At 36.0% G+C, this 115,343-nt stretch carries 121 protein-coding genes, 4 pseudogenes and 1 riboswitch (2 of these 126 cut by a window edge); of the genes and pseudogenes, 74 read left to right on the forward strand and 51 right to left on the reverse strand.

The window, feature by feature from the left end:
- Together J2S74_RS14130 and J2S74_RS14135 are read left to right on the forward strand one after the other, a co-directional pair.
- Positions 1-168 carry the 3' portion of a hypothetical protein gene (locus J2S74_RS14130; RefSeq protein WP_307326451.1) on the forward strand. It extends 126 nt beyond the left edge of the window, so the window shows 168 of its 294 coding nt (coding positions 127-294); its start codon lies off the left edge, out of view; it ends in the stop codon at positions 166-168.
- A gap of 50 nt (positions 169-218) precedes the next feature.
- Entirely contained in the window at positions 219-2,204 is a 1,986-nt protein-coding gene (locus J2S74_RS14135; RefSeq protein ID WP_307326453.1) for a vWA domain-containing protein, read from the forward strand.
- Between the two features lie 57 nt (positions 2,205-2,261).
- Here the strand turns inward: J2S74_RS14135 and J2S74_RS14140 are convergent, their stop codons facing one another.
- The gene (locus J2S74_RS14140; protein WP_307326455.1) at positions 2,262-2,510 is read right to left on the reverse strand and encodes a hypothetical protein; all 249 of its coding nucleotides are present in this window, start codon (positions 2,508-2,510) and stop codon (positions 2,262-2,264) included.
- A gap of 282 nt (positions 2,511-2,792) precedes the next feature.
- On the opposite strand from J2S74_RS14140, the gene J2S74_RS14145 reads away from it, so the two are divergent.
- The 10 genes from J2S74_RS14145 to J2S74_RS14190 all read left to right on the forward strand — a co-directional run bounded on the left by J2S74_RS14145 (position 2,793) and on the right by J2S74_RS14190 (position 11,704).
- Positions 2,793-3,269, forward strand: a complete 477-nt coding sequence (locus tag J2S74_RS14145) for a hypothetical protein (protein WP_307326457.1) — start codon at positions 2,793-2,795, stop codon at positions 3,267-3,269.
- A 29-nt stretch (positions 3,270-3,298) separates the two neighbouring features.
- Positions 3,299-4,501, forward strand: a complete 1,203-nt coding sequence (locus J2S74_RS14150; protein WP_307326459.1) for a RepB family plasmid replication initiator protein — start codon at positions 3,299-3,301, stop codon at positions 4,499-4,501.
- 787 nt (positions 4,502-5,288) lie between these two features.
- Positions 5,289-6,635 (forward strand): hypothetical protein, encoded by a 1,347-nt coding sequence (locus J2S74_RS14155; protein ID WP_307326461.1) that lies wholly within the window; start codon positions 5,289-5,291, stop codon positions 6,633-6,635.
- A 699-nt stretch (positions 6,636-7,334) separates the two neighbouring features.
- Positions 7,335-8,726 carry a CHC2 zinc finger domain-containing protein gene (locus J2S74_RS14160; RefSeq protein ID WP_307326463.1) on the forward strand — a complete coding sequence of 464 codons (1,392 nt, stop codon included), beginning with the start codon at positions 7,335-7,337 and terminating at the stop codon, positions 8,724-8,726.
- 95 nt (positions 8,727-8,821) lie between these two features.
- The gene (locus J2S74_RS14165; RefSeq protein ID WP_307326465.1) at positions 8,822-8,974 is read left to right on the forward strand and encodes a hypothetical protein; all 153 of its coding nucleotides are present in this window, start codon (positions 8,822-8,824) and stop codon (positions 8,972-8,974) included.
- A 61-nt stretch (positions 8,975-9,035) separates the two neighbouring features.
- Positions 9,036-9,512 carry a single-stranded DNA-binding protein gene (ssb, locus tag J2S74_RS14170; protein WP_307326467.1) on the forward strand — a complete coding sequence of 159 codons (477 nt, stop codon included), beginning with the start codon at positions 9,036-9,038 and terminating at the stop codon, positions 9,510-9,512.
- A 112-nt stretch (positions 9,513-9,624) separates the two neighbouring features.
- Positions 9,625-9,960, forward strand: a complete 336-nt coding sequence (locus J2S74_RS14175; RefSeq protein WP_307326469.1) for a hypothetical protein — start codon at positions 9,625-9,627, stop codon at positions 9,958-9,960.
- The gene (locus J2S74_RS14180; RefSeq protein ID WP_307326471.1) at positions 9,961-11,082 is read left to right on the forward strand and encodes a PD-(D/E)XK nuclease family protein; all 1,122 of its coding nucleotides are present in this window, start codon (positions 9,961-9,963) and stop codon (positions 11,080-11,082) included.
- A gap of 53 nt (positions 11,083-11,135) precedes the next feature.
- Entirely contained in the window at positions 11,136-11,285 is a 150-nt protein-coding gene (locus tag J2S74_RS14185) for a hypothetical protein (RefSeq protein ID WP_307326472.1), read from the forward strand.
- Positions 11,286-11,428: 143 nt separating this feature from the next.
- Positions 11,429-11,704 (forward strand): DUF1294 domain-containing protein, encoded by a 276-nt coding sequence (locus tag J2S74_RS14190; protein ID WP_370876014.1) that lies wholly within the window; start codon positions 11,429-11,431, stop codon positions 11,702-11,704.
- Positions 11,705-11,777: 73 nt separating this feature from the next.
- Here the strand turns inward: J2S74_RS14190 and J2S74_RS14195 are convergent, their stop codons facing one another.
- Complete coding sequence (locus tag J2S74_RS14195) at positions 11,778-12,548, reverse strand: hypothetical protein (protein ID WP_307326474.1); 771 nt, start codon at positions 12,546-12,548, stop codon at positions 11,778-11,780.
- Positions 12,549-12,929: 381 nt separating this feature from the next.
- On the opposite strand from J2S74_RS14195, the gene J2S74_RS14200 reads away from it, so the two are divergent.
- From J2S74_RS14200 to J2S74_RS14225, 6 genes are all read left to right on the forward strand, one after another.
- A complete protein-coding gene (locus tag J2S74_RS14200) occupies positions 12,930-13,406 on the forward strand; it encodes a hypothetical protein (RefSeq protein WP_307326476.1) in 477 nt (158 codons plus the stop codon).
- A gap of 13 nt (positions 13,407-13,419) precedes the next feature.
- Positions 13,420-13,728: a hypothetical protein gene (locus tag J2S74_RS14205; RefSeq protein WP_307326478.1), complete on the forward strand. Its 309-nt coding sequence runs from the start codon at positions 13,420-13,422 to the stop codon at positions 13,726-13,728.
- Between the two features lie 87 nt (positions 13,729-13,815).
- The gene (locus tag J2S74_RS14210) at positions 13,816-14,961 is read left to right on the forward strand and encodes a hypothetical protein (protein WP_307326480.1); all 1,146 of its coding nucleotides are present in this window, start codon (positions 13,816-13,818) and stop codon (positions 14,959-14,961) included.
- A gap of 12 nt (positions 14,962-14,973) precedes the next feature.
- Positions 14,974-15,150: a hypothetical protein gene (locus J2S74_RS14215; RefSeq protein ID WP_307326482.1), complete on the forward strand. Its 177-nt coding sequence runs from the start codon at positions 14,974-14,976 to the stop codon at positions 15,148-15,150.
- Positions 15,151-15,281: 131 nt separating this feature from the next.
- The gene (locus J2S74_RS14220) at positions 15,282-15,788 is read left to right on the forward strand and encodes a metalloprotease family protein (protein WP_307326484.1); all 507 of its coding nucleotides are present in this window, start codon (positions 15,282-15,284) and stop codon (positions 15,786-15,788) included.
- A 19-nt stretch (positions 15,789-15,807) separates the two neighbouring features.
- Positions 15,808-15,966 (forward strand): hypothetical protein, encoded by a 159-nt coding sequence (locus J2S74_RS14225; protein WP_307326485.1) that lies wholly within the window; start codon positions 15,808-15,810, stop codon positions 15,964-15,966.
- A gap of 352 nt (positions 15,967-16,318) precedes the next feature.
- Here J2S74_RS14225 and J2S74_RS14230 read toward each other — a convergent pair whose 3' ends face one another.
- Together J2S74_RS14230 and J2S74_RS14235 are read right to left on the reverse strand one after the other, a co-directional pair.
- Positions 16,319-16,483 (reverse strand): hypothetical protein, encoded by a 165-nt coding sequence (locus J2S74_RS14230; protein WP_307326487.1) that lies wholly within the window; start codon positions 16,481-16,483, stop codon positions 16,319-16,321.
- 135 nt (positions 16,484-16,618) lie between these two features.
- Positions 16,619-17,665 (reverse strand): hypothetical protein, encoded by a 1,047-nt coding sequence (locus J2S74_RS14235; protein WP_307326489.1) that lies wholly within the window; start codon positions 17,663-17,665, stop codon positions 16,619-16,621.
- A gap of 466 nt (positions 17,666-18,131) precedes the next feature.
- Between J2S74_RS14235 and J2S74_RS14240 the strand changes: the two genes are divergently transcribed.
- The 8 genes from J2S74_RS14240 to J2S74_RS14275 all read left to right on the forward strand — a co-directional run bounded on the left by J2S74_RS14240 (position 18,132) and on the right by J2S74_RS14275 (position 22,836).
- Complete coding sequence (locus tag J2S74_RS14240; protein WP_307326491.1) at positions 18,132-18,842, forward strand: hypothetical protein; 711 nt, start codon at positions 18,132-18,134, stop codon at positions 18,840-18,842.
- Positions 18,843-18,986: 144 nt separating this feature from the next.
- Positions 18,987-20,150, forward strand: a complete 1,164-nt coding sequence (locus J2S74_RS14245; protein ID WP_307326493.1) for a phosphoadenosine phosphosulfate reductase domain-containing protein — start codon at positions 18,987-18,989, stop codon at positions 20,148-20,150.
- 34 nt (positions 20,151-20,184) lie between these two features.
- A complete protein-coding gene (locus J2S74_RS14250; RefSeq protein ID WP_307326495.1) occupies positions 20,185-20,469 on the forward strand; it encodes a hypothetical protein in 285 nt (94 codons plus the stop codon).
- 406 nt (positions 20,470-20,875) lie between these two features.
- Positions 20,876-21,139 carry a hypothetical protein gene (locus J2S74_RS14255; RefSeq protein WP_307326497.1) on the forward strand — a complete coding sequence of 88 codons (264 nt, stop codon included), beginning with the start codon at positions 20,876-20,878 and terminating at the stop codon, positions 21,137-21,139.
- Positions 21,140-21,171: 32 nt separating this feature from the next.
- A complete protein-coding gene (locus J2S74_RS14260; protein ID WP_307326499.1) occupies positions 21,172-21,816 on the forward strand; it encodes a hypothetical protein in 645 nt (214 codons plus the stop codon).
- Position 21,817: 1 nt separating this feature from the next.
- Positions 21,818-22,285, forward strand: a complete 468-nt coding sequence (locus J2S74_RS14265) for a hypothetical protein (protein WP_307326501.1) — start codon at positions 21,818-21,820, stop codon at positions 22,283-22,285.
- A 24-nt stretch (positions 22,286-22,309) separates the two neighbouring features.
- Positions 22,310-22,441 (forward strand): hypothetical protein, encoded by a 132-nt coding sequence (locus J2S74_RS14270; RefSeq protein WP_307326502.1) that lies wholly within the window; start codon positions 22,310-22,312, stop codon positions 22,439-22,441.
- Between the two features lie 20 nt (positions 22,442-22,461).
- On the forward strand, positions 22,462-22,836 hold the full coding sequence (locus tag J2S74_RS14275) for a hypothetical protein (protein ID WP_307326504.1): 375 nt from the start codon (positions 22,462-22,464) through the stop codon (positions 22,834-22,836).
- Between the two features lie 71 nt (positions 22,837-22,907).
- On the opposite strand, the gene J2S74_RS14280 is transcribed toward J2S74_RS14275, so the two are convergent.
- Genes J2S74_RS14280 through J2S74_RS14295 form a run of 4 tightly spaced genes read right to left on the reverse strand, consistent with a single transcriptional unit; the run spans position 22,908 to position 23,907 of the window.
- Complete coding sequence (locus J2S74_RS14280) at positions 22,908-23,108, reverse strand: hypothetical protein (RefSeq protein WP_307326506.1); 201 nt, start codon at positions 23,106-23,108, stop codon at positions 22,908-22,910.
- An 18-nt stretch (positions 23,109-23,126) separates the two neighbouring features.
- Positions 23,127-23,399 (reverse strand): hypothetical protein, encoded by a 273-nt coding sequence (locus J2S74_RS14285; RefSeq protein WP_307326507.1) that lies wholly within the window; start codon positions 23,397-23,399, stop codon positions 23,127-23,129.
- Between the two features lie 18 nt (positions 23,400-23,417).
- Positions 23,418-23,711: a response regulator transcription factor gene (locus tag J2S74_RS14290; protein ID WP_307326509.1), complete on the reverse strand. Its 294-nt coding sequence runs from the start codon at positions 23,709-23,711 to the stop codon at positions 23,418-23,420.
- Between the two features lie 22 nt (positions 23,712-23,733).
- On the reverse strand, positions 23,734-23,907 hold the full coding sequence (locus J2S74_RS14295; protein ID WP_307326511.1) for a hypothetical protein: 174 nt from the start codon (positions 23,905-23,907) through the stop codon (positions 23,734-23,736).
- Positions 23,908-24,271: 364 nt separating this feature from the next.
- On the opposite strand from J2S74_RS14295, the gene J2S74_RS14300 reads away from it, so the two are divergent.
- From J2S74_RS14300 to J2S74_RS14330, 7 genes are all read left to right on the forward strand, one after another.
- Positions 24,272-24,577, forward strand: a complete 306-nt coding sequence (locus tag J2S74_RS14300; RefSeq protein ID WP_307326513.1) for a hypothetical protein — start codon at positions 24,272-24,274, stop codon at positions 24,575-24,577.
- A 75-nt stretch (positions 24,578-24,652) separates the two neighbouring features.
- The gene (locus J2S74_RS14305; protein ID WP_307326515.1) at positions 24,653-24,985 is read left to right on the forward strand and encodes a hypothetical protein; all 333 of its coding nucleotides are present in this window, start codon (positions 24,653-24,655) and stop codon (positions 24,983-24,985) included.
- Between the two features lie 20 nt (positions 24,986-25,005).
- Positions 25,006-25,581: a hypothetical protein gene (locus J2S74_RS14310; RefSeq protein WP_307326517.1), complete on the forward strand. Its 576-nt coding sequence runs from the start codon at positions 25,006-25,008 to the stop codon at positions 25,579-25,581.
- Positions 25,535-26,644 carry a hypothetical protein gene (locus J2S74_RS14315; RefSeq protein WP_307326519.1) on the forward strand — a complete coding sequence of 370 codons (1,110 nt, stop codon included), beginning with the start codon at positions 25,535-25,537 and terminating at the stop codon, positions 26,642-26,644. The genes J2S74_RS14310 and J2S74_RS14315 overlap by 47 nt, the downstream gene beginning before the upstream one ends.
- A gap of 58 nt (positions 26,645-26,702) precedes the next feature.
- On the forward strand, positions 26,703-27,332 hold the full coding sequence (locus J2S74_RS14320; RefSeq protein WP_307326521.1) for a hypothetical protein: 630 nt from the start codon (positions 26,703-26,705) through the stop codon (positions 27,330-27,332).
- Positions 27,333-27,989 carry a hypothetical protein gene (locus J2S74_RS14325; RefSeq protein ID WP_307326522.1) on the forward strand — a complete coding sequence of 219 codons (657 nt, stop codon included), beginning with the start codon at positions 27,333-27,335 and terminating at the stop codon, positions 27,987-27,989.
- A 64-nt stretch (positions 27,990-28,053) separates the two neighbouring features.
- Complete coding sequence (locus tag J2S74_RS14330) at positions 28,054-28,956, forward strand: ThiF family adenylyltransferase (RefSeq protein ID WP_307326524.1); 903 nt, start codon at positions 28,054-28,056, stop codon at positions 28,954-28,956.
- Positions 28,957-29,057: 101 nt separating this feature from the next.
- Here the strand turns inward: J2S74_RS14330 and J2S74_RS14335 are convergent, their stop codons facing one another.
- From J2S74_RS14335 to J2S74_RS14345, 3 genes are all read right to left on the reverse strand, one after another.
- On the reverse strand, positions 29,058-30,398 hold the full coding sequence (locus J2S74_RS14335; protein WP_307326527.1) for an ISL3 family transposase: 1,341 nt from the start codon (positions 30,396-30,398) through the stop codon (positions 29,058-29,060).
- A gap of 81 nt (positions 30,399-30,479) precedes the next feature.
- On the reverse strand, positions 30,480-32,609 hold the full coding sequence (locus J2S74_RS14340) for a heavy metal translocating P-type ATPase (protein ID WP_307326529.1): 2,130 nt from the start codon (positions 32,607-32,609) through the stop codon (positions 30,480-30,482).
- Positions 32,609-32,974: an ArsR/SmtB family transcription factor gene (locus tag J2S74_RS14345; RefSeq protein ID WP_307326532.1), complete on the reverse strand. Its 366-nt coding sequence runs from the start codon at positions 32,972-32,974 to the stop codon at positions 32,609-32,611. Before J2S74_RS14345 ends, J2S74_RS14340 begins: the two co-directional genes overlap by 1 nt.
- Before the next feature lie 516 nt (positions 32,975-33,490).
- Between J2S74_RS14345 and J2S74_RS14350 the strand changes: the two genes are divergently transcribed.
- The 7 genes from J2S74_RS14350 to J2S74_RS14380 all read left to right on the forward strand — a co-directional run bounded on the left by J2S74_RS14350 (position 33,491) and on the right by J2S74_RS14380 (position 39,261).
- Positions 33,491-33,982 (forward strand): DUF4241 domain-containing protein, encoded by a 492-nt coding sequence (locus J2S74_RS14350; protein ID WP_307326533.1) that lies wholly within the window; start codon positions 33,491-33,493, stop codon positions 33,980-33,982.
- A 78-nt stretch (positions 33,983-34,060) separates the two neighbouring features.
- Entirely contained in the window at positions 34,061-34,957 is an 897-nt protein-coding gene (locus J2S74_RS14355; RefSeq protein WP_307326535.1) for a DNA methylase N-4/N-6, read from the forward strand.
- A gap of 64 nt (positions 34,958-35,021) precedes the next feature.
- On the forward strand, positions 35,022-35,255 hold the full coding sequence (locus J2S74_RS14360) for a hypothetical protein (RefSeq protein ID WP_307326536.1): 234 nt from the start codon (positions 35,022-35,024) through the stop codon (positions 35,253-35,255).
- Positions 35,256-35,293: 38 nt separating this feature from the next.
- Positions 35,294-35,839, forward strand: coding sequence for a hypothetical protein (locus J2S74_RS14365; protein WP_307326539.1), 546 nt, complete (start codon positions 35,294-35,296; stop codon positions 35,837-35,839).
- Positions 35,840-35,883: 44 nt separating this feature from the next.
- On the forward strand, positions 35,884-36,393 hold the full coding sequence (locus J2S74_RS14370; protein ID WP_307326541.1) for a hypothetical protein: 510 nt from the start codon (positions 35,884-35,886) through the stop codon (positions 36,391-36,393).
- Positions 36,394-36,697: 304 nt separating this feature from the next.
- Positions 36,698-37,294 (forward strand): hypothetical protein, encoded by a 597-nt coding sequence (locus J2S74_RS14375; protein WP_307326543.1) that lies wholly within the window; start codon positions 36,698-36,700, stop codon positions 37,292-37,294.
- Between the two features lie 86 nt (positions 37,295-37,380).
- On the forward strand, positions 37,381-39,261 hold the full coding sequence (locus J2S74_RS14380; RefSeq protein ID WP_307326545.1) for a phosphoadenosine phosphosulfate reductase domain-containing protein: 1,881 nt from the start codon (positions 37,381-37,383) through the stop codon (positions 39,259-39,261).
- Positions 39,262-39,313: 52 nt separating this feature from the next.
- On the opposite strand, the gene J2S74_RS14385 is transcribed toward J2S74_RS14380, so the two are convergent.
- The 3 genes from J2S74_RS14385 to J2S74_RS14395 form a co-directional block, all read right to left on the reverse strand.
- Positions 39,314-39,544: a hypothetical protein gene (locus J2S74_RS14385; protein ID WP_307326547.1), complete on the reverse strand. Its 231-nt coding sequence runs from the start codon at positions 39,542-39,544 to the stop codon at positions 39,314-39,316.
- 191 nt (positions 39,545-39,735) lie between these two features.
- Positions 39,736-41,094 (reverse strand): DNA methyltransferase family protein, encoded by a 1,359-nt coding sequence (locus J2S74_RS14390; RefSeq protein WP_307326549.1) that lies wholly within the window; start codon positions 41,092-41,094, stop codon positions 39,736-39,738.
- Positions 41,095-41,528: 434 nt separating this feature from the next.
- On the reverse strand, positions 41,529-42,125 hold the full coding sequence (locus tag J2S74_RS14395; RefSeq protein WP_307326551.1) for a hypothetical protein: 597 nt from the start codon (positions 42,123-42,125) through the stop codon (positions 41,529-41,531).
- Between the two features lie 194 nt (positions 42,126-42,319).
- Here J2S74_RS14395 and J2S74_RS14400 point away from each other — a divergent pair, with 194 nt between their 5' ends.
- From J2S74_RS14400 to J2S74_RS14410, 3 genes are all read left to right on the forward strand, one after another.
- Complete coding sequence (locus J2S74_RS14400; protein WP_307326553.1) at positions 42,320-43,582, forward strand: helix-turn-helix transcriptional regulator; 1,263 nt, start codon at positions 42,320-42,322, stop codon at positions 43,580-43,582.
- On the forward strand, positions 43,579-43,713 hold the full coding sequence (locus tag J2S74_RS14405; protein WP_307326555.1) for a hypothetical protein: 135 nt from the start codon (positions 43,579-43,581) through the stop codon (positions 43,711-43,713). Before J2S74_RS14400 ends, J2S74_RS14405 begins: the two co-directional genes overlap by 4 nt.
- Before the next feature lie 226 nt (positions 43,714-43,939).
- Positions 43,940-45,253 carry a hypothetical protein gene (locus J2S74_RS14410; RefSeq protein WP_307326557.1) on the forward strand — a complete coding sequence of 438 codons (1,314 nt, stop codon included), beginning with the start codon at positions 43,940-43,942 and terminating at the stop codon, positions 45,251-45,253.
- Between the two features lie 162 nt (positions 45,254-45,415).
- Here the strand turns inward: J2S74_RS14410 and J2S74_RS14415 are convergent, their stop codons facing one another.
- Positions 45,416-46,381, reverse strand: a complete 966-nt coding sequence (locus J2S74_RS14415; RefSeq protein ID WP_307326559.1) for an HsdM family class I SAM-dependent methyltransferase — start codon at positions 46,379-46,381, stop codon at positions 45,416-45,418.
- A gap of 155 nt (positions 46,382-46,536) precedes the next feature.
- A complete protein-coding gene (locus J2S74_RS14420; RefSeq protein WP_307326561.1) occupies positions 46,537-47,019 on the reverse strand; it encodes a hypothetical protein in 483 nt (160 codons plus the stop codon).
- 496 nt (positions 47,020-47,515) lie between these two features.
- Here J2S74_RS14420 and J2S74_RS14425 point away from each other — a divergent pair, with 496 nt between their 5' ends.
- The 18 genes from J2S74_RS14425 (at position 47,516) to J2S74_RS14510 (ending at position 65,658) form a co-directional block, all read left to right on the forward strand.
- On the forward strand, positions 47,516-48,613 hold the full coding sequence (locus tag J2S74_RS14425) for a beta clamp domain-containing protein (protein WP_307326563.1): 1,098 nt from the start codon (positions 47,516-47,518) through the stop codon (positions 48,611-48,613).
- A gap of 67 nt (positions 48,614-48,680) precedes the next feature.
- The gene (locus J2S74_RS14430; protein WP_307326565.1) at positions 48,681-50,861 is read left to right on the forward strand and encodes an SNF2-related protein; all 2,181 of its coding nucleotides are present in this window, start codon (positions 48,681-48,683) and stop codon (positions 50,859-50,861) included.
- 29 nt (positions 50,862-50,890) lie between these two features.
- Positions 50,891-51,985, forward strand: coding sequence for a hypothetical protein (locus tag J2S74_RS14435; protein WP_307326567.1), 1,095 nt, complete (start codon positions 50,891-50,893; stop codon positions 51,983-51,985).
- 392 nt (positions 51,986-52,377) lie between these two features.
- Positions 52,378-52,629 (forward strand): hypothetical protein, encoded by a 252-nt coding sequence (locus J2S74_RS14440; protein WP_307326569.1) that lies wholly within the window; start codon positions 52,378-52,380, stop codon positions 52,627-52,629.
- A gap of 15 nt (positions 52,630-52,644) precedes the next feature.
- Entirely contained in the window at positions 52,645-53,547 is a 903-nt protein-coding gene (locus tag J2S74_RS14445) for a hypothetical protein (protein ID WP_307326571.1), read from the forward strand.
- Between the two features lie 354 nt (positions 53,548-53,901).
- A riboswitch (cyclic di-GMP riboswitch) is annotated at positions 53,902-53,990 on the forward strand.
- A gap of 142 nt (positions 53,991-54,132) precedes the next feature.
- Positions 54,133-54,477, forward strand: coding sequence for a hypothetical protein (locus J2S74_RS14450; RefSeq protein WP_307326573.1), 345 nt, complete (start codon positions 54,133-54,135; stop codon positions 54,475-54,477).
- A 250-nt stretch (positions 54,478-54,727) separates the two neighbouring features.
- A complete protein-coding gene (locus tag J2S74_RS14455; RefSeq protein WP_307326575.1) occupies positions 54,728-55,072 on the forward strand; it encodes a hypothetical protein in 345 nt (114 codons plus the stop codon).
- Between the two features lie 70 nt (positions 55,073-55,142).
- Complete coding sequence (locus tag J2S74_RS14460; RefSeq protein ID WP_307326577.1) at positions 55,143-55,451, forward strand: PrgI family mobile element protein; 309 nt, start codon at positions 55,143-55,145, stop codon at positions 55,449-55,451.
- 17 nt (positions 55,452-55,468) lie between these two features.
- Positions 55,469-56,386 (forward strand): TraC-like domain-containing protein, encoded by a 918-nt coding sequence (locus J2S74_RS14465; RefSeq protein WP_307326579.1) that lies wholly within the window; start codon positions 55,469-55,471, stop codon positions 56,384-56,386.
- A complete protein-coding gene (locus J2S74_RS14470; protein ID WP_307326581.1) occupies positions 56,343-58,463 on the forward strand; it encodes a VirB4 family type IV secretion system protein in 2,121 nt (706 codons plus the stop codon). Before J2S74_RS14465 ends, J2S74_RS14470 begins: the two co-directional genes overlap by 44 nt.
- Positions 58,463-60,688, forward strand: coding sequence for a hypothetical protein (locus tag J2S74_RS14475; RefSeq protein WP_307326582.1), 2,226 nt, complete (start codon positions 58,463-58,465; stop codon positions 60,686-60,688). Before J2S74_RS14470 ends, J2S74_RS14475 begins: the two co-directional genes overlap by 1 nt.
- 53 nt (positions 60,689-60,741) lie before the next feature.
- Entirely contained in the window at positions 60,742-62,604 is a 1,863-nt protein-coding gene (locus tag J2S74_RS14480; protein WP_307326584.1) for a M23 family metallopeptidase, read from the forward strand.
- 2 nt (positions 62,605-62,606) lie between these two features.
- Entirely contained in the window at positions 62,607-63,095 is a 489-nt protein-coding gene (locus J2S74_RS14485; RefSeq protein ID WP_307326586.1) for a hypothetical protein, read from the forward strand.
- Between the two features lie 72 nt (positions 63,096-63,167).
- On the forward strand, positions 63,168-63,365 hold the full coding sequence (locus J2S74_RS14490; protein WP_307326588.1) for an aspartyl-phosphate phosphatase Spo0E family protein: 198 nt from the start codon (positions 63,168-63,170) through the stop codon (positions 63,363-63,365).
- 176 nt (positions 63,366-63,541) lie between these two features.
- Positions 63,542-64,126: a hypothetical protein gene (locus tag J2S74_RS14495; protein ID WP_307326590.1), complete on the forward strand. Its 585-nt coding sequence runs from the start codon at positions 63,542-63,544 to the stop codon at positions 64,124-64,126.
- 22 nt (positions 64,127-64,148) lie between these two features.
- Positions 64,149-64,694, forward strand: a complete 546-nt coding sequence (locus J2S74_RS14500; RefSeq protein ID WP_307326592.1) for a hypothetical protein — start codon at positions 64,149-64,151, stop codon at positions 64,692-64,694.
- A 2-nt stretch (positions 64,695-64,696) separates the two neighbouring features.
- Complete coding sequence (locus J2S74_RS14505) at positions 64,697-64,984, forward strand: hypothetical protein (RefSeq protein ID WP_307326594.1); 288 nt, start codon at positions 64,697-64,699, stop codon at positions 64,982-64,984.
- Complete coding sequence (locus tag J2S74_RS14510) at positions 64,981-65,658, forward strand: homing endonuclease associated repeat-containing protein (protein WP_307326596.1); 678 nt, start codon at positions 64,981-64,983, stop codon at positions 65,656-65,658. Before J2S74_RS14505 ends, J2S74_RS14510 begins: the two co-directional genes overlap by 4 nt.
- Before the next feature lie 266 nt (positions 65,659-65,924).
- Here the strand turns inward: J2S74_RS14510 and J2S74_RS14515 are convergent, their stop codons facing one another.
- Positions 65,925-66,563, reverse strand: coding sequence for a hypothetical protein (locus tag J2S74_RS14515; RefSeq protein ID WP_307326598.1), 639 nt, complete (start codon positions 66,561-66,563; stop codon positions 65,925-65,927).
- A gap of 375 nt (positions 66,564-66,938) precedes the next feature.
- Between J2S74_RS14515 and J2S74_RS14520 the strand changes: the two genes are divergently transcribed.
- Entirely contained in the window at positions 66,939-67,550 is a 612-nt protein-coding gene (locus J2S74_RS14520) for an ankyrin repeat domain-containing protein (protein WP_307326600.1), read from the forward strand.
- 58 nt (positions 67,551-67,608) lie between these two features.
- On the opposite strand, the gene J2S74_RS14525 is transcribed toward J2S74_RS14520, so the two are convergent.
- The gene (locus J2S74_RS14525; protein WP_307326602.1) at positions 67,609-67,983 is read right to left on the reverse strand and encodes a hypothetical protein; all 375 of its coding nucleotides are present in this window, start codon (positions 67,981-67,983) and stop codon (positions 67,609-67,611) included.
- Positions 67,984-68,072: 89 nt separating this feature from the next.
- Here J2S74_RS14525 and J2S74_RS14530 point away from each other — a divergent pair, with 89 nt between their 5' ends.
- Positions 68,073-68,231 carry a hypothetical protein gene (locus J2S74_RS14530; RefSeq protein WP_307326603.1) on the forward strand — a complete coding sequence of 53 codons (159 nt, stop codon included), beginning with the start codon at positions 68,073-68,075 and terminating at the stop codon, positions 68,229-68,231.
- 196 nt (positions 68,232-68,427) lie between these two features.
- On the opposite strand, the gene xerS is transcribed toward J2S74_RS14530, so the two are convergent.
- The 5 genes from xerS to hbs form a co-directional block, all read right to left on the reverse strand.
- Positions 68,428-69,522 (reverse strand): tyrosine recombinase XerS, encoded by a 1,095-nt coding sequence (gene xerS / locus J2S74_RS14535; protein WP_307326605.1) that lies wholly within the window; start codon positions 69,520-69,522, stop codon positions 68,428-68,430.
- 75 nt (positions 69,523-69,597) lie between these two features.
- On the reverse strand, positions 69,598-70,005 hold the full coding sequence (locus J2S74_RS14540; RefSeq protein WP_307326607.1) for a hypothetical protein: 408 nt from the start codon (positions 70,003-70,005) through the stop codon (positions 69,598-69,600).
- Between the two features lie 42 nt (positions 70,006-70,047).
- Positions 70,048-70,842: a hypothetical protein gene (locus tag J2S74_RS14545; RefSeq protein WP_307326609.1), complete on the reverse strand. Its 795-nt coding sequence runs from the start codon at positions 70,840-70,842 to the stop codon at positions 70,048-70,050.
- Between the two features lie 318 nt (positions 70,843-71,160).
- Positions 71,161-71,415, reverse strand: a complete 255-nt coding sequence (locus tag J2S74_RS14550) for a hypothetical protein (RefSeq protein ID WP_307326611.1) — start codon at positions 71,413-71,415, stop codon at positions 71,161-71,163.
- Positions 71,416-71,523: 108 nt separating this feature from the next.
- Entirely contained in the window at positions 71,524-71,796 is a 273-nt protein-coding gene (gene hbs / locus J2S74_RS14555) for a non-specific DNA-binding protein Hbs (RefSeq protein ID WP_307326613.1), read from the reverse strand.
- 328 nt (positions 71,797-72,124) lie between these two features.
- Between hbs and J2S74_RS14560 the strand changes: the two genes are divergently transcribed.
- Positions 72,125-73,057 (forward strand): HD-GYP domain-containing protein, encoded by a 933-nt coding sequence (locus J2S74_RS14560; protein WP_307326615.1) that lies wholly within the window; start codon positions 72,125-72,127, stop codon positions 73,055-73,057.
- A 34-nt stretch (positions 73,058-73,091) separates the two neighbouring features.
- Here J2S74_RS14560 and J2S74_RS14565 read toward each other — a convergent pair whose 3' ends face one another.
- The 6 genes from J2S74_RS14565 to J2S74_RS14590 all read right to left on the reverse strand — a co-directional run bounded on the left by J2S74_RS14565 (position 73,092) and on the right by J2S74_RS14590 (position 78,628).
- Entirely contained in the window at positions 73,092-74,432 is a 1,341-nt protein-coding gene (locus J2S74_RS14565; protein ID WP_307326616.1) for an ISL3 family transposase, read from the reverse strand.
- A gap of 137 nt (positions 74,433-74,569) precedes the next feature.
- Positions 74,570-74,983, reverse strand: a complete 414-nt coding sequence (locus J2S74_RS14570; RefSeq protein ID WP_307326618.1) for a DUF2269 domain-containing protein — start codon at positions 74,981-74,983, stop codon at positions 74,570-74,572.
- Between the two features lie 107 nt (positions 74,984-75,090).
- Entirely contained in the window at positions 75,091-75,336 is a 246-nt protein-coding gene (locus J2S74_RS14575; RefSeq protein WP_307326620.1) for a hypothetical protein, read from the reverse strand.
- 124 nt (positions 75,337-75,460) lie between these two features.
- Entirely contained in the window at positions 75,461-77,038 is a 1,578-nt protein-coding gene (locus tag J2S74_RS14580; protein ID WP_307326622.1) for a multicopper oxidase family protein, read from the reverse strand.
- Between the two features lie 233 nt (positions 77,039-77,271).
- Positions 77,272-78,210: a hypothetical protein gene (locus J2S74_RS14585; RefSeq protein WP_307326624.1), complete on the reverse strand. Its 939-nt coding sequence runs from the start codon at positions 78,208-78,210 to the stop codon at positions 77,272-77,274.
- A 31-nt stretch (positions 78,211-78,241) separates the two neighbouring features.
- Entirely contained in the window at positions 78,242-78,628 is a 387-nt protein-coding gene (locus tag J2S74_RS14590; RefSeq protein ID WP_307326626.1) for a hypothetical protein, read from the reverse strand.
- A gap of 198 nt (positions 78,629-78,826) precedes the next feature.
- Between J2S74_RS14590 and J2S74_RS14595 the strand changes: the two genes are divergently transcribed.
- Positions 78,827-79,513, forward strand: coding sequence for a response regulator transcription factor (locus tag J2S74_RS14595; protein WP_307326627.1), 687 nt, complete (start codon positions 78,827-78,829; stop codon positions 79,511-79,513).
- Positions 79,506-80,774 (forward strand): sensor histidine kinase, encoded by a 1,269-nt coding sequence (locus J2S74_RS14600; protein ID WP_307326629.1) that lies wholly within the window; start codon positions 79,506-79,508, stop codon positions 80,772-80,774. Before J2S74_RS14595 ends, J2S74_RS14600 begins: the two co-directional genes overlap by 8 nt.
- 256 nt (positions 80,775-81,030) lie before the next feature.
- Here the strand turns inward: J2S74_RS14600 and J2S74_RS14605 are convergent, their stop codons facing one another.
- From J2S74_RS14605 to J2S74_RS14665, 14 genes and pseudogenes are all read right to left on the reverse strand, one after another.
- A complete protein-coding gene (locus J2S74_RS14605; RefSeq protein WP_307326631.1) occupies positions 81,031-82,416 on the reverse strand; it encodes a helix-turn-helix domain-containing protein in 1,386 nt (461 codons plus the stop codon).
- A gap of 188 nt (positions 82,417-82,604) precedes the next feature.
- Complete coding sequence (locus J2S74_RS14610; RefSeq protein WP_307326632.1) at positions 82,605-83,258, reverse strand: restriction endonuclease; 654 nt, start codon at positions 83,256-83,258, stop codon at positions 82,605-82,607.
- Positions 83,251-83,586 carry a hypothetical protein gene (locus J2S74_RS14615; protein WP_307326634.1) on the reverse strand — a complete coding sequence of 112 codons (336 nt, stop codon included), beginning with the start codon at positions 83,584-83,586 and terminating at the stop codon, positions 83,251-83,253. Before J2S74_RS14615 ends, J2S74_RS14610 begins: the two co-directional genes overlap by 8 nt.
- Positions 83,587-83,633: 47 nt before the next feature.
- Positions 83,634-83,762 (reverse strand): hypothetical protein, encoded by a 129-nt coding sequence (locus tag J2S74_RS14620; protein ID WP_307326636.1) that lies wholly within the window; start codon positions 83,760-83,762, stop codon positions 83,634-83,636.
- Between the two features lie 162 nt (positions 83,763-83,924).
- Complete coding sequence (locus tag J2S74_RS27435) at positions 83,925-85,094, reverse strand: DNA translocase FtsK (protein ID WP_370876015.1); 1,170 nt, start codon at positions 85,092-85,094, stop codon at positions 83,925-83,927.
- Positions 85,074-87,332, reverse strand: a pseudogene (locus J2S74_RS14625) (type IA DNA topoisomerase); the annotation flags it as partial. The gene J2S74_RS27435 and the pseudogene J2S74_RS14625, both read right to left, overlap by 21 nt.
- Before the next feature lie 242 nt (positions 87,333-87,574).
- Positions 87,575-88,720, reverse strand: coding sequence for a hypothetical protein (locus J2S74_RS14630; RefSeq protein ID WP_307326640.1), 1,146 nt, complete (start codon positions 88,718-88,720; stop codon positions 87,575-87,577).
- A gap of 150 nt (positions 88,721-88,870) precedes the next feature.
- Complete coding sequence (locus J2S74_RS14635) at positions 88,871-89,503, reverse strand: hypothetical protein (protein WP_307326642.1); 633 nt, start codon at positions 89,501-89,503, stop codon at positions 88,871-88,873.
- Positions 89,504-89,567: 64 nt separating this feature from the next.
- On the reverse strand, positions 89,568-89,693 hold the full coding sequence (locus J2S74_RS14640; protein ID WP_307326644.1) for a hypothetical protein: 126 nt from the start codon (positions 89,691-89,693) through the stop codon (positions 89,568-89,570).
- Positions 89,674-90,354: a hypothetical protein gene (locus J2S74_RS14645; RefSeq protein WP_307326646.1), complete on the reverse strand. Its 681-nt coding sequence runs from the start codon at positions 90,352-90,354 to the stop codon at positions 89,674-89,676. The genes J2S74_RS14640 and J2S74_RS14645 overlap by 20 nt, the downstream gene beginning before the upstream one ends.
- 20 nt (positions 90,355-90,374) lie before the next feature.
- Complete coding sequence (locus tag J2S74_RS14650) at positions 90,375-90,911, reverse strand: hypothetical protein (RefSeq protein WP_307326648.1); 537 nt, start codon at positions 90,909-90,911, stop codon at positions 90,375-90,377.
- Between the two features lie 549 nt (positions 90,912-91,460).
- Positions 91,461-91,856 (reverse strand): hypothetical protein, encoded by a 396-nt coding sequence (locus tag J2S74_RS14655; RefSeq protein ID WP_307326650.1) that lies wholly within the window; start codon positions 91,854-91,856, stop codon positions 91,461-91,463.
- A gap of 49 nt (positions 91,857-91,905) precedes the next feature.
- Positions 91,906-92,250, reverse strand: a complete 345-nt coding sequence (locus J2S74_RS14660) for a hypothetical protein (RefSeq protein ID WP_307326652.1) — start codon at positions 92,248-92,250, stop codon at positions 91,906-91,908.
- The gene (locus J2S74_RS14665) at positions 92,247-93,272 is read right to left on the reverse strand and encodes a helix-turn-helix domain-containing protein (RefSeq protein ID WP_307326654.1); all 1,026 of its coding nucleotides are present in this window, start codon (positions 93,270-93,272) and stop codon (positions 92,247-92,249) included. The genes J2S74_RS14660 and J2S74_RS14665 overlap by 4 nt, the downstream gene beginning before the upstream one ends.
- Positions 93,273-94,175: 903 nt before the next feature.
- Between J2S74_RS14665 and J2S74_RS14670 the strand changes: the two genes are divergently transcribed.
- The gene (locus J2S74_RS14670; protein WP_307326655.1) at positions 94,176-95,351 is read left to right on the forward strand and encodes a tyrosine-type recombinase/integrase; all 1,176 of its coding nucleotides are present in this window, start codon (positions 94,176-94,178) and stop codon (positions 95,349-95,351) included.
- Positions 95,352-95,382: 31 nt separating this feature from the next.
- On the opposite strand, the pseudogene J2S74_RS14675 reads toward J2S74_RS14670, so the two are convergent.
- Positions 95,383-97,653 (reverse strand): annotated as a pseudogene (locus tag J2S74_RS14675) (Tn3 family transposase); the annotation flags it as partial.
- Between the two features lie 145 nt (positions 97,654-97,798).
- On the opposite strand from J2S74_RS14675, the gene J2S74_RS14680 reads away from it, so the two are divergent.
- Positions 97,799-98,374, forward strand: coding sequence for a recombinase family protein (locus J2S74_RS14680; protein WP_063385374.1), 576 nt, complete (start codon positions 97,799-97,801; stop codon positions 98,372-98,374).
- Positions 98,375-98,691: 317 nt separating this feature from the next.
- Positions 98,692-100,029: pseudogene (locus J2S74_RS14685) on the forward strand (IS3 family transposase).
- 76 nt (positions 100,030-100,105) lie between these two features.
- Here the strand turns inward: J2S74_RS14685 and J2S74_RS14690 are convergent.
- Positions 100,106-100,558: a hypothetical protein gene (locus J2S74_RS14690; protein WP_307326664.1), complete on the reverse strand. Its 453-nt coding sequence runs from the start codon at positions 100,556-100,558 to the stop codon at positions 100,106-100,108.
- A gap of 103 nt (positions 100,559-100,661) precedes the next feature.
- Here J2S74_RS14690 and J2S74_RS27440 point away from each other — a divergent pair.
- The 4 genes and pseudogenes from J2S74_RS27440 to J2S74_RS14710 all read left to right on the forward strand — a co-directional run.
- Positions 100,662-101,123, forward strand: a pseudogene (locus J2S74_RS27440) (N-acetylmuramoyl-L-alanine amidase family protein); the annotation flags it as partial.
- Positions 101,124-101,371: 248 nt separating this feature from the next.
- Positions 101,372-102,445, forward strand: a complete 1,074-nt coding sequence (locus J2S74_RS14700) for a GerAB/ArcD/ProY family transporter (RefSeq protein WP_307326668.1) — start codon at positions 101,372-101,374, stop codon at positions 102,443-102,445.
- Positions 102,446-102,475: 30 nt separating this feature from the next.
- Entirely contained in the window at positions 102,476-104,002 is a 1,527-nt protein-coding gene (locus J2S74_RS14705; protein WP_307326670.1) for a spore germination protein, read from the forward strand.
- Positions 103,999-105,162: a Ger(x)C family spore germination protein gene (locus J2S74_RS14710; RefSeq protein ID WP_307326673.1), complete on the forward strand. Its 1,164-nt coding sequence runs from the start codon at positions 103,999-104,001 to the stop codon at positions 105,160-105,162. The genes J2S74_RS14705 and J2S74_RS14710 overlap by 4 nt, the downstream gene beginning before the upstream one ends.
- 250 nt (positions 105,163-105,412) lie before the next feature.
- On the opposite strand, the gene J2S74_RS14715 is transcribed toward J2S74_RS14710, so the two are convergent.
- From J2S74_RS14715 to J2S74_RS14740, 6 genes are all read right to left on the reverse strand, one after another.
- Positions 105,413-105,853 carry an NUDIX domain-containing protein gene (locus J2S74_RS14715; protein ID WP_034633968.1) on the reverse strand — a complete coding sequence of 147 codons (441 nt, stop codon included), beginning with the start codon at positions 105,851-105,853 and terminating at the stop codon, positions 105,413-105,415.
- Between the two features lie 323 nt (positions 105,854-106,176).
- Positions 106,177-106,563: a DUF6262 family protein gene (locus J2S74_RS14720; protein ID WP_003322295.1), complete on the reverse strand. Its 387-nt coding sequence runs from the start codon at positions 106,561-106,563 to the stop codon at positions 106,177-106,179.
- Complete coding sequence (locus J2S74_RS14725; protein ID WP_003322294.1) at positions 106,553-108,517, reverse strand: tyrosine-type recombinase/integrase; 1,965 nt, start codon at positions 108,515-108,517, stop codon at positions 106,553-106,555. Before J2S74_RS14725 ends, J2S74_RS14720 begins: the two co-directional genes overlap by 11 nt.
- On the reverse strand, positions 108,514-109,641 hold the full coding sequence (locus tag J2S74_RS14730; protein WP_202595409.1) for a tyrosine-type recombinase/integrase: 1,128 nt from the start codon (positions 109,639-109,641) through the stop codon (positions 108,514-108,516). Before J2S74_RS14730 ends, J2S74_RS14725 begins: the two co-directional genes overlap by 4 nt.
- Positions 109,642-109,953: 312 nt before the next feature.
- Positions 109,954-112,467, reverse strand: coding sequence for a DEAD/DEAH box helicase (locus tag J2S74_RS14735; RefSeq protein ID WP_307326682.1), 2,514 nt, complete (start codon positions 112,465-112,467; stop codon positions 109,954-109,956).
- Positions 112,468-112,472: 5 nt separating this feature from the next.
- Complete coding sequence (locus J2S74_RS14740; protein WP_307326684.1) at positions 112,473-114,098, reverse strand: site-specific DNA-methyltransferase; 1,626 nt, start codon at positions 114,096-114,098, stop codon at positions 112,473-112,475.
- A 144-nt stretch (positions 114,099-114,242) separates the two neighbouring features.
- On the opposite strand from J2S74_RS14740, the gene J2S74_RS14745 reads away from it, so the two are divergent.
- Positions 114,243-115,343 carry the 5' portion of a PDDEXK family nuclease gene (locus J2S74_RS14745; RefSeq protein ID WP_307326686.1) on the forward strand. Its footprint extends 216 nt past the window's final position, so only the first 1,101 of its 1,317 coding nucleotides appear in the window; it begins with the start codon at positions 114,243-114,245; the stop codon falls past the right edge of the window.

Here is a 115,343-nt window from a genome sequence, read left to right on the forward strand (position 1 = left end):
AGAGCTGCTTGTAGAATTCTTGAGCAGAAACATAACACGAATATTGGAATGAATATCATCGTTCAGTTAGAAAAAGTTGCAAAGCTCGTTAACGAAGGCAAAGTAACAAAAGCTGATTCGTTTGACGCTGTTTATGCAGAATCACTAATAAACACCTGGTGTAATTGAAGGATAGGCTATAGTCTATCTTTCTTCACCTTTTTGAGGAGGAATTATAAATGACAGTACCAGCTGTAAAAGATAAACAACTACTAATCAAAGAGAGGGAAGGAGAGCGTTTAAATCGCTACCTCAAAATCCTTTTCGGTAAAGAAAAGTTTGGGTTTAAATGGTCTAACAAAGAAACAAGTTACACCGATGGAAAAGATGTGTATATTCTTTATGAATTACAACGCCCTGACTGTCGCCCCTTTACCGTTCCAGAACTTCGGGCTTTAAGGAAAGGTCATGCAGTTCATGAGAGAGGACATATCGAATACGATATCATTGATCACTATGTAGAATGGCAAATAGATTGGTCTTCCAAAGATAAAAACGATTGGTTGGATAACGATAAGTATCCTGTTCAGTGGTTACAATTCTTTGGTAACACTATGATGGATGGCAGACTTGAAAATTTCATTGCTCTTGATCATCCAACTACAAAAGATTATTTAGATTTTAATAACTATGACTGGCGCTTTGGTATTCGTGGACAATATGCTGATGAAAATCAAATCCACGATTTTAGAGAGTGCTTCATGTCACGAGCATTAGGTATGACCGATATCGAAGATTGGTCCCCTAACGCTGTCGAATTAGTTGATTCTGTTCAAGATTTTATTGAACAAGGACGTAATGACGAATCAACTAAATCAGTTCTAGAAACTACTTTAACAATCATTAGAAAAGTATGGCCGACCTTGCTCGAATGGATGGACCTTCAAGGCGAAGAACCTGACGATTTTGAATATGAAAATGAACACCAGGACTCTCAATGGGGAGAGAAAGAAGAGGTAGAAGAGAATATCAAACGTGTCATGCGTATTCTCGGACGTGCAACCGAATCTGATGATGAAAGTGATGGTAAAGCAGGGTCCTCTGAAGAAGATGACAGCCCTGAAGAAAACTCTTCAGGAAGCGGTTCCTCTTCATCTGAAGATGATAATGATAAAGAGCAAGAGGACTCTGATACTTCCAGCTCCAATGATGAAAGTGGTGAAGATGAGGAAGATGAACAACCATCTAAACCAGACTTCTCTACTATGCTTCGCCAAGAAGAAAAACAACAAGAGAAAGACGAGCAAGAAGCAGAAGAAGAAACAGCTCCTTATCAAAAGCGGGAAGAAGAAGTTGAAATTGATGAAATTGGTCCATTAAAAGCTTTTTCAGACAAAGTATCTGTTGAACCTTATCCGCGCTATAGTCTAGAACGGTATAATCGTATTAAAAGTGAGGTAAAGAGGAAGATCAATGCTACTTCAAGTGCATTAAGCCAACTTCTAGACCCCACGCCTGATGAAAAACGCAGGAATCAACGTTCCGGACGACTTAAAGCAAGCCGTGTATGGCGAACGGATAAGTTAGGAGATCCTTCTGTATTTGACCGCAGGAAAAAAGGTACACCTGCTAAAAATGCTAGAGCCTTAGTACTCAATGATATTTCAGGATCAACTAGCAATCAATTTAATTCTTCTAGCAGCAGAATCATTGATGAAATGCGGAAAGCTCAGATTTTAATGGTAGAAGCTTGCGAAAAAGCAAACTTACCTGTTGCTTCTTACGGATTCACCGAAGAATTCAGTTGTAGCAGCGGAACTACTGCCAATAAAATCTATCCTTTCAAACCTTATGGACGTTTTACCAATACAGAAAAAGGGTTTATTGGAGGTATTGAACCTGAGATGGGCAATAGAGATACCGTATCGCTTCAATGGGCTGTTAATGAGCTTTCAAATCATGATGAGGACATTCGCCTTCTGATCATGATTTCTGACGGTTTACCGTGCTTCTCAGGCGGTGAGAACAGAGATACAATGAGGCATATCGTTCAACAAGCTGAAAAGCAAGGAATTGATGTGTTATGCCTGTATGTTGGACCACAAGATCAAAGAATTATTGATGAAGTCCAATATATGTATCCTGGTCGTTCAATCATCGTATCTAATCATTTAAGTAGAGAGCTGAGTCGCCACGTTAAGCGAGTTATCAGACAAAGAAGGTAGTAAATTTGCAAAAGAAAAGGCATGTGAGTATTCTCATATGCCTTTTTATGCGTTATATTAGGAAAACTTGTATACTCCATCTTTTTTCTTTTCGCCAAAACCTGATCCATCATTGTTGTACATAGATTTAAATAAAGTCCATTCCACTTTTTTATCTGTAAGACTCCATATTCTGATGGTAAATTCTTCGTTATTTCTTTTTATATATACTCTTTTGGTATCGAAATCTTCAATTTCAAAACCTTCATCCCCAAAAACATTCTTTACAAAATCTAATAAATCTCTTGGTAAATCTTCATTTTGCATATCCCACTTTCAGCCCCTTCTGCTTTATTTAAGAAATATGTATGTTCCTTAAATCTCTCCCTACGCTACAAAACTACTATACTCTATTATTCATTCTAACCAAAAAATCTTAGTATATCCCGTGCGTATAAATAAATCTTTAATTAATATCAATTATATGATAAATTAAAGATACAACTAAAAACGAATCTATTATTTTTTTCGATTGGAAGCACCATCGAAAGAGGGATATCTTATCCCTTTTTTGGTGGTGCTTTTTTATTCTAATTAGGAGGTATTTAAATGATTAAGAAAATTATTCTGTTTGTAGTTTTAGCATCTGTATTATCAGCTTGTGGAGGAGGGGACGATGCTGAACGAGCATTAAATGAAAATACGAGGCAGTACATAGATCTAATTTCTGAAGTTCTCGATGATTCTAATGCTTTGTTATCAGATTTCAGCGAAACGGTGGACGAACTTTATGTTGGAAACAAGAATGAAGAACAATTTCATAGAGCGGTAGCTGATTTAGTGCCTCGTTCAAGAGAAATAAGCGGGAATTTAGACAGTGGTATTCATTTAGTTATAGCTGAGTTACAACCATTTCACCGCGAAATGATTGAATTGATCAATAATCAACACCAACTACTACTCTCAACCCTTGAGTCAGTTGATAACGAAAACTTGCGAAGAGGCGAACTAGGTAGGAATATATCAGAGATAAGACAAAACCAGAGCCAAGTTATTGAAAATCTAAATCGTATCTTAAGACAATAAACTTTTTATGTTTTTAAGGAGATTTTAAAATGGAAGGTAAAACCACCCTAAGTTTATTTAAACATGGTAGAATATTAGACAAGAATGAGATGAAAGTAAAGGAGTTGTCTCTCTTGTCAAAAACGATTTTAAAAACTCTAGATAAGGCTTCAGAAAAATACGAGGTAATATTAGACAAGCATGCGGGAAAGAAAAGAGATAACCGAGAAATGATCGATACTTTAGCCCTTACGCAGGATTTCGCTAATAAATTAAAGAATCAAAACACCTATGAACTAAAAAACGTTTTGCTATTTATTAGTAGAGAGCTAGTTGATTTGTTAGATAAAAATCGAACCGAAGATATAGACAAAGAGAAGCAGATCCTTATATTTAAGGAACGTGTATTAGAAGAGGCATTGAAGTTAAGGAAAAATAATTCTAAGAAAGTTCCATTAGAAAGAAACCATGCAGAAGCTCCTCTATGGTCAGCATCTTCACCAGCAGCTAAAACTCTCATTAAGATACAAAAGCAAAACGGGGAATTAGTGGAAGAAAGAACAGGATTCCGTAAGATTTTATATAAGAATCAATTCGGAAAATATTTAACCTCGACAGATTTTAGAGTGTTTTTAGGTTTGCAGAGGCTATGGGAGTTAAAAGGGGGAACAAAAACTTTTACGTTTCATTTTGGAGAGCTTTGCGAAACGATTGATTATAACAAAGATGGTGGAAATTACGAATTAATAGGTGCGAGCCTTTCAAAGTTAATTACTACATCTATCATAATGGAAGATTATAAGGACCCTGAACTAAAGAAAAGCGTTCGAATTGAAATCCAAAACATATTCCAGGGCGGTATCGTGGATAAGCGTAAAAAAATAGCTGAAATTACTTTTAATGATTACTTACATAAAGGATTAAAAGAAAACAATGTCGTTAGAATCAACTTATCCATCTTCCAAGACTTAGACTCAATTACAGCTAAACTTATGTATCCAATGATTACGAGTTTGTTAAAAGATAACCGTGAATTAGAACTAGATGATATTATAGAGAACCTTGTATTAAAAGATGTACCTAGAAATCGCACTTTAAAGCGTATTAGAGCAGCACTCAACGATCTAAAACAATATAACATCATTTCTGATTTTGAAATGATTAGAGAGGGAAGACCCTATAAAAGAGTCAGGATCGAACCCACAGAACAACTTCTTGAAAGTTTTGAAGAAGGAATTGTCGTTAGTGAATAATTAAAAGTACACTGTACTCCGTTGAATATTACGACTTTAAAGGGAGAAAAAAGGATTTTGTTCTTTTTGAATCATTAACTTTCCTTGAACTAAAGAGGTTTATAATTTAAAAGTACACTGTACTCCGTACCTCCCTTTAAAATATACTTTCTATAAAAAAAGAAAAAATTTTTTTAGGATTTTTTTTATACATTTAGAAGTACACTGCACTCTGTCAAAAAGCTGTAAACAACGAATATATGTGCCATTTTCTCATTTAAAAGTACACTGTACTCCGTCGAAATAATAATGAATATATAAAAAAAATAAAAGTACACTGTACTCCGTTTTGATACCATTTACTGGCACTAAAGTAAGGCGTTGATTAGATATAGTACCGAAAATATGCATTTTCAATAATTAAAAGTACACTGTACTCCGTTTTTTTTGATTTTAGAAGTACACTGTACTCCGTTTTACGAAACTATTAAATTTTGGTAGACTTTTAGTGTAGCGAATCTTGGATAAATTTGGCGAAGATTCGACACAGAAAACAAAGAGAAGAAAAAAAGAGCCCTCTAATAGAGAGAGCTCTTTCAAAAAAAAAAAAAAAATAAACCCACCTTATTTTTATTTCGCTGATGGTTTGGCGGCCTGAAACGAAATAAAAACTCACGAAGCGGGTTTTGTACTTCTTTTAATTTGTTATGTTTATATTAACATACTTATTTTAAAAATGGAAGTCAAAACCTCTAGTTTCCTATTGTCTTTTTTAGTTATGTGGTGGGGAAAAACGGAGGTTTTTATTATGTCTGAAGAAGCCAACGAAAGAATTAGCATTACAGCTCGGATCCACGCTGATTTATGCCATCCAGAATTTCTCAATTCTCTATCAAGTGGTAAACAAATTGAATTTCTACTAAAGTGTGTAAGAGATTCTTATTATGGACGATTACATATCAACCCAACAATATGGGCTGAAGCACTTTCCTCCAGCTATGATACCATACGTAAATTTACCCACATTTTTATCAGCATGGGGGTACTTTCTCATGTGAAAAAACATGAATATGTTTTTCATTACTATCGTGATATTCGTAAAGATAGAAAACACTATGTTAAGTTGTATGACTTTTTATTAACGGACACCTTCAATCAATTAAATCTCCCTTCTAAAAGAGTAGCTCTTTATTTATTGTTTAGGTTATCCCAATTAAGCACCAAATCAGGAAAGCCTCAAGCTGTTCGTATCTCGATTAACAATTGGTATAGTCGAAAAGGGGATAAAGAGTTCCCTTTCTACAATTTAAACGAGGCAACAAGAGCTATCGAAGATGTTAGTCGATTTTTCAACCTTAACACTTCCCAACTAAAAGAGAAAAAACAGTTTATGGTTTATGGCTTGAAAAAAGAATATGATCGTGTAGCCGAAACAGATGGTAAACATCATTGGATGAAACAATTCTTAGAAGAACAAGATATCGTTTATTGTCATCCTTTCCACTTAAAAAATCTTATCGGTCTTTACGATAAAATTGTACATGAAATGGGTTGGGACCAGTCTTTAGATATCTGGACTAACGCTTTCTTCAAAGTGAATTTAGATAGTAAATTTGCTGCAAAGACAAATGAGTTTATCGGCAGACTTTCTATGGAACCTCAAAAAGAGGATAAAGGTGATCATTACAGTAAAGCAGTAGTTATTTTTAGAGATGCATTTCTAAAAGAAGCTATTGAAGAATATGGCCTCACTTTAGCGAACATCTTTGAGCAAGTAGATAAACGCAAAAATGATTTAGAGTGGGATTTATTTTCACCTGACTTCGTTTGCTCCGAAGAATATCAATGGCTAGATAAACAAACTGAGAAATTACACAATGAATGGCACAATAAAGTTATATCGTTCCAAAAAGTCGTTGATTTATTATATGTTTCAAAAGTGACTAAAAAGATCAGCACTACACCAGTAGATGAATTAGAACAATTCATTGAACGTTCCCTTTCGTTTATGAATAAACTAAAAAATAAAAAAGCTTTCGGATTTTTAAGCAAAACATATAATAATTTAATAGAACAAATCCAATTACGAATTGAACGTGCTCATACTCCTTATCCTTTCTATAACTGGTTAGAAGGCAAAGAACTAACTCCATAGGGGCTTGAAGATTTAAATTTTTAATACTACTACCAGCTGTGGCCTTGTTTTTAAAAAAATACAAGGCGACGGTTATTTGTCATGTTCTCATTTATTTTGGTTTGCTGTAAACGAGTGAGGGATGTTAATATTCAAGACTGAACAGATACAACAACTCCTCATGAAACCAATTCCACTTACAATTTTTGTGAATTACCTTATAAATAATACTGTGGATTTCTGTTTATCAACCCTTTATTTCTTGTAATCTATTAAATTTTATCTGCTCTCAATGTGTTAAAAAATTCATCGCACCAGTAGAAAGTTACAAAAAAAACTCTGTAACTACTAATAAATCAACATTTAAATCCTCTTATAGTTATTATCTTTTATAGAACTTTTTTATTGAAATATCTAATAGATAATATATATAGATTTAAACAAAATAAAATATATGCTTTTCTACTTCCTAATCTTTTCTTTACACTCTTAACAATGTAATTCTATTATGCTACAATATAAACATATTTAACCTTAATTTCTTTTATTCTATCTTTTGACATGCGTCGAAAGAATTTAATGAGCTAACCAGCACAAAAGCCGATCAATGGTATTAATCTATCCAAATTTATTTTTGGAGAAATGGATTGATATTTTTGATGGGCTTTTTTGTGTCCCAAAACACCAATTTACTTATTTTTTTAAAGGGAGTGATTATCATTGAGTAAAGGAAGAATTAGTCAAGAAACAATTGATGAGGTAAGAGCAGTATCAATTGTCGATGTAGCATCTAGGCTAGGCGACAATATGAAACGTGTCGGAACAACCTACCGTGTCCCTTGCCCTAATCCAAATCACTTCGAAAGGACTCCAGACACTTACATCAAACCTTCAAAGAATATCTTTAAGTGCTTCGGAGGTGGAGGCTGTGGAGCTAAAGGAGGCGATGCTTTGAGTTACTATGCTTGGCATGAATATGGAGCATGGGACCCCAAACAACATTTCCGAGATGCTGTTATCGGTGTCGCTGAGTTAATGGGGATCGCTATCGAGTATGAAGAAGGTTCTTACTCACCAAAAGGAAATACTTCTCAGAAACCAAAGAAGAAACCTCGAAAAGCAGCTCCTCCACGTTTTCAAGAGATTAAATCTCGAAGTGCAAATGATTGTGACCGAATCTATCGTAAATTTTTAGAGAAGTGTCCAATCTACGAGGAACATGCTAAAGAATGGTTAGGTCCAAAACGCCAATACACAAAAAAGCATGTATTAAATATTGGCTTAAGATCTGTCCCAAGTAATCTCGATGAGGTATTTAAAATCATTCGAACTTTATTAGATGATGGTGAATCACTCGATAGAGTACCAGGGTTCACTAGACGTCTTAAAAAGAACGGCGATCCATCAGAGGAATCTCACTGGTATTGGACTATTAATGTTTCAAAAGGATACTTTATACCAGTTAGAGATGAGAAGGGACGTATTGTACGCTTGCGTGTAGCGACAGGAGGCAAACCGAAGTATATTTGGTTCAGTTCTTCCCCAAACGTCTTTGAGAAGGACGGAGAGTGGGTTTTTGATGATCCTTTAATGGAAAAGGATAAAGAGAATAACTTATTCCGGATGCGACGAGGCGGAGCCCCATCGGGTGCACCACTTAACGTTGTTGTTCATAACGCTTTACTAGATTCATGGGAGTCTGGCACATCTATAACGGATATTTGTAAAATGGATACCGTTATTTGTACGGAAGGTGAACATAAAAGCAACATATCCGCTGAAAGAATCAAACTACCAGTTATAGGAGTACCAGGAGTCGGTAATTACAAAGATGTATTACCGCTCGTTAAGGGATGGGAAACTAAGAAACTTATTCTTGCTTATGATATGGATTCACTTAAAAGCGAGAGTAAAGTCGAAGGGAAAAATCAACAGGTATTTGACCATCTAGCTGAATTCGCTAAACAGCTGATGGGTTCAGGTATTGAGGTTAGTCTTTGGACATGGAATGCAGAGGACGGCATTGGTCTTGATGACTTGCTTCTTGGAAAAAAACTCCCTATTGAGATTGATCTAAGAACCAAAAAACAGAAACCTGTTAAAATCGCTTAAATTTTAATACTAAAAGAATGATCGATGTTTAAAAAGGCTAAGAGTTATTTTACATAATACTCTTAGTCTTTTATTCTTTTAATAGACATGCTATAATGATGGATATAATTACCTTAATTATTTTCTTATCCCGTTCTCCGACACGCGTTAGAGAATTATTGATGCTTAATGCACTGATTTTAGTGACCGATTCTATTCATTTAGAACATTCCCTTCATTTTTTATATGATGGGATTATTGGTGACTAAAATGAGTGCATTTTTGTGCTCAAAAACACTAAATACTTTATTTTTTAAGGAGAGATGCTACATGTTAAATCGCATTGTTTTGATCGGACGTCTTACTAAGGACCCTGAGTTACGTTACACACCGAATGGAGTTGCTGTTGCTACGTTTACACTTGCTGTGGATCGACCTTTCACTAATCAAAGTGGAGAACGTGAAGCCGACTTTATCAACATTGTAACTTGGAGGGGATTAGCTGAGAACTGTGCCAACTATCTTAAGAAAGGTAGACTTGCCGCTGCTGATGGTAGATTACAGATCCGTAATTATGAAAATAACGAAGGGAAACGAGTTTACGTTTCTGAAGTTGTTGCCGATAATGTACGTTTCTTAGAATCTGGTAATAGTGGCCAAAGCGGAAACAATGGAAATAATGGTGGTCAAGGAGGACAACGTAGAGGTCAACAAGGCGATCAACAAAGCAACCAACGGTTTAATGATGATCCGTTCGCTAAAGATGGACAGCCGATTGACATTTCAGATGATGATTTACCCTTCTGATTTCCAATAATTACCAAATGATGATTGCGTAAGCATCATAAGTGTGAGAGGAACCTCGTTTAAGGTTTCTCTCTTTTTTATTCTCAAATTTAGCAGGAGAGGGTGAAGAGCGATGGAAATTACCGTCAATTACTCAAATGGAATCGCAGAATATACGTGGAATAACAACGAAAAGATTATCGCAAAATTACAATTGGCTGATGGTAAGACGTTTCAGACAATTGAGGGAGAGAAATGGGGATTGCTTCCTAAAATCGTTGGTATTTCAGGCAATGATAACGAAGGGAAAAGTATTTTAATCAACTATATTCTAAAGCATGCGAAGAGTCCTGTTTTAGCTGAAGTAGGTAGAGTTGAACGAGCCTTTCTTTTGGATTATGGATTTTCAAATCTTAGTCCTTGTTGCTTGGTGTGGGAAACACTTCCCTTACCAAAGGAGGTATGTTAAATGACAACCGCTACTACTAAAACAAAGGATAAAGTGTATAGTTATAGTCGGTTAAATACTTTTGAAGGATGCCAGCGTCAGTTCTACCACAAGTATGTTGAAGGTAGACCTATTCCAGGTAATCTTCCAATGCAAGTCGGTAAAATCTTTCACTTAGCTATAGAAATGGTTATTAGTGAAGGATATTCACCGGAGGAGGCCGTTTTATACGCCTCATACGCCGAAGGAGGACTTCCTGAAGGGGAAAGGGACCAACAGATCATTAAAATGGTTAAGAAAGCCTACAGGCGTCTTAAACAGTTCCAAAACGAGCATACCGATATGATTTCTGAACTTCATCTCAAATTAGAAACAGAGGAAGGTTATATCCAAGGGTATCTTGATATCGTTCTTGATAATCCAATGATGGATGAACTTCTTATCATGGATTTTAAAACGAGCTGGCAGTCTTATGCAGCTGATACTAAACAGTTAGCATTATACGCTTATCTTTTTAGAGAAATGCGTAATGGGTTTATTCCTAACACGTTTAAAGGACGATTGATTTTCCCGCGTTTATCTGAAAAAGATGATAGTGAAGTTGTCTTTACGGATGAACTTTTAGACGAAGCTTATCTATGGTCTCAAGATATGATTAGGCAAATTGAGAATAAAGACGCTTCCAGTATTGATGAGTGGAAAATGACGAGTGATCGCGTGAAGTGTCAATACTGCTCATTCGCTTCCTTATGTAGCGGAGGGATGGTGGACAACTTGCCTAGTGACGGAACCCCTAAAGATGATGAAGAAGCTTCTCGCATTGGTGAGTACATCATCATGCAAGAGCAATCTATTAAAAATATGAAGGATGGCCTGAAGAAGTATGCTAAAGATAACAAAAAGGCTATTCCTGTTAATGGGGGATCATGGGAACACGTTAAAAGTGAACCTAATCCTAAAATTGATTTTTTAACTCTTCAAGAGTTCGCAAAGGAACATGACCTAGACATCGATGACTTAATCAAGTATGACAACAAGAAATTGAAGAAGTTAATTGATGGAGATGAATCTGGAAAACTTAAAAACAAAGTGGAATGGACCAAACCACGCTCCACATTTAAGTTTGTTGGTGGAAAAAAATAGCTCTTTGAGTAGGAAGTTATAAAAATTACTAATACTGTAAGGGAGGGAAAGTCGTGAGTTATCATGATGGAGAATATGGAAACAGTAGTAAAAAGTATCCAGAAAAAACACCTTCACACTTACAACCTTGTATTTGTAGAGAAGAATATGAGGATAAAGGGGAAATAGATCCAATATGTAGAAGGTGTAATCACTTCAAATAAATTTCACTATAAAAGGAGGAAAAACATAAAAATATTAGTTTAGCTAATTGGCATATATTTAGTGCTTAAAATCGATTAAAATTAGGCGTAGAGGACCTCAATGGCCTTCTGCGTCTTTTTACTTTTTATGAGAGGTGAAACAAGTGATTATTGCTATTTATCTTGTGTTAATAAATCTATTGGCATACAGTATCATGTGGCTAGATAAAAGAGCTGCTCGTTTAAATCAGTGGAGAACCCCTGAAAAAGTGATGTTTCAAATTGCTTTAATAGGTGGAGCTGTAGGTATTAGTATTGGTATGAAACATGTAAGACATAAAACTCAAAAAACAAACTTCAAAGTAGGGATACCTTTACTCATACTTATGAATATAATAACTATTATTGGTGGGCTTTTATTGTTTGATAAATATTTATAAGAAAAAAATCATTATAGTTTATATTGCTATTATAGGTAACATAAATTACAACTTAAAACATAGAACTTTTTATCTATGTTTTAAGAAGTTCTTTCGCCTGCTTCAGAAGGGTTTTAGCTGCATTTGGGTATAAATTTTCGTACAGAGTTATTGGCATGCTACAAAGACATTGTTCTTCTAATTCTTTTTGATCGTAACGAACAAAATTCCCTAATATAATTTTCCCTAACCCTCTTGTTTCCACAAAACGATAGAATTGGGGTTTATATTGAAAAGAGCCATTTTCAAAAAAATCCTTTTGACTCCACAATTTTTCAGGAATTGTTTTCAATTTTTTCTTGATAGGTTTGTTTGTGAAATATCTCGGTATCAGTGCCTCTACTGCTCGTTGCATCAACTTTGATACTTCATTAAAATTTTTATGTTCTTCCAGTTCCTTTATTAGTTCGCTCCATTCATATTTGGCGAAATCAGATATCAAAAAACACTTACTGGATTGGATGTACCAGGCATTTTCTTTCATATATCTATAAAAATCATCACGGTTGAATAAGACACGTTTATAAAAGAAGTCTCGTGTAGGATTATCTGAATCTAACTCCTTCACAGCCATTTCACCAACCCTAGAATTGACTCTAATGTGCCATATTTCGTTCATCATGTTTTCAGCAACCCAGTTATAACTACATCTTAGATAATTAGATATTTCATCTATCGTAAGATTATATCCACTATGCTCTATCAATTCGATGTAATGACCAAGAATGAAATCTCTGGTTTTCCCTTTCCCTTCGACTTTAAGTAATTTTGGTTCATTGTATCCAACTTCTCTATTTATTTTCATTCGTTTTCGTTTATAATCTACCACACAAACAACTCCTTTTTATGTTACTTCTATAGGTAATATAATTTATCCTGCTTTTAATATACAAATAGAAAAAACTAAAAGAACAAGTCTATTTGAACAACACTTAACTCAAAACACCTTTACATCTAAACAGGAAAAAGATAGAATGAAAATATAATATTTTTTAATTTAATCATCCGATCTCCGTCACGCGATAGAGATACTTAATTTATGAAATGCACTCAAATCGAGTTGATCAATATTACCTTTTTTATAGGGTAAAAATGTCCTTTTTTAGGGATTATTGATTGCTGGATTTGGCTGCATTTTTTTAATGCCCAAAACACCAAATTACTCATTTTAAAGGAGAGATGTATTGTGAGTTTACGTGAAAGTACAAGGACTTTTGTTTCTGTTGCCCCTGCCGCAACCATCGATGTGTTCATGGACAAATATGAACCGAATGTAAATGCTTTAGCGTTCACTAACGATGGAATAGGGTCAATATTTGCTGTACTAACTTCACCAAACGAACGTATTAAAATTACAGTTGAATTACACGGAGATGTAAGGCTGTATGATGAGAATGAAGATGAGGAATATCGTGATGAAGTTCCTTATCACATCCTTCAATTACTAAAAGAAGGAAAGAATCTCGCTGAACATAATATTCAAGTTTTGAACAACAATTGGTTCGAATTTGGACTTGTGAGAAAACACGAAAAAGGCCATTATTACGGTGAAGAAATTTATGGTCCAGATGGTGTTTTTTTTGATTTAGGAAGTTCACCAGAGCAATTAGCTCAACAACTGCTTGAAGTATATCAAGAACTTCTTAATGAAAATGCTGCTTAAAGGAGAGATGAAAATGATTTATGTTTTTCATATTGTTGATGAAGGTATTATTCAAAGAGTAATTAGTCGGGAAAACTTAGAAGAGCTTAGTAAAGAAGCTAAAAAGGCGATCACCAATTACAGTGATGGGTGGAATCAACCTGCTACCACAATCAGTGAAGGGAACAGAAGTAAAACTGTTGTCTACACAGAAGATGGATATGCAACTGTATTTAAAGTAGATCCTTCAGGTAAATCGGATGAAGATAAAATTTGGTCTTATCCGTTTGATGGAGAATCATTGCTAGAAGAAGCTATTTCTGAGTTACAGAGATTAGAGTAGCAATTGAATCATGTGATTTAGTAAAAAGACCGCTTTGAGAGTTTTTCTCTTTGCGGTTTTTTACTTTTTTTGAGAGGTGGTATTTTTATGGACCAATTTGATGTAAAAGCCATTAAGAAAGAAAGAGAGTTCTTCAAAAAAATCAAAGCGGATTCTTACTTCTTAACCGGTAAAGGTAAAAAGAACTTCATTGAAAAAGTCACGCCTACAGCCATTTTTGTACGAACAAAAAAGAGTAAGGTTGCTTTTAAAATTACTCGTAAGCGATTAAGAGAAGCAATTAAGCTTATGTTCTACAAAAGAACAGCTACAAGAAAAGAACTGGAGGGGTACTGCAAGTACAACTCAGCTCTAATGGGTTTATTAAGACTTATTTTTATCTCGATTGCTAAATTCAAGACGACCGTCAAAGGACTATTGCGACTGATATTACGAGGGAATCGACATTTCCTTAGTGGAGTAGCAAGAGCACCGGGCGACATGGAATTAGCAACCGACCATAATCACCATTTTTTCTTGATGTCCTATTTTCATATAAGGGATGACACCAATGAGAATTGGTTGTATCACGCACGAAGATTGAATGCCAAAATCCTTATAGATAGCGGAGCTTATAGCGTTTATGCTGCTCAACTAAAAGGAGAAAAAGTTGAACCGATTTCGGTAGAGGATTATGCAGCATTTATTCTTAAGCACCAAAAACGTAGCGTTTATTTCGGATGTTTGAATTTAGATGTTATCGGTGATAACAAACAGACTAGAAAGAACGCTCAGTATCTTAGAGAACGTGGTGTTAAGGGCTTAATTGAAGTTTGGCATCCACAGTCAGACGATTGGGCTGAACTTTGGAGAATGGTTCACAAAGAGGATCATCCAGTCATCGCTATTGGTGGTACTGCTTTTCTAAATGAAAAGAAAAAAGTAGAGCTATTTGATGAATTATATACACGATTTCCTAATCAACCATTTCACATTTTAGGTGGAGCTTCACAGACGTTATATCAATATGAGTGGTTCAGCTCAGATTCAACGTCATGGTTGAACGCACGAAAATACCGAACGTTAATTACACCACATGGCCATGTTGAGGCTCCAGAAGATTGGAGTACCAAAGAGTGTTTAGTGTTTAATGTGGAGCAGCTGAACAAGTTGGAAGATAACTATGACGGAAATCATCAAATTGATTTACTGATACCTCCAAAACTAAAGAATTTACAGTTAGCCTTATTTTAAGGGGGAATTAGGATGGAAGTAATCAGAGATATAGCAAATAACTTGATGGGATATGCAGACATACCGACGATCATCGTTGGTTTAATCGTCCTTTATTTCATCTGGAGAGTGTATCGGAAAATAGCTTATTATCTTTTTATCTTATTTACTGTAGCCAACCTGATTCGTTGGTCAGCTATTTTCTTTTAAATAAGTAAATTGATGAATAGGTAGTAAAAATCATATTTCATGGAGGTGGATAGCCTCTGACTTGAGTAATCTTTACTTTTACTAAGGGTCAGAGGCATATCCTCTCCCTTTGCTCATGTCAGAGCATTGCGATGAATAAAAAATATGAATTTAATCTCGAAAAAAATAAATTTCATAAGACATTTTGTTTATTTCTTGGACTCGTTTTTGCTGTTTGGTTAAGCATATATTTTGTACTTCCTGTTATGTCTGCTGAACAACCAGTATACCTTTTGCTTTTTGTTCTTATGAATGTACTTGTGCGCTACCCGCATGAAGGACTTCATTATTTAGCAGGTAAGATGTTAGGGATCCGTTGTGATTTAACATTCAATAAAATTAATCCTTTTTGCAAACCAGAAAGAGATTTGAATAGTTTTGAATTGTTCTTTATTACAGTTGCCCCTTTCATTATACTGAGTTTAGTATTTGGTATGGGCGCATTAATACCTGGACCTGAACTTATGCAAAAGTTAATGGTTACTATGCTTGTAGGTCATACACTTGCTTGTTATGCAGATTTTGCTTATCTATTTACAGCTATTCGTTTCAAAGAAAATACATTTAAGTGTCATGGTGTAGATTTAGAAGTTTATTAAAATTCGGAGGGATATAAAAATGAAAACAACTAATTATTTTCGGAATTTAACTGAAGAGGAACTTATGAATATACGCGGAGGTATAGAAGTTAAGGAAGCGGAACTCAAAGAAGAGAAAGTGGAATTAAATTCCTCACCCCAAGTAAGAATTGATACGTCCGATTTTAAAGCGGAGTAATATAATAAAAAATAAATCCCCTTGAAACTAATTAAAGGTTTTGAGGGGATTTTCCTTGACTAAAAAAGCCTATCGTTTTTCTATATCATTACCGTTGGCTTGAACCCCATTTAATAAAAATTAAACTTAAAGAAAAAGGACTTCAATTAGCAGGGAGAAGCCGCTAACAGAAGCCCAATTTCTCATTTAGACCGTATCGATATAGGCCCAAAAACACCAAATACTTTTAAAAGGAGAGATTCCCAAAGGAAGAGGAATCTCCCTATGTATTTATTATAATAAACGGGTTGGATAGATACGTCAACTTTATAAACAATTTTATTACTAATAATAATCGGTTAAGCCCTGTTCATCACATTGAAGCGAGTTCACGCAACCTCTTTAATTGCTCATCGCTAAACTCACCAGTTGCAATAAAATCCCCATTTTCATCTTCAAGACTCAAAACAGGTTTACCATCATAATTAAATATACCGATTGTTAGACCGTTGGTTAGTTTAACCTCTATTTCTCTCATAGGATCAATCCTCCCTTATATTTATAGAATAGCCCTTGCATTGTATCTAGTGTAATTTAATTATAAAAGAAATGCCAAGAAAATATTAAACCATAAAATCCCCCTTCCTCTACAAAAATAGAGGAGGGGGACAGGTTACTTTCCACGATTAAAATTAACTACTTTCCCTTTGGTCTTTTTCTCTACTTCTCGGTTATGTTCAATTTTTTCTTGTTTCCATCCATACTCACTTTGAATAACGTGTTCCTCCATATCGTCTGCCCACTCAGGCACTTCATCTTGAGGGTAGGGGAATGGTGCGATGGCAGGATTGTCATATTCAAGTACATCATTGTGGATGATAGGACGACCTCTGAGGTACTCATAGTATCTTTGTTTCTTTTCTCTAGCTGCTTTCCACGCTTTAATAACTGTTTTTCCGTTCTCTCTATCAGGGAATACTTCCCTCCAACGAATTTTGGGATTTTCAGTTTCAAAGTATTGAAATACCATCCTATCGTATGTTTTGTGTCTACCGAAATTCCATATAGCATATATAATTTGTGATACCCATACTAACAGAAACAAGAGGAAGGGGATCGCAAATTTCTCCCAACCAGTAAACCACTCATTTATAGGTTTAGCGTCATAAAGTAAGTAGAAAAAACTAATAACTACTCCAACTCCTATAATGACTGGAACAAGCGGTTTGAAACCTACAATTTGAAGCATATTTGGTTTAGGATTAGGTTCTTCTTGAGTATATTTAGCGTCCATATATACACGATTTCTAAAGGTATCAACAACATCTTGATAGAAGTCATTATTTGCCATATGGTCGAGTCTACTTGAAATCGAATTAGGCGTTGTCATTAGATAATAAAAGTGTAACGGAGCAATATAAGGTGTGCTAGACCACCTTATATATTCAAGTCCAAAGTGTCGCATTCTAAGGTTCTCAGCTATATCATAATAAGTTTTGATAGATGTTACTAGAAAGTATGTTAACACGAATATGATTAACCAATCTCCCCAAGCTAAAGTGTATTCCCAAATAATTGATAAAAGCTCCATATAGCTTGTAAACGGGGTATTTTCATATGGTGTTACCCATTGAATAATAGCTAAAACGGGAATGGCAATAATTGCGAACAAAATAGAGATATATAATGCTTTTTTGATAGGTTGAAAAGCTTCTCCCATTTGCTCCACCTCCTTAGTATCTAATACTATTGTACTGTATTTTAAGGTCTTTGGAAAATTTTGAAGGGGTTAAATATAGCAACCGAATCACAAGTTTGCTATAATTAAAACTATATTATTACTTAATTTTTTTTTCTAACCGAGGTCACGCGACTACGGTCAGCTAAGTGTTTTCATTAACACAATTGATTAATATATAATCCTTAATTTTAAATCGCGTTCAACTGGAACGACCAAACTATCTTACTAATGGATAGCAAACTTTTGTTGTTTTTTGGTCATTGCAGTTGGCTCGCGATTTTTTTGCGTCCAAAAACACCATTAAAACAAAGATGAAAGGAGGAAAAATATACTTAAACACCATTCAGAGTAATGTTTAATTCACTTAATACTAATAATTAAGTGTGAGAGGAACCGAGATTAACGGATTCTCTTTTTTGTTTATCCAAAAGGGAGAGTGAGTCGAATGCAATTAGCTTTAGACCTTTCATGTGAAGCGGAAGTACAAAAGAACACTTTACGAGAATATGAGATTAAACTTGATAACCCATCATTAAAAGATGTCAAAGCAGCATTTAATGAGCTTGAAAGTGTCATGGGTTATGATAAACCATTTCCATATCAAAAAATCAAAGTGGAGTTCTCGGGGAAGGTCAGAGTACAAGTGAACAGGCGAAAAGCAAAAGATTTCAAGGAAATGAAGGTGAAATTCTTTGAATCGACAAGCGGGATCTTTGCGTACACCTTTTTCAAGTCATCAGGCTATGCTGTTAGTAATTTTGATTACCGTAAAATTAAAAGACTTTCTATCCAAAAAGAAGATAGAGAGGCTGCTGAACTCAGGAAGATCAAAAAATTATTGAATCGGGTTCATCCAAACGCATGGCCAAACTTAAAAGATAATCCTGAATCGCTAAGGGGTTTAGAGTTAGGGGTTATTAACATTAAAAACCGCTTCCCTAAACACGTTATTGACTCTATTAAAGATGCGTTTGAGAACAAGAAGGACTATCGGTATCAATTAAATGGAGATAAACGGGATTGGACCGTTAGTGTTGAAGTGCGTGATGGTGGTTACGTTCTAGCTTGGTTTTCCAGCGAATTCTGTGGCTATGCTCACGGAGATTATTATTTATTAATAAATCCCACAACAGCTACTTTTAAAGAACGTGACTAAAGTTTTGTTGCAGAATTTTTTTCTTAGAGAAAATAGTCATTTAGATATTGATGATGAAATTAAACTATCGTTTTTAGATAACGATGGGAAGGCATTATCAAAATACACTGACCAAACTGGTCTTGTGATAAAGGGGTTTTTTAAATGGGAGAGCAATTATCATTGTTTGAACGTGAGAGTCGCCATCATGTCATTTTTTTCTCAGGTGGGAACTCAAGCTTTGCTGTTGCCGATTATGTAAAGGAAAAATTCCCAAATGATAACATAGTACTTCTATTTCAAGATGTTAAATGGGAGGATCCAGATCTTTATCGATTCATCAAGGACGCTTCGGATAGGCTACAATTACCTCTCCTTACACATTCAGCAGGATTAAGTCCTATTGAGTTAATGTTCGAGAAGAAATTGCTGTTTAATTCTATGATAGGAGATTGTTCGAAAATCCTTAAAATGAAAGTTGCTTCAGACTTCATTAAAAAGGGAATTGAGCCGCCTGTTGTAGAGTGGAGAAATAAGCATTTCTTAAAAGACGAGAACTTTAGGAACGATCCAATCCTTTACTTTGGAATTGATTTTATGGAGGCTCATAGAATTGACTCCATAACAAAGAATTGGGCTCCATTTCGTGTGCAAGCACCTTTAATCGATAACTTTGTCGATGTGGATGAAGTATTAGATAAATATAACATCAAGCGTGCAAAGTTGTACGATCTCGGTTTCAGCCATAACAATTGCGGTGGAAGATGTGTTAAGGCGGGACACCAACATTACAAGTTACTTTTAAAAACTATGCCTGAACGCTTTAAAGATATCATGGAGAAAGAACATCATTTGAAAGTTTGTGTTTCTGCTTATCGTTACATTACAAATGAAAAAGTAGAAGATCCGCTACCAAAAGATGTTCAAGAAATTATGCTTCAAGAACTGGATGATGCTTATCGTGACTATTTTTACGGTAGGACTAAAAAACCGAAGCTCTATATTCATCCAGGTGCTTCTAGCAGCCATCCTGAAGATTTGGAAATGAAACAGTACGCTTTTATGAAGAAGTCTTATGATGGCGTAAGTATTCCGTATCCAATTCGAGAATTAAAATACGATGTGGAAGGCCCTCCTTTTGAATCGTATTCCTATCCTGGTTACTTTACGAAACAGAGGATAGAGAAAGAGAAGGAGAGAAAAAGGAAGGCTAAAAACAACTCGGTTCTTGAATGTACACTTGATGAATCCGATTTGATCGGAGGATGTGGTTGCTTTTTCGACTACTCGGAGAACCAACCTGAAGAAGAGATTGCTTCTATATTTTAAAAGAATGTTTAAAATAAATGAGGAGTGATGAATTATGATGACCTCTACTATACCAAAAGAGGGAGATAGAGTGTTTATAAAAACGGATGTATGTGAGGGATATGGGACGGTAACTCATGTGGACCATCCTACCATATACCAACATCATTTTCTACCGATCCAGTTAGAATTAGAACAGCCTTATGATGAGTCGGGAGCCACTATGTTTCGTGTAAGTTTAAAAGAAATAAACGGTGGTACTGATAATCCTTATGAAGAATCAACCAAAGAAAAGTTAGACTTAGGAGAAGAGGAAGATGGACAATTAAGTTTGTTCTAAACGGATTAGGGAGTAAGTCATTTTTACAAAGGCTTGCTCTCTTTTTTTGGTAAACTTATGCTTCAGAAAGCTATCGCAAAATATCGACTTTTAGTGTAAGGTAAATTCATCAAATGACTTGTTATTTTAAAGTAATCTTTGATAAAATATGAATATATTAATCTACTTAATTTCTTTTTACGATCCCCGTCACGCGACATAGGGATAATTTATTTAAAATGCTCTTAATTGAGAGAACCAATCTACGTTAGTAGACTTTCTTCGTATTGGCGAAGGTTTATTGGTCTTTCAATTGAGGGCATTTTTTTCGCGCTCAAAAACACCAAACTACTTTTTTAAAAAAAGGAGAGGATTTAAATCGGATCAAACAAATGATTGAAACAGCGAAACTTGTATAAGCGGGTTAATGGACGGTTTAACTGTTAGTGGAATGTGTAGTTTTTTACGCATTCCTTTTTTTATTACTAAAACACCAAATTCAATTTTGAAAAAGGGAGAGATTATTTTGGATAACAACAACCTTGCATTAGGAGAGAAACAAAGAATCAAAGAAGTCATTAGACAATCAAAGGCAAAAAGACGATTGGAATTACAAAAACGTCTTAAAAACTACGTTATTTCAGGAACAATCAATGATAGCATGAGAAATTTCCGTAGCTTTGGTTCTTAAAAATTACTTATTCAAAAGGGAGAGATTCAAAGATGAAAAAAGAAAAAGAAGTGGTTGTAACATTTCAGAAATCAATTATTGTTCACATGCCTGAAGGTTCAACAGAGGAACAAGCTATTAGTAGAGCAGTTGACGTTCACAACGAAGAAATCGAGTTGGGTGATATGTTTGTTTATGGTGAACAAGTTGTAAAGGTAGAGAGTGAAGATTATTCCTCTAACCAAAATTCATTTTTGGATGAACTGGACCATAATGTACGGATTAGTTTAATAAAGTCCTATGACTATTACATTCAGGATGCTAATAACGAAGGACTCTTTGATGAAGGATGGCGACCTGTTTGTATAGAGGAATATTACCATAATGAGTTTCAAGATATCGAGAGTTCTGCGTTTTCTGTGGCATTCCCTGAAGAAGAATACAAGGAAGAATCATTAAATGATTACCTTGTAGTAGTGAACAGTGAGTTTGTTCGCGATACTCAAATTGCGGATTCTCCCGAATCTGACGCAGGGGATGAAGAAGGTTGGCACGATACAACTGGCGAGCATGTTTTAGGCATTTTCAGAGGAACGAATGAGTCTGAGGTTATAGAACAAGCTGCTGTCATTAGTCATATGTCAGGGGAAATGTTGATAGCTTACGAATTAAAAAATAACCGAAAGGGCGGGAGATAGTATGAACTTTTTTGACACCGTTGGAGGCAGAAGGTTTGTAGAAGGAACAATTCCTAAAGGCATTCGTGCTTTAGAGAGTATTGCAAAGGAATTAAAAAGAGGGAATGATCTTTCAGAAAAAAAGATTATCCAAATGAACCCTTACTACGAAACGGTAAAAGCGATTCTTGGATCAAGCGGATATGATTTTACTGATAAAGATGTTCAAACCATTTGCTCCAGGTTAGAAGAGGACATCATAATTCATTCGGCTTTCATGGATCGTTGTAACGAATATATCAATGAATTGTTTGGGGAACACAGAGCTATTTACTTTTGTGAAAGATGTGAAAAAGAATTCAAAAGTAGGGAGCTGGTCGAGGGGGCTGAGTTTTCTTTGTGTCCAAACAAATGCCCTAACCATGAATTGATTGATATTACGGAACCGGAAGTAAAAAAAGAGTATTTCTCAAAAACAGATGAGGAGTGATGAACAGTGGCAAAAACTTATCGTGTGACGATTGAGATTGAAGTGACTGCGGAAACGCCAGAACAGGCTAAAGAGTACGCTTATTATGATGTTGTGGAGTTACGACGTGATGGCTCATTAGAGTCAACCGCTACTCTTTTGTCAGAGAAGGAATAATAACAATAGGAGTGATAATAGTGATGAATCTTAAAGAACAAATCAGAGAAGCAGCTTTCGTTAAAGGTTTATACCTCGAAGAAAATCAAATAGACGATGTTAATAGTAGAGTGGAATCGACTTTATATGAACTTGGTGTTGATCAGATTATTAATGAAACACTGGACAATGTTGCCGAAACTCATAAGTATTTAACTTGGAATGATATCAAGGTTGGAGAAACTTATGTCGTGAAGGACATCGAGGGAGTAAAGAAGAAATTAAGGAATAAAGAGGTTGTTGTTGTTAAAGTTCAAGAAGAAGCTCATAAAACAGTTTCACAACTTATTGTTGAGGACTCAAAAGGAAGTCAATATAACTTACTAGGTCCAAACATGTTGAAAATAAAACAATAACTTTTTATTCACCAAAAAACGCCTTTGACTTATTTATTGGGTCATAGGCGTTTTTTCTTATTACTAAAATCTTAGAGTACAGCTTTCAATTCCTTTGAAACCTTTATAAAATCTTTTACACCTCGGATACAGGAGGGGATAGATTTTACACTTATCAAATGCTCTTTAATCATATCTTCATATGCTGCATGAGGTTCGTTATTGTTTTTGTTTAAATACTCGGTGCATATTTCTCTCATTTTTTCTATATCATTTTTTGTTCTTCTACTCATCATCTTCTCCTTTATAACTCATTTGTTCATTAGCTGAATGTTTGAAGGTATCCAGCCATTAAAGAAGCGAATAACTCTATCCATAAGTAGAGCTGCTTCTTGGCGCGCCGGCTTTTTTCTAAATGTAGGAACTTGCATATAGTTTATTTTCGTTAAGCTGTTGTCTGCGTTTTCTGCATAGTAATGGTAACGGACACTCACTCCTTGACCATTGTTTTGCTCATCATCAGTCATAATACAAAAATAAGCTCGATCTTCACTCCTACCTAAAAATTCAAAAGACCAAATCACTTTATTACCTCCCGTTATTTATTTAATTAACTTAAATGCGTGCGACATAACCAATGCTAAAAGTTCTCTCGTTGACTTCTTTTTAGTTTTTTTTAGGATGTTTCGTATGTGATTTTTAACTGTACTGTCTGATAGATATAGCATATTAGAAAGCTCTTGATTAGAAGAACCATAGATAGACATTATAATGAGTATCTCTTCTTCTCTTTTAGTTAATTTGCAAGGAATTGCGACGTTTTCTCTTACCGTTTCAATATATATTTGATTTGAATTTTCCAAATTTACCTCTAAGCCGTCTAATACGTATGCCATTCTAATCACCCCTTTTATAGTTTTAATCTAGCCAAATTATTTCTTCATTGCTAAGTTTAAAGTATTCCCTGCGATTTTTATTGAATGAAAACTGGTATACTTGATATTTACCATCAATTTTTACATGAATTAGAAAAGACTTATAATCCTTACCCAATATCTCTATTTCTTTTCCACCCTTAGTTTGTATAGCCATTCTTTATCCCACCTTCTTTAAATAGAAGTCATAGTCTGTTCAAGAAATTCTATTGTTAATTAAATTATAATTTTAGTTTTTTAGCGCCAGCAAATTTACAACATGTTAAATTTCTCTTGTCTACTTTTCTTTTTTTTCATACAATGCTAAAATAATCTTATACTTTAACTTTAATTTTCAATCCTTCTAGTCCTAGACACGCGTCAAATGGACCATCTAATGTTTAAATCCGCTCACAAGAGTGACCAAAATCTACGATAATAGTAGGTTCATTTCCATTTTTTATGGAACTATTTTGGTCTTTGTTGTGGGCGTTTTTACGTTCAAAAACACCAAAAATACACTTTCTGAAGGGAGAGATTTAATGGCTAACAGAGTACACTTCCATTACAAAGTATTTACTAATGTACAAAGTAGTGGCCAAAAAACTAACGAGGAAGAAATAGGGTACACCCTAGGTGATGATTATGGTACAACTTTTAATGATACATTTGGGTCTATTATAGAACTTAAAGATACCGTGAATTTAAACAATGTGTTAAAGTACCTCTCAAATCATCATCATGACTTTTTCGTTACCGTTAAAATGAATGGTCTTTACTTTAACGGTGAATGGTATTCGATTGAGGAATTAGAGGAGTTAGAACAAATTGAAAGCGTCCCTGTTTAAAAGGGGAGAGTGAGGAACGAATGACGATAATGTTGTTCGTTCTTTTTTTATTTCATAAGGAAGGAGAGGGAACGCTTGAAAGCCGACCTTAACAAATTCTTTTTGAGAGTGAGTGAACTGTCTGTTCGAGAAGAAAAAGTCGAACCAGTAGAAAGTGCCATGAATGTTCTTTATATAGCTTGTTATTCAGCACAATCAAATGTAGGAGAAGTTGATTTTAGCTCTTTTGATTTAAGTGATGTGGATCGAGCTATGGATGAACTGGTGAGTTATGAATCAGATGATTGCACTGATGATGAATTAACCAACATCGATAATCTGTTGACTGAAATTAACAGAAAAGCTCATCTGAAAAATATTGCTGATTATGATTTGAAACCACGAAAGAAAAAGCGTCGGTTCTTTTAAATCAGAGGAGGTTTTTAACTATGGGGAAGAGTTTATTCCTAACATCAGAAGTGCTATTCCGGCACATGCTGACTTTGGATAATTTAGCAATTGCTAAAAGACTCCATGATTTAGGGAAGCCATTTCCAAGTGATCGTTGTTTCGTAGCGGAATTCGCAAAGCAAGATAGCTTCTTCTATGATGGGCTCCGTCTATTTTTTAATTGCCCAATTTGCATTGAGGATGACAGAGGATTCGAAGATAGCTTCGAACCTATCATTTTTACTATTCGCATTCCACTCGTAGAAGAATGGTATCAGTTAACTCAACATCTTTCAGATGAAGAGGCAACAAAGGAGAAAGATTGGATTTTATCACCAATCAAAGAACTTTGGTGCGACTATTTTGAAGTTAATGTTTCCAATACATTTACTGAATTCGGTTTAAATGTACTGGTTGAGGGAGATTTTGGGTTCTTTCAAGGTTTTTTCGATGATTACGATGACTTCTATAAACGATTAGAAGAGAAGGTTATCGAAAAGAGAAACAAAGTGAGAGAGGATGAGAGCTATGATAGCAACTCAAATAACCATTCCAGAAGACAACTCGCTAGTTGAAGTCAAAAGACTACAAAACCAACTAGTCGTTGGAGAGAGTAAAATCCGATTGAGAGAGCTGCTTTTTGCCTTAATGGAGATGATAGAGCCTGAAGAGCTATTGGAAATTGTCGTCAATCATGGTGGCATGATAGAAGAAGTTCTTGAGCCTATCATATCAGAGAAGGACGAAAAAAGCATTATGCGCCTACTCAACATTTTTTATGAACGCGCTAAAAGTGAAGAGAATCTTTCCGTGGTAGGACAGATATTTAAGACTACTGCTCAAAGGTTCGATATTTCCCAATTAGCACCTGAAACATTGAGTCAGTTACTATCTCTTGTTTTACAAAGAGTGGAGGACCTCAAAGAGCCTGAAACATTCGATTTCCTATTTCTAACACTCTTAGAACGATTGAATGTAACAGATGCAAAGGGAGAGTTAGTGACAAGAGTTCTTCAGTCAACCTTAAACATAGCAAAAAAGGAAGAACGTCAAGATGTCATAAAATCGATGTTCCATATCCTTGCGGGTAAAGCTGAACAAGATTGGGTAAGGTCTGTTCTTGCTCCATATCTAAAAGAAAGAAAAGTAGTCCGTAGTCCTATTCTCCCAAAGAACTGTGTTCTTTATATGGAGGAACTCGATGGCACTAAAATATGTGTGATTGAAGTGGATAAACAGAAGTTTGATGTTAAGTACCACAACACCGAATACGAGAATGTCGGTCATCCAAAAATGCTGTTTGAATTCCATGTAACACCTCAGCAACGGATTAGAACAGCTCGTATTTACGCTGTTAAGGATACAGTCATCAAACCTGAGACTAAGATATATCGTTATCCGTTTAGCAACGTCTACGGTGATTTTAGAGCTTGTTGGCCTGATATTTATGGGGAACCCATAAAAGATATTCACCAACTGACAACAAAACCATTTTTATTCATCAACAGCCCTTCAAACGATCACCTTTATAGAGGCAAAAACTTAAGAGATGTATTTGCTTCATTACAAGGTAAGAGCTTTGATGATTCGTTGCTAGAAGAAACTGGTTTAACGGTAAAAGAGCAAATTATGGCTTAGTTATTATTTAAATTCAAATAAAAAATTACCTATTAAAATATGGGAAGGGGAAATTTAAATGTCTAAAAATGTATTGGATCAATTTTTCGCTGATAATGAGGAAAAAGAAGTAGAGGTTACAACTCCAGAACCTAAGCAAGAAGAGGAAACTAAAGTCGAATCTGTTGAAGCCAAGGCGCAAACAAATAAAAAGAAGGAAGAAGATTTAGCTGTTACTTCTGATGGACAATTTAGTTTGTTTGGAGATGATTTTATTTCTGCTGCTGATCCAAAAACAGAAGAGAGTAAGTCTAAAACTGATCAAAAGGAAAAGAAAGAGGAGGAAAAAGAGGAACCAAAGAAGGAATCTAAATCTAAGGCTACTTCTAAAAAAGGATCTTCTAGTACAACAACATCTACCTCTAAGGGTAAAGGTGGTACAAAGAAGTCTGCTACCACTAAAGTGGACCCTAAAACCTTTAAGGTTGAAGGAGATTGGACTGTACATTACGCTGCTCAAACTTTCACTGTAGATCAGTTCTTCGACCCAATGCCGACTTCTGGAGAAGTTACTTTAGAAGAACTCCGTCAAAAGATGGAAGAGGAGTTTTTTGAAATGACAGAGGCACGCACGAAATGGGATCTTCGCGATAAAAAGAAAAAGAGAGTATACCCGGATGTATCTGGAACCGCTAAGGGGTTGATGTAATTGGGTATTCGAGGATTCTTTTGGAAAGGTAGCGAATTTCTCAAAGCAAGAAACCTAAAGCCTTTAAATGTTATAGCTGGTCAAGACGGCCAACTATACGAAGTTAGGGATAATCCTTTTGGTCGATTGGTGACTAAAAAGACGTATGTAAGAGAGCTTGAGGAAATAAAACCTGGCTTTCAATATCGTCTACCGAAAATATCAGGGGATATTCTAACTCAAGTCCTTTCCTTTTTCCGAACGTATTGTACGGATTGGGAACAAAACGAGGTTATGGTACAGCTGTATTATGATAGAGAAACTCAAGAGTACATTGTTGAGTGTCCTTATCAAAAGGTCAATAAAGTTCATATTGACGCTGAGTATGATACTGAATACATGCATAATGACCGTTATGTACGAGTGATGCATATTCACTCCCATAACAGCATGGAGGCTTACTTTTCAATCACTGATGATGAAAACGAAAAAGCATTTATGCTATATGCAGTAGTCGGTAGATTACAAGATGATGAACCACAAATGAAGTTGCGAGTTGGGTGTAATGGAGAGTTTATTTCACTCCCATTGGATTATATTTTTGAAAATCCAACACTTACACCAACAGACACTTCTTATCCTGAAGAGTGGGACGATAGGGTTCAAATAGTAGACTAAACTTAAGGGGGAAGCTTTATTGCTTTCTCCTTAAGTTTATATCTAAAGAAAGGGGAATATTCATATGCCAAAACCATTAGTCATACAAGAAAAGCGACGTATTTTACTCCAAATAATTATTGCTGGAACTGGCGCGAATGGCAGCCACTTCCTTAGAAATATTCTTCAAAACATTAGAGCTAAACTTGATTCCTTTTCACATTCTTCCGTTCCAACATTAGATGTAGATATTACGATTGTAGATAAAGACAAAGTAGAACGTAAGAATCTTGGCAATCAACTCTTCGATAAAGATGATATTGATGAATATAAGTGTGTAGCTTTAGCGGAGAGATACGGGGAACACTATAACTTGGATATCAAGAGAGTTACTGAGTATATTAAATCGATTGATATGTTAAAAGCTTTATTTCCACCAATTGAAGATATAAGTAACGAAACTCAAGTTATTCCGATTCTTTGTGGCATGGTTGATAATAATAAAAGCCGACAATTGTTTGATGAATTTTTTAACTTACCAGACGTGGATAATCTTATTTACCTCGATCTCGGTGTTGAAGGAGTATCTATTACGAACAAAGCTACCAACCAATTGACAGAGGATGAAAAACGTTCTATTCGAAACTCAGGGTTTGGCGGCCAATGTGTAGTAGGAGTTAAAAACAGAGGCGAAGTCATCCTTCCACCAGTCGGAAGTGTTTATTCAAATATATTAGAGGATGCAGGTTCATCTTTTCCAGACGAAAGTTGTGGAGAAGCAGTGATCAACAACCCTCAGCGTGTAGACACGAATCGTTTAGCCGCTGAAGTTGCTGCAACGTATATAAATAACCTTTTACACACAGGTAGTATTTATAGCCATAGAATTGAATTTAATGCTCAATATGGCGGTAGTAGACCTGTATTTATTCAAGACGAATCAATCAATAAGTTAAAAGAAGTTCGCCAAAAAGGGAGTAATAGATAAAGATAAAAGGGAGTGATCTTAGGATCGCTCTCTATTTTTCATGTTAAAAAGTAAGTGTAATTTAAAATAACGGGTATTCGGATTATCGTGTGGAAAGAGGGCTAAAATGAACCCTCTTCCATTGCTTTAGTAAGTGTGGAAATGTCAGCTCCATAAACTTTCTCATAGACCCATTTAAAAGTAGGAGGTCTAAGTGGTATGTTTCTTAAATCGTACATTTTATCGAAGGTTGTAGATACTTCTTTGAATTTCTTTTTCTTCTTGGTCTTACGATAGCCTTGAGTAAAAAGTATTTTAGCTCTGAGAGCTTCAAATGAGTAGCCACGACCAACATGATTCATTGTCTTAATGAGGCGGTTCAAGGATTCTGTATAAGCGTTTGTGATAGATACGTTGAAGTAGTTAAAGATCTCTTCTTCCCAGTTGGTCATGGACTTAATGAGTGGATCAAAGTAAGGCATTAATTCCTTGGGTATCTCAGTCAGCCAAGATTGATAGAGTTGGTAGGCTTCGTCCATAGATTCAGCTTCATAAATGTCAAAGAACCTCTCTTTCAACTCATACCCAATACCAAGTAGAGGGAAGTTGTCAGTCCAAATCTGTAACTTTAGTTGATCATCAAAATCGTTTAACTCACTTTTTCGTGTAAGGAGCACATAGCGATCCTTTTTAAGTTGCCTGCGTTCTTTAGCAGTAATATTCTCGCGGTTCGCTTTTCGTATCTTTTCAAGAGCCTCATTAGCCATTTTAACAACATGGAATTTGTCAATAACGACTGTAGCATTTGGAATCACTGTATGAACAGCCCTTCTATAGGGGTTCCACATATCCATTGCCACATACTTAATTCTGCTATGGTTGGACAGTTGTGAAAGATAACGAATAACGGTATCCTGATTACGATTCCGTAAGAGGTCAACCACAGTCCTGTTCTCAACATCAGTAATGACACATCGGTAGTTTCGTAGAAGGTGAACTTCATCAATACCAAGCCATTTAGGGGCTTTGATGTCTTGCTTTTGATCTAGGCGAGCTACATATTCTTGAAAGATGTTACGAACTGTTTTTTCATTGACACCGATATCTTCTGCAACGTTCGTAAAAGGCTTTTTGAGACTGGTCTGCTCAATCCACTTAATCAAACGTTTAGTAACTGATCGACTATCATCCATATAAGGTAACATTTCAAAGAATGTTTCGTTGCATTCACGACACTTATAACGCTGTCGTTTAATAAGTATTCCTACACGTTTAGCATGCATTGGCAAGTCAAAGAATAACTGATTCTTCTTACCATGCTTATACAAGTTCGGAACAGTACCGCATTTTGGACAGTAAGAAGGTGGTGGAGAGGTCGTCTCCACCAGGAACCTGTAATCATCCTCACTTTCTGTCATATCGAGAATGTTTAATTTTGGGAGATTAAGCATATTTGTTACCATTTATTCCGTTCCTTCCTAGCCATACAATGAAGATACGCATATTCAATTCTTAATGAATTCAGGAAGGCTCTGATTTACTTATCATTCATTTTTAATTCTAGTCAATCGCATTCCATTTAGGGTTACAAGTAAGGTTGCCCCTACATCGGCTAAAATAGCTAACCATAATGGTAGCCAGCCTAAAATGATAAAGAGTATAGCAATTAATTTAATGCCAAGAGAAAATGTAATATTTTGCTTTATAATTTGCAGTGTTTTGCGACTCAAGCGTATCGTGAAAGGTAATTTACTAATATCATCAGCCATCAAGGCGATATCTGCTGTTTCAAGTGCTGTATCTGTTCCAGCACCTCCCATAGCAACTCCAACCGTAGAGGCAGCAAGAGCTGGTGCATCATTTACGCCATCACCAACCATGGCTACCTTGCCATTTGCTTGTTTAAGCTGTTTAATGACTTCTAATTTATCTTGAGGTAACAGTTCAGCTTTAACTTCCGTCATTCCTAATTGCTCGCCAATTGCTGTTGCGGTTAATTTATTATCCCCTGTTAACATCACCGTTTTCTTGATACCCAGGCGATGTAAGCTTTGAATAATATCTTGGCTGGTTTTACGAATTTCATCTCTTACAGCAATTAAGCCAAGGATGGTTGTTTGTGTAGCAACGACCATAGCCGTTTTACCCTCTTGTTGCAACTGACGAATCTTTTCTATTACTTCCTCACTTATAACATTAGACAGTCGTTCCTTGATTAATCCTGGGCTCCCAACGTAATAGGTCTGATTGTTAACCGTTGCTTGAATTCCTTTTCCTGTGATGGAATGAAATTCCTCAATTTCATATTTAGAAAGGGCTTCGTTATTTTGTTCTGCTTTACGGACGATAGCCGTCGCCAATGGATGCTGTGACCCTTTTTCAATTGCAGCTGCAATAGTGAACCATTCTAAATGGTTATTATGAGTTTCTGTATTTAGAGAAATGATATCTGTTACTTCAGGTATTCCTTTGGTTAATGTCCCTGTTTTATCAAAGGCGATAGCAGATAATGCTCCTGCTTCTTCTAGGTAGACACCGCCTTTTATTAAAACTCCGTTTCTTGCAGCATTACCAATGGCTGTGACAATCGAAACAGGAGTGGAAATGACTAAGGCACATGGGCACGCCACAACGAGCAATGCTAAACCCCTATAAATCCACTCTTCCCATATACCACCAAAAAACAAGGGTGGTATCGTGACCATTCCTAAGGCGATAACCATCACAGTAGGTGTATAATACTTGGCGAAACGGTCAACAAACGCTTGTGAAGGGGCACGCTCTGATTGAGCTTCTTCGACCATATGAATGATTTTTGCTATCGTTGTGTCTTCACTTTTTTTGGTCACTTCAACTTCAAGGAGTCCTTCTTCATTTAATGTGCCTGCAAATATTTCATGATCCATCGCTTTTGTTACAGGAATGGATTCACCTGTAATCGCAGCTTGGTTAACTGAGGAATGCCCTTTAACAACCCGACCATCCATGGCGATTTTTTGTCCAGGCTTAACAATCATGATATCCCCGATTTGGATTTCCTCAACAGGGATCTGCATTTCTTGTCCGTTTCTCTTAATGGACGCTTCTTTAGGGGCAATCCCCATTAAAGAACGGATAGACTGCCGTGCTTTATCCATCGAATATGTTTCCAACCACTCACTGATGGCAAAAAAGAAAACAACTGCTGCTCCTTCTGCCCATTCTCCAATGACTGCTGCTCCAAGAATCGCCACTGTAATTAATGTCCTCATATCAAATTGTAAGCGAACAAGGTTTTTAAATCCTTGAATAAATAAGGTAAATCCACCAATCACAATGGATGATGCAAATGTTAGAACAGGAATCAAGCTGTCCTGACCATATATGAAGTAAAAGATCAATCCTAATACCAGCAAAAGACCAGAAATAAAGGTTCTGATTGCTCCTTGATTTCTCCATAACGGGATACGAGTCAATTCTTCATTTTCATGTGCAATTTTTAAGTTTTCAAATGATCCTGCTTCCTTTAAGTCCTCAATCGAGGGGGTACCATATACCGTTATTTTAGATGTGGCAAAATTGACTTGAGCATCTTTGACATTTCGTAGTTTCTTTACGTTCCGCTCAAACTGAGCAGCACAATCCGCTCAGGTGAATCCTTGAACGTTATACGTTTTCTTTTCCGCTGTCTCCATTACTTTCCACTTCTTTCTTCATGATGTTGATATGCCATCACAATAAGTTGTTTAATGTGTTCGTCATCTAAAGAGTAAAAAACTAACTTCCCGTCTTTACGGTATTTTGCCAAACCCATATTCCGTAACAATCTAAGGTGGTGTGAAGCTGTTGCTGTTGTCGATCCTATAATATGGGCAACATCACACACACACAATTCATTCTCTTGGCTAAGGGCATAAGCAATCTTCATTCTGGTATCATCAGCAAGTGCCTTAAACATACGTGCCATGACTTGTATATCATTTGAAATGATTGACTGTTTTAAACGACTGACTTTTTCTTCGTCATAACAAAAAATTTCACATTCATCTTTAGCAGGCATTTCATTTCACCTCTCATTCAAATACTCATTTGATTATTATAATAACTGATTTTATTATTATGTTCAAATGATTATTTGAATGTTAAAGAAAAAAATCCAGTAAAATTTACTGAACTTACATCACCTTATTTTATTTATTTGTGATTTCCACACGATTATCCGATTTATAATTTTATAATATCAACCTCCAGAAATAATTTTTCCACACGATAATCCGAATACCCAAAATAACATAAAGCAGGAAATTTGTATTTATATATGTCATAAAAATAAAACGGTAAGGTTCTTTTAGAAAATTATTCTCAGCTAGACCGTTTATGTTATAATAAACGTATAATTGCTCTTAATTTTCTTTTACCTATTTCTCGACACGCGTTGAGATTACTTGATTTTTTAAAATAGCTCTAATCAGAGGACCAATCTGTCTTTTTTTAGATGGAAATTGCTTGAGTGGTCTTGTGATTAGGGCTTTTTTGCGTCCTAAAACACCAATACTTTTTTAAGGAGATGATTCTTTTGAACAGAAAGAAAATCGGAGCTGTAGCTGTTGACTCAGGACAATTGATGATTATTGACCCTTGTTACATTGAGTCTTATTGGGAGAAAAATGAGAATGTTGAACCTGAAGGAATTGAATTTTGGGGTGGAGATGCTGAACAGATTGTTGAGCATTTTAATCTCGAAGAAACTTATGGAGTTCAATCCAATGAAGGGGGTTCTTATACTGTTCTTACTGGTGATTATAAAGATTTATCTAAGGAAATCGGACAGTATGCGAATCAAAACAAACTCGGCTTAATAGTAACTGAGTATTCTCCAGGGAGTACTTATAAGCAGGTGAGTGACGCTAATATGAACCAAGAGAGAACAGGTGCATGCATTCATGGTCATGGCGGTTTTCCTCTAGGTCTTTCATTCGCTTCGGGATATGGCGATGGACTTTATGATGTTTACGCTACATATAACGAGGATGGCGTTATTGTAAAAGTTGAAATTGAAATGGACTAATAGTCAAGTAATTTTTGAAGCAGGAAAAGGACGTCCTGCTTCTTTTTAATTAACTTAAATTAATAAGGAGGAATTACGATGTTATCAAGTATTATGTCATTTGAGGATCGTGGAAAATGGGGTAAATCAAACTATCGAGGGAATTGCAGCGGATATATTATTAAAGGGTTATTGGACCATTATCAACCAAAACACTTTCTTGAAGTGTTTGCCGGAGGTGGAACAGGATTTGATGTTGCTAAGGAATTAGGATACAAAAATAGCACCCATCTTGATCTCAACCCAAAGTATGGTGGTTGGAACGCACTTACTGATGAAGTACCAGAAGGAAGTGATTTTGTATTCCTTCACCCGCCATATCACAATATCATTCAGTATAGTGGGAAAATGTGGGGTCAACCTCATCCTGATGATTTATCTCGCTGCAAAACGTATGACGAGTTCATTAAAAAGCTAGATCTAATCCACTCCAAGGTTTATTCAAGCCTTCGTAATGGAGGAAGAATGGCCATTTTAATTGGAGATGTTCGTAAGAAAGGAGAATACTTCTCTATTCAAAGGGACATGGCATGGATTGGTCAATTGGACGCACATATTATAAAAGCTCAACACAATTGTGTCAGCGATAACAGAAGATATGCTGGCAAGTTTATCCCGATTCAACATGAACATTTATTAGTGTTTAAAAAAGGGAATTTATGGATTGTGCCTGTTGCAGTAACGAAAAAAGCGTCGCAAGATTTACGTCATTCTTTAAAGGTTACTTGGAGGGATCTTGTTCAAGCTTCTTTAGAAGAACTTGGTGGATCTGCAACGCTTGAGAATTTATATGCTGTTATTGATGGAACCGCTAAAGCGAAGAAAAACAACTTTTGGAGAGAGAAAGTGCGCCAAACCCTTCAAATAGGGAAAGAGTTTAAGCCCGTTTCAAGAGGTCATTGGACTTTAAGTAATGGTGCTCAAATGGTCGCTTAGACATTTAATAAAGGACAGGCTTCTAATAGGAGTCTGTTCTTTTTATTACAAAGGAGGAATCTATATGAAATTTAAAATGTGGAAAGGCAAAGAGCAGTATAAAGGTGATCCTGGTGTATGGTGTTTGTTTGCTACGACAACAAAAAGAACTAGTATCACGTTCTTTAATAATCCACCCGAGAGCGTAGATCATGTGTGCAAAGGCTACCTGAATGGACGTTTCGGTAATGTAACCAGAGAGGACCAAGTGAGATTTATAAAGAGAAGGTTCAAAGAGGAAATCGTTAAATTCCAGTAATACAAAACCAAAACTTTTTAATAAAGGAGAGATTCTCAATGATAGTTACTAAGCAAAATTTTGAGGAAGTTGCTCATACAATATGTGCAGGAGTTTATAGTGCTCAAAAATATAATAAAGAGTGTTTTGGTATGTCAGACCTTTGGTTTGCCCATACCATGACGGAGTGTTTAGAAGATTTATTAGACCACATTGAAAATGCAGGTTATGATATCGTACATTTGGCATCTCGTATATGGAATCAACATGGTTACTTCTTAAAGGTTGAACCTAACCATAAATTGAAGCAACAGCTTGATGATGAGTTTGAAATCTCAGGTTTGCTTATAGAAAAGTATTATCACTATTGCAAAAACATAACAGCTGATAATATTGAATACTTCAACAAAAATACTATTAAACAAGGAGATGTTATACGTACATCTTTTCACATTGATGATATTGAAGAATCTCCTTATTATCTAAAAGTTGAAGATGTTGAATATATCAAAAGCGGAGCGTATATCAAAGGAATGATTGTTGATGGTCCACACAAACCTAAAGAGATAATCATATCTCCTTACTCACGATTTTTACTCAATTAGTTTTAGTTGAAGTAGAATAATAAAGACTTAGGAGAGTGGTTATTATGACTGCTATTAATTTTGCTTTTGATTATATTTATAATGAAAAACAGCCCACAGAAGATTATAAGTCGTATGATTTTTCAACGATAAAACCTTCTTCGGATAAGATAAGCTCTTTATACAGAGGGCTATATTTCAGTACAAAGGAACATTACGATAGTTTTATGGATTCGATTAGGGAAGGAACTCTAATAACAAACCAATTAACATCATGGACAACCAGTGAAGTTGTCGCATTGCAATTCTCTTTAATGCGGTATTTCAGTGCTGAAAAGCAAGGTTACTTTGGTGTTATATTAAAAACAACAGGCATAACAAGCAATCGGGTTTTGTTTGATGGGGAGTCAGCACATTACCAATTCTTTGAAGAAGAAAGGGAAATCCCTGCAAAAAAACCGTATATTGACGAAAAAGAATATGTATTATTACCGTCAAATTATGATGTTGAAGTTTTTTATGAGTTCAGCTATGAAGAAGCAGCTAGGAAAGCTGAACGAAAGTCAGTAAGTTGAAAACAATCTCATTTATGTTAGTAACTTATAACAAAAGTGTTGGCTTATCAGTCAATGCTTTTTCCTTTTTCTTCTTTGTGCTATACTTTACCTATACTTTAATTTACTTAATTCATTACTACCTAACTTCAGTCACGCGACAGAAGGATTTTAATTTTTAAACCGCTCTAAATGAGTGATCAATCTACTTACCGTAGACATTTCATGTTTTTTTGCATGGGATCATTTTGATCATTGATTTGGGTGCGGTTTTTTTGCGTCCAAAAACACCAATTACTTATTTACAAAAAGGAGAGATGTACACATGAATCATGTACAAAAAGCGTTAAAGGTAACAGAGGAGTATCTTTTTAATTTCTCAGATGTAGAGAAAGGGGATAATGTTTGGGGGACAGTTAATGATATTGAGGTTGATGACTTAGCTTGTTTATTCCAGCACTTAGTCATTGAAGGTGTTGTACCACATACACTTAACCTTCACTATACTCAGTCCAATAACGAATATTCTTATGAAGATATGTCCTCTCGCGTTATTGTTTTTGATGGTCTTGATGTCGTCACCGTTATGTATTTCGATGAGTTAATCGTAGAAAATAACGGTCACTATCGAGGTTTATCTAAGGAAGGAATGACAAAGTTAATAAATCAAATCTTCGAAATCAAATCAGATTTTGAAGAGAAATCTTCTGAATACCCTGTTTTTAAGCAAGGGGAAGAAATTGAGATTAAGGTAGCCGGACAAGGCGACCCTATCAAAGTTGAATTTGATGGATGGCAGCAAAAGCCTGATAGACCCAATGGAGCATTCTTACTAGCTGTTCATGACGGTGTGAAACGTGCAATTAACGACCTGTTTATTCGGTCATTAAACGGTCAACCATTTGAACCATTAGAACAATAAGCTAAGTAAATTAATAATCGAGCAAGAGCTGAGTGAAGAAGTCCTTTTTTAAGGGCTTCTTTTATTTTTTTTGAGAGGGTGATATCATGGAAGTTTTATCAATTGAACTTAACGAACTTGAGGAACAACGTTATGAATTTAAAGAACTCAACAATAGAATAGCGATTATCGAGGATTTAAAAAGTCATAACAATGAAACTAGACGTATTTGGACCTACTTAAAAGAATACCATTGGGATTTTTGTGGTGTGGTTCGAGGAATGTCAGCTATATTTAATCAAGATATATACGACCTAGTTCTCCATCACTTCGTTAATGACGAACCAATGGAAGGGTTAATGGGAGAGAACACTAACCTTTATTGGACAGAATTTTTCAGTCCTGAGAAGCCTGTAGGCGCTTTTTTTCGTAAATTAGAGAATAGAGGATATAAAATATATATACCTGAACAAGCCTTCACAGATGCTTATTTTCAGAGTTTGAGTGATGAATGGGATTGGCACTTAGAATCCCCTAAACACAAATTTATGATATGGGCTAAACATCAAAAGGCAACATTTCTCATTGAAGTTTTTATAGACATGTCATTACGTCCATATGGTGTTAAGGGAGCTTTAAAGTGGCCATCATTGAAGGAAGATATCGAATTCACTCAACATTCTCTTTTTGTAATTGATGAACCATCTAATGAAAAAGAGGATATTATGCTACCTGTTATGGGTGAAGAAATGAATATACTGGGCGATGTAGATGATGATGTTCAAGCTATAACAGATGAAGCGATTCATGATATTATGACAAACCATGATCATGTTTGCTTGGCTGTAAGTGGTGGTAAAGATTCTTACACTACTATGCTAAAAGTCATCCATTATCTACTCAAACATCCAGAGTGTGATACTAGCGTATCCATTGTAACTTCGGATACAAGAGTGGAAAACCCACTTTTATCTGAGCATATCGTAAAAATGAGGGAAGCTGTTCTTTCTCTCGATTTGTCCATTGACTTCCGAATTGTACAACCAAAAATAGACCAAACATATATGGTTTTGGTGTTCGGAAAAGGATATGTTAGCCCTAATAATTTATTTAAATATTGCGTGTCACGGTTAAAGGTAGATCCTTCCCGTGAATACCTAGAAGAACTGGCTAATAGATATTCTAAAGTGTGCCTTGTACTTGGTTCTAGGGATACTGAAAGTGCTGCTAGATCTCGTAGCATAAAAAAACACTTCGGCGAAGGGTTTTACGGTGAGCATCCGATTCCCGGTATTCGTACCGCTTCACCAATTAGACATTGGACAGCGACAGAAGTTGTAACTTACCTTGTCAGATACCCTGCTCCGTGGAAAGATTATGGAAACTACCATCTAATCAATCTATACGGTTCAGCGGCGGGCGGGATAAGTGAATGTCCTTCTGGAGCGGCAGTGACGAATGAGAACGATGCCATAAGCTCATGTTCTGGTTCTGGATCACGTATGGGTTGTTGGTCCTGCACGGTGGTAAAAAATGACATTTCCCTTCATAACATGGCTTTGGACTATCCGGAGCTATCGAAATATATTGAAATGCGTAGTTATTTTAAAGCAATTCAAGATATACGTTATGGTGGAAATACAGGTTATCAACGACAACGAACCTTCGCAACATTTCGTAACGGTTTAGGTGATCTAACCATTGATATTCGGACATTACTACTCCAAAAAATGAAAAAATTGGAGATACCAATTGAGGATGAGGAAGTGACAGAGATTTATAAAGAAGTTCAAAAACGAGAAGTGACAGAAGGAATGCCTGTTACTAAGCGCTTTCGCGATCTTCTTATGAGTTTCTACACGGTACATCCTGGTGTTGTCGGTGCTATGTACAATCCCATTTGGGACCCTTTCGGAACAGGCGTAGACCAGTTTACAGAAGATGACAAAGCAGCGATAGAACGTGTGTTAAGTCGGAGAAATAAATAATCATAACAAAAACCTGAAGTGCTGACTAACTTGTACTTCAGGTTCTTTTATTTTAAAGGAGTTCCCAATCATCTCCTGAGTTGCGATTTAAGGAAACATGTTTACCGTTTATGTCAACATGAACACTTCCTGCTTCATCCACAAAAAGTATTTTACCTATATCCCCTCTTTTGGCAAGAGTGTATGTGTTAGACCTTAAAAGGAGGATAGAACTTCCTTTTTCGTATCTGTCTAAGTTGTCCATTGATCCTCTGGAATCATCAATCTTAATGTTGTGCTTCATGATGCCTCCTCCTATACTTGTTTATATAATATTATTTTTACCACTACTATTTGTCTAAATAAATAGAAATAGAACATTATAATAATTCGACTTTTTTCGACAAGGTTTTATACGACAAACAAAGCGTTAACTAAAAGTATGTTTATTTAAACATCCCTCTTACTTATGTATATCGGCTTTTTTTCGATTTTTTAAAGAACAAACGCAAATTGTCCGTCGTGCTCATTTAATTTTATTTTGACCTCTTCTTTAATTCGTTCAACAGCAGGGTGGGGAGGATTGTTCTTTAATTGTTCTTCCCGTTCTTTCAGGAACATTATATTCGCTTCTTCAATTTCCCTGATCCGTTCTTTTGTAAACTTGTTCATTTTACCGAAAGGAGGGTTACTTAATACCTGACTAAACGAAAATTCTCTGCATTGAGCTTTTGTGATTTCCCACTTCATTTCATTTGCTAACGTATCCCACGATGTGCTCATTTCATTTTCATATTTAAATATCTCACGCTTACTTAAATCTAATGGATGCACATAAACATCTATATGCACACTATTTTCGTTAAAAATATCTTTAGGTGCTGTAAACTCGCCGATTAGAGCGTCACCACAATATAATCGTGTGTTAGTATTAAACTCAAAGTACGTGTTCATACGCTGTTCTTCTTCTGAAAAATGGAGGCCGAAAACAGGTTGTGGAACATATAAAGCCCAGGGCAAATAAAGAAAGTATTGTATAGCTGCTGCTTTTACCATTAAAGGATTAAGGTCATTAGATATTATGTTAAGACTATTGGATGGCAATGTCATAGCGCCTGCTCCAGCGGTGGGCTCAAAGACCGACTGTATGCGTTGGTGATGGTTGTCGTCCCCTTCAAGGATTTTGTTCATCATCTGAGTTATATTTATGGGAGTGGGAAAGTACCCTGCTAACCCTTTTGCTCCATGTTCTGACAAAAAGTGCGAAAGGTAATCTGACGGATACATGAGCATTAAAGTAATATCAAATTCTTCATTGAACTTAGACCATAATTTATCACTGATTCTAGGTTTCCTATTGAACCACGCTATTCCAAGAGAATAACCAACCCAATCTAAGAAGTCTTCAGCGCGTTTACCTTCAGCATAAGCATGATTCATACATTTCTCTAGCATTTTATTAACACTATCTTTATCTTCAAAATCGGAAAAGGGACAATCAGGGACATTATCAGATGGATCTAATCTCCCTTTATTGATGATGTTAAACCATGCCAGCCACCGTCCGCGTATCAATGTTTCTAATTTCATTGTAATACCACGATTCCAACCGAATTTCTTCTCTGAAATAGGATTGGTAGGAGGTGCTATGTATAAGGGGTGTGCTTCTATTAACTGACTATTCGTTTGTCTATTTAATATATCTTTTGCATCTAATTTGGAAAAAAATTGATTGAGAGCTTTTTCACCAACTGATATCTTCTTTTTTGTAGAACTTCCTTCGATAACTTTTAATTGATCTTTGAAGTTTTCCTCTGATTCAAAAGCATAAATAAGTTTCTCGGATAAACTCATGAGTGAACTCCCCTTTGTATAAAAAAGTTTTGGTGTAATTCAATTGTAAAATGAGAGGGGAGGGGGGAGCGAATTTTGAAGGGTGTTGATTTGAAATAAAGTTTGATCAAAAGATAGGGACTTTCACCATAAAAATGTTGAAAAATCTATCTTTTTAGATTCTTTTGATCAAACTTTATTCAAAAATAAGCGGTTAAACCGTAGCAAAAATTAAGGTTTTAATCAATCTTTTTTCAAAAGAGATAAATAGACATTGCTGATTTATCAGTGTTTGCGGTCTATTTATTATCGGACTTTTTTATAAACCTACAAAGGGGTTAAAATTAGAGGGGGGAAAATCATATTAAAAGGCTTAGAGAATTTATTTATCTCTAAGCCTGCTCCATAAACACCTTTATAGATAATTATTTTTTGAGGAGTTCAACTTTATATTCTTACGGTGCTGATATCTCTATAAATTCATAATCTGGACGAATTGATCTAATACCATCTTTTTCTTCAGAACCAACTTCAACAATTATATTGAATATATCTGATGTACTAATATCCGTTGCTTTATTAATATCTAGATCAATTATAATAGCTCCCTTTCCGCCTCCAGTAGGGATATAGTTCCTACCCGTTCCAATTTCAATCATCGTGGTCAACTCATATCTTTCACTTTCAGTATTCCATATAGCTATGTAATTTTCAGGTTTTTCCTCATTTTTTTCTTCTGGATAACTACTTGTTACGTTAGAAATGTTCCATTTTTCAGGGATATAGAAAGCAACTCCCCCCCAATCATCTGGATCGATTTCAATCAATGCAATTATTTGTGCGTGCTCTGGAACTTCTTCTCCATAAAGAAATACTGTCCCTCTTACTGATGTATCTAATTCAGTAGATTCTGATTTCACATGGAAGTCTTTGTATTGGATTATTTTATTGTTTATTGTTACATCATCAATATCATCTAGAACTCGGTTACAGCCACTTAATATTGCCGTTAACACTATGATGGTTATAAAGAGTGTCCAAAAGTGTTTCATAGTTACCTCCAATAAGATAAATTTTGATGGTTATAGCACTTCATTCTTTTATGATACTATAAACAATTTGCTTACATTGTGTAAATTTATATGAAAATACTTTTCACTATCCTTTTTTGGGGTAAAATGGTAGTATTATTATCAAACAATTTTTATTATTTATATTTTTTAAATAAATATTGGGGGATGTTATTATGATAGGTAATCGCTTAAAAGCACTAAGACTTAAAAAACAACTTACACAAGATGAATTGTCATATGGAATTATATCCCCTTCTTATATCTCTCAATTTGAAAATGATAAGAAAGCAATACCGAGATACATTGCTAAAGATCTTGCTAAAAAATTAGATGTTTCTGTTGATTACCTAATCGGTGAAGATTTACAAAAAGAAGTTTCAGAACTAAAAATAAAATTCGTTGAACTTTTTAATTTAATAAATGAAAAAAAATATACAACATTTGAACAAGAATTAGATAATTTGAAAAAGGAACATAATGAATCAATGAATCACCCTGATATCCGTACACATGTTATTCTTTGTTATCTGTTTATTGAATTCAAAAAAAAGAATTTTAATACTACTAAACAGATGATTTCAGAATTAAAGGATGACGATATACCTATTGAAGGTTATCCCTTGATGATTTTATATAGAGTAAAAGGTGGAATAGAGTATTCCAAATATAACTACGAAAGAAGTCTGGAATATTTTAAAAAATCTATAGATATAGCAATCGCTAAAAAATGTAAAGAACACTTAGGTAATATTTACCGATCCGTTGGTACTTGTTATGCGTTAATGAGAAGTTATTATAAGGCTGTTAATTCATTTAATTTAGCACTTAAATGTTATCAAAAAACAGCGAATATACAAGGCCAAGTGAGTACGCATATAAATCTAGGAAATTCTCTATCAGACATATTTGAAGAGGAAGAAGCACTTGAACAATATCATAACGCTTTATCACTGGTAAAGTTTTTAAATGATCCTCATTTAGAAGCAAAATTAGAATTCAATATTTCTTTAGTGAATTTTAAGCTTGGTAATGCAGAACCTCTTAGACATTTAAATAAAGCAATAAATTTATATAAAGAAACAGATGATCGTAATGGATTATTTAGAGCTGAGCTTTTAAGGTGTAAAATAAATTTGTCTATTGATGACTTAAACGAAGTGCGAAATTCCTTGTTTAGTATGTTATATAAAGTAAATGAGATCAACAACCCGAATATCCTCGCTGATTACTATAGAACTTTTGGAGATTACTTTTATGCTAACGAGTACATAAAAGAATACGAGAGTTATTATAAAAAATCAATTGAGTACTACAAAAAGGCAAATCGCTTAAAAGATGTTTCAAAAGCGTATCTTCATTTAGCTAAAAAAACCAAAGATGATAGCTTTTATAAATATTCTGCTATATACGCTAACAAAATGGGAGGGGTAATATGAAGAGAGTTGTTTCAGGAACTTTGGTATTGATGTTGTTTTTAACCGTTTTTTTTAATGGGAACGATGTACTGGGTAGTAGTGATCATGATTATGTTGAGCCGGATTCAAATAAGGAAAGCAACTGTAATTAAAAAACAAAATAAAAAGAACAACACTAACCATTACAGTGTTGTTCTTTTTATTTTGTAATAGATTTTTCTGTCTAATAATGTCGGATACTTTAAAAAACCTTTAAAGTATAGATTTATTTTTAAATGGTGGGATAATTAAGTTAATTCCTTGCAGGGGAGTAACTTAAGTAAATAATCTTTGGCCAAAGGATTAAAGTTTGTAGAAAATAATTAAGGAGAGGATTTCATGAAAACAGTAGCAATTAACAGATCAAATTCATTTAAACATAGGACTATAATCACATTGCTAATTACAAGCCTTCTTTCTTTTCTTTTTTTTGGAAATCAAGCTTTCGCATATGATCAACCAGTGTCTACAACAGAGAGCAGCAATAGCACATACTGGAGTTTCAATGATGTGTATGCTGCTTCTTCAATAGGGTATATGGGCGCGGAATGGTCAAGTGCTAGACATGCGTGGGCTTTTAACTATAGGTATTCAGGGACAGGTTCAAGTAGCGGTCCTGATGACATGATTAGAATAGCAGCTATGGAAATTGAAGGAACATCTAACACGAGTAATATGGCAATATGGACCAGTAATGATGCCAAATATATTGGTTCCGCACCAGCTTCAGGTACAAATCCAGACTATAGTGATATTGCGACTGCTGTAGTGGACCTTGCTATTACAGCTATCAATAGGAAGGGAGCATCTTATTTATGGACTACAGCGGGATTAATAAGTGCATTTCGTAGCCACGTAGATTCATCATCATCACCTCAAAACAGCATTTGGCGACAGTGGAATTGGTCTCCCGATATCTCAAATACAGGGCAGTTCTTTTGGTTTATAGTAGATGTAGAGCCTAATCAGACGGTTCAAATTTCAAATAACTATATGCTATTGGGACCGGGATATGAACTTTTAGAGGCGGGAAAAGGATACAGAAACCTTAACGCTCCTGGACCAGAGACTTCATCTACAAGCACTTTTACTACTACATCTACTAGTACTTTAGGGTCTGATACAGAATATCAATTTCTTGAGGACTCAGAATTAGGTACAAGTACTATCACTAAAGTAATAGACTGGAATCCCGGTATGATGTCTCAGGAAGATAAAGAAAAGTATGGGATTGAAGAAATTTCAAGAGAGAATTTTGCAAAGAGAGCTGAAGAACTAGATATATCTTCAAGAAGCGTTGAAGAGTTTAATAATTCAGGAGAAGAAGTATTTTACTATGCTCATAATTTAATAGAATATGAAGTTAACCCGTCAGAAATAGAACCTAATGCTAATAGTGAAAAAAATGTTTTAATCGGAGAGATAAATAAAAACCTAGAGAGAAGCGAACTCATTACGAGAGCATTTTCAAATCTTGAATACCCCAATGAAGAAGACCTAACAATTATTGAAAAACATAAAGGAAATCTGGAGTTTTTGAAAGACCTTTTAAAAAGGGCACAATCAATCAGTGAAAGTAACACAAAAGCAATCGATGGATTATGGAAAGAACTTAGAAACGAAATTCCTAAAGAGAATTTAACTTCTCATTAATTAAAAATCATGACGACAATGGTCCGTTAAGGAAAGTTTTTACCCTATTAAGAACTAAAGTTATTTAAAAATATAAAATCTACTCCCCCTCCTTAATAACACACTAAGTTGTCAACTCTGTCCAAGACGATAGGGGAGGGGGAATTGAATTCTATAAGAACTCTAACTGATAAGGTCAAACTGTAGTTGACCTGTGCTATCCCTTACGATATTAACTTCCTCTAAACTTGGAGTAGGGATATCCACCTCTTCAATATCCGTATCATTTAATCTCTCAATATGCTCTGATCTTTCCTGCATAAATAACTTCCACTCAAATAAGATTTGTGGCAGGTCGTTTTCAGATATCTCTCTTCCTCTTGAGTCCCAACCTACATTCTCACATACGGCCATCATTACTGGATAATCTCCATAATCAATACTTTCAACGGGTTTTTGAAGAACTATAACACTAGTTTTTGTTGAAGTTCCCGCAAAATAGAAAGTCTCCGTAGGTAAACTAATACTTGTAAGCAATAATGCATTTTCAAGCGCCCAGGCTCTAAATGATTGAAATTTATTGTCACTCAATATGTTGTCAGGAACAACCATTGCTAGAATTCCACCTTCTTGCAATGCCTCAATCCCTTTTTCAAGGAATACAACGACTGGATCTACCTTTCCCTTTTTATTTGCAAATCGAGATTTAGCTTCTATAGCAGAACCGTAAGGAGGGTTTCCGATAATATAGTTGAATGACTCCTTATGCTTTTCTAAGAACTCTAAGCCATCTCCTTGTTCTATTTGTGCATAAGGATATAGCCTTTGAGCTACCTCAGCGGCTTCGTAAGCTAATTCACACGCTTTTATATCTACACCATCAGTCAGTCCATTCAAGAAGCCACCACCCCCACAAGAAGGCTCACAAACTGTGGCTCCCGTCGGAATATCTAAAAGGTTATGAATAAAGGAAACAATTTTTTGGGGCGTGAAGTATTGTCCTAAGTGGCTCCCGCTGGAATTTAATGCACCATACCCCGAATATGACAAACGAATGAACTCCTCTTCTTCTTTGGTCCACTCATCTTTTTGTAACAATTCACGAACTTTCTTATTATCAGCAAATCTCTTAGACTCTTTCCTTCCCATAATACATACTCCTTTCTCTTTGCTGTTGTTTCAATTGTAGTAGGGGAAGAGAGCGGGTGCGAATTTTGGGAGGGTTTATTTTTAGACACAAAAAAACTCTCTTCTTTCAAAAGAGAGTTGAAATATTTTGTCCACTAATTATTAGTAGATTTAAGTTATGAACCTTTACTGGAATCAAGTTGAAATAAAATATGTTCCACGCGTTCGTTTAACCATTTCCAAAGATCTTCGACATTGGAGTCGGAGTACACTTTACTTTGACATTTAAGGCAGTCGACTATATCCCCAAATTTATCCCTTTTTTTAAATAACATCATATCGTTATACTTCGACAAGAAGTTTTCTCCATCAATACCAGTAACATTTAAAGTAACTTGTAATGGTTTTTCGAAAAAATCAAACGTAAATACGTTAGCTTTAAATGTCCCTTCGATTCGATATCCTATAGGAAGAGGTTCTTTGTTAGTGATTTCAATCCCATATTTTTTGACTGCGGTTAATAGAGATTCCCAAGTTTCTTCGTCTGGAAAGGTTACTGTTTCCCAAATAACTTCCGATAGCTCTTTCAAATCAAATCCTTCTGCGACGGAACGATCGGCCAAGTTTTCCATGTCTTTCAAAAACGCTGCTTTATTCAATGTCCTTACCTCCTTAATGATGTATTTTCATGGTAGTAAAAAAAGAAGATTGAGTCGAATTTCAAAAGGATAGGGTAACTAAAAAGCTTTTTAGTTTCTAAACCCCTTCTTTTTTCACTTAATTTCTCCTATACCATTTTAAGAGAGAGAGTTACAAAAAACAAAAAATCTATTGAAATGTTGAAAGTTTTTCCTTAGAATAATAGTATATACTATCCTAATTTATTTCTATCAGCTTCGGTCACGCGACTAAAGCACATTGATTAGCATTAAGCTAAAATTTCTGTTTTACCTTTTACAATCTTGTATTAGGTTATTAGGATAGGATAAATATGTTTAAATTCGCCCCTGTGGTGACTGATACTTTTGCAATTTGCATGAGTAAATGTCTCCCCAGGGGCTTTTTGTGTCCAAAAAAAAGGAGGTGTAATGGCAACACGGACGCAATTTTTGAAGCTTATCGTTATCCAAATACTTTTAAAAGGGAGAGATTTTCATGTTTAAATTAGCCTCTGAGGTTATTCAAGGTGTTGTTTCATCATTAGCGAAAGGTGCGCGCAAAGCAAAACTCGGTGAAAAGTTCATTTTCATTAAAACAAAGGATGATAAAGTTTCCTTTTACTTTAATGGAGATGACATGAGTGTCGAAAGGAAAATTTCAGCAGATATTCAAGGGGAACTTGATGTAGCCACTTCAATAAAAGAGTTGGACCAAAAGGTTTCAGCTTTACCAAAGGAAGAGGAGATCACCGTCGAAAAAGAAGGTAATCTTCTTAAACTGAAGTGGGGGAAAGGTTCTAAGATTTCTGTTGAGATTTTACCTGAAACTGCTCCGCTCATCGAGATTCCTCAAATGAGTCAGCAAGTCAAATGGGCTGCTGGCACACTTCATGGGATTGCTCGTATGATGACACCGTTTGCTGCTTTACCTGATAGTCCAGTAGGAAGAGCAAGACCTAGCGTATGCGGTCCGAACTTCCAAAAAGACGGAGATACTGGTGAAGTGTTCATTAGAGCAACAGACTCTTATAGGGCTGTTACTGTTTTGGGTTCTAAGATTGATTGGTTCGAAGGGAATCAACTCTCTATGGAATCTAAAACGATGCTTTCATTAGCGGATGTTCTTAGTGAACAAGCTGAATTAACCGTTGGTTTAAACGAGAGTGGCACTTTAGTCATTTTCAGAGCAGGTTTAACAACAGCTATTGCTAGAGTGCTGGAAGGTTCTTATCCAAACATTGATAAGTATGCTGACGATGCTAAAAGTAAATGGCACTTTGATCGTCTTGAGTTAATTGAGTTATGCAGGAGAATTAAGCGTTTATCTCCTACAAAACCAATTATTCAATTCCGAATTCAGAGTGGCAAGGTCAAGGCGATTGTTCCTAATTCCCTTGAACAACAACTTGCCGTTGCTGTAGAAGGTGAAGCTAGTGATTTTGGTGCTAATGCAGAGTACTTAGAAATGACTGCTTCTCTATATCGTTCTGATGAAATTGTTTTGCTTGCAGATGGAGCAAATCAACCAATCACCATTAGACAAGAAGAAAACGATAACGTGAAAGCGTTAGTCCTTCCTGTTCGAATTGACTAAAAAACGAGAGAAAGAGGTGAATTGGCCTCCACTTTGATGGATTTATCATCGTGGAGGCTTTTTTATTATGAAGCTAAATTATACTAATCAAGGATTAGAGTTTAGAAGTGATAGTTTTGATGAAGCCCTTTTGAAAAGTGAGTGTTTTAAGACAGAGAAAATTCACACAGAAAACCTATTGAGCTGGCATTATCTTGTTACTGCAAGTTCAGATAATGTGACAGACACAAAATCTTACAAACAACTTCGATTATGGGGATTAGCACCAAATGACGGGGTTGAAGTGACTCAAAATGTGTTGAATTCTAAACGTAAGGGATACAAATGGGATATGACACCTATTCACTATCTTGATGGCACACCGCAGTATGAACGAGCTCTTGAATTGGTAAAAGGGAAGTTCGGGGGACCATTAAGAGATGGATCTACTTTATTCCCTTATCAGATTGAAACTGCCGCTGCGATGATTGCTAAAGGACGTTTATTGAACGCTTTTGACATGGGTTTAGGAAAAACTCGCACTTCTCTAGCAGGTGCATTAGCAGACCCTAGCAATAAGCGATTTTTGATTATCACCATGTCGAGAAACATTAACGATTGGGTGAGAGAGATTGAAACTCTCGGACACGAGGATGACTATATTATTTTGCAACATGCAGGTGATCTAAAGTCCCAAAAGCGTATTCATCTAGTTTCTTATGAGAAATGGAGCGCTGACAGAGTGAAATTTGCAAAAAAACCTCAAGAAGAGTGTCCAGATTGTGGGATGAGCCACAAGAGAGCTTGGAAAAGTACTCTTGGCTACTGTTATGTTTGTAAAACATCTCATGAACCTTATCGAGTGAACGATGATGGTATATACATTCGTTGGAGTGAAGATGATCTACCAGAACAATGTCCTTCTTGCAAGAAAGATTGGAAAGGGCGTTATCAATGTACGCATTGTGATTATACAGTGATTGAGTCGCGAAAAAAGGCTTTACACACTTATTATCACAACGGATACAACGCGTGTATTGTAGACGAGGCACAGTACATTAAAAATGGAAAATCTAAACGTGCTTTAGCAGTACAGAGAGTTAAGACAAATAAGCGATTTGCACTTTCAGGAACTCCTGCTGAGAATGGTGCAGATGACCTTTTCTGGCTATTAGGTTGGTTAACAGGGTTTACTTCTAGATTTGAAGATCCTATCACTAACAAGCCATATAAAGGCTACGGAAAAACGGGTGAAGAGAATTTTCGTGAATACTTCGCAGGAGGTAAAAAGCGAAGAGTTCTTGATATTGATAGTGTAGAAGCCCGAGCAAGTCACCATGAACAGCTTTGGGGAATCCTTGATACTCTTATGGTCCGCAAAAAGAAGCAGGATGATGGAGTAAAAGAACACACTAAAGTTCCAAAACCTGAACACCACCGTATGCATTTGAATCTTCATGAAGCTGAACGTGAACTCTATGACAAATTCGTAGAAGAATTTAAAGAGTGGTATGAATTAGAGTTGGCAAAAAAAGAAGCAGCTGAGGCCCGTGATGAAACGTATCGCATCTCTACTATTGAGATTTGTGCTTGGATGGATAAACTCCGAAAAGCCGCTTCATCCCCGTGGCAATATGAAGAGTACGATGCAAAGAAAAGCAAAGGAACGACTTCTAAGCTTGAATACACGAAAAACAAAGCTAGAGATTTACTTCGTCGTAATAAGAAGATGTTAATCTTCTCTGGCCACAAAAATACCGTGGAACAACTTGGGTTGTTACTTGATGGTGTTCTTCCTGGTAAGGAAGCCGGTTATATTCATGGCGGTGTCAAAATGGAGTATAGATGGGAATTGATGAAGAGATTTCAGGACCCTAGTGATCCATTATCCATTTTGGTCATGTCACATAAAACCGGAGCGGAGTCTTATACATTGACTGAAGCAAAAGCTGTATTTCTTTACGATTTGGATTTTAATCCAAAGAAGATTGAGCAATGTTATAGCCGAGCAGTAAGACTTGGACAGCTAGATAAAGTTGATGTTTATTGGCTTTTAGGAGTTGATACCATTGACGTTAACATGCATGGTCTTGTCTTATCGAAAGCATCAGGTGTAGATATTGCCATCGATCGTAAAGAGTTGGACTTTAATGAACTCGCCAAAGAATTCAAAGGTGACGGAGTTGGAAGTGGTCCTACAGCTATCGATTATGAAGAATTTGCTTCTGAAATGTTAAGTCGCGGAACTAAACGTGAGGAAATCGCTTAATAATAGCCTTTATAAAGGGAGAGATAAATATGAAACCTGTGTACGAGAAAAGTACTGGTTATGTTATTATAGAATGGTATGAGAAGCGGAAAGATGCTTCTCCCATTCGGCATTATTTTTCAGCACAGCCTATTAAGTTACAATTTCATCCGAGGGATGAGAAACAAATTGTTAGAGCTGTTTTTGAAGAACAAATGCCAGGATGGTTAGAAAAATACGCTAAGGAACACGACTTTGATTGCCATCAAGTGACGAAAGATGGACATGTTGGCTTTTGGATTGCTAACTGGAGGTTGTATCCTAGCAACGAAAGACCTATCCCTTGTCCAAACATCAATGGAGCTGTTGAACAATTATCTTCAACAGTCATTCCTGATGAATGCGAGGAATTGCAAGACCTTGTTCTTGAGAAAATGGATGTGGTAAAAAAGAATTTAGGACATTATCCATCAGCTTTTGAACCATTAGGGTTATATTTCAAACCCGAAGAAATAAACGGTAAAGAAGCTGTTATGCTTGTAGAGGATATTGTACCTGAACGCGGGGAAACGTCGGACGAAGAATACCTTTCTATCATCCAAAAAGACGGACGTTTAGAAACGTTAATCCACGAGATTACGACACCACTTCCTGAGCCTCCGCAAGAGGATGAGGAAGAAGAATTAGAGGAACTTGAAGAAGAAGAGGTTATTGAGGAAGAATTAGAGTTGGATATCAGTTTTGATGATGAAGTCGATGAGGAAGAATTTGAAGTTACCTTTGATGATGAATCGGAAGAAGAGGAAGAGTTAGTTGTCACTTTTGAAGATGAAGAAGATGAGGGGATTTCAGAAGAATCATTCGATACAGATAGCGAACAGGAAACATTAACTGATGAAGATGAGGACGTAACTGTTGAACCTATAGATTCATTCCAAGCTGATAGCGAATCTACTTCTGAGGATGTTGAGGTTCAAGAAACTATTGATGAATCGATAGAAGAACCTTCAGAAGAACCTTCAGAAGAACCAACTGAGCAAGCAGTAAAACAAGAACGGAAAGTCAAGGAAGAAACTACTTATAAGGTCCTTGAACACGCCGATAAAAAGAGCAAAGCGACAGAGGGACAAATGTCATTGTTCTAATAGAAAAACCACTCTTACCTAATAATCTTAGGCAGGGGTGGTTTCTTCTTTTCATGCTTTTAACCCTTGTTTAAAATGTTGATAAATGGTAATATAAACTCATAATCTATTTAATTATTTTTATTTCAACTCCGGTCACGCGACTAGAGGATTTAATTAACTGCTGTTATTTATTATGTGCGTTCTTACCGTGCATTTTAATGGGATTTTCTATTCCAAATTCATACTTTTTGTGTGCAAAAACCTGTCTATTTAGGAAGAGGTTTTTTATTATACCCAAAAACACCTATTTTGGTGGAGTGATTAGTCAAGTTAGACTACATTACCCGCTAGAATAGGTGTTTTTTTTATATAGATTTAAACACCAATACTTTTAAAGGGAGAGATGTAACATGCATTTTTACAAAGGAGACACCCAAAGATTTTCTAGTCTGTACAAAGGTTTAACTCAAGAGGAGAAAGATGCTATGCGAGGAGAACTTGCAAAGGATCCCAATCGACCAGTAAGAGAATTAAGAAGAATCGCTAAGAAAAAAGCATCTATTCAAAACATTAAGTTTCATGTCTTTGAGTTTATGCGATTGGTTGGCTTCTTAGGAGTAGCGACAGCTATAGTCCTGGCCACACTTATTATCTTTTACTAAGAGAGGGAGATAAAATTGAGTTTATCCATTGGAACCATTTTGCCTATTCTTATTATCGGCTTTTTAACTTTACCGATAATAATAGGTTACTTTAGTGGTTTAGCTGCGGATACAAGGCATACAGTAGATCCAGTCGCATGGAGGCACTTAGAAGAAGATCCGTTTGCACCACCAAAGGAGAAACCTATTTTTAATAGTGAGAATGAGTCATTAGAAGAACAAGCACTAGATTTTGATTTTGAACTTGAAGATGAAGAAGAGCAAGAACAAGTTAGTGCAGTTGGCTTCGATATTGAAGAAGATGACTCTTCACAAGAGAAGGTTTATGAAACCAGTGAACCTTCTAAAGATATGAACAGCTCAATAAATGAGTTGTTAAATGCAATAAACGGAGAAGAAACACCTGACTCAGAACTAGATTTGGACTTCGTGGATCTAGAAGAAGAGGTTAAAGGGGAAGATTCGGAAGCCGCTTTAGAGGAATTGGTACAAGAAGTAAATGGGATTGAAACAAATACGGATGTTGACTCGGAAAAAGAGAGCGATGATGTGGTGTTTGATTCTTATATCCCCCCTAGCCCTATTCCCCAATATGAGTACCAAGCTATTAAAGATCATTTTGGAGAAAAAGTAGCTGATACTATCACGCTAACGCCTTCGTCAACAGAAGGGGCTGGTGAATCTGATGTCATGATTGGTAGATTGACAGTTAATACTGTTGGTTATGTTCTTTCTTATAAGGAATCGTTCATACCGTTAAAAGGCGATATCCCTAAAGAGCTTAAAGAACAACCAGTTATGCTTCATGGTCAGTTCATTGATCAAGAGCATTTTTACGTTCTTCAGTGGGCTGATCCAACCAAATTTCAAAACGCCCAATCTTTCTATGAAACAGAAGGATTGGCGTTAGCACAATGACAATTGAGAAATCGGAGGATCAATCCTCCATTTCTTCAAATCTATTATTTTAATCTAATAGGTTTGAAGAAGGGGTGGATACTATGAAAAAAACTTGAAACTATAATTTTTTATGCGATAATAAAAACTGAATAAAGAACAGGTGTTCTTCATAGTGGTTGCGTAGAACTAGGCACAAATAATCATTTCTTATAGAAAAGACCTACAAGCACTATATATCGCACAATTTTCGACTTGTTTTTCGAAAATGTGTAAGTTTTTTCCTTGAAATGCTACTAAATGCATAGTAAAATACTAGCATATGAACATTTCATGTCGGTTTTTGTTTACTAAAGGGTGAACATTTCATATTTAATCTGAGAAAAGCAAACCTGTTGAAAAGCAGGGACGCAAAGGCGAGGGTCTAAGGTCTCATAATTGACTAGGACAGCCATCCTACCACACAACAAGACACACTTTTTAGGCTTATGTTTCCAAAGTCGAGAGAACTTATCTCCTAACCTTACACCAACTATAAACCAAACAGATGGCTCCACCTAATATAACTTGTCATCTGATGTTAAAAGTAGAGGGGGAGAGGAATCTATGAATAACGTAAAGTTAGCAAGACAAGTAGCTGAGAAGATCCGAACTAAATTTAGGGAACAGGTTCAAAGAGATCCGCAAGGTCAACTTAAATTGTTTGTTCGAGGTTCAGAAGTAAGAAAGACTTATGAGTTAGAAACGGTTGAAATGGTAGGCGTTGAACCTCCAGAAGGGAAAGGCTTAAAACCGATAGCTTTCAGCAATTTTGTTGAACTAGTAGCGATGAGCTTGAAGCGGTACAAGCCTTACGATTATGGGCATCTTTACATAAATTACGAAGCTACTGATAACGGAAATGATTTTAGGATGTCTATCAGAGCGGAGAAGGAAACGCACTATAATTAGAAGGCGGGTTTTCTAGTAAAACATCTTGACATTATGAAACAACAAGATGATAATATAGATGTATAAAGTGAATATTTACAGTGGAAGCACCACTATTCTATCAAAAGGCGGGAGATTTATGTCTTCTTAGCGATAGATTAGTGGTGCTTATTTGTTTTTTTGGGGGTGGTGCATAAAACAATGTGTAAAGAACGCTACGAGGGTTCTGAAATATTAAGAAATCACTTATTAAAGAAAGGGGAAAAAACAAATGAAAAAAATGAGTAAAGCTATGGCGTTGTTTGCGAGTATGTTTATGGTGAAGTTCTTCTTTATGCCAACTTCAGCATTAGCGAGCATTGATTCTTCTATTTATGATGACAACAACAATATTTTTGCACAAACAGTTATGGAGATTGTTCGTATCGTTGGTGGAGTTGGAGGAGCAGCATTTGTATTAGCGATTTTAATTATTTCGTTAATTATCATTTTCGGATCTATCTCTCCTGCAAACATGCGTACATGGTACATCGCGTTAATCAGCTGCATTGTTGGAGCATTCATTTTCTTCGGCGCATATACACTTGGACCAGCAATTGCGTCATTAGCACCATAAAAAATAAATTGTTGCTTAAATAATGAGGTGAGGGGATAAACCTCGCCTCTTTTAAATATAGGAGGTAAACATGAACGAAATCGTTGTCCCTATCGATATTACTGCGGAAGAAAAGGAAGTATTAGCAATTTTTTCAATGAGGCAGTTCTTATTAACCGTCCCGACGTTAGCTGCGTGTGTTGTTTTTCTTGTATGGTTTAGCATACCTTTTGTCAGCGGTTGGACAGACTTTATTATTCGGTTAATAATCGCTTTGGTTGTAGCGGGTACTGCAATCGCATTGGCTTTCGTTAAATTAAATAAATATGAACAGTACCTTAGCGAGTTTGTGATTACGCAATGGAGTTATCACAGAGGACAAAAGACATTTCATCAATAGAAGGGAGGATTTAATAAATGAGTATTTTTGACCTCTTTGTTTATATAATGATGGGGTTTGGTGGTGTATTGCTTATCTTCTTAGTTATTGCTAAAAAGCGGATGGATAACAACGAACCTGTTTTCGGTTGGCAGCGAAAGCAATATCTAGAAGAGCAAAGTGGTGAGCAATCCTCTAAAGCTAAACCAAAAATTGATAAAAAAGATAAAAACACGGAAACACTTAAAGACTTAATGGAAATCAAAGATATTCGCTATGGTATTTTTGAGAAAACACGAAATGAGTACTGTTTAATCATTTCCACCGATTCCGTTAACTTTGACTTATTAAATGATGGTGCTAGGAGCTCGATCATCCTTGGTTATCAGAGTTTATTTAGAACGATTAAGTTCCCTGTTCAAATTCTTGGTCAAGCGGTTAGACAGGATTTAAGAAAAGACGAAAGGCGTTTTAACGAAAATCTCAAAAACGCTAATGCTGAAACAAAAGACTATAACAAAAAGGTGTTTAAGCACATCAAAGAACGGTCGGAAAAAGAGTTTAGAGTTGCCCGTAAGGTTTATTATATTGTGACCTATGTTTATCAACCCTCTCGTATGGGACAACTCACTCCTGAACAAAAAGAAAAAAGAATTATGCAAGAACTATCTATGAGAGCTAGAACGGTTACTTCAATGTTAAGACGGGCTCATATAGAGTCGTATTTATTAGACAGCTTACAAGCTATGGAAGTTATGAAGAGGGCAATTAACAGAGATCGTATGATCCACACACCTATCGAAAGTGTAGTGGAAGATGGAAAAGAAAAGCTAACAGCTTACATAACAGCTGATGTTACATCTTTACCAGGATATGAAGATTTGGTTCATGACGTTGAGGAGGTGCGGGAAATTGTTAGGGATTTTGAAGAAGAAAAACAAGCAGTCAACCAATGACGTTGAGAATGATACTGTTAACAACTCAACAGTGAATGAAGATGTTCAAAGCAAAGGTAAATCAAAAGAACAACAAAAGATAGACTTAAAAGAAGTAAACAATAACGATAAACCACTTTCCTTTCCAAGCCTTGTTGATAACATGCTGAACGATGGAATCACATTTGAAAAGGACCACTTTAAGATTCAAACAGGTTTAGGGACCGTTAAATACGGGCGCTCTTTCTTTGTAAAACCAAGTGGATATCCTCGTACAGTACGAATCGGATGGTTAGAGTCGTTATTTACTGGAGATGACCTAGATGTTTCCGTACATGTAGACCCTTTAGAAAGAAATAGTGCCATCAAACGATTGCAAGACAAGATCGATGAATTGGATGCTGTAATTGATTCTGCTGCAAGAAGGGATAATCAGTCTAAGTTAGAGGATGCAATGCAGAAAAAAGATGATACAAAAGGACTCCAAAGGCAAATTAAGAATAATAGAAACGGTTTATACTACGTTTCTGTTCAAGCTTCAGTTTATGCTGATGATTTAGAAGAACTAAATGAAAAATGTATTGATATCGAATCAATGCTAGGAGGAGAATCTATTGAAGTTGTCAACGCATATGGGCGACAGCGCTATGGGTTCTTATCAACTCTCCCTTTAGGAAAAAACTATTTATCACGTTCTGATAGAAACCTAGACCAATTAGCATTAACAGCAGTATTTCCACACGCTTCATCAAAATTAAATCACACAGGTGGCATGCCGATTGGTAGGTATGGGAATGAGTATGTTTACTTTAATAACTTTGATTCTAAGCTAAATAACTACTCAGTTGGTATTTTTGGAGAGTCTGGAGCGGGAAAGGGAGTTATGGTTAAACAGCTCATAGGCAGAGGCCCGATGGATGGAATCAACAAGCATGTTATCGTGGACGTCGAGCCAGAATACCGTGAGCTAACCCGAGCTTTGGGCGGGGTTGTTATTCCAATCGTAGCGACAAAAGATAAGGACGCTAATAGGATTAATCCTCTTGATATCTTCCCTGAAAAAGAAGTGAAAGAAAAAGGGACTCCTCAAGAGTACATTCAAGAGCAAATTAATATAAACGAAAAAATTAAAGAAGTTCTTGAATTCTTCAAAGTTATGAAAGAAAGTTGTAGTCCTGGTTCCATTGGTTTATCTCCAGTTGAGATTGGGGTTTTGAACGATACATTAGAAATCCTTTACGCAGAAAAAGGTGTTACAGATGATCCTGAATCTATCTACGAGCAAGTAGAAAGTGTCGATGAAGAAGGAAACATCCAGTGGGAAAGACGTTATATTGACATGCCTACGATCTCTGACGTATATGAACGGTTAGAGGCTCTATTGAAGGATGGATACGGTGAAATAAATGAGTTATGTAATGTTGTAAAACTTTTCACTAGAGGAAAGGCATTTGGTATTTTCGATGGGCAAACACGAATAAACGGGCAGGATACCGCTTCTTTGGAAGGAGCTCCTGTAATAACGTTCGATATTTCTAAACTATCATCTAACGGTATTGAACGTCCCCTTGCGCAACATGTTATTATGACGTGGACGTGGAATAGATTTATAGTCGGTGATCCAAAATCCAAGAAAAGAGTTATCCTCGATGAAGCCTGGATGATGCTCAAGTACCCAGCCATGATGGAGTTCCTGAAGCTGTTATCAGCCCGTGGTCGTAAGTGGAATACTAGTCTTACTTTAGTATCACAGCGATATGAAATGTTTCATAGATCACAAGATAGTAGGGACGTAATAGCCCAATTGAATACTGTCTTTTTTATGAAACAGAGTGATGAAGATATCGAACCAATACTTGAAACCTTCAAGTTTTCAGAGGAAGTGGGCGAAATGATTCGGACTGCTTCAGTAGGGGAAGTTGTATTAAAAGCGGGGAAGGAAGTTGTTGCCTTCGTTTCAGAACCTACTCCAGACGAATGGGAATATCTCAACACAAACCAAAACGTTGATATGGGTAAAAAAGAATCTATGACACGAGAGGAAAAGATAGAGTGGCTTGAAGCAGAAGTCGAGATTGAAGATGAGGGTGTTGCTTAATGAAGAAAAAGATCATTCTTCTATCGTTTGTATTCTTACTTCTAAGTCAATTTACCCCTATGCCTGTTGCTTTTGCGGACTTCAATGAAAATACAGAGCTTATGGGCGAAGAAGAAATGGCTGTTCTAGAAGAAGCACAAGATGAAGCGGATTTTACAACTGGTCTTTGGATTGGTTTCCTCCGTTCTATTATGGGTATCAATGGTATCAGTTCTATTAATACTCTTGTTTTTGGCAACCCATATACCATTTGGGGACTAGGAGATGGAGAGTTAGTTTACGGGATATTCTTTGAACAAGAATGGAACAACGCTATCAGGCCGGTGATGATGGTATTCGGTGGGGCATTTGTAGCGTTTATCACTTTATCCATTATGATTTCCACTTTAAAGATGGGATTGAGGGCTTATTCTCCTCAATCTAGAGCAGATTTTTGGCAAGATGTTCAAATGTGGATTATAGCCGCAGTATTTATGGCAACCTTCCCATTTATTATAGAAATTATATTTGGATTAAACACCGCTATCACTCATGCATTGCGTGACGCGATGATAGCGCAAGGTAATTCACCTAGTAGCTTTTCTATGATAGCAGCAGGTGGAGCAGGCTTCCAAAATAGTGGCTTGATAGTAGGAAGTGTACTTTTATGGTTTGCTGAATGGGGCTTAACAGTTTACCTAAACATCATTTATGTTATGCGTAAAGTGGTTATCATGCTCTTGTTAATGATGTTACCGTTAGCAGGTATTTCGTTATTATATGCTAGAACCCGTTCTTTCTTCGGGACTTGGCTCAAAGAGCTTTGCGGTAATATATTTTTGCAGTCCATTCACGCTATGGTAATATTTGGATTTGCTATGTTGACGAACGTTGGAACAGCTAGTTTTATGTTTAAGGTAGGTATGATCATTATGTTCATTCCAGTAACAGGGATGATTTCAAGATGGCTTAACTTGGGAGATTCATCTACACCACTCGGACAAGCTGCAACTATGATGGGGGCTGCGGGAATAGGTGGAGCAATCATGCTAAGTCGTCGCGGCCTAAGTATGGCTAAAGGTGGCGGCAAAGGTGCTAACGCTAATTCCGGAGCTTCAGCTGGAGCGGGTTCTTCAGGCGGAGGTGACGGCGGTGGCGGTGGCGGTGGTTTCGCTGATGATAGTGGATCTACTAAAATTGCAGAAGCCGCTAAAGGTTCTACAAGTAACGGTTGGCAAAGATTTAAGAAAGTTGCAGGGTACTCTGGTGCTGCTGCTGGAGCTTCATTTGGTCTAGCTTTCGGTCCAATGGGAATGGCTATGGGTGGCATGGCAGGTAATAAGATAGCTCAAGGCGCTGCTCAAATGCCACGTAATTCAATTGCAGGTTTAAAAGGTGTAGGTCAAACTTTAGGTTCTGTAAAACAACACGGTGGTTTTAAAGGGATGTGGAACAACCTAGAAGCTCGTAGACAGTTCGGAGGAAATATGGGCGAGTCGCTTGGCCTAGCAACAGGACTTCCTCTTAATAACGCAGGAAGAAAAATGGGACAAATGATGTCTGGAGTTAGTAGAAACCGAGTCCAAAATGAAGTGTTCGGAGGGAAAACTTTAGAGGATCTTCAAAAGACTCACCCTGGACAAAAAGTTCAATGGAGACAAACGAATGAAGGATCTGCTTATTACGTTGATGACGGTAAAGGTGGTAAGAGGATTAGTGCAATGGGAGCCGCTGACAATACTTTAAAACAAGGAGAAACTCGTAAAATTGATTACGAAGTTCCTGGTGGCGGTACAGGCTTCAATAAGAATGAACAAGGGCAATATATTTCTAGTGCAAGTCAAGGAAAAACAGCACCTATATATGGTCACAAAGGGGATGTCTTGAAGAAAGTTCCGATTGGTGGAAATCAAGGTGGGGGTACTCAATCTATACCTAAGTCCCAACCGCAAAAAACAGGTTCTACCGATCATTTAAGGAGAACATCGGAGGCTTATATTGAAGGTACTGATGGCAGGACATATCAAGATACTCGAATGGATGCAAAGTCAGTTAATCCAGACGATTATTTTGTTCACAGTATAAAAGGCACTGATAAGCGTTCAACAACAGATAAGGGTGCTGATGCTCTTCATAACACTAGTACAAAAGTAAAATCACTCAATAAACAAGTAAGGGACAATGTAGATTCCTGGTCAAAAAGTTCTCCTCAGATTGACTATAAAAGACATAAGGGGATTATATAGGGTAGCTGTAAGAGTTACCCTTCCCCTTCTTCCTTAACAGGAGGTGAAGTTTAATGAGCAACAACAACGATTCACATGATTTAACCCAACAAACTACTGGTAGAGCAGGTCAAATAGGAAAAGAAGCTGGTAAACAACTTGGCAAAAAAGCAGTGCGAAAACTTATGCAAAAAGCAGTTAAAGCAGGTGCTAAGATTGCTTTGAAATTAGCTGTAGGAACACTTAAAGCTATTGTAACAGCAGTCGGGGCATTCCTCGCTGTTATTGGAGGAAAAGTACTTATTGTAGCAGCTATCGTTATAGCTATAGTTGCTGTAATTATTGCTGCAATCCCTTTTTCTGATTGGTTTCTTGGGGGAGGAGAACGAAGCGAAGCACAAGTTCAAGCTGATGCGGAGTATGAACAACGTTTTAAAGACAAAGCTGATGCTAGCGTTGCTGAACTAGATAATATAGAAGCAGACTCTGGATGGATAGAAAACTTCAAAACATATGTTAAACCAAGTTGGGGTATACCTGCTGCATTAGCTCGATATGAAATTATTAAGTCGAACGAACCTAGCATTGAAATAGATTACCCTGATGTTGATGATATGTTTAATGAATTAGAACCAACGTTTTTTTACGAAACTGTCGATGATGACCAAGAAACTAGAAGGACAGTTTTGACATGCACTTGGGAAGAAGAGCACGAAACAACCGTAAATACTTATAGCATATCAACGAGAACGACTGTTGAGGAATGTACAGTAACATATATCGAAGTTAATTTAATAACTGGACAACCGTGGCAAGGGGAATGGCCTTATATCCCTGATGTAATACCTGTAGAGGATTGTGAAGTTAATGCAAATAGAAGTGGGACAAGTGTTCACTCTGTAGACTATAACCCGGACCTACCTGTATCACCGAATTATAGACTCATCAGCCAAAACGAATTCAACAGAAGTTATGGATTCGATAGAGTCACTATTGAACGTAGTAAAATAGTCGGAACAACTACCGAAACTGAAACAGAAGAGGTTACTGAATCTACCGAAGAAACAGAAACATTCACTAGACCATCAAGAAGTGTTTTGAGTAGGGTGGAAACGCCTTATGGAGATGCAGATGTTCCTCATTTAACTCGATTTTATCCCGACGGAGATATAGATTTCGATCCTGATTCGTGGGAGGTTTATGATGAAAGAGAATTCCGAGATGGCGATAAGGATTGTCACGAAATCATTTACAGACAATATGAACACACGACTGTAGATGATAGAGGAGTACCTCGTCTTGAAATTGACCCTGAGAGACTAAAGGATATATTTTTATCAAAGGGTGTTCATGAGGGAGATATAGAGATGATTTTCGAGTTTGCTCGCGCTGCTGATTCTAACTTCTATGCCGATCAATTTATAGGGGCTGGTAATGCCACGTTCGGAAATGGATGGTATCGCTTTGATGGTGAACTAGTTGATGGATGGGTATGGCCAGTAGGAAATGACCGTAGAGTTACATCAGAATTTGGTTGGCGAGAACAGTTTGGAAGGTATCATAACGGAATTGATTTAGGTGGTAGACAAGCTAATGGTTATCCTATTTTAGCTGCTCGTGATGGCGTTGTTATTCATGCCGGTTGGTCGGACTCTTTTGGAAACTGGCTAATTATTGCGCATGAAGATAACCTTCAAACAAGGTATGCCCATAATCAATTCAATACTGTTAGAGCAGGAGATCAAGTTAGAGCAGGAGATCAAGTCGGTGTACTTGGAACCACAGGACGAAGCACGGGACCCCATCTCCATTTCGAAATTTTAACAAACCCAGAAGGAAGAGATCCATTTAGCGGCTCTAGCAATTTAAACCCTATCAATCCTAGAGTTGTTCTTAATCCAATTCTAGATTCAGAGGAAGAAGAAGGCGGTGATTAAAAATGGAAATATTTCAAGGTGGAGTTACATTAGCTGAACAGGCTGTCCGGTTGGCTCAGTTAATATTTCTACCAGTAATGGGGATTATGTGTTTAACAGGATTGCTATTATTATTGACCGCAGGGAAAAGCCCACGAAGAAAAAGAGCAGGGTACGTCTTTTCTTTAGGTGGAACAATCGGTGCATTTATGGTAGCATACATACCTTTATTAGCTTTTGAGTTTTTCGGAACAGAACCAACAGCAGCGACAGGAGATGAAACGATTTATAGTATTGTAGATTCCTACGGTGGTTTTGGACAAGGTGCATTCACAGCTATACAATATGTCGCCATCCCTCTTGTAGGAACTATATTTTACATTGGTGTATTTGTTCAATTATTAGCTGCTAAAAGCCCCCAACGTAAACGCGTCGGTCTTGGACTTATGATTTTTGCCCCTATAGTTTTGGGGGCAGTTTACATCATTCCACAGCTACTCGAACTTTTGTAGAAGATAATTCTAATAAATTGTGAAAGAGAGTAAGAGGTTATATATCAGCTGATGTTAAAGGAGAAGGTTTTTATGTCAAACCGAATGACTAATGACAGAGAAAGATTTGAATATTGTAGAGAAGAATTAAATCGTCTAGGAGCTAGGTACGGTCTGACACATCCTCTCGTTATCGAGAAAAGCAAACAGCTAGATAAAATGCATAATGAAATTATCAAATCAGGCGAGGAAGTAATAACGACAATAATTAAACAGAGCTCTCCAGCATAATTGGAGGCTCTTTTTTGTTAGGGTAAATTTCTTCCTCTAATTTAATGATTTATAGTATTTTGCTTTTCAAAAAATAAACATACAAATAGTTCATCATAAAGTACTAATTTCCATTATTTTATTGACTTTTTTTATTACATAGAGTAAATTAAGGTCAAAACAAAGAGGTGATTTTATTGAAAAACTTATCACCTGATGAGATTTATGAACTATTCGAGAAGATACATAGCAAGTTAGTGGAAGAGTTCCCTGAAGGGACCGTGAGATTCACTAACTCTAATAAATTAACAACAGCTTATATTCCTCACGAAGCATACATTGAAAGATTAAATGATGTTTGTGGTCCATTTTGGTCATTCGTAAGGAATGGGGAAGCAAAGATCCATAGAAATGAGAAGTTAGTTGAAGTTAGTGGAGTCTTGAGGATATTAGATGCTGAAAGAGATGGAACAGGTTTTCATAAATTTAACGTCAATGAAAAGGGCGACATTATCAACTTAAATTATGCGATTCGCTCTGCTAAATCAGACGCGATTCGTGATGCTTGTGATTTGTTTGGGATGGGTTGGAAGGATCTCCATAAGTTTAGAAAAGGAGAGAAAGTAACTTCTGTGCCTGAGTCATCTATGAGTGGTCGAGAGTGTATAAAGTGTCGAAATCCATTAAGCAATGAAGATATTCAAGAGTTGAAGAAACTCAATGTTGATATTGATTTCTGTAGAAAAGATATACCGCCACATTTTTATAATCATAAAAGATAACCGAAAATACGAGGTGATAGATATGAAAAAAACACTAATCCTTACGTGTTCTTTATGTGCTAATTTTGAACCAAACGCAGGAATTTGTAAGTTAAACGGAGAGAAGAGAAAAGCTTATACATCTAAATACGCTAAGACGTGTTATACAAAAGGTAAGTTTGTAAGATACATGTATATTTTACCTGATAGCTTTAATCATTTTGATCTGAACGAGGAAATTCCAACGAATTGGGACCATGACAAGTCAAAGTTACCAACTGATGACGAAGGAGTTCCTTTATGGGTTAAAACAAATCGCGGGATCGAGAGAGCTATACCTGCTAATGATTCTGTTTTATTAAAAGGTGATCTCCAACTAGGGGTCCCACGCATATTAACGTATCAAGGGCAAAGAGAAGCAATATTTGAGCTTGGTGTTGAAGAAGCTCGTAAAGAAGCTGATGAGCTAGGTGTAGACCTTACTGCTCTACCTGAAGAAAGTGAGGGAGCCTTTGATAACCAGGAACAAAGAGGTGTAATCAAACGAAACACACCGTGGTTAAAAGAAAATCTAGGGGAGGACTGGTAAAGATGACTAATCAGGTTAGCGGAAACATAAATGATACAAGAAGTAATATTATTATGACTCTACTGAAGTTATACAAGTTGTATGAAGCGATGGACCGAGATATAGAACTAGAAAACGAGAAGTACCGTTTATATTTTAGAACGGGTAAGGGGTTATCTATTGAAGGCGCAGCAGGTAGCATTCATGTCAGTGGTTACAATTATGTTAGTGTCACTTTAGGAGAACAAATTACATCTTATAATCATTTGCCGTACCGTTGGCTAAAGGAGTTGCTGAATGAACAACAATGAAACGTGTTATTCGTTCGACCCTAGACTTTAAGGTTCTAAAATCATTATGGCAGTCTGTACATTCTTTTGTTGAGGAAAATAAAGAGGAGTCGGTTTCTTTTGTCTTTGAAAAAAAATCAAGAGCTTTAATTACAGATCCAAAACCACTTCCCATTAAACCAAATCGACGTATCAGCAGAAGGACTAGAAAAGAATTTGAAAAAGAATTCCCAATGATAAGAAGTTCTCTATATTTAAATCCGATACTTATACAGGAACTATTTGACTTATATGATGAAATAGCGAAGTATCAATACGGAGAAGATGAAGAGATAAATATTCACACGCTTGTAACAACTGTCCTTTATTTTATTTGTTATGACAACGGGATTAAGATTGATGATAACTATTTCGATGAAGAGTATTTCAACAGTAAGTACACTTACCAAAAGGACAATGTACTTGAGTCATTAAGAGAATTATCCTCTATATTAAATAAACCTCCAACTCAAAGGGAGTGGAAGGTGTACAGACAACGAGTAAATGGTCCATCTTTATCTTATATAGAAAGTCATTTTGGTTCATTTAATCATGCTAAGGACTTAGCTGGTCTAGAAAAATGTAAGAGTGGAAAAAAACCAAAAAAAAAACAAAAAAAATCTCCGATGTTTAGCATAAACATTAATATGTATTAGAATAAGGTTAAATCAATTAAATATTCTAATAAGTTATTAGTGAAGGAAGCACCGTCACAAATACTCGCAGGGGACACCTGTGTGTCTTTGTAACGGTGCATTTTTAATAAAAAGGGGAGATTTTGTTATGGTAAAAAGATTTATTGGAACAGAGGCTTCAAAATACAGGGTAACAGGGCTATGTCTTATCAAGGAAGAAATTAATACATTCACAGGTGAAACAAGCCCTATTATTGAAAGTCGCATGGGAACCTTTCATAATCCCGTTAATTTTTTACCTTTCTTTCAATACGTTCAACAATCTGTGTAAGTGTAGAATCTAAATGCCAACTTTCCGTATCGCTCATACGAACTAACGTAACGTTATTTAATGTTACCTGAGTTTCATCTTCAAAAATAATAGTGACATGATAAGATACTTCTTCTTCGTTTGCATACATAGGCTCTGAAAGATATACGGAATTTATGGTGTGATTTCTAGTGATTGATTTTGCGTATTCTGCTGCTTTATCACTCATTTCTAAAACATTAATGCCCTGAAAGTCTAAATGTGATTTATCAGGGCGAATATACGAACTTAATAACTCTACCTCTTCATATTGAGCCATTGCGAAAAAAGTCATAATTTGGGTTTCTGGATCATCCGTTTCACCACCACCTCTTTCATGATAATCTCTAACATATGGTTTTAGATTCGGATTTCTCAACCAGTAGGTAATGTTATTCTGTTTACTACTTTCATCAGACAGATCAAACGATCTTATTGATTGCTCAGTAAAATTTTCTTCAAAAATACTAACATCGATTGATTCTGTACTAACAACATCTTCATCGTTGTTACCGAAAAACCAAAACATACCAATAACTAAATAAACAGCTAAAAAACCTAGTATCCATTTTTTCACGATATAAACCTCCTTTAAAATATAAAAAAGCACCAAAAAGACCTATGGCAAAACACAAGGTCAATTCGGTGCTTCCGAAATGCGAGTTGGCGTTTTTTTGTATTGTATTTCTATTATAAATCAAAAAATATGAACTTGCCAATCATTTTAACTAAAGATAACACTGTTTTTAGTAGGAGAAAATATGAATGTGTAGAAAGATATAAAAGAATGATGTATCATTAATAATCGAAACATAAAGTAATAGCTTATAAACTTTAATTTTAAGGACATATTTTTAACACTTTATGCGAATATATTAATGACTTTTAATATAAAAAAGAAAAAAAGTCCTTCTTACAATACTAAAATATAACAACTGAAGAGGGGGGTATTGTGGTGGTGGAAAATGTGGCTTATTTTAGAGATTACGAAAATAATTATGGAAATAAAAAATGGTACATAGAAGAACTTCGACCTAAGATTAAACATTTATTAGAAAATAGCGGATTGTTCTTTGATTTTATGTTTAAGAATAATAATACGTCATTAATATATGCGAGCTATCATGGGGATATCGAACTGATCCGAAAATTAGTTCAAAAAGATGCAAATATACACCACCGAAACGATGAAGGGGATACACCTATCATCGCGGCTGTATTATCAGGAAACGTTAATACAGTTAGAGAACTCATACAACACGGGGCAAATCCTAACGACATGACACAAGGCCTTACATTGCTCATATTAGCATGTTCTGATAAAAACTATGAAATGGTCCAAATGTTACTAGAATCGGGCGCAAATCCAAACTTATATACTATGGGAGGTAATTATACACCTTTACAAGCAGCTGCATTAAATGGTGATAAAAAGATAGTTGAGAAGTTGATAGCATATGGAGCTGATGTCAACTATGTCAGCCCATTAGGGTTATCGGCTGAGATAGTAGCAATAGAGAAAGGTAATTATGAAATTAGCAACTTATTAAATAAAGTAGGTTAAACAATATACATAATAAAAAGGGAGTAGCTTATAAAAAAGCTCTCCCTTTTTATTTGAACTATTGATTAGTAAATTCTCTAAAATAGAAACCTGTATTTTCTTCTGAGAATCTCATAAATCTGTCATGTTGTCCGTCAGCGGTTTGAAAGTGTACTCTGTTACGTTCTTCAATAACCTCTAATTCAAAGTCCGATATATCATAACCAGTAAAACGTGGTGCAAAGTTAGACATTAAATACGGAGTAGGAAACCCGCTAGACATATTGATCTCACCGATCATTTCTTCATCTTCATTGATTAGTCCCAATAAAATAGTAGTTGCTGCTTCCTCAAGATTTGAATTAGCAGGTTCGCTACTGGCGTCACTAGAACCACAACCAGCTAGGATAATAAGAGCGAAAGATGTTACTAAAATTACTTGTAATAGTTTCATAACTATGACCTCCTAAGATGTTTTGTTTATGTCTCCATTATACTATTTATCTATAATAATTCCGAATTTCAATAGGTTAAAGGTATGTTGTGAGGAATATTAAAAGTTTAATAGCTGATGAGAAAACATTTAGAGATGATGAATTCTTCAAGAAAAATGAATTTAACTCTGCTATAGCCAATTTAGAAGAAATTAGAGATGATATCGAACAAAAAACTGAAGATTTAAAGGATATTTTTGCTCAATAACTAAGTGAAATGGACGATAAAATTGGCGATTTCAAACATATTTTTTCATCACTGGACCAATTGATTGAAGAAGCTAATAACTTAGTATCGGCAAGAAAAAAAGTAAATAGGTAAATTGACGTTTACTTAAACCCGGTATTTTTCAATAACAAAGGAGTGAAAAACCCCTCTATAAAAATAAGAGGGGAGAGGTCTTTTATTTATCTAATTCATCATCAGCTTCATACTCGTCTAATGCATCCATTTGCTTTTCCATTTCAGTCATATCCATATTAGTATAAATAGTTGTCGTTTGAATAGAATTATGACCCAATTGACGCATAAGGGATACTTGATCTTTGTTAACTAAATAAAATTTTGTAGCAAATGTATGTCTAAACTTATGCGGTGACATTTTCATCGCAAACGATTTTGTATATTTTCCAACTATATGTTGGACAGCACGAACTGAAAGGGGGGCACATTCCTTTCGATAGTTTGTGACGAATACATATTTTTGACTATCTGGAACTCGGTATCTATCTTTGCGTACCTTTAAATATTGCTTAACGTCATCCAATGAGGATTTCGTTGCCTTTATAACAGACTTATTATTTCCTTTTCTCAGTACTTTCAAAGTGTTGTTTTGAAAGTTAATATCATCTAAGGTTAGCTGGACTAATTCGGAAACCCGGACCCCAGAACCTAAAAATAAGCTAATCATGGCCAAGTCCCTCTCACAGTTTCTTTTATAATGAGAAAGTCCCTGTTTGCTTAGTTTCAGTGGATAGTCTTCAATTAAATAGCGCATGAATTCTTTGTCAGTATTACCCTGAAATATCTTAGCGGCCACCAATGCTGCTTTCTGAGAGTCGTCATTAGTATTACGAATCAAATTAACTTTTGCCAAAACATTACGATAAAAGTAACACTCACCATCTTGATCCTCAGTTTGTGTAGATAGATATTTAAAAAGCGATTTTAAAGAAGAGATATTACGATTGATTGTTTCTTCTGATAATTCCCGATCAACTTCTAATGACTCTATATAAGTTTCCACATCATCTTTCCTTAAGTTACCTAACACTTGATGGGGGATATCTTTTATAGAGGTAGCCTCTGTAATTTTTTGTTCTATAAGCCATTTTAAAAAACGTATAAAATCACGAGAATATTGAGATAGAGTGGAGGGGGACATTTTGTTTTTTTTCTTTACATCAATATACTCTACGACATACCAGGGGAGGAGGGTCTTTAGCTCATTTAGTTTCTTTAAATGGACTGTTCTTTCCCGTGATTTAGCTTCAGCCATATAAACACTCCTGTGTCAAATATTGTTATTTTGCGTGAAATACAATTTTAACGAACAATAGTTCGAATATATCTGCTATTCATATAGGAAAATATCTTTTATATCATAAAAATCATGAAAAATCGTTTTTGCTCCGTTTTTCTTAATAAGTCTATTCAATTCGTAACCATTAACATCGAACCTCTTCTTTATAATACCTTTTGTCATATATCTTTCGTTTGTCGGCAACGTTGTATTGTACTTAGGTAATAATTTAATTAGCAGGTCAATCAACAGAACATCAGCTGTTCCTTCAAAGTCAAAAGAATCTATCGGTAAAATCGAAACATCCGTAAATATCTTATCTCTATGATTGGGTATAGGAGGAAAAGGTTTGATTGTTTTACCGACATACACGACTTCTTCTCCATCCAATAGAAAGTAAATATATTCTCCATCCTGGTATGTAATTTTATTGTTGTTAATTAGTGAAATTACATCCATGTTACAACCTCCTAGATAAAAGGGCGCATTTAATACCTCATTTTATTCCATATATAAAGAATAATTATTACTCATAAATAGCTGCAAATAATTATTAAAGCTGATTTCCGTTAACTGATGTGAATTTGACCATTCATAATATTTTATCTGTTTCATAAAAGCGAAAAACCTTTCATCCTTTAACAAATTCATTATTAATCTAATTTGAGATTTTTTCTTTCTGCTTGTAAAAGAGGGATTTGTAACAATGGTTCTAATAATACCTAAAAGAATATCTGTTGATTCTAAGCCAACTTCTATTCCTTTAGAAGCATATCTGCTATGGGTTATTTTAAAGTTTTCCCCACGATAAATAGCCTGTATATTTAACTGTTTGGGGAGTTGCTCTTTTAATTTAACATTAACTTTTTTGTATTCAGTTGCTTCTTCAATGATAATTTGAGCATTTATATTACTTAATCTTCCATAATTCCTTATTAATCCGTAGACAATACGTTCTGGTAACTTCATGTAGATGGTTGAATCACAAAGATTTTCATCTACATCTTTGAAATTTTTCGATTTTTCTTCGATAATGGATTGATCATAATAAATGACATTCATTTTAACGAATTGATAATGATCTAACATTGTTTTAATTATTTTAGTGATAATTTTTCTTTCTTTGCTGTCACCATCGTAATTCTTCCAGTGAATTTCTTTTTCAGAAATTACGGGTTTTAATTCTTCAAATGTTGGTAAAGAATAAATATTATTAGGAATAGAAAGAGCTCCCATTAAATGTGGCTTGTCTTGGTTTTTACCACTTTCATCAAAAAAGATAGATAAGTCGGCCATAAAATCCCTCTTTACATGGTTTAATAAATGGTGCATAATATAATTACTAATTATATAGTATATAACTATAACTCGTTGCGCCTTAGATCAGCGACGCGTTATGTTCAACGCAAGGGAGTATCTCGTGGAGCCATTGATTATCCGCGCGATACTCTTTTTATTATACCATATGCTTTTGTTAAATGTTCGTTAAATTACAATTTCACGCAAATATATGAAACGTAAAAAAGACAGCTTTACGATGAAAAGCTGCCCCTACTCATCTTTTTTATAGTTGTTATCTATTATTCTCTATGGTTTTAAAATAGTATTTAAGGTTTAATCATCTATTTTTTCGATTTCCTTAATACCTTCTTGTAAAAAGCCTAATAATTTATAAAGAATTTCAATCTCTTCTTGAGAAATCCATACATTACCGGGTTCATCACATTTTTGGTTGTGATATTTATTGAGTAATTCTGACACAACTAAAGTTAGATCACTTAGCTCTACACTTTCACCTCTTTTGATTTTTTCAACTAACTCAAAAGCAAGTTCTTTACGTCGTTTTCTACTAATATTCACTAAAGTCATATACAACATCCTTTCTATCTTAATATTTATTAATTGTTAGTGTAACATTGTTATAATAAAAAACTTAATGCTATCTTTTACGATAACACTAAGCTTTTTCTACAATATTTAATTACATACTTCTTTTAATCTTTTTCCCGCTTTAAATGCAGGTACTTTAGATGCTGCGATTTCAATCTCTTTACCTGTTTGGGGATTACGCCCTTTTCTCGCAGATCGTTCGCGAACCTCAAAGTTTCCGAATCCGATAATTTGTACTGGCTCTCCTTTTTTAAGGGACTCTGTAATTGTTCCAAATACCGCATCTACAGCTGATGTTGCGTCCTTTTTTGTTAAATCCCCTTTTTCTGATACAGCTGCAATAAGTTCTGTCTTGTTCATGAAAACCTCTCCTTTAAACTATGTAAATTTGAACCACAATTTTCTGGTGGTTATATTTAGCATACAATATTTTTCTACTAAACGAAAATCTTGGAGTGATTTAGCGAATATTGTCGAACGGTTTTTCTAAAAATTATAAATTTGTTTATCTAAACATAAAAAAAATGTTATTATTTATGTAAATAAATAAATAACTATTAAGTGGAAGCACCACATTCTTTTACAGGGACTAATCTATGTCCTATTTAAGAATGTGGTTTTTATAGTTTAAGGAGTGATTACTTTGAGGTCTTTTAAACAGAAGTTAATAGCTTTTCTCTCGCTTTTTATGTTAGCCATTCTTTTTAAATCTGTCATATTGAACGAACTCAATATAAAAGGCATCATTGATGAACCTCTAATATACTCTATAATCGGTTTATTGCTCATTCTTTTGGTCGCAATAAAGTTTACGGATCATTTTAGTCGTTCCCTTAAAGAACTAACTTCACAAGTGAATTTAGTGGCTTCTAGTGATAATGAAGTAATTCAAGAGTTTGAAGGCCAATGTGAAATAAGCGAATTATCTCAATCGATCAATGAAACAATCAAAAATAAAGAAAAAATAATCGAAGAAAAATCAAAAGAAATCCAAGAGATAACTCAGTCTTTAAACAGTTTGTATTTAAATACTGTTATATCTTTATCTAGAGCTGTAGACGCCAAAGATAAATACACTGGAAGTCATTCGAGCAATGTTGCGAGATATTCTTATGCAGTGGCTAAGAAATTGGACCTTAACGATGAAGAATCTAGAAATATTTATATTGCGGGTTTATTGCATGATATAGGAAAGATAGCAACACCGGAATCCATTTTAAATAAAGAGAGTAATCTAACAAAAGAGGAATTCGAAAAAATAAAAGAACACCCTGAAGTAGGATATAAAATTGTGCGTGATATTGAGGAATTGAATAAACGAGGGGTTTGCCTTATAGTTCGGCATCACCACGAAAGAATCGATGGCAGAGGTTATCCATCTCGGTTAGAAGGGGAAGATATCCCGATAGGCGCAAGAATTGTAGCAGTTGCAGACGCTTATGATGCCATGACTACCGATCGATCATATCGCGCAGCTTTTACTCACTCACAAGCACTTGAAATTATTAGAAATAATTCAGGAACTCAATTTGATCCAAAAGTTGTTGATGCATTTATAAAAAGTATGGAAACTCAAAACGAAATTATCCCTCCAGAGAAAGTCTTTAAAGTTGCTAATTAAATTCGGGTAATCGGAAAATAGTGTGGAAAGAGGGTTAAAATGAACCCTCTTCCATTACCTTAGTCAGTGTGGAAATGTCAGCTCCATAAACTTCCTCATAGACCCATTTCAAGGTAGGAGGTTTAAGCTGTATGTTTTGCAAATCGTACATTTTATCGAATGTAGTAGATACTTCTTTAAACTTCTTTTTCTTCTTAGTCTTACGATAACCTTGAGTAAAGAGCATTTTAGCCCTGAGAGCTTCAAATGAGTAGCCACGGCCAACATGATTCATTGTCTTAATAAGGCGGTTAAGAGATTCTGTATAGGCGTTTGTGATAGATAAGTTGAAGTAGTTGAATATCTCTTCTTCCCAATTGGTCATTGACTTAATGAGTGTTTCAAAGTATGGCATTAATTCCTTGGGTATCTCAGTAAACCAAGATTGATAGAGTTGGTAGGCTTCATCTATAGATTTGGCATCATAAATGTCAAAAAACTTCTCTTTCAACTCATACCCTTTACCAAGAAGAGGGAAGTTGTCAGTCCATATCTGTAACTTTAGCTGATCGTCAAAGTCATTGAGTTCACTTTTACGTGTAAGGAGCACATAGCGATCCTTTTTAAGTTGCTTACGTTCTTTAGCAGTAATGTTCTCACGGTTCGCTTTTCGTATCTTTTCAAGAGCCTCATTCGCCATTTTAACGACATGGAATTTATCAATAACGATTGTGGCATCTGGAATCACTGTATGAACAGCCCTTCTATATGGGTTCCACATATCCATTGCCACATACTTAATCCGATTACGGTTAGGAAGCTGTGAAAGATAACGAATAACCGTATCTTGGTTTCGGTTTCGAAGCAGATCAATGATGGTCTTGTTTTCAACATCGGTAATAACACATCGGTAGTTTCGAAGAAGATGGACTTCATCGATTCCAAGCCATTTAGGTGCTTTGATGTCTTGCTTTTGTTCTAGGCGGGCTACATAATCTTGAAAGATGTTACGAACTGTTTTTTCATTGACACCGATATCTTCTGCAACGTTTGTAAAAGGCTTTTTGAGACTGGCTTGCTCAATCCATTTAATCAAACGTTTAGTAACTGAGCGACTTTTATCCATATCAGTCAAGACTTCAAAGAACGTTTCGTTACATTCACGACACTTATAACGTTGACGTTTGATCAATATCCCTACACGTTTAGCATGCATTGGCAAGTCAAAGAATAGTTGTTCCTTCTTACCGTGTTTATACAAGTTAGGTACAGTACCACATTTGGGACAATGAGAGGGGAGAGGAGAGATTGTCTCCACAAGAAATCGATAATCATACTCATCTTCTACCATATCGAGAATATTAAGGCTAGGTAGATTTAGCATATTGATTGGCATTATCTTGTTCCTTTCTGGTACATGTTCATTGTTTTGTGAAGGGATAACCCTATTTAACCGAAATAGCCGCATTCTACTTTAAATGCGGCTGCTTTCCAAATAAAATAGTTTATTTTACTCACAAAAAGTCTCGTGTTCTATGGGAGAGGTGTTTTGCGCTTCTCCTGTTGCTTACGCCATCCATAACGTGTTATTCCCTGAGGTTTGTAAACCGATAGGGTCATAATCAGTAGCAATACCACTAATCCTCCACCGGCGTGGAGAAGTCCGCTCCCGCTACTTAGACTACTAAGATCGGTATTAGGGTCTGCGGCTGCATTTGCTAGGAAGTTTACGGTCTGTGTGTACGACAGCAACACTAATGTGGCAAGAACAGTTAGTAGTAGTTTCGCTATAACCCAGTAATGTCGAAACAAGCCCCACGGAGTACCTAGTGCCATAACAAGTCCGGTTAGGAGCGAGGTAAGAGACAATGGGACGAGTGCAAACCATGTAATTGGTTCCATTGCTAGATAGGCACCTCGTACCATCTGATCATCTTGGCTAGTCATAGTGGTGGCAACGAGAGCTAGGTAAGCAATAACCGCACCGATCCATCCGACCGAAGTAGTGATATGAACTATGAGCGCGAACTTTCGGAGGCGAGGTGTCATAACCATTAGTGACTACCTCCAGGCGAATTATGTTCACCGTCGGTCTTTACGTGATCCCTTGGTTCCTCCTGTTTAATAGGTTCTCCACCTTGCATATGGCGAGCAGGACCATGTTCACCACCGTTTATGAACATTTTGATGATAAACACCAAGACCAGAACGATAGCGATGATACCACACACCTTCACCCAACGTGGTGTGCTTGGTGGTTGATCTTCAGCTTCACTGTTGGAGTTGGGTAATTTACTCATTAATATCCCCCTCTTTCTTATAGTTCTGAGCGAAAAAATTCATTATAGCATTGTTTATTAGCATTTTTGCTAATCCATTATAAATAAACAATATAAAAGTTAGGTTCTATATCGATCTGTTCCATTACTCTGGTTTGTTCGGGACGTTTGGGTCTGGCGTAAAGGCTGGAGTATAACCGTAATATCTGACTTCAGATACCATTCCGCCGCTAGCATGATGCAATTCATGGCAGTGGAACATCCAATTGCCCGGATTATCCGCAACAAAAACAATCTCATATGATTCATTTGGCCTGACGTTTAATGTTTCTTTTTTAATCGGGGAACCCGTCACATGTTCTCCGTTTCGTGATATAACATAGAAGAAATGTCCGTGAAGATGCATTGGATGATCAACATCCGTATCATTAACAATGTTGACTTTTACAACATCGCCTTCTTCTACTTCATATATTTCATGGTCTTCATGTGATTCAAAGTCTTTGGTCGTCATTTGCTTATCATTGATCTTAAATGTCTCGCCACCGTCATTCGAACTGAGAATCATATCGAATTCCTTTGTAATCTCTCCTAAATTAAAATCCATTGCAGAGCCGTAGTCCGTAATTTCTAAAAAGGTTTGAATTGAGCCTGCTGTTTCCAATTCATCATCTGCAAAACCCGTATATACTAACGGAATAAGCCCACGTAAATTCTCATTTTCTTCAGCATAGACCTCAATTCCCCATGCCCCCGGTTGATCCATTTGAATTTCAACATCATAACGTTCAGCAGGAGCAATTCGAATCGCCGTATCAGAAATAAGCTCAGGCTCGTTAACTTGTTGCCCATCGTAATGCGTCACTTTAAATTCATGGCCTGGAATATTGATCACTTGTGTGAACAGCCCTGTATTGACAAAACGAAGTTTAATCGTATCATCTTCAGTTACCTCAATGGCTTCAATAGCAGGTGATGTTTTTCCGTTAACAATTAATGTATCATACATCATATTCATCATTTCAGCATGAGATGGGTCATTGGAATCGTCGCCCCTGTTGCTATGATCTCCGTGATCCATGTTACTATGGTCTCCATGATCCATATCTCTGTGGTCCATATTTTCCATACCCATTGATGACCATTCATCAATCATGATCACTTTGTCCAAATCATAATCTGGCTGATCTTTCGGTTCAATAACGAGAGCACCGTATAACCCCATACCTAATTGATTGGCCCCATCTTGATGAGAATGATACCAATAAGTCCCTGGAGTATCCGCCACAAATTCATAGGTGAATGTTTCACCTGGCATAATCGCATTTTGAGTCACTCCCGGCACACCATCCATTTCGTTTGGAACAGGGACTCCGTGTGGATGTAATGCGGTTGGAACATCAAGAGAGTTCGTTAAATTAATAACCACATGGTCCCCTTCTTGAACACGAATTTCTTGTCCAGGTAAACTCCCGTTATAGGTCCATATATCCTCTATTATGTCATTGTTAAACATCCAATGTGTTTTTTTTGCTTCTAAATTAACGACAACTTTACCGTCTGATCTTTCTACTTGTTGCGTTTCGTTTTGTTCCTCAACTTCATTAGTATGATCCATTTGTGAGTGATCCATATCTGAATGATCCATCGTTGAAGTACTGCAACCGGCTAATATAATTATAAATACAGTCAACAATATCATAGGTTTTAGAATCAACTTCATTTATTTTTCTCCTCTCCACCCTATATTGCTGTGTGTCTTAATGAACATATTTATCATAACTCAAATTTATAAAGAAAGTGTGAACAATATTTAACACTGTAGAGAAAGGCTTATACTGAATTTGTTTACTATTCCTGAACCGAAGAATAAACAGTCAATCTTTGTTTCAGGTCGCTTCGCGAGTGAAACCGATCCATTCCATGCTGTAATCTGTCTATATCTCACTCAACCTTTCAACGTTTTCGCCCTCTGAACCAGACGGTCTTTATAAACGCCGCCGTCTGTAGAAGAAGTACCGTCCAAAAGCTGATCCAGAGTGTGTTGATCGTGAGTGCCAATCCCTCGATGTAGTACGCAAAGAGCCACGTGTGCAGAAGAACTAAGAACCACATTGTGGTCGATCTTTTCTGTATCCATGACCAGCCGCTTTTGAGCCAGCGCTGGCTGGCATCATTGGAGGTAATCGCCAAGATGATGGCATAGACGAGTGCGACCAGACCGACGACGTTCGCAAGGTTGAAAGCTCCCCCTCCGATCAGCATGTCAGCTTCGCCACGCCCGGGGTAGAAGAAGCCACGCCAACCTGCCCAACCATACGCTCCTTCCCAGAATATCCCTACGTGTACGACAGCCGCGATGGTGGCCCATATTCCCGTCTCCCTACGCCATGCCAACGCTTGACTGGCTGGCCGCCAAAGGCGGGCGAGGGGACCGATTGCGAGCGTCACCGCGTACAAAACAACGGAAACGTTGGCAAATGCGCGATTCCAGCTGTGGATGTTGTATTCAAAACCGCCGAAGGCGTTGAGGTATAGGACTACGAGGATCCACATGGTCGTCGCAGACGTCACATGCCGGAACAGGAATATCCGGTTACGACGCAAGCCTGCCCAAGCAGAAAGCATCACGAGGAAGCCACTGGTCAAGGCAAGCAAGGTAGATCCTGTGAGGAAAAATGACTGCCCACCACCATGACCGACATGGCCCTGCTCAACTCCCCCGAAGAGCAATTTGGATATCAACGATCCGATAAACAGTAGAGCCATGACGATTCCGATGGTCCAGATTCCAAATATCTTTTCCCATCGCTTTGTTTCGGAGGGTTCGCGAATGTTGGGGGCTGTGTCCTCTAGCGCTCGTTGTAAAAACAATTTTCTTATCATTTGTTTCATTTAGATATCCTCCTTTTTATTTTCATGACTCTTAGTGGCCTTCATCACCGTGGTCCCTTTCACCACTACGAGTGCCATGATCACCATCGCCATGGTTATGCTCACGACTACCGTTACCATGGTCGCCACCGTGGCCTCGTTCATCAGAATCGTTACCATGCCCTCCACTACCGTGGTTACTCTCATGACTGCGGTTACCATGATCACCATTACCATGGTCATGCTCATTACCACCGTTGCCATGACCACCGCCATGCCCGCCATTATTCTGCTCACCCCCGCTGAAGAGAAGCATAAAGAGGAGTGATCCAACAAACAGAAAGACTATGACGATTCCAAAGGTCTTAAACATCTTCTCCCATTGTGATGTTCTAGGAGAGTCACTTGTGTTTCTATTAGAGTCTGGTAATTTGCTCATGCTATTATCGTTAACCTCCTTTATTTGTTGACTTCCTTTCACGCTTTTCATTTTATACATGAAACCTTAAATGAATCTGAAATGCTCAATATAAATTTAACGAGATTGATTTAAGATTCATTAAAGATTTGCGTGCTATAATTGGCATAAAAAGGCCTCCCTAAGCACTTAAATGCATTGAAAGGATTGTAGTCCAATATGAGAATATTAATTGTAGAAGATGAACTCCGTCTTGCAGAAGCTTTAACACAAATATTAAGGAAAAATCATTATTCCGTTGATGCTGTTCATGATGGAAGATCGGGACTAGATCACGCTTTATGCGGTATATACGATCTCATCATATTGGATATTATGTTGCCTGAAATGGACGGTATCATGGTATTGAAAAATATAAGAAAAGAAGAAATCCCTACACCCGTTATTCTACTGACAGCCAAGGGGAAAATATCTGACAAGGTTACAGGGCTGGACAGCGGGGCTGATGACTATTTAGCCAAACCCTTTTCAACAGAAGAGTTGCTAGCAAGAATACGATCGGCAACAAGGCGTAAAGGCGAGCTGTACCAGGATCATTCATTAACGTTTGGAGATATCGAATTAAATACAGCAAATCTTAAGTTATCGAAAAATGATAAGGATTTAAAACTTACATTAAAAGAAAGCGAATTATTGGAGCTGCTCATATTAAGGAACAAAGCTGTTACATCTAAAGAAATGGTCATTGAAAAGCTCTGGGGGTTCGATTCTGAGGCTGAGTATAATAATGTTGAGGTGTACATTTCCTTTTTAAGAAAGAAATTGGCTTTTCTCAATTCATCCGTGGTCATAGCAACCATTAGAGGAATTGGGTATATGCTGGAGGTGAAGTCGCGTAGTGTTTAAAAAACTTAGAAATAGATTTCTTATTCTAAATATGGTAATCATTTCAGTTGTGATGCTCATTTCCTTTGCATCCATTTACTTCATCACATATGAAAACATGCATAGCGATATAGATATGGAACTGAATAGAATTTCGGACCACCTCCGCAATCACAATGGAACTCACGGCCATACAAGATCGGAATTTGCCGATGAACAGGCAGATCATGCGACGCATCCACCCCAGCATTCTGTTTCATTTTCTGTCATAACCGATAAACAATGGAACATTACAAATGTAGCATCTATATTCGATATGGATCGTGAGTTTTATGAAAGGGCAAAAAAAGAAGCATTAATTCAAAACAAGGATACAGGAAAATTCAAGTTAAATGGAAACGATTGGGCCTTTGTGGTGCAGCCTGTTTCTGAAGGATACATGATAGTATTTCTTGATATAACATCTCAACAAGCCATTATGACGAATTTAGTGTATACATTTTTAGTTGTTGCACTGGTCATGTTTATTATCATTTTCTTTATAAGCAAATTCTTTGCAAATAGAGCCATTCATCCGGTAAAGGAGGCTTTTGACAAACAGAAACAGTTTATTGCTGATGCCTCACACGAGCTTAAAACACCGCTATCCATTATAGACACAAATGTGGATGTCCTTTTTTCCAATGGAGAAGACACAATAAACCATCAGTCAAAATGGCTTCACTATATAAAATCTGAAACTGAAAGAATGACGAAGCTGACAAATGATCTTTTATATCTAACACAAATAGATTATTCTGATATCATCACGACTTTTACAAAGTTTAATCTGAGTGAAGCAGTGGAAAGTGTTATATTGACAATGGAAGGTGTAATTTTTGAGAAGAATATTTCACTTGATTATGAAATAGAGCCTAACCTAGTGACGCGCGGCAATAGTGAGCAAATCAAACAGGTTGTGATGATACTTCTGGATAATGCCTTAAAATATACAAATGAAAACGGTTCAGTAAACATTTCGCTTAAAAAAAAGCATCATAAATACATTGTTTTAACGGTTTCCAATACTGGTGAAGGCATTTCAGCAGACCATCTAGAAAGGATCTTTAACAGGTTTTACCGTATAGATAAATCTCGTGCACGTAAATATGGAGGATACGGCCTTGGTTTAGCTATAGCCAAAGCAATCATTGATCAACACAAAGGTAGAATCTACGCCAATAGTGTTATAAAAGAAAATACTACATTTTATATTGAACTTCCCCTTGCGTCACAGCAGTAAAACTTTGGGTTAACAGCAGATATACTTATGAGCAATGTGCGTTTTATCAAAAAAACAAAAGAAAGGGAGGCTAATCGCCTCCCCTGCGCTATTTCAGCAGCCTAAAAGAACTGAATTACCAAAATGTTCGCCTTTCCATCTTCCACACTTTAATCCGACTTATGATTTTCCAAGTTACAGTTAAATTTAATTTTTTCCACACGATAATCCGAATACCCTTAAATTCGAAAGAGTTCACTAATAAGTGAGCTCTTTTTTAATATCTCGGTTCTGGTAACATTGATCTTAATGGTGCTAACATAGAAAATGTATGTTGATACGCCCCGTAAAAGATATCACTAGCTTTTTTATAAGAGGATGGAGAAGTCTCTTCCAATTCCCCTAGTTCATGCAGGATTAGAGCTTTTGGTATACTACTTTCGTTTTCAAGAAAAGTCAAAGCCTTCTCTAAAAAAAATTTTTCTAACATTTTATTTCCTTTATTCTCCCGTACAAATGTGGCGTATAAATGGTACGTTTTAAAATTTAATCTTTCCTTTGGAAATCTCTCCACAGAATCCAAACATATCTTTAGTTGTTCTTCTACATCGGAATACCTTTTTTCTTTTAAAGCAAAATGAATAAAGGTATGGCAAAGGTTGAGGTACATTGGAAATAAGTGTTCTGGACAGTCCTCACGCAATGCTTCGTGAGGGAGAGAGTCCTCCATTGCTTCTAATTCTTTATCATATTTATTTGGATACACCTTGAATAAATAATATTTACATTGAATTGTAAGCATTAGGTTTTTAATAACATCTTCTCTTTCGAAATAATTATGACACTCTTCAAGGTTGGTATAGGCCTCTTCTGGTTCCCCATTAGAAATTTGAATTAAAGCTAACATAAGTTGAGTGACATATTTTAATCCACCTTCAGTATATTTAAGGGAATTATTTCCGTATTGGATAGCAGCGTCTAAGTGAGCCACACTCGTTAAATAAATACAAAGGTTAAAATTAACATTTAATTTATTATAAATTGATGCGTTCGGGTTATTATGAACAAAATACAATGCTTCATTAGCACAACCTATCGCTTTCGAAATACCTCCTTTATCATAATGAATATATGAGAGGGCATTGTAAGCCCTAATTTTTAGGTCAACTTCATGATCTGAAGCTTCACTTATATTTATTAAATAAGTAAAATATGTAATGGCAAAATTGTAATTTTTTCTTTTCATGTTTAAATGACCGATTGCAAAATAGTAATCAGCCAAAAATTCTTCTAAATTATGTTTTTCTATTTGTTTCCTAAATGCGACTAATCGTTTTTTTGCGATACGTAAATCGCCTAACGAAATTAAATTTTTAATCTTTTTTATGTATGTTTTAAATTTTGCGTATAATTCTTCATCAATAATTTCTATAATTGGAACATCTAAACGTTTTGCTATAAGCTCAATATCTTTTTTGTATATTCTTTTGAGGGTCCCATTTTCAATATTACTAAGTTTACCCAAAGAAAATAAGCCTTCAGCAAGCTCCCTTAAAGTCATTCCTTTTCTTTTTCTTATAGCCCTAATGTTCTCACCTATTTTTTTTGAACTAAATTCAAAAAATTCAGTGTCATGTTCACTATAATGTTTCTCAGTTTCCATAAAAGTGCAACTCCCATAAACATAAATAAGAATTTAAATATATCCTAAGTCCTAATATACCCTAATATTTAATAATAAGCATACACTGTATTTTCTTCATTATAATATTTAATTGTATAAATTGGTAGGACAAATGGCTTATTAACAAAAAAAGAGCCTATTTAGAATTTCTAAACAGACTCGTCTTTTTACCTTTGGAATTGAATAACATTATCTTGAACTTCGGCCTTCTTTTTAGGAAGATGGGTGTTAAACTTTGAGAGCTCATAAATTAGTTTTTCTCTATCCCACACTTCAACACCATTTACCTTTGCTAATTTATAGGCTGGGCCAGTTAATGTTGAGTTCGTAACAACCATCGCTTTATCTGCCTTATAATAGCTTTTGGAACCGACAATCTGTTGTACAGCATCTATCCCAACTTTGTTTTTATACCTTTTAGCTTGAACAACAGTTTTTATACCATCTTTCTTTAGAACAACATCCGCTCCGTAATCTCCTGTATTTCTTGTTTTTTTGGCTTTGTAACCTAGTTTTGTAAACATATATGCAAGATATTCTTCAAACTCGAATCCATCCATTTGGTCAATGACAGTCATATTTGCTCTTTTGAAGTGCTGTTTCTTCTTTATTGTTGGTATGATCTTAGTGATAATAATTATAGACACAATAAGTAGTGGAATAAGCATCCACCAATCTGCGAAGAAGGTATCTACATTTCGTTGTGTTAGAAAAGCATCGAATCTAAGCATTTGGTGTTGAACTGGGGGAAAGCTCAGGATAGTCCCAAAGACAAGAACGAAGGCTACCCACCATAAGAAAAGTTTAAATGGATTAAACATACCCCATACCACCAAAACCACAATGAGCAAATAATTCTCCAACTTCCTTATTAGATAATCCTAATTCCAATCTCGCTTGTTCGCGTGCAAATACATGAACTTTTGGAGCAGCTCCCTTGTAATAAAAGTTGGCAGCAATCTTAGAACGTTTACGGAGGCCGATATTTGTTGACATTCCCGCTTTTATCATTTGGTGCATTTCTGCTAATAGGACAGCTGCCTCCTCACGAGATGTTTGCAACCATATAATCTGATCCTTTTTATCTTCCATTTCACATTCCTGGATTAACTCTTGAGCTTTAGGGTATTTACTGAAATCAATTCCCATAGAACATTCCCCTTTCTTTTATAAGTTTAATAATGAATGATGAATTATTACATCTCGTAACTAAATGTATTTTCATCAAGATACTTTTCTTCTCCCAATTCAAACAATTTTGTTCGTAAAGATAAAAAATAATTCTCTCGTAAATCAATATACCTTTGGTTTTGCTCTTCAGACAAACTACCTTCGCCTATTTCTTTCTTAATAGAATGAACTCATCAAGTGCTGTTTCATTTTGAATATTTAGCTTATCTAAATCCAATAAACCCCCCTCACTTTTTTTTGCTTACATTTAGTATGCAATGTTTTACATTGACTCGCAAAAAATGAAGGGGGCTTTTTTAATTTGCTTCTTCGTACTTTCTTGATAGATATTGAACCACTTTTTCGATTTCCTGATCATTCACGAAAGCTGATTGAAGTCTAACTTTTGGTGTATCTGTTGGTTGATATAAGAGATCCCCTCTCCCTAATAAATCTTCAGCTCCAGCTTCATCAAGAATTGTCATTGAATCAGCATTAGATGAAACCGAAAAAGCAATACGACAAGGTAAATTTGCCTTTATATTCGTTGACAATACCTTTTTATTTGGGCGTTGGGTTGCAATGATCAAATGGATTCCTGAAGCCCTAGAGAGTTGTGTTAGTCTTGTAATATGCTCTTCTACTTGTACGTCTGTAGTCATCATTAAATCGGCTAATTCGTCAATTACGACGACTAGAAATGGGAGGTGTTCAGTTTCAGGATCGTTTGCTACCTTCTCCTTATAGGCCTCTAAGTTCCTTACACCATGTTTCTCGAAGATGTGATAACGTCGCATCATTTCATCGACTAATCTTCTTAAGGCTTTTTCGGCGTGAGCAGGATCTTTCACAATTGGTCCGATATTATGTGGGATATCCTCATATACCGATAACTCAACTTGCTTAGGATCAATGAACATCATCTTTAAATCTTCAGGCGGCAAAGAGTATAGCATGGAGCAAATCAAACTGTTTATGAGAACACTTTTTCCACTCCCGGTTTGACCTGCTACAAGTAAGTGTGGCATTTCAGCAAGATTTGCGATAATTGGTTCCCCTTCAACATTCACTCCAATAGGAAAGGATAATGGTTTTTTATTCGCTAGGTACTCAGGACTCTCCAACATACTCCGCAGATAAACGATATTAGGTTTTTTATTAGGAACTTCTATCCCGATAACGTTTTTTCCAGGCACAGGAATTAGCAATGTGATACTCGTTGCCTTTAAAGCAGCTTGTATATTCTCTTTAAAGCGTTTGTATCCAGTTATATTTACTCCTGCTTTCGGACGTAGTTCATACCTTGTAACTCGTGGCCCTCTAATGACATTCACAACTTTAGCAGGTTTCTTTAGAGCTGCTGTTTCATCTTCAATGCTTTGGATTGCTTGTTTAACATCCTCTGTATAAACCATGTCTTTGGGTCCAGCCTTCAATAAGTTTAATGGGAGATGCAAAACATTCTTGTTTGGGAATCTGAAATCCATCTTCTCGCCATTCCAAACTAAAACTGCATCGAATGTTCCCTCTTCCTTCTTCGGAATATCCTTTATCAGGTTTGTTTCCCCTTTTTTAAGGTACAGCTTGACGTTCTCTTCAGATATAGCAACACCTCTAATTGCTTTAGGGAACGTAAAATTACAACCTGTTTTGGAATAACCGCTACAACCATAAAACCTCCCTTTGTCTACTACGTTTTCATTACATTTTTTGCACGGTCCAAAACTTTTCAGTTTAACTGATTGTTCTTGAGTTCTTTCCTCAACCACTTCTTTTTCAACATCTTTCTGTGGAGAGGGATTATCTGGTTTCGTTTGTGCTTGAATCTTTTTGGAACCTTTAGTTGACTTCTGTGTTTTATTTTCATGTCCTGTCCCCATGTCTTTCATCAAATGCTCGTTATTTAAAGCTTCCTCAACTAGCTTTTGGGCAAGTTTTTTACTTTGCTCTACAAAGGCACTATGATTAGCTTGACCTTTTCCGATTTCACTCAATCGCTTTTCCCATTTAGCTGTTAAGGCGGGGTTAACTAACACTGACTCTCCCAATGCATGAATAAGCATTCTTCCTTTATCTGTGACAAAGACTTTGTTCTTTTTGACTGATATGTATTTCATATCTTTTAAACGAGCAATGATGGACGCTCTAGTAGCCTCAGTACCCAATCCTTCTGTTTGTACCATAACCTTTTCTAACTCTTTGTCATCAACTGATTTACCAGCTGTTTTCATTAAGGTTATAAGATCCCCTTGCGTGTATCTTGAAGGCGGTGTAGTTTCCCCTTCTTTTATCTCTGTATCAGCTGTTGTTCCTTCTTCGCCTTCCCTAACGTCAGGAAGCAAAGTATTCTCTTCTTCGGACGGTTCTTCTGATTGGCCATTTGGAAAAACAACTTTTCTCCATCCCTCTTGAATCATAACTTTACCTTTTGTTTCAAAACCGAATTTATCATCAGATAACGTTACGATTGTTGTGTAATCAAAGACAGCCTTGTCGTAATGAGCTGCAATCAATGATTTTGCGATTAAATCATAAATATTTCTTTCTTCATGGGTTAGATCATTTAGGTTTGGAACGTTTTCCGTTGGAATTAGAGCATAGTGGTCTGAAACCTTTTTAGAGTCTGTGTATCTTTTGTTGTTTGAAATATTGCTTATAGGTGTAGGAATCAACGACTGATACGGCTCTTGTTTTCCTAGTAAATCCAAAACATCGGGAAAGGTTCCCGCTTCCCCTTCTGTTACATATTCAGAGTCTGTACGTGGATAACTGATATGTTCTTTCATATATAATTCCTGGCATATCTTTAATACATGCTCAGGTGAGTATTTATAGCGTTTATTTGCTGTTGATTGTAGAGAAGAAAGGTTGTAAAACTTCGGTGGATGATACTCCTTTCTCTCTGTTTTTACTTCTTCCACATGCGCGTGTTTCGATTGGCAATACTCCGATAAAGCTACCGCTTCTTCTTTTTTCGTCAATCGTGTTACATCATCTACAAAGAACCTACCTCTATACTTCTTGTTATTGATATCAAAGTCAGCATATACTTCCCAAAATGGTTCGGGCTTGAAATTTTCAATCTCTTTATCCCGTTTATCAATCATGGCTAAAACACAGGTTTGCACCCTCCCCACGCTGAATGTATCTTTATAACCATTCCGCTGCCAAAGGATACTGTAGGCTCTCGAAGTGTTAATCCCTACTAACCAATCACTATAGGCTCTACTCATGCTTTCATAATACAAACCATCATAATTAGAAGCGGGTAATAAATTACGAAATGCCTTTTCTACTGATGGTTTTGTTAGGGATTGCACCCACAATCTTTTCATGGGTTTTTTAATACCTGCCATTTTAATAATAGTACGGGCTATACCTTCACCTTCACGACCAGCGTCGGTTCCTATAATAATTTCATTCACTTTAGGATCTTTTAAAAGTTTTTTTATAATGTTAAACTGCTTACCCTTACCTTTAGATAAGGTGTGTTTAAATGTTTCAGGTATAATCGGCAAATGCTCAAGGGACCATTTCTTATAGGATTCATTGTATTCCATTGGATCAGCGAGTTGAAATAAATGACCTACCGCCCAGGTGATGTACCCTCCAGCCGGAAACATATTATTAGGGAGAATTTCAATGTAACCATCATTCCTTTTGGATTTATAGGGGGCAGATAATTTATTTGCTTGATCCGGTTTCTCAGCAATTACCACAAACACTATTAAAACCTCCTCTTCAATTTAAAAAATAATTGCTTCATCTTACTTCAAATAACAGGACTAAACTTTGACTTCTTTTAAACTCATAAATTGTATTCATAAATTTGACCTCCTTTAATCGGCACAAAAAAAGCACACTTCTACCAACGACGCGACGCAATGCGTTACTGGTAAAAGGGTGCTTCCCTCTTAAATATTTTGTTAACTTAATTATACTTCAAAATCTCGATAAAATCATCTGATTATTGATTTTCCTCAAACCATTTTGTAAATTTTTCAGGACTATTCCTTAGTACACTAAGTCCATCTCTAATTATGATATCAAATTGTTCATCGGACTGATCATTTATATTAGTTCGTTCAATCGCCAACTGCAATAAACTTTTTGCTTTTTCTACCCTATCTTCTTTTACATATAAGTAAGCAAGTTGTACTAATGTTCCGATATAACTATCAATGCTATCAAAATGCCCTGTAAAGTCTTCTGGAATTGCTTTGCTATATATGCTCAAAGCTTTCTCAAAATATTTTTTCGCTAAAACGAGATCTCCGTTTTTTATGAAGCTACATCCCATCGCTTCTAAGATGATCGGTTCATTTGACATTTGAAAAAGAAGGTCTCCCATTTTTTTGACTTCATCTATAGGGAAACTTTCAAATAGGACACCTTCAAAAAACGATGGAACAGATTCCCCGCTATTAGGAGCACAAAAGTAATATAGACCATCTTCCCTTTTTTCAAGTTTAACGTTCCTGTCAGCAAATTTACCTAGATGCTGTGTATTCCAGTCCCTTCTCTTTCCTCCTGTTAATTCCCTGTGTAATAATACCCTTTTGAAAGATTCGGCTTGTCCAACGTTCCATAGAGGGGTTGATTTTAGTTTAGCATATGGCTTTGGGAGAACACCCTTCTTTTTAGCATATGCTCTAAACTTATTTCCTTTCCAACCTACAATATCAGCAAATTCACTTGAACCAATCGGCTTCTGAATACGCAAAAACTCACTAGAATAATGACGATAAAGTCCGAAAAGTATTTGTATTTTAACAAAATCTTTCGGTAAATCCCTTAATTTTTTCAACCTAGGAACAAGGAACCTCCACCATCTTTCTATGTAGTTATCTTCCTCTATATACCATTTACTTTTCATGAATTCAATAAGAGGTAGTATTGCATCAACCCCTTCTCGTTCTACTTCCATCACAGTTTGGTCTAATTGGAAAGCAAACTCATAATCTTCGATCTCAAAGGTGATGAAATGTTTATAAGCAGCTAAACATTCTGCTAAGTCCCTTGCAATTGAATAAGGTGGTTTTTCAGGTTGTTTGTCATGTTTAACCTCACTATCACCATCACTTCGAAATAAAAAGCTCATTTCATCAACCATGTAATCTCCTCCTCGAAAAGTTGCTTTTAGCAACCTGTTGTAATTCAATTGTATCTTTTCGAGTTGCTAAAAGCAACTTTTATTTATGTTATTTAAGTAAAAAACTCTCTTTTGCCATTGGTAACGGATAAGAGAGTTTTTTCATCTACTTTAGGAAGGTGTGTTTAAAATATTCTCAATTCTATCTTTGATACTTCCATTACTCCATTGGTTTCTTGCAGGGTGAGGGATGTCCTCGATGACTTCCCAAGCAGGAGAACTAATATTTGTATCTTTTAAATATTGATCAGCAAAGCGACCACATGGTATTATTGTGCAGGATTGTTCTGTAAGTCGCTCAAGTCGTTCTTTTAATTTATTAGTTATTATAGCCCTTGTCATGTTCCAAGCTTCGGAACGATGTTTGAATTGCATATAATTGATTCTCAGACCTTCAAGTATTTCCAAAAACTCTTTGTACTGTTCCTGGTGTTCTATACTATATGCACTGGCTTGTAGCGGGATTTGACAAACATTCATTAACCCAATTCTGCTTAGGACTAATTGATGATCGTAAAATCGTTGGTTCCCTATTAAAATACCTAATGCTTCAGATAGCTGGTAGTCTAAAATTATTCTAGTCATTCCTTTCCCTGCTGAACCGGACACAGGGAACCCATGAATCAATTCATCTTTGTGAGGGGATTCAAGGATAAAAATATATTTGTGATTAGATGTGACGATATCTTCAACTAAGTAATTGTTAGCAATTAAGGATTCAAAAGTATGATTTATTCCATCCATTTTTACATCTATCTCCTTGCAAATATTATAGTAATGTTCTAATTATAAATAAATCGTCGATTTCCTAATGGACGGATTGGAACTGTAAAAGAAGAATCATCACTTGTTTGTTTAGTTGACATGAAGATAATAAGAAAAAATCCTCTACTGTTTGGCCGCTCTCTAATGTTTTAATGACTGTTCTGGTCATAGTAATTTCTCCCATCAGTTTGTTCTGCGCGTAACACTTTAATATATCCATATCCATCTAAGAGCCAATACCCGTTTCCTATTAATTCTTTAATCATTTCAATCTTATATTTCGGTTTTTTTTCATACCACTCATTGAGAGTGGATAACTTAATAACTTCTAAGCCAATGTTGAACTTCTTATTAAATAATAGGTTAATAATTTTAATGTGTTCGTTTGTTAACTCTTGGTCAGAAATAACCCTTTGAACTAAATGCTCCATGACTTCTAAGGTATTTGATTTTAAAACAATCTCAAATTCCTCAGAACTTTTATGGCGAATTTCTTTTACCCTTTTTAATCTTTTGCCGATATACACGTATTTAGTGTACAGCATTTTAACAAGTAGCTTTTTATCCCTCTTTGTGAGATCGGTCTTAGGATTGATGGGTATTAACGCTTCCATATCCTTTTTTAAAAGACACTTATCACCAAAATAGATTACAGGAATAAACATTGCATTAAGTAACAAACCGTAGCTTAAGACAGCTAAGGGTTGTCCACTAATGGACCACCCCACAAAGTTGACTATACTGTAGAAACCATATCCAGCGAAATATGCTATACCAACAAATATGACAACCCAAAGCGGTATATAAATGAATGACTTGTATGGTGGCATACCCATCCAGCTCCTTATTACTAGTTGATTAAGTCTAGATAATCATCATTTAATGCTAGTCCAGAAATATCATGTAGCGGTAACTGAAAGCTAGGAGTTTTAGAAAAGAACTCATATAATGCTTCCATATCTATTACCCATGATTTTTTCGGGGATTTATTCATTAGTAATAGGGAACGATTAGAAACAATCCACTCCAATATTTGTTTGTTCGCCTTGTTGATCTCTAATCTAAATGTTCCTCTATAACTTGTTTTCTGAAATTCGTCATATGAGTATAGGTATTCGCAGCAGTAAAAAGAACGGTTTTTAGAGGTTACTACACAAGAAAGTTGTTTGTAATCGACACCTTGAGTTAAATCACAATTTTTTGGACGTTTAATAGGCTTCTTTGGAACAATATAAAAGCTATCAATGGGTGAAGGTCCATGCGGATCACCTAGAAACCCCCACGTTTTCACATCATCAAAGGATGATAATGTTTTTTGAAGTTCCTCCTGGTTCATCTCTTGAAATCCTTTCCCCATATTTTCTTGGTACATAAAATCAGTGTTCAATTAAACCCTCTCCTTTTGATGGAATGTTTTTGGTGTTTATATTTTATATGGTAGCACCATCAAAAAGGGAGCGCTAATTTTCAAAGGGTATTTATTACATTCCAATATCGCAAGGGGAACTGTAAGCTCTTTTGTTGAGTAACATTTTTCAGGTGCACTTCTATTAAGTGCATTTCAGTTTCGTGCTGTGTTAAAGAAACATCATATTCCGCGAGGATTCCATAAACGTCCATCATCATGAGTATAGTTATATTTGAGAATCATTCGCTCCCTATCGACTAGAAATTCTTTAACAGACATCCAATCGTAAAGTTCGTCATTTTCATTTGAGGTAGGATGACAACTCTTTGTAACCAACCAATATTTTTCTGCGATAAATTCAACAAGTTTCTGTTTATCAGTAATTGCTGTTAATTTTTGAGCAAATTCATATTCATCTTTATTTGTTAAGTCGTTCTTAGTCGATAATGTCTTTTCAACCTCGTCTTAACTGCTTAATAATTAAATTTCATAATGATTATCCCCTTTCTTATTGCGTAGAACTTATATTTAGTAAAACACTGATAGACCGATACTACCGACGAATAACCAAAAGATGAGTTTTAATCCTACAGTCAGAGCAACTAGGATTATGCCCCATATAGCTAACTTCCGAAAATGCCCCTTTAAACCAATAACACCTAATATGATCCCCACTGGCCACAACGGTGCAAAAAACCACCCTATTAACGGAATAAAACCGACTAGCAAAGATACGATTCCAATAACAAAAGCTAAGATACTCGCTTTATTATACAAAGCACTCTGCGGAGTTTGATTTTGAAGGTTAAATAAATTGTTATTCGTATTAATAGTATTTCTGCGCTCATTTCCATACATCCCAGTAATATTTCCTACGTTAATATTTTTTCCTACACTATCTGCTGGCCTACTTTTTTTAAACATTATCAACTCAGCCCTCCTATTTATAACTTGTTGTAAACTTACTTTGATTCTAATTACCGGGATTTACACCAGTTTTGATCCGAATCCAATGATGCCAACGCTTGTTGTATTCGTTAACCCAATACTCAGCGTTTGTTTTAAACTTAAAACTAAAGTAGAAAGAGGTTGCAGTGGCAGTAAAACTAAAAAGTATTCCTAATAAAGCGTACGGGAATGGGACATACAGCAAACTTAACAATGAGATTACTAGTACAAACATACAAGCAATATTACATATTTTGGTGTTCCTATAGATTCGTACTGTTGTATTTGTTAACTCCACAATCTCTTTATGCTCTTTTTCAAAACCAACATATAATGCATCTAAATGAATATCATTTAGTTTATTGTTCATTCATTCTCAACCTCCCCCTCTAAATCTGATCCATCAGAAGGTGCAAACCGATTTTTAATCCCCTCTTCTATAAACTCGGTTACGATATCCTCGATTGTTTTCTCTTCCGCTTCAGCTAACTTTTTCACTTCTTCTTTTAAAGCAGATGGCACATAAGCATGGATGGATTCTAAATCACTTTCCACTAATACACCATTAGGACGGACTAATACTTTCCCTTCAGTAATATGGTTTTTTAATAAATCAATTTCATCTATATTTTCTGTTTTATCTAATGGAAATAGCGTTGGTTTAACTTGGAGTCGTATCGTATTCTCTGTAGTTTCAAGCTTCATGTTTTGTGGTCCCGCTACCTTGTACACCATTTCAATTACTTTGTAGACAGTTGACTTAATTTGCTTTGGAAAAGGAAATTCAAATTTGGCATACCCTCTTTTCGTGCTTTGTTTACCATACTTTAGCTGAAATATTGGTTCGTATCCTTCTCTTTCAAGTCGGAGTAAATAATCAAATTGTTTCTCTTCTTCAGACACAGCTTTACCGTCATAAGAACCGTTAAATTCAATGATACGAGCTAATTCATTTGTATCTTTATGTCTAAATGGTTGAAACAAAAAGAAGCGGGAAGTTTTAGAGTGGAAGACATTTTTCTTCTTCTTATCCTGGTAATGCTGCATGATAAAGTTTTGCAGGTCATCATTCTTAACAAAATGCCTCACTTTCCCTTTATACATTCTTTGGTACGAAAGTAATTGCCCTTCTTTTATATATCGGAGGACAGTTGTAATGGATACACCCAGCCTATTGGCTACATCTTGAGTGGAGAGATCCGGCTTGATATAACGATGTCTTACTTTTTCAATTTCACTTTCAGAAAAAATGAATCCCCCTTCCAAATGCCAATTATCTTTGTTAACAGGAATTAAATCTCCTTTTTTAACATGATTATAGATGGTGTGTTCACTTACACCCAGCCTTTTAGCAACTTCACTTGTCGTTAAGTGTTTCTCATTTGCCCCCATACATACTCCAACTCCTTATAGGATGATTTTTAAAATAAATGACTTCTTAGCCTCTAAGTCTTTCTTTACGCAATAAAAATGACCTTCCATAAGAAAATCGGGTCCGTTAGATCATATAAATATTTTTTCGAGTCTAACATCTCCTTCCAGTCAATTTTCTTCACTACGCACCTCTAAAAACATCTATTACCTATATCATACCATTAAAATGAACATTAAGACATAATAAATACTATAAAAGAAACTATAACATAACAGAAATTAATAACCTAAACAATATATAGTGTAAATTACTAAACACTATATATTTTATAATGTTTAATGTAAAAAATAATGAATATTTTATTCAAAAGTATAATCTATACATAAAAAAATAGTAGAAGATATATAATGTATAAGTGGTAGTATATTAGTATTGAACTATAACTGAATAAAAAATATAACGAATAATATAAAGATATAATTAATCCTGAAAAACCTAATATAACAGTGTTTAATAACTTTTTATATTTTTACGCGGAGTTCGATTGAGGTGTTATATTTGGTTTCTGTCCCGATGTTTTTTATCAAATCCTAACCAATGGAATAACAATTCTTTCGTAACAAGAAACTACCGTTTTGTTAATTGTTTATAAACATAATACAATTATCTGGTTAATTTATAACTATAATAGCTTATTATATTAAATACTAAACATATATTATAAAACACTAATGTATAATAAATTAAATAACAAATTAAATGATATTTAATTATTATAAATTAAATATGAATAATTGGCGGTTATTATTATTTTGGTGTATATCACGTTACAATTAAAATAGTACATAAGTATAGTAGTTATGCGTGATATAATAAGAATTAAATAAAATAAATGAATATTTATTAGGGAGGGGTTATTCTTGCAGGTAGTACCATTAGTAACTTTACACAAACAAGTTGGAGTGTTTGGATTTGAACATTTAGTGATAGGGTGTAAAGATACAGAACAAAAGATGAAAAAAGTCATGGTGGAGCCATCTCACCTATCCTTAGCAACTGAAATGATAGATCAAAATGAACGTGAAGATGAAAATAATCCCTTTCGTGGTTTTTCTGATCTTGGCATGATTTATTATTACGTTCATAAGCCGACTCATGCAGATAAGGATAAAAATAAAAAAGAGGACACGGTTAATGAATATCTCCGCGATATTTCGCAATTCTATTCTCAGCTGCTATATAATGAAGGGTTTATGAGAAGTGATGTGAAAGATTTTGAAGAGGGTTCTTTATTGAAGAATTTAAAAAAGCGGCACATTCGACAGTACCAGGAGTGGCTAAAGACTGTTCAGCAGAGAGGGAAAGAAGGCTATAGTTTAGCAACCCGTTCCCGTAAGGTGACAGTATTAAAAGGATTTCTTAAGTGGTTACATGAAGTGGGGTATATTAAAGAACCTGTTTACTCAGCGTTTCTTAGCAACAGCCTTAGAGAGAAAGATAGAATCAGGAGAGATTTGAGTTATGAAGAAGTAAAACAAATTCTCAATTTTTATAAAGATAATCCCATCATTTTCGCGGTATTAAGTGTTCTAGCCACAACAGGATTAAGGGTTCAAGAGATAGCAAACGCAAAGTGGAATGATCTTTATTACGATAGTGATGATAAGACTTATTATTTAAGCGTCATCGGTAAAAACGATAAGCCGAGAGATGCTATTATTTTCGATAATGTGTTCGAGAGGATCCAAAACTTCAGAAACCGAAGAAGGCTAAATGTTGAGCTTGATCCAGCCGATGACTCTCCTTTGTTTACGACAAAAAAAGGAACAGCATACGATTATAAGTATTTAAGTGTATTTGTTAAAAAGGTCATTGAAAGAACTGGTTTAGAGTTCTTGAAATACAAGCCTAGTGAAGTGACTCCCCACCATTTTAGACATTTCTTTGCTCAGTATAGTGCGGAACAAGGAGCTTCACTCATTTATATCCAACGCACCCTGGGACATGCGAGCTATCGCACGACTGAAATTTATTTGGAGAAAGACTTGAAGAAAAAGAATAATGTTGCTAGACAATGGGACGAGAGTAAATTTTGATAAGGGGGGGTACAGTCAGGAAAATGCGGTTATCTGTATAATGCTCTTCTATGTTTAAATCCGTCTCATGGTGCAACAAACCATCCAAAACATGAATCGCATCCCTTGAATTAGTATGAATGATCTTTGTGTAGTAAGAAGAAAATTGATCACTAGTGAAACGGTAGATGGTGGCTCCTTTCCCCGTTCCATAATGTGGATTTGCATCTGCATGTAGTGATGAAACTCCTAGCTGCATTCTCATACCATCTGACGAGGATGTTGTGCCGTCTCCCCAATAAGAAGACAATTGTAGCTTGTGATGAAAATTTACTAATACAGCTTGGGCTTTATTCATTGCGTCTTCATACATGCGCCATTGAGACACATTGGCTAGTTGCTTATATGTAAGCCCGGGTGTTGCTTCAGCCATTTTGCTCAAGCCAATATTCATTCCCATTCCTAAAAGAGCAGCCATAATAATGATTGTTTCTTCTTTATCTGGTTTTCGTTTGTTAGAAGCATGTGTAAATTGCTCATGAAATCCTGTTATATGGGCAACATCCATAAGTAAATCGGTTAATTTTATTCTTGGTAGCATCTGATACAGGCTTGCACTAACTTTCTTTGCTTCTTCTGGAACATCTTTTTCTAATCGTGCAAGTGACAGCTTTCCTTTTTCAAGAGAAACTCCATCTAACTTGTTGGAATTAGCAGCTAACCACTGTAACCTCCCATTAAGGCTGCTAGTTCTCTCTGTAATATAATCCTTGAATGATAAACTAACCGATAATCTTGTATTCTCCTTCGTTTGATTCCATGTATCTTCGGAAAACAAATATTCCTCAAAATCTCTATATTGTCTACTGCCAACAATAGAAACATCTCCTGCCCGAACATGCTCCCGAAGTTCTGTTAAAACAGCCATTTCATAGTAATGACGATTAATTGTTGTACCATCATCCTCGTATAAATGCTTTTTCCATCGTTTTGAAATAAAATCCACAGGTGAGTCATCAGGCACTTTTCGCTTTCCGGATTCGTTCATTCCTCGTATAATCTCGACAGCCTGTAAAAGTGGCTCATTTGCCTTTGTAGAATGGAATTCCAATACTCTTAATAGCGTTGGCGTATATTTTCTTAGTGAATAAAACCGTTTTTGCAGTAAGTCCAAATAATCATAGTCGGCAGGACGTGCAAGCTCCTGAGCCTCTTCTACAGAAGAAACAAAAGAATTCCATTCAATAACAGATTCCAAAACCTCAAAAACATCTAATTTATCCTTTTTTGCTTTGATTAAAGCCTGTCCGATGTTCGTAAAGTGTATAACCTTCTCATTTAGCTTTTTACCGTTTTGTTTCTGAATTTCTTCTTGTGCCTTACGGCCTTTTGATAACAGACTTAGTATTTGTCTGTCATGAATTTCAAATGCCTTATCCGTTAACTCCTGAGTAAGATGTAATAAATAGACGGTTAATATCGAATATCGTTTATTTTCTTGAAAGTCACGAAATGCATAAGGCTCATATCTTGAACCTAAGCGAGATAGCTGTAACAGGCGATTGCGATGCAAATGGCTAATTTGTACCGTTTCTAATTCCATTCCTCGTATGTATTCAAGTCGTTCTATTACTTTTAGAAATGTTTCGGGCGAAGGATGACCCGGTGGTTCCTTTAACCAACCCAATATCGTTTTATTGGATTCGGATGGATGCTGCGAAGTAATGATCTCTTCAAGCTTTTCTTTTTGTTCATTTGTAAGAGATTTACTTACCGTATTAAATAGCTTCTTTTCAGCCATTGCCCTTGCTTCCCACACCATTCTCTCAAGTGTAGTGATAGCAGGCAGTATGATTTTGTTTTTTCTTAGAAAATCTATGCATTCATGCAGTAGATGAATGGCATCACCATTTTCCAAAGCTAATTGATGAAGGTGCTTAAATGTCATTCGATATTCACTCAGGGTAAAAGTTACAAAGTTGTATTCACTTCGTATTTCTTTCAAATGATCCCAAAGTGTATTTTCTCTTTGAGGATAATGACTTAGCGAAGATGGAGTGGTACCGATTTGTTTCGATATATAATGTATGACTGTATCTGGAATACTTTTGATATGGGTGTATGGCCAACCGGGATACCGAAGAACGGCTAATTGAATAGCAAACCCTAAACGGTTTTCTTCTCTCCTTCTCTTATTAATGATTTCTAAGTCCCGTTTGGAAAAAGTGTAGTAGGTTCCCAATATCCACTCATCTTCAGGAATTTGCATAAGAACTAGTCTTTGATCTGGCGTAAGTAATTCTCTTCCTCTCGCAATTTTCATTCAGTATCATCCCATTTCTGTATTTTCAGTTTATTAGTTCAATTATATATCAATAGAGTGTACTCTATTGATACAAGTATAGTAGACTGATAAAATCATAGTTAAGAGTGTCTCATAAGACTTGTCTCAAAAACGAGGTGAAATTTTGCAGAAAATCGGTTATGTACGCGTCAGTTCGACTAGCCAAAATCCTTCAAGACAATTTCGGCAATTGAACGAAATTGGAATGGATATTATTTATGAAGAAAAAACTTCAGGAGCCACAAAAGATCGTGAACAACTTCAAAAAATGTTAGAGGATTTACAGGAAGGTGACATTATTTATGTTACAGATTTAACTCGGATCACTCGAAGTACGCAAGATTTATTTGAATTGATTGATTTAATACGAAATAAAAAGGCAAGCTTAAAATCACTTAAGGATACATGGCTAGATTTATCAGAAGATAATCCATATAGCCAATTCTTAATTACGGTAATGGCTGGTGTTAACCAATTAGAGCGAGACCTTATTCGTATGCGTCAGCGTGAAGGAATTGAGCTCGCAAAGAAAGAAGGGAAGTTTAAAGGACGGTTAAAGAAATATCATAAAAATCACGCAGGAATGAATTATGCAGTAAAGCTATATAAAGAAGGAAATATGACTGTAAATCAAATTTGTGAAATTACAAATGTATCTAGAGCTTCTTTATATAGAAAGCTATCGGAAGGAAAAAAATAAGCATTCATTACTTATATTAAAAATTTCCGGGGATTGTGAAACAACGTACCTAACCAAGCAGCTATTTCTATAAGGAAGTATCAATATTTGTTTATCTAACTAGGCACGATCATCAAAGGGTTCCGAGTACATTTTAACGGAGATATACGCTAAACTCAGATTTAAAGCAAGGCTGTATTTTCCGAGAACACTTTATAAAAAACAACCTTAGTCAATCACATAAAATGTACCCTATAGAGTAGACACATTAAAAAAGTGACTATTCTATAGGGTACTTTTCTGTATAATTTAAACAAAACGGGATGAGGATTTGAATTATGTCAAAAGATCTGTTTACAAGTAAGGAAATAGAGATTTTATCTAATAATAAATATGTAAAGTCAGTGAGTATGAATTCTATTACATATACGGATGAATTTCGTTTAGTTTTTATTACCGAGTATGAGAAAGGTAAAATTCCCAACCAAATATTTCAAGAGTGTGGGTTTGATATAAGTATTGTTGGTTACAAACGCATAAAAGCTGCTTCTCACCGATGGAGGTCTAAATTTAAGGACTCAGGAATAGATGGAATTAGGGATACACGTAAAGGAAATTCAGGGCGTTCTAGTAGTAAAGAGCTTTCTTTAGAGGAAAAATATGAAAGAATGAAAGCAAAAATCAAGCTATTGGAAGTAGAAAATGAATTATTAAAAAAGCTAGATTTAGAGGAGAGGAGGCTGAGGAAAAAGAAATAAAACTATCAGCCGAACAAAAATACCAAATTATCAAAGAGGTTATAATGAAATATAAACTCAAGAACATGGTTAAACACTTATGTGTTGAAGCTGGTGTGTCGCGTTCAGGCTACTATAACTATTATTCTACAAAATCCCAGGAACGGAGAGCACTGCACGATTTCCGGGACGAAGAGATGAAAGAGGCAATATTAAAAGCATATCATTTTAGAAATCGCAAAAAAGGTGCACGTCAAATCAAGATGACATTAGAAGGTCAGTTTAAAATCGTTTATAACTTAAAGCGTATTCGAAGAATCATGAAAAAATATAATATTGTTTGTCCTATTAGAAAGGCCAACCCGTATAGACAAATGATGAAAGCTACCCACGAACATAAGGTAGTGCCCAATCTATTAAAACAGAAACTTCAAGCAAAATATACCTGGTAAAGTACTACTTACAGACATTACATATCTATTTTATGGAAATGGAAAGAAAGCATATTTATCCACTATTAAAGATGGTTCTACAGGTGAAATATTAGCTTATAATGTTTCTAATCGTATTACATTGGACCTGGCAACAGACACACTGCGTAAACTGAAAAGTAATAGGAGAGTAAAGTTAACTAAGGATGCATTTATTCATTCTGATCAAGGCTCTCACTATACAAGCCCAATCTTTCAAGAAATGGTCAAGAAATATAAATTAGGCCAATCTATGTCAAGACGAGGGAACTGCTGGGATAACGCACCACAAGAGTCGTTCTTTGGACATTTTAAAGATGAAGCATACATCAAACCATGTGAAACACTGAACGAATTAAAAAAGGAAATAAGAGAGTATATGACCTACTATAATAATTACAGATATCAGTGGAACCTAAAGAGGATGACTCCTGTTCAATACAGAAATCATCTTCTACAAGTAGCTTAGTTATTTTTTTATAATGTCCTTTACAAAGGGTACAATTTACACAAACGAAGGTTGTTTTTATAAAGTCATGGTCTAATTAAAACAATTGCTGTCCCAAGAGCATACTTGAGACTGAAAAGGCACCAGCAGGTGGTAAAACATTAGTATATATGGGAGGTCCCAAACGGGGTGTAAAGGTTGTAGCAATCCAATTTCCATATTCACCAGCCAGCAAAGAGGGAGGTTTCATTATAAACCGTCCACTTAAAACGAAATGCCGAATGCTTATAGCGGTCTCATCAAATATTGTCAAGTTGCCAAAAAAGGAGGCATATGGTGAATCGAAACTTATTTGTTTAGCTCTTTCGTCCCAATACCCATTAATCGGAATAGGTATACCACGAAAATTAACTGTACCTACTACTTTGTTGTCTACAATGGAATCAATGGTAAGTATACCTCTAATAATGGATCTCCCCGCAATAGAAGCATCAATCCCCCATACGGATGGAAAGGGGATACTGACTTTGGCTGTCTTTGGAATTTTCAAAATTAACCTCTCCTTGATTATTTAATGTATGGATTGAGTTGTATTTAATCATAATCCTGTAGTAATGATACAGTGTATGCACAGAGAATCACTTAGGTGTTTTGCCATCCACGTTAATGCATTTAACGGTTCAGCACATGGGTATGAAGATTATATTCATAACAGTTTGTCTGATTCATCGAGAACAGCGTTCATTCGGGACATTAGAAATTGTCAAAGTAAATAACTTGCATAACCGTGGCAAAAAAAGGCCAATTTCCATGTACTGTGAGAAACGAGAATGCCCGCTTTATTAACGGAGAACGGATTTATTGATCATGCAAGCGATGCCCAAAAATTAAGAGACCCGAATTGGCGGCAAGCGGTTGTCCAAGGGCATGTTAATGGGTTAGCACGCGCGTTTAATTTGAAGAGAAAATCGACTAATCTGAAAAGCAATATGGCTATTAAACGTGTAATTGTTGACGGTGTGCAAGTAGGGGCTTACGCAGAAGAAGAAAATGTGTTGAGAACTGTACAACGCAACCTGAGAACAGCACAAAGGATTATTATTGAAAATGTGTAGTTTCGTTGGGAAAACGGTTGCTTGACTGCGAGCACGTTAAAGTTTTATCAAAATGGATAGCTAGGCTGGATGAACAAAATATACGCTAAGCCTTTGTCGTGACGGGCTTAGCATTTTTTTCTTGCTCTAAGTTGGTCCGGCCGATATAAGCCAGGACTAGCTTAATATCAGATGAATAGAACGAAGTTGTTAAGGGAATTATAGTTTATGATGTTTCTATTTCCAATTGTTGGATTTGAGGTGAGTTTTTGCCTAAGATTACTCCTATTCAGTCATACATGATTATTATGCTTTCGGTTGGATTAATGAACCACGTGATTATTATCCCTTTACTACTCGAAGCATCAAAGCGAGATGCCTGGCTCGTAGTGCTTCTTGTTTTTGTCGCTTCACCTGTCTGGATTGGTTGCTTGAACTACATCATTCAAAACATGAACAATCAACACATTAAAAAGTGGCTAGATCAGCACTTTGGAAAGTTTTTATCTGCAATCTTAGTAATTATTTATAGTTTGTTATTATGGCTCATGGGCTTTATTTCCTTAAAAGATACGCTAACATGGACAATCGCATCTTACTTGCCACAAACACCGATACTAGCTCTTGCGGGAACTACACTTGTTGCATGCTTCTTTGCTGCTTTTCAAGGACTCCGTACAATTGCAATTGTGAGCGGAATATTGTTGCCATTTGTTGTTATTCTAGGTCATCTTGTGGCGATTGCCAATTTTCAGTTTAAAGATTATACCCTGCTTTTTCCTTTGTTAGAAAACGGGACAGCTCCATTATGGAAAGGTGTTCCTTACGTTGCCGGGGGATTGCTGGAGTTGTCTTTCTTGATGTTGCTGATTCAGCACAAATTAACAAAAAAACCAGGATTTAAAAGCTTGATGTTAATGTGCTTCATCCTTACAGGACTTACGTTGGGGCCATTGATGGGATCGATTGCGATATTTGGCCCTGATGAAGCGGCTAACCAGCGATACCCCGCTTACGCTCAATGGAGAATCGTGAGACTGGGAGAATATGTGGAGCATGTCGATTTTTTTTCGATTTATCAGTGGCTATCCGGTACATTTATTCGTGTGTCCCTTTCTATCTATCTCTTGGGAGAATTGTGGAATTTACAAAAACGCAGATGGTTACCCGTGTTATTTGGCGCATTGGCCATGCTTGTTGCCATTTTGCTGCCGATGAGCGACATGGCTTTTCTAGACTTGTTAGGAAGGTTTTATTTTCCTTCATTTTGTATCTTTACAGTAGGGACCTTGATCCTGTATGTCGGTCGAATGATCATCTCAAGAATTCGCCAAAAGGAGTGACTAGCTAGGATGAATAAACTATTCCGACGAATGATAAGATTATTTGGAAATCAGGGGGCAGAAAGCAAGAGGCCATCGCCTAATACAGAGGCAACAGTCTTGCAACCGCTTAATGAACAATCACTCATCCAACACTTTAAAATGTGTCAAGATGTTAAGCACCATGTTTACAAATTAAACCCTGATGATGAACAATCGAGAATCCTATTGCTTTATTGTGAGGGGTTAAGTGACAACCAAACATTCATTCATGAAACTGTGCTTCCTCATTTGACCCGATTTTATGAAAACAATGGTTTTCATCATCAGGAGGAAATAGTCGAGTCGAGCCAACTACAAATAGAGTTCGTTACGCTTGAGGAGTGGGAGCAAACGGCCGAAACGGATATTTTTGAAGGCAAACTGCTTTTGTTTATTCCGACCCTACGCTCCTTATTCTCCCTCGATATCTCAAAAAAACCAGCGCGAAATCCGGAAGAATCCAGTATTGAGGTCTCGGTACGGGGGCCAAAGGATGGATTTGTGGAGGAACTGGAAGTTAATGTGGCGTTAATTCGGAAACGAATCAAATCAACCAGCATGGTTTATGAAACGAAAAAAGTAGGTGTTCGTACGAAAACAACCGTTGCAATTCTATATATGCGTGACATTGTTGATCCTAAGATTGTTCAAGATGTAAAGAATAAATTAGATGATCTTCACATTGACGGAGCGTTTAGCGCCACTCAGCTAGAAGAATTAATGCAACCGACAAAAGCATTGTTTCCTTTGATGGGGTATACAGGCAGACCAGACTTTACCGTGAACTGTATGCTAAATGGCCGTGTAGCGTTGATTGTGGATGGTACACCAGCTGCGTTGATTGCGCCTGCCAATTTATTTTTGCTTGTGAAAGCACCCGAAGATATCCACTTTGCTGCTTTGTCAGCTACATTTGGTCAAACGCTTCGTTTACTTGGCTTGTCCGTATCGCTACTGCTTCCTGCATTTTTTGTTGCCATTCTTTCCTATCATCAAGATCAGCTGCCCTATTATCTGCTTGCCACTTTGGCGATTAACCGGTTGGGAATCCCTTTTGATGTAGCAGTTGAAATGTTTATTGTACTTATCTTCTTAGAAATCATGCGGGAAGCTGGTACCCAACTCCCTTCTGCGGTCGGCACCACGGTAACGGTTGTAGGAGGACTTATCCTGGGGGATGCTGCCATTCGTGCAGGATTCTTATCCCCTGGTATTCTTGTCATCGGAGCAATTACACAGATCTTTGGTTCAACTTTATCGAGCCTATCATTGGCTGGTACGATTAGTATCTTACGCTTTTTTCTTTTCATTCTGTCTGCCATGCTTGGCATTTATGGCTTCTTTCTTGGATTATTTATTGTGCTCAGCCATTTAGCTTCTTTGCGTTCATGCGGCTTGCCTTACTTGGCCCCAATATCACCTCCATTTAAAGACTTTGCCAACGCTTTGTTCCGACTACCTTGGCCATGGCGAAAAACACGACCGGACATGTTGAAGACACGAGATTCTACAAGCCAAGGGGACAGGCATAAATGAGGAGATATAAAAGTATGGTTGCACTTTTCCTTCTTCTCACCCTTACCGGTTGCTGGAGCAGTTATGAAGTGCAAAACTTGAACTATGCTACGGCTGTTGGAATAGACTATGTCGATGGTCAATATACCTTGTATGTGCAATTTCTTGATTTCTCGACAGTGGCCAAGCTGGAGGGACAGCAAAAAGCGGATCAGCCCCCGGTTTGGGTGGGCAAAGGCGAAGGTTCCTCGTTTACGGAGGCGAAAAATGATTTGTACAGTACATCACAACAACGCTTAAACTGGGGACAAATCTCTGCCATTTTGTTCAGCGAGAGATTGATGAAGGAAAACAAAGTCGGAGAAGTGCTGGAATTCATCAATCGTTATCGTGAAATAAGGTACTTGGCCTGGCTGTTTAGCACAAGAGAGCCTCTTGAAGAAATCTTGCTGGCAACCCCATTTTTTAGATTATCGCCAATTGCATCCATTCTTCACAATCCCGAGCAAAATTTCAGACAGCGTTCTATCCTTGCTCCGATCCGCCTGCAACAATTTGTACTGGACTCAAACGAAAAGGCCAGAACCAGTTATATACCGGAATTATCGCTTCGCAAAGATCAATGGCAGGAAAGTAATAAACCAAAAGAGCTGCTTAGATATTCTGGCATACATGTATATGATCTACACAATTATTATGGACGAATGGATCTTAAGGATTTGTCGGGAATGCCCTGGCTAAGTACTCACACGATCCGAGTACCTCTTGATTTGTTTGCCGAAGAGAAGCTTGCGGCTGTTCTTGTCGCAGAAAAACCAAAATATGAAGTGACTCCTATTGTGAAATTGAACAAGGCGTATTTCGATATTTCAGTAAAAGTGCAGGCAGGGATCAATGAATTGCATACGGACCTTACCGAAAAGGAACTCACACAAATGGCTCAGGAAAAAATAGAGGAGCAAATCCGCAAAACGTATCAAACTGCTTTTAAAGAGGGTATAGATATTTACAATTTGGGTGAATCTTTGTATCGCAAACATCCACATCAATGGAAGAGCATTGCCACAGGAAAACAGCAACTCGTTTTAAACCAAGATTCCCTGCGCCATGTAAAGGTTGAGGTGAATATTGTTTACCCTGGAAGATATAAATTACATGAACATGGTGAATCCACCTCGTGATTCTGGCAAGTGAAATTATTAACTCACCTTGCTTCTTCTGCTTAGCGTTGGGGAAGCAAGGTTTTTGTTTCCCAAAAAATAGTTTAACGTTGTAAATATGCGGTTATCCTAACTTCGATGTGAGAACTATTGGAATATCAATGGTTCTCACATCATTTACATGTATTCAATGTAAATATTGGTTTACAAAGGTATGATCATTTTTTGATGACTTGTTCAAGTAATGCACCTTTAGTTTAATAGGAATTTCTTAACGAATGAACGCTGACTCTCTATTAGATAAAGCATCCATTAACCATCGAGGGTGCATTTTCAATAAGTCTTGAGGTAAGTTATGCTGTTCAAAAAACTTAATTTCTAGTGACTCATCTGAATTACATTTAAGTTCCCCACCAGTAATCTCAGCAAGAAAACAAGTTGTAATAAAATGTACTACTTTACCATTGGGGTATTCAAATACTTGTGAATTAGGGTCAGAGTACACACCAATCAACTTTTTTATGCTTATATCTAAATTTGTTTCTTCTTTTACCTCTCTAATAGCAGCTTCCGAAACTGTTTCTCCTATTTCTATATGCCCTGAAGGAATACCCCAAAGTCCTACATCTGACCTTTTTTGCAACAAAACTTGGTTCTCTTTAGACAAAATAATGACTGCAACACCAGCTTTTAAATCATCAATTCTTTTCATATAAGCCTCCTTGAATAATAAAAAAGTCCGAAGAGAAAGATTTCAACGCATAACAAATACGCTGAACCTTTCCCCTCGGACCTTTTATGTCAATAGGTGCCTTTTACATATTGTAAAAGAAATAGCCCTCGGTCACAAACCTACCTAGATAGCGGAACCCTAGCTACAATTTTCCAGTTCATTTTTATTTTACTATTATTAATTAGAAAATGAAAGATACTCTTTCATTAACCTGCACCATTAGTGCAATAGGCAAAACTAAAACCATTCATATATATCATCAATGAAATTGGGTAAATCTTTGTTTATAACAATAAAAAGCTTCAAAATTTATCGTAGATCATACCACGTAATTTCAATAATTCATCTTTCAAGCGCTTGTTTTCCTCTTCGAGCTTTTTTATTCGGTTATTTTTAGCAGCGATAAGAGAATCCTTACTGGCATCCGTCATATTCCTTTTTACGGTTTGTGGAGAATTTAACCCTTCTTGTTGCTTTCTTAATCCCTCAATTCGGTTTCGTATTTCTTGATTGTTATAGAGAAATGCCTTAGATACACCTGATTCCATTGCAACCTGGTTAAAGTTAATTTTCACTTTCGTTTTTATAAGACGTTGTATAGCATGGTCCACTTTTTGAGATGCCTCTTGGCTTTTCATTAGTGCATGTTTTTTAACACCTTCGGTATTTCTAATATGTTTACTTCTCATGAGTGCGTTCCTCTCCAATATATTCGCGTCCTTTTTTCCCAGCTAAATGATGCGTTGTACCATCCTTCAAAGTTTCTAGAATGGGCTCTAGACGATCTAGAGTGGTTTGATTCTTATCTATCCAAACTTGACGCCCTAAAGCCACACCTCGCTCAATTACACTTCTAACTTCTTTAATTTCCATTTCAAATTTGGGTATGAACTCTGGTGTAGTACAGAAATTACGGCAGGATAGACATGGGTTCGCTTGAGTAGGACATGGCTGCTTAATAGGTTTCATACAATAGCCAAGCTCCATCTTTACAGCGTCTAAATTATGGCGTATATATTCCCATTCAATTATATCTTCATTTTCAATATCCGTAAGTTCAACTTTAACTGGTCGTTTATTTTCAATGTCAATTCGAAAAATACCTTGTTTTGTAGCTTCTTCCCAAGATTTACGCATGGTAGTATCAAGGATTTTTGCATATTGTAATGTCATTTCAGGAGAAGCGTGCGCCATCCATTTTTGAACATGCAGTATGTTCATTCCGTTATTAAGAAGCTCTACACCCTTGGTATGCCGAAAGGCATGATTTTTAATGAAAAAGGGATTTCCTGAATCGTCAACTATGTTTTGTTCTTCAGTAAAGCGCTTCATACTTCTGCGAATGTCATAATAATTAAAAGGCCTACCTCTGCGAACACCTTCGATCTGTACAAATAAATAATGTTTAGGGTTATTAATAGTATCGCTTTGATCTTTAGTCACTTTAATTACAGCTTCAACTATCGCTGCTACTTCATCTGTAATTGGTACACGATGATTCATTACTTGTGTTTTTTTGATATCTCCGCATAAGTACCATCCCTGAGATGTTTGTTCTAAACAATTATCATAACGCAGATTAAGAATGTCTGATATTCTCCAACCAGTAGCCCGAAGTAATACAATAACCGGTATGTATTTTGAAGGTTTTAAGAACTCTATTTTTTCTTCGATTTGTTGAAGGACCCCTTCAGGAATGTACTTGATATCATTTTCAGTTTTTGTTATCGGTCTAGGAAAATCTTCTTTAAACAACAATAGATTCACAGGCAACGCAGGCGCTTCATCGAATTGCAGTTTTTCAATTGTTTCTAAGAATACATTTAGAACAATTAAGTAACTTCTCTTTGATGGTATTTTGTTATGAAACTTCTTGTTATGAAATATAAGATAATCTTCAATATCTTTTCGTGTTAAGGCATTTAAATCCTTCCAAGAGGGATATTTATCATGTATAAATATCAAAAATAGCTTTAATATTCTAACGTCAAGAGTACATTGGCCAAGAGATAAATGACTGATTCTAAATTTTAAATATCTTTTGGCTAAAGGGCGAAAGGGAATAGGGATATCCTCGAAATTCAGGATATGTCTTGATTCATGATCAGGAAATCTTGCACCAGGAATATTTCTAACATCCCAGATATCTTTTTCAAATTCATCTCTTGTATCATAGAAGCCTTTATAAAACAAAAATAAACGATTAAGTAGATTTTCGTAATTAGAAAGCTTCCTTCTTCCATAGATTCGTATGCTCAAACCTAATTCACTTAAATGTGATCTCAATTGCATCAATGCTTTATTTATGTCTAAATCTGCAAAGCTATTAATATTAGGATAAAATTTTTTAAGAAATTTAGAAAGTTGTTTAAAGGATCTGGCATAATTATGTACAGCTGAATACAATTGCAGGTCATCTTTTTGAATACGAGTAAGGATAAAAAACTTAACTTCATTTTTAAGCCTAGTTGGAAATACCGAAAAATTCATTGTGCGATGGGTTTTCCCCCATTCTGATTTTCTAAAATCATTAAAGGCTGCATCGTCTGCGTCCCAAATGTCATTTTCAAAGTAACCAGTGACTTTTTGGGTTATTTCACTAACTTTAATTTCTGGTAATAGGTGTCCAACAGATAAATTCATTCGTTATTCTCCTTATTTTCTTTGTTGATTTTCATTCGATCTTGAGCGTTTTCCCAGTCTTTTCGAATGTCCTCATCCGAAGGATGGATATACATCTGCATTGTTGTTTGAATATGAGCGTGACCGGCCCGATTCATTAAATGTTCATCTCTCCAACCAGCCTTTCTCAGTTCCGTTAATGATGTATGACGTAACATATGCGGAGTGAAATAAATGCCTGTTTTTTTACGAAGACGTTGAACCAGTGCTACGACATCGGTATATTCTAACGGCTGGCCTTTATTTTCTCCGGTCAACTTAATAAAAACGTGATTTGTATCAACTTCATCGGTATGAAATTGAGCAATATAATCAAAGTACATATTTATTAGATCCTCAGATACATCAATACTTCGGGGACTACATACCGTTTTAATCTCAGCTAGATTAGACAATTCACCCCGATCACGTATATGAATTTTTCTCGCATCAACCTCGAAATCTTCAAGCCATAAAGTAAGGGCTTCGCCAATACGCATAGAGCTTTCCCATAGAAGCTGTATTAAAAATAGATCCCGCATATTTACACAGGCATTCATAATTAATGCAATTTGATCTTTTGAGAGTGTTTTTGGCTGCTGCTTAGGCACTTTTAATTTCAGAATATGAGAGGTAAAGGATTTATTTTTGTTTATATGGTGCAGAAAACTTTTAAACCCCTTACGGGACCCAGGTACTTGTTTCTTTAAACGTTCTGTCAATTGAATACTATAGTCCTCATGTCTCATTAGGTAGTCATAAAATCCAAGAACAGTATTGATGATGATATTTACTGTCTTTGCTTTTCTAATTGGCTGTTTAGGGAAGATAGGGGACACCTTTACATCCTGGTGCGGGTTTTGTAACCATCGTATAAAATCCGCCATTTCATCTATTCCAATATCACGATAATCCTTGTTTATTTGTTCTAAGAATTCAAAGAAAAGCTTTAAATGATATGAGAATGACCGTAAGGTATTACGCGAGGCTCCACTGTTGTCCTTAAACTTTAAATAATGTAAAACTGGTTGGACCGGCTCATTGTTATGATCTAGTAACATGTACCGAGTCTTTCCTTCTTTTGTTAGAAGGGTAATTACTTTCATAAGTATCACTCCTATTGAAATTTATTCTTTTATTCAATTTGGAAAGCTTTCAATCTCTTAATCTTAGATAATCTTCCTCCTTTCTTTATTTACTATAAATACTATAAAAATCAGTTTAGTTAAATAGTCTTTAAAGATACAAAAAAATGGATGACTTTACATTGAATACTGTAAAGTCATCCATTATGACTGGTTAAGATAACCGCATTTTCCTGACGGTACCCCAAGGGGAAAACAGATTGTTAAAAAACAACCGCTTCTACAGGTAGTGAGGCGGTTGTTTTTGCAATCTCATTTAAATGAGTTGGTTATTTACTCTATTTTTTCAAACATTTCATTAAATCGTCTTTCCCACTCATTCTCATATACAACTTGGAATTCTATAGGTTTATCAGATTCAAATTCAAGACCAAGTTCGTCCCAAGACATTTCTTTCCCTAAATCGTTACATAACGCAAAGACATTTTCTTTGTATTTAGTATCTTCGTTTTTTAAATGTAGACCTTTTGTTTCAACTACATAAACTTTGGAGTAGTCTTCATCATAATCTTCCGCTTTTTCTGCCACAATAAAATCGGGAAAAATCTTATTTTTCTTCCAACCCTGAACGAAATAGTCTGCCCTTGCCATATTACGATACCACCACAATAACTTTTCTTGCTTGTCCAAATAAATGGCAACCTTCTTTTCCATTTCATTGAAGTCATCTTCAGGGAAGTATTCAAATAAAGACAATTGTATTGGCTCTCCTGTATCACGGGTTAATCGTCGATTTGTTTCTGAAGCTTTAATACGTTTTGGTAGTTTGTAACCAGTCGTTTCTTCTATAAAGAAATGCATTACCTTATCTTTAATTAGTTGTTTGAAAATACCCTCAGCTAACCTATCCTTTTCTATTTGTACTCGCTTTTCTAATTCTTCAACTATAAACACTAAATTCGAAGCTATCAAATTATCATCAATGCCTTTGTCACGGAAAGCTGTAATAACTTGTTCTGACATTTCATATGCAATCCACGGATTCGGAACAATGGAAATTAAGTGCCTAGTCATAAAAACGTAGTCTATTGATAGTCCTGATGTCTTTTCTTCATAGCCTGTCCGTTTTAAGACGTTTTTTTCTTCCTCACTTAAATTTACTTTTGTTCTTTCCTCTTTTCGCAAAGAAGAGGATAAAGTTAAGTTTTTAACTGGTTCTAGATCGATTTGGGACCAATCAATTCGGGAAACCAAATCCATTTCGTAACTTAATTCCCGCCATTTCCCTTCTTCTTGAATAGCAAAACGTGGGAGATAAATCTTCCCTTCAAAGTGCTTGAATTTTTCACGATATTTAACCTCTATCTTTTTTGATTCAGGTCTTTCTTGACTTTCTACAACACGACCTGCCAAGTCACCCATTCCTTCATTTGTAAGCCCATTCCGTATACCTTCTAATATACGTTGAGAAGATTGTTGAAAACAGTAGACATAACTTTCATCTAGCAATTGGATTCCTGTTTTATTAGCATATGGTTGACGTAATACTCGTCCTACAAGCTGAGTCATCGCTGTTACAGCTGAAGAATTAGTGAGGACGGCTAACACATATGCAAACGGACAATCCCAACCTTCCTGTAAGGCTTGTTTTGTAATAATGTATCTAATGGAACAATCACGATTCATTAAGTCGATACCTTCAATATCATCTTTATCACTTGATTTAATTGCTATTTCTTCCGGAGAAATATTACATTCACGAATTAAATATTCCTTCGCATCTTCGGAGTGGATATAACCTTGCCCACGTTGATTTTTCCCTGTACGTTCCACTTGAATTAGAGTGATGGGGCGTATATAGCGACCTGTTTGTGACTCATATTCTTCAGCTTTTTGTTCCAACTGATTTCTCATATCAACAGTGGAAAGTAATGTATGTTTCCATTCAGTACTTGCTTTATTGATGACATGTAAATCCAGTTTGATCATTTCTTCTTTGTTGAGGTCTTGTCCTGAAACAGACACCAATATATTACTTCCTGCTGGAGGTGTTGCTGAAAGTTCTACAACAATCCGTGGATTAAACCCTCTTATTGTTTCTTGTGCCCGTTGACTATATGCTCGCTGCCCTTCATCAATAATAACAATCGGTTGCAACACCCGTAATGTGTTCCCTAAAGAAGTCTTTATTTGTTTTCCAAAGAAACCATTTTCCCCAACAAACACATCTAAGTTCGGCATTTGTTGAATGAGAGCATCGTGTAATGTTGGTTGATCTTCAGGCGGGAAGAAAGATTCAAATCCAGATGAATCTTGGAACATTTTTAAAGTTTCTTTATTTTGACGGTTAGCAGCGGGCAGCATAAGAACCATTACACACAAGTTTTCTTCTACATCTTGGGGAGAGAAGCGGTCTGTTCTTTCTAAAATAACCGTTCTTCCACCACTGGATAAGTCTAGTGTCTGCCGATAAGGATGTTCTCGATTACGTAATGCAGAAAGCGTTTGACGGTAAATTTGATTGGTAGGAACAATCCATAATACAAACCCTGTTTTTTGGTTGGTGTAGTAATTTTGTATTAAATCAATTGAATGTGTAGCGAGTAGCGTTTTCCCGCCACCCGTCGGGACTTTAATACAAAAATTAGGAAGATATTCATCAATTCCGTTTTGTTTAGGTGTAAAATCGTTTGTAGATACCGATTCCCATGCTTTTTTACTAAAATCCGAATCGTAATCGGGATCCATCTCTCTGAAACGGTCATATTTTGTCTTTTGTTCAGCGAGTGATTCTAAATATACTTTTATTTCTTTTAATATGAGTTTTTGATAGTCTTTTAATTCCATATCTATCAATCCTTCATTCGGTAGATTTCAAATGGAAGTTGCGAAAATTCGATTTTGTATTCATGCAAATATTCTTGGTCAAGGTATTTCATAGGTGCAAAAACAAGGCGTTTCTTACCGTTTAATTCTCCTAATTGTTTTGCAGTTTCTAAATTCAATGAAGTTGACTTCAGGTACTCCATATCAGGACGGTAGAACAAGTATACCTCATATTGACTAGATTCTCCGATGAAATTTTGATCTTGGTCAATATTGGAAGGATCAAATTCTTCTCCTGTTGATGTAAAGAATACATAACGAGCTAAATCTTCATAAGAAGGCAAGGACTTTCCGTGTAGTATGGCTTCCATTTCAATAGGCGCTCCTAATGTGAAATAAGAGAAAGTTCCACCTAATCCCTTTCTTAGACCATCATCTTTAGCAGTAGGGACCCCTTGAATAACACGCCTTACTCTCTCAGCTGTAAGTTCATCTGCGTAATCTTCCATTTCGACTAAGATAAATTTTCGATTCCCGTTATCCTCTTTATTTTGTTCTAGTACGGCATGGGCTGTTGATCCACTTCCCGCAAACGAATCTAGTATAATTGAGTCTTCATTAGAAGCAATTTGTATTATTCTTTTGATTAACGATACAGGTTTTGGTGTATTGAAGGATTCTTTATCATGAAGTATTTGATTTAAATATTGCTTCGCTTGTTGATTGTGTCCAACCTCTTGATTTAACCAAACAGTACCAGGAACAAGTCCTCCTTGAACCTCTGATAAAAATCTTTTTAAGCGAGGAACGCTTTTTCCTTCCTTTCCAAACCATATGCGATTGTCTTTTATCAACGTATTTAGTTTTTCTTTTGATACTCTCCAACATGAACCTTTTGGAGGATGAACAATTCTTCCTGATGGTGTTTCAATTGGATAATCATACTCTTCCGAATATGTTTTTACTGATAGATCACCTGATGTCCATGGACCACGAGGATCATTATCTGGATTTTTATACCGACTGTTCATTTCCTCTGATCTTGGAAGTAGGTTACGAATCCATCCGTGGTTTATATCTCCATCATTTCTATTTTTGGCATAACAAATAATAAAATCATGCATATCAGAAAAATATTTAGCATCATTCTGCGGGGAGAATTTTTTTTGCCAAATGATATTGGTTATAAAATTATTAGATCCGAATACCTCATCCATTAACATTCGAAGATGATGCTGTTCATCGTCATCAATACTAACAAAAATTACTCCATCTTCAGATAGAAGTTCCCGTAACAACTTAAGACGAGGCATCATCATACAAAGCCATTTATCATGACGGTTTAAATCTTCTTTATCAACAACATTCCCAAGCCATTCTCTCATCATAGGAGAATTAACATTATCGTTATATATCCATTGTTCATTACCCGTATTGTACGGGGGGTCTATGTATATGCACTTTACTTTCCCTGCGTAAGTTGGCAACAAAGCCTTTAGCGCTTTTAAATTGTCCCCATGAACAACCAAGTTGTCATATAAGTTCACTTTATCAGTTAAGCTTTTACCTTGATGAGGAACAAGTTGATGGTATTTAACACCAAAATGATGGTTCTGTACGAAGCTCTTTCCTTTAAAATTTAAAATAGGCATTTATGTCCACTCCTTCGGATATAATACTCCTTAAAATCTATTGCCTTATGTTATCTTTAGTATAATATAAGAAATCTATTATTTCATATTTATCTAGTATAATTACTAAAAATATACAAATGAAAAAAGAAATGAGGTGTGAGTGTGTTTAGCGAAAAGTTTAACTGGACCCCAAAACTCCCTATCTATAACAAAGAACATGCTAAATCATTTATTAAAGAAGTTAATGAGCTATTAAACCAACCAAACGGTTTAAAAGAAGTTGTAGAATATGATTTGCAGCAAAATGTTCAACTAAGTAAAATTAAGCGATTCAAACGGATTGATACATATAATAAAACTGATAATTACGATAAAATTGGTTTAGCTGATTTTAATTCAAAAAAATATTTCATTCTTGATGATTTAGGGTATGAAATATCCATACCGCATAGTAGTCCCCTTAAACCAATTGAGCCAATAGAGGTTAAACATCGAAATGATTGGAAAGAACATGACCGCTTACTTAAGCAACTAAGTAAGGATAACCGCTTCATAACGGTTAAAAAGCCATGGAAAATCGTTTTTGAAACTTTAAAGGTTAAATCCTTGAAAACTCAAGATAATGTTCAAGTACGTTTTTCGCTAGGAATTGACACTTCATTAGTCGATGTCAATATACAGGATCCTACAACTTGTAACCACGAATTCAGACTCTTTTATAACGGAATATGGAATTGGCGTTTGGTATGGGAGTGTTTACATTGTGGTTTTCTTTGCCATTGTAAATGTTTTGAAAGTGCTATTTGGTCATCACAAGTAGAACATTTTCATAAAACTGCAAATATAGATAAAATCAAACAGGAGAAAGGGAAGGATATAAGCGATTTACCTTTTTATGAAGGTGCCTGTGAAGTATGTCGTGGAGTACCTTCTACACATCAATTTTGTCACGAAATGTATGCTAGAAGTGAGTTTGAGTTAAGGTATGGAGCTTATGTAAGAAAGAAGGCATATGAGTTAAAATTATTAAGACCTGAGCTTGAAGGTAAAAAGGAATTGGAAAGAGAAGCCAATAATATTGTTCGAGAGGAATTAGGCTTCCGTAAGATCGGTCAGCGTTTTGTAACGGAAACGGAATTATATAGAATAGTAAAATCTTTGTTCCCGGAACAAGAAGTTATTCATCATTACAGAGTAGATTGGCTAGAGCAGCAGGAACTAGATATTTTTATTCCAAGTTTAAATTTGGGAATTGAATATCAT

Source organism: Evansella vedderi (assembly GCF_030813435.1).
In the GTDB taxonomy this organism is placed as follows: Bacteria; Bacillota; Bacilli; order Bacillales; family Salisediminibacteriaceae; genus Evansella; species Evansella vedderi.

What these genes read in the sequence shown, in the direction of transcription:
- J2S74_RS14135 (WP_307326453.1), top strand. Translation starts at nt 219, where the DNA reads ATGACAGTACCAGCTGTAAAAGATAAACAACTACTAATCAAAGAGAGG.
- J2S74_RS14140 (WP_307326455.1), bottom strand. Translation starts at nt 2,510, where the DNA reads ATGCAAAATGAAGATTTACCAAGAGATTTATTAGATTTTGTAAAGAAT.
- J2S74_RS14145 (WP_307326457.1), top strand. Translation starts at nt 2,793, where the DNA reads ATGATTAAGAAAATTATTCTGTTTGTAGTTTTAGCATCTGTATTATCA.
- J2S74_RS14150 (WP_307326459.1), top strand. Translation starts at nt 3,299, where the DNA reads ATGGAAGGTAAAACCACCCTAAGTTTATTTAAACATGGTAGAATATTA.
- J2S74_RS14155 (WP_307326461.1), top strand. Translation starts at nt 5,289, where the DNA reads ATGTCTGAAGAAGCCAACGAAAGAATTAGCATTACAGCTCGGATCCAC.
- J2S74_RS14165 (WP_307326465.1), top strand. Translation starts at nt 8,822, where the DNA reads ATGATGGATATAATTACCTTAATTATTTTCTTATCCCGTTCTCCGACA.
- ssb (WP_307326467.1), top strand. Translation starts at nt 9,036, where the DNA reads ATGTTAAATCGCATTGTTTTGATCGGACGTCTTACTAAGGACCCTGAG.
- J2S74_RS14175 (WP_307326469.1), top strand. Translation starts at nt 9,625, where the DNA reads ATGGAAATTACCGTCAATTACTCAAATGGAATCGCAGAATATACGTGG.
- J2S74_RS14180 (WP_307326471.1), top strand. Translation starts at nt 9,961, where the DNA reads ATGACAACCGCTACTACTAAAACAAAGGATAAAGTGTATAGTTATAGT.
- J2S74_RS14195 (WP_307326474.1), bottom strand. Translation starts at nt 12,548, where the DNA reads ATGAAAATAAATAGAGAAGTTGGATACAATGAACCAAAATTACTTAAA.
- J2S74_RS14205 (WP_307326478.1), top strand. Translation starts at nt 13,420, where the DNA reads ATGATTTATGTTTTTCATATTGTTGATGAAGGTATTATTCAAAGAGTA.
- J2S74_RS14210 (WP_307326480.1), top strand. Translation starts at nt 13,816, where the DNA reads ATGGACCAATTTGATGTAAAAGCCATTAAGAAAGAAAGAGAGTTCTTC.
- J2S74_RS14215 (WP_307326482.1), top strand. Translation starts at nt 14,974, where the DNA reads ATGGAAGTAATCAGAGATATAGCAAATAACTTGATGGGATATGCAGAC.
- J2S74_RS14220 (WP_307326484.1), top strand. Translation starts at nt 15,282, where the DNA reads ATGAATAAAAAATATGAATTTAATCTCGAAAAAAATAAATTTCATAAG.
- J2S74_RS14225 (WP_307326485.1), top strand. Translation starts at nt 15,808, where the DNA reads ATGAAAACAACTAATTATTTTCGGAATTTAACTGAAGAGGAACTTATG.
- J2S74_RS14230 (WP_307326487.1), bottom strand. Translation starts at nt 16,483, where the DNA reads ATGAGAGAAATAGAGGTTAAACTAACCAACGGTCTAACAATCGGTATA.
- J2S74_RS14235 (WP_307326489.1), bottom strand. Translation starts at nt 17,665, where the DNA reads ATGGGAGAAGCTTTTCAACCTATCAAAAAAGCATTATATATCTCTATT.
- J2S74_RS14240 (WP_307326491.1), top strand. Translation starts at nt 18,132, where the DNA reads ATGCAATTAGCTTTAGACCTTTCATGTGAAGCGGAAGTACAAAAGAAC.
- J2S74_RS14245 (WP_307326493.1), top strand. Translation starts at nt 18,987, where the DNA reads ATGGGAGAGCAATTATCATTGTTTGAACGTGAGAGTCGCCATCATGTC.
- J2S74_RS14250 (WP_307326495.1), top strand. Translation starts at nt 20,185, where the DNA reads ATGATGACCTCTACTATACCAAAAGAGGGAGATAGAGTGTTTATAAAA.
- J2S74_RS14255 (WP_307326497.1), top strand. Translation starts at nt 20,876, where the DNA reads ATGGACGGTTTAACTGTTAGTGGAATGTGTAGTTTTTTACGCATTCCT.
- J2S74_RS14260 (WP_307326499.1), top strand. Translation starts at nt 21,172, where the DNA reads ATGAAAAAAGAAAAAGAAGTGGTTGTAACATTTCAGAAATCAATTATT.
- J2S74_RS14265 (WP_307326501.1), top strand. Translation starts at nt 21,818, where the DNA reads ATGAACTTTTTTGACACCGTTGGAGGCAGAAGGTTTGTAGAAGGAACA.
- J2S74_RS14280 (WP_307326506.1), bottom strand. Translation starts at nt 23,108, where the DNA reads ATGAGTAGAAGAACAAAAAATGATATAGAAAAAATGAGAGAAATATGC.
- J2S74_RS14290 (WP_307326509.1), bottom strand. Translation starts at nt 23,711, where the DNA reads ATGGCATACGTATTAGACGGCTTAGAGGTAAATTTGGAAAATTCAAAT.
- J2S74_RS14295 (WP_307326511.1), bottom strand. Translation starts at nt 23,907, where the DNA reads ATGGCTATACAAACTAAGGGTGGAAAAGAAATAGAGATATTGGGTAAG.
- J2S74_RS14300 (WP_307326513.1), top strand. Translation starts at nt 24,272, where the DNA reads ATGGCTAACAGAGTACACTTCCATTACAAAGTATTTACTAATGTACAA.
- J2S74_RS14310 (WP_307326517.1), top strand. Translation starts at nt 25,006, where the DNA reads ATGGGGAAGAGTTTATTCCTAACATCAGAAGTGCTATTCCGGCACATG.
- J2S74_RS14315 (WP_307326519.1), top strand. Translation starts at nt 25,535, where the DNA reads ATGATAGCAACTCAAATAACCATTCCAGAAGACAACTCGCTAGTTGAA.
- J2S74_RS14320 (WP_307326521.1), top strand. Translation starts at nt 26,703, where the DNA reads ATGTCTAAAAATGTATTGGATCAATTTTTCGCTGATAATGAGGAAAAA.
- J2S74_RS14330 (WP_307326524.1), top strand. Translation starts at nt 28,054, where the DNA reads ATGCCAAAACCATTAGTCATACAAGAAAAGCGACGTATTTTACTCCAA.
- J2S74_RS14335 (WP_307326527.1), bottom strand. Translation starts at nt 30,398, where the DNA reads ATGGTAACAAATATGCTTAATCTCCCAAAATTAAACATTCTCGATATG.
- J2S74_RS14345 (WP_307326532.1), bottom strand. Translation starts at nt 32,974, where the DNA reads ATGCCTGCTAAAGATGAATGTGAAATTTTTTGTTATGACGAAGAAAAA.
- J2S74_RS14355 (WP_307326535.1), top strand. Translation starts at nt 34,061, where the DNA reads ATGTTATCAAGTATTATGTCATTTGAGGATCGTGGAAAATGGGGTAAA.
- J2S74_RS14360 (WP_307326536.1), top strand. Translation starts at nt 35,022, where the DNA reads ATGAAATTTAAAATGTGGAAAGGCAAAGAGCAGTATAAAGGTGATCCT.
- J2S74_RS14365 (WP_307326539.1), top strand. Translation starts at nt 35,294, where the DNA reads ATGATAGTTACTAAGCAAAATTTTGAGGAAGTTGCTCATACAATATGT.
- J2S74_RS14370 (WP_307326541.1), top strand. Translation starts at nt 35,884, where the DNA reads ATGACTGCTATTAATTTTGCTTTTGATTATATTTATAATGAAAAACAG.
- J2S74_RS14375 (WP_307326543.1), top strand. Translation starts at nt 36,698, where the DNA reads ATGAATCATGTACAAAAAGCGTTAAAGGTAACAGAGGAGTATCTTTTT.
- J2S74_RS14380 (WP_307326545.1), top strand. Translation starts at nt 37,381, where the DNA reads ATGGAAGTTTTATCAATTGAACTTAACGAACTTGAGGAACAACGTTAT.
- J2S74_RS14385 (WP_307326547.1), bottom strand. Translation starts at nt 39,544, where the DNA reads ATGAAGCACAACATTAAGATTGATGATTCCAGAGGATCAATGGACAAC.
- J2S74_RS14390 (WP_307326549.1), bottom strand. Translation starts at nt 41,094, where the DNA reads ATGAGTTTATCCGAGAAACTTATTTATGCTTTTGAATCAGAGGAAAAC.
- J2S74_RS14395 (WP_307326551.1), bottom strand. Translation starts at nt 42,125, where the DNA reads ATGAAACACTTTTGGACACTCTTTATAACCATCATAGTGTTAACGGCA.
- J2S74_RS14400 (WP_307326553.1), top strand. Translation starts at nt 42,320, where the DNA reads ATGATAGGTAATCGCTTAAAAGCACTAAGACTTAAAAAACAACTTACA.
- J2S74_RS14405 (WP_307326555.1), top strand. Translation starts at nt 43,579, where the DNA reads ATGAAGAGAGTTGTTTCAGGAACTTTGGTATTGATGTTGTTTTTAACC.
- J2S74_RS14410 (WP_307326557.1), top strand. Translation starts at nt 43,940, where the DNA reads ATGAAAACAGTAGCAATTAACAGATCAAATTCATTTAAACATAGGACT.
- J2S74_RS14415 (WP_307326559.1), bottom strand. Translation starts at nt 46,381, where the DNA reads ATGGGAAGGAAAGAGTCTAAGAGATTTGCTGATAATAAGAAAGTTCGT.
- J2S74_RS14425 (WP_307326563.1), top strand. Translation starts at nt 47,516, where the DNA reads ATGTTTAAATTAGCCTCTGAGGTTATTCAAGGTGTTGTTTCATCATTA.
- J2S74_RS14430 (WP_307326565.1), top strand. Translation starts at nt 48,681, where the DNA reads ATGAAGCTAAATTATACTAATCAAGGATTAGAGTTTAGAAGTGATAGT.
- J2S74_RS14435 (WP_307326567.1), top strand. Translation starts at nt 50,891, where the DNA reads ATGAAACCTGTGTACGAGAAAAGTACTGGTTATGTTATTATAGAATGG.
- J2S74_RS14440 (WP_307326569.1), top strand. Translation starts at nt 52,378, where the DNA reads ATGCATTTTTACAAAGGAGACACCCAAAGATTTTCTAGTCTGTACAAA.
- J2S74_RS14450 (WP_307326573.1), top strand. Translation starts at nt 54,133, where the DNA reads ATGAATAACGTAAAGTTAGCAAGACAAGTAGCTGAGAAGATCCGAACT.
- J2S74_RS14455 (WP_307326575.1), top strand. Translation starts at nt 54,728, where the DNA reads ATGAAAAAAATGAGTAAAGCTATGGCGTTGTTTGCGAGTATGTTTATG.
- J2S74_RS14460 (WP_307326577.1), top strand. Translation starts at nt 55,143, where the DNA reads ATGAACGAAATCGTTGTCCCTATCGATATTACTGCGGAAGAAAAGGAA.
- J2S74_RS14465 (WP_307326579.1), top strand. Translation starts at nt 55,469, where the DNA reads ATGAGTATTTTTGACCTCTTTGTTTATATAATGATGGGGTTTGGTGGT.
- J2S74_RS14475 (WP_307326582.1), top strand. Translation starts at nt 58,463, where the DNA reads ATGAAGAAAAAGATCATTCTTCTATCGTTTGTATTCTTACTTCTAAGT.
- J2S74_RS14480 (WP_307326584.1), top strand. Translation starts at nt 60,742, where the DNA reads ATGAGCAACAACAACGATTCACATGATTTAACCCAACAAACTACTGGT.
- J2S74_RS14485 (WP_307326586.1), top strand. Translation starts at nt 62,607, where the DNA reads ATGGAAATATTTCAAGGTGGAGTTACATTAGCTGAACAGGCTGTCCGG.
- J2S74_RS14490 (WP_307326588.1), top strand. Translation starts at nt 63,168, where the DNA reads ATGTCAAACCGAATGACTAATGACAGAGAAAGATTTGAATATTGTAGA.
- J2S74_RS14500 (WP_307326592.1), top strand. Translation starts at nt 64,149, where the DNA reads ATGAAAAAAACACTAATCCTTACGTGTTCTTTATGTGCTAATTTTGAA.
- J2S74_RS14505 (WP_307326594.1), top strand. Translation starts at nt 64,697, where the DNA reads ATGACTAATCAGGTTAGCGGAAACATAAATGATACAAGAAGTAATATT.
- J2S74_RS14510 (WP_307326596.1), top strand. Translation starts at nt 64,981, where the DNA reads ATGAAACGTGTTATTCGTTCGACCCTAGACTTTAAGGTTCTAAAATCA.
- J2S74_RS14525 (WP_307326602.1), bottom strand. Translation starts at nt 67,983, where the DNA reads ATGAAACTATTACAAGTAATTTTAGTAACATCTTTCGCTCTTATTATC.
- xerS (WP_307326605.1), bottom strand. Translation starts at nt 69,522, where the DNA reads ATGGCTGAAGCTAAATCACGGGAAAGAACAGTCCATTTAAAGAAACTA.
- J2S74_RS14540 (WP_307326607.1), bottom strand. Translation starts at nt 70,005, where the DNA reads ATGGATGTAATTTCACTAATTAACAACAATAAAATTACATACCAGGAT.
- J2S74_RS14545 (WP_307326609.1), bottom strand. Translation starts at nt 70,842, where the DNA reads ATGGCCGACTTATCTATCTTTTTTGATGAAAGTGGTAAAAACCAAGAC.
- J2S74_RS14550 (WP_307326611.1), bottom strand. Translation starts at nt 71,415, where the DNA reads ATGACTTTAGTGAATATTAGTAGAAAACGACGTAAAGAACTTGCTTTT.
- hbs (WP_307326613.1), bottom strand. Translation starts at nt 71,796, where the DNA reads ATGAACAAGACAGAACTTATTGCAGCTGTATCAGAAAAAGGGGATTTA.
- J2S74_RS14560 (WP_307326615.1), top strand. Translation starts at nt 72,125, where the DNA reads ATGTTAGCCATTCTTTTTAAATCTGTCATATTGAACGAACTCAATATA.
- J2S74_RS14565 (WP_307326616.1), bottom strand. Translation starts at nt 74,432, where the DNA reads ATGCCAATCAATATGCTAAATCTACCTAGCCTTAATATTCTCGATATG.
- J2S74_RS14570 (WP_307326618.1), bottom strand. Translation starts at nt 74,983, where the DNA reads ATGACTAGCCAAGATGATCAGATGGTACGAGGTGCCTATCTAGCAATG.
- J2S74_RS14575 (WP_307326620.1), bottom strand. Translation starts at nt 75,336, where the DNA reads ATGAGTAAATTACCCAACTCCAACAGTGAAGCTGAAGATCAACCACCA.
- J2S74_RS14580 (WP_307326622.1), bottom strand. Translation starts at nt 77,038, where the DNA reads ATGAAGTTGATTCTAAAACCTATGATATTGTTGACTGTATTTATAATT.
- J2S74_RS14585 (WP_307326624.1), bottom strand. Translation starts at nt 78,210, where the DNA reads ATGAAACAAATGATAAGAAAATTGTTTTTACAACGAGCGCTAGAGGAC.
- J2S74_RS14590 (WP_307326626.1), bottom strand. Translation starts at nt 78,628, where the DNA reads ATGAGCAAATTACCAGACTCTAATAGAAACACAAGTGACTCTCCTAGA.
- J2S74_RS14595 (WP_307326627.1), top strand. Translation starts at nt 78,827, where the DNA reads ATGAGAATATTAATTGTAGAAGATGAACTCCGTCTTGCAGAAGCTTTA.
- J2S74_RS14605 (WP_307326631.1), bottom strand. Translation starts at nt 82,416, where the DNA reads ATGGAAACTGAGAAACATTATAGTGAACATGACACTGAATTTTTTGAA.
- J2S74_RS14610 (WP_307326632.1), bottom strand. Translation starts at nt 83,258, where the DNA reads ATGTTTAATCCATTTAAACTTTTCTTATGGTGGGTAGCCTTCGTTCTT.
- J2S74_RS14615 (WP_307326634.1), bottom strand. Translation starts at nt 83,586, where the DNA reads ATGGGAATTGATTTCAGTAAATACCCTAAAGCTCAAGAGTTAATCCAG.
- J2S74_RS27435 (WP_370876015.1), bottom strand. Translation starts at nt 85,094, where the DNA reads ATGGATTTCAGATTCCCAAACAAGAATGTTTTGCATCTCCCATTAAAC.
- J2S74_RS14630 (WP_307326640.1), bottom strand. Translation starts at nt 88,720, where the DNA reads ATGGTTGATGAAATGAGCTTTTTATTTCGAAGTGATGGTGATAGTGAG.
- J2S74_RS14635 (WP_307326642.1), bottom strand. Translation starts at nt 89,503, where the DNA reads ATGGATGGAATAAATCATACTTTTGAATCCTTAATTGCTAACAATTAC.
- J2S74_RS14640 (WP_307326644.1), bottom strand. Translation starts at nt 89,693, where the DNA reads ATGACCAGAACAGTCATTAAAACATTAGAGAGCGGCCAAACAGTAGAG.
- J2S74_RS14645 (WP_307326646.1), bottom strand. Translation starts at nt 90,354, where the DNA reads ATGCCACCATACAAGTCATTCATTTATATACCGCTTTGGGTTGTCATA.
- J2S74_RS14655 (WP_307326650.1), bottom strand. Translation starts at nt 91,856, where the DNA reads ATGTTTAAAAAAAGTAGGCCAGCAGATAGTGTAGGAAAAAATATTAAC.
- J2S74_RS14660 (WP_307326652.1), bottom strand. Translation starts at nt 92,250, where the DNA reads ATGAACAATAAACTAAATGATATTCATTTAGATGCATTATATGTTGGT.
- J2S74_RS14665 (WP_307326654.1), bottom strand. Translation starts at nt 93,272, where the DNA reads ATGGGGGCAAATGAGAAACACTTAACGACAAGTGAAGTTGCTAAAAGG.
- J2S74_RS14705 (WP_307326670.1), top strand. Translation starts at nt 102,476, where the DNA reads ATGATAAGATTATTTGGAAATCAGGGGGCAGAAAGCAAGAGGCCATCG.
- J2S74_RS14710 (WP_307326673.1), top strand. Translation starts at nt 103,999, where the DNA reads ATGAGGAGATATAAAAGTATGGTTGCACTTTTCCTTCTTCTCACCCTT.
- J2S74_RS14715 (WP_034633968.1), bottom strand. Translation starts at nt 105,853, where the DNA reads ATGAAAAGAATTGATGATTTAAAAGCTGGTGTTGCAGTCATTATTTTG.
- J2S74_RS14720 (WP_003322295.1), bottom strand. Translation starts at nt 106,563, where the DNA reads ATGAGAAGTAAACATATTAGAAATACCGAAGGTGTTAAAAAACATGCA.
- J2S74_RS14725 (WP_003322294.1), bottom strand. Translation starts at nt 108,517, where the DNA reads ATGAATTTATCTGTTGGACACCTATTACCAGAAATTAAAGTTAGTGAA.
- J2S74_RS14730 (WP_202595409.1), bottom strand. Translation starts at nt 109,641, where the DNA reads ATGAAAGTAATTACCCTTCTAACAAAAGAAGGAAAGACTCGGTACATG.
- J2S74_RS14735 (WP_307326682.1), bottom strand. Translation starts at nt 112,467, where the DNA reads ATGGAATTAAAAGACTATCAAAAACTCATATTAAAAGAAATAAAAGTA.
- J2S74_RS14740 (WP_307326684.1), bottom strand. Translation starts at nt 114,098, where the DNA reads ATGCCTATTTTAAATTTTAAAGGAAAGAGCTTCGTACAGAACCATCAT.